Annotated in this window: 112 protein-coding genes, 1 tRNA gene and 3 pseudogenes (3 of these 116 only partly in view); 64 read left to right on the top strand and 52 right to left on the bottom strand. The window is 67.9% G+C overall.

Annotated features, from left to right (window positions below; genetic code table 11):
- The 7 genes from pgm to WFH25_RS11570 all read right to left on the bottom strand — a co-directional run.
- Positions 1-624, bottom strand: the beginning of a protein-coding gene (pgm, locus tag WFH25_RS11600) for a phosphoglucomutase (alpha-D-glucose-1,6-bisphosphate-dependent) (RefSeq protein WP_336697787.1). Its footprint begins 996 nt before the window's first position; 624 of the gene's 1,620 nt are visible here — the first part of the coding sequence; it begins with the start codon at positions 622-624; its stop codon lies off the left edge, out of view.
- A gap of 153 nt (positions 625-777) precedes the next feature.
- Positions 778-1,023 (bottom strand): hypothetical protein, encoded by a 246-nt coding sequence (locus WFH25_RS11595; protein ID WP_071295066.1) that lies wholly within the window; start codon positions 1,021-1,023, stop codon positions 778-780.
- Between the two features lie 118 nt (positions 1,024-1,141).
- The gene (locus WFH25_RS11590) at positions 1,142-1,804 is read right to left on the bottom strand and encodes a class I SAM-dependent methyltransferase (RefSeq protein ID WP_070416955.1); all 663 of its coding nucleotides are present in this window, start codon (positions 1,802-1,804) and stop codon (positions 1,142-1,144) included.
- A complete protein-coding gene (locus tag WFH25_RS11585) occupies positions 1,801-2,433 on the bottom strand; it encodes a TIGR04282 family arsenosugar biosynthesis glycosyltransferase (protein WP_336697786.1) in 633 nt (210 codons plus the stop codon). Before WFH25_RS11585 ends, WFH25_RS11590 begins: the two co-directional genes overlap by 4 nt.
- Positions 2,430-3,176 (bottom strand): glycosyltransferase family 2 protein, encoded by a 747-nt coding sequence (locus tag WFH25_RS11580; RefSeq protein WP_336697785.1) that lies wholly within the window; start codon positions 3,174-3,176, stop codon positions 2,430-2,432. The genes WFH25_RS11585 and WFH25_RS11580 overlap by 4 nt, the downstream gene beginning before the upstream one ends.
- A gap of 502 nt (positions 3,177-3,678) precedes the next feature.
- A complete protein-coding gene (locus tag WFH25_RS11575; RefSeq protein WP_336697784.1) occupies positions 3,679-4,749 on the bottom strand; it encodes an NAD-dependent epimerase/dehydratase family protein in 1,071 nt (356 codons plus the stop codon).
- Positions 4,746-5,645, bottom strand: coding sequence for an MTAP family purine nucleoside phosphorylase (locus tag WFH25_RS11570; protein WP_336697783.1), 900 nt, complete (start codon positions 5,643-5,645; stop codon positions 4,746-4,748). The genes WFH25_RS11575 and WFH25_RS11570 overlap by 4 nt, the downstream gene beginning before the upstream one ends.
- A gap of 119 nt (positions 5,646-5,764) precedes the next feature.
- Here WFH25_RS11570 and WFH25_RS11565 point away from each other — a divergent pair, with 119 nt between their 5' ends.
- From WFH25_RS11565 to WFH25_RS11530, 9 genes and pseudogenes are all read left to right on the top strand, one after another.
- A complete protein-coding gene (locus tag WFH25_RS11565; protein ID WP_336697782.1) occupies positions 5,765-6,994 on the top strand; it encodes a molybdopterin molybdotransferase MoeA in 1,230 nt (409 codons plus the stop codon).
- On the top strand, positions 6,991-7,482 hold the full coding sequence (gene moaC, locus WFH25_RS11560) for a cyclic pyranopterin monophosphate synthase MoaC (RefSeq protein WP_309778505.1): 492 nt from the start codon (positions 6,991-6,993) through the stop codon (positions 7,480-7,482). The genes WFH25_RS11565 and moaC overlap by 4 nt, the downstream gene beginning before the upstream one ends.
- The gene (locus WFH25_RS11555) at positions 7,479-7,991 is read left to right on the top strand and encodes a molybdopterin-binding protein (protein ID WP_336697781.1); all 513 of its coding nucleotides are present in this window, start codon (positions 7,479-7,481) and stop codon (positions 7,989-7,991) included. Before moaC ends, WFH25_RS11555 begins: the two co-directional genes overlap by 4 nt.
- Positions 7,988-8,431, top strand: a complete 444-nt coding sequence (locus WFH25_RS11550; protein WP_336697780.1) for a molybdenum cofactor biosynthesis protein MoaE — start codon at positions 7,988-7,990, stop codon at positions 8,429-8,431. The genes WFH25_RS11555 and WFH25_RS11550 overlap by 4 nt, the downstream gene beginning before the upstream one ends.
- A gap of 34 nt (positions 8,432-8,465) precedes the next feature.
- Entirely contained in the window at positions 8,466-9,110 is a 645-nt protein-coding gene (locus WFH25_RS11545) for a hypothetical protein (RefSeq protein ID WP_336697779.1), read from the top strand.
- A gap of 22 nt (positions 9,111-9,132) precedes the next feature.
- Positions 9,133-9,531 carry a PLDc N-terminal domain-containing protein gene (locus WFH25_RS11540; protein WP_070416948.1) on the top strand — a complete coding sequence of 133 codons (399 nt, stop codon included), beginning with the start codon at positions 9,133-9,135 and terminating at the stop codon, positions 9,529-9,531.
- 3 nt (positions 9,532-9,534) lie between these two features.
- Positions 9,535-10,182, top strand: coding sequence for a hypothetical protein (locus WFH25_RS11535; protein ID WP_336697778.1), 648 nt, complete (start codon positions 9,535-9,537; stop codon positions 10,180-10,182).
- A gap of 351 nt (positions 10,183-10,533) precedes the next feature.
- Positions 10,534-11,002, top strand: a pseudogene (locus tag WFH25_RS19370) (ATP-binding cassette domain-containing protein); the annotation flags it as partial.
- Between the two features lie 56 nt (positions 11,003-11,058).
- The gene (locus WFH25_RS11530) at positions 11,059-12,405 is read left to right on the top strand and encodes an ABC-F family ATP-binding cassette domain-containing protein (protein ID WP_442892411.1); all 1,347 of its coding nucleotides are present in this window, start codon (positions 11,059-11,061) and stop codon (positions 12,403-12,405) included.
- Positions 12,406-12,420: 15 nt separating this feature from the next.
- Here the strand turns inward: WFH25_RS11530 and WFH25_RS11525 are convergent, their stop codons facing one another.
- The 4 genes from WFH25_RS11525 to WFH25_RS11510 form a co-directional block, all read right to left on the bottom strand.
- Positions 12,421-12,861, bottom strand: a complete 441-nt coding sequence (locus WFH25_RS11525) for a VOC family protein (RefSeq protein WP_336697776.1) — start codon at positions 12,859-12,861, stop codon at positions 12,421-12,423.
- A 10-nt stretch (positions 12,862-12,871) separates the two neighbouring features.
- Positions 12,872-14,197: a D-alanyl-D-alanine carboxypeptidase/D-alanyl-D-alanine-endopeptidase gene (locus tag WFH25_RS11520; RefSeq protein ID WP_336697775.1), complete on the bottom strand. Its 1,326-nt coding sequence runs from the start codon at positions 14,195-14,197 to the stop codon at positions 12,872-12,874.
- 123 nt (positions 14,198-14,320) lie between these two features.
- Positions 14,321-14,815: a MarR family winged helix-turn-helix transcriptional regulator gene (locus WFH25_RS11515; protein WP_070416944.1), complete on the bottom strand. Its 495-nt coding sequence runs from the start codon at positions 14,813-14,815 to the stop codon at positions 14,321-14,323.
- Between the two features lie 60 nt (positions 14,816-14,875).
- Entirely contained in the window at positions 14,876-15,778 is a 903-nt protein-coding gene (locus WFH25_RS11510) for an NADP-dependent oxidoreductase (protein ID WP_071295080.1), read from the bottom strand.
- 160 nt (positions 15,779-15,938) lie between these two features.
- Here WFH25_RS11510 and WFH25_RS11505 point away from each other — a divergent pair.
- Positions 15,939-16,010 (top strand) — tRNA-Gln (locus WFH25_RS11505).
- A 245-nt stretch (positions 16,011-16,255) separates the two neighbouring features.
- Here WFH25_RS11505 and WFH25_RS11500 read toward each other — a convergent pair.
- Together WFH25_RS11500 and WFH25_RS11495 are read right to left on the bottom strand one after the other, a co-directional pair.
- The gene (locus WFH25_RS11500; RefSeq protein ID WP_336697774.1) at positions 16,256-18,100 is read right to left on the bottom strand and encodes a hypothetical protein; all 1,845 of its coding nucleotides are present in this window, start codon (positions 18,098-18,100) and stop codon (positions 16,256-16,258) included.
- On the bottom strand, positions 18,097-19,083 hold the full coding sequence (locus WFH25_RS11495) for a hypothetical protein (protein ID WP_290132735.1): 987 nt from the start codon (positions 19,081-19,083) through the stop codon (positions 18,097-18,099). The genes WFH25_RS11500 and WFH25_RS11495 overlap by 4 nt, the downstream gene beginning before the upstream one ends.
- Positions 19,084-19,444: 361 nt before the next feature.
- Between WFH25_RS11495 and WFH25_RS11490 the strand changes: the two genes are divergently transcribed.
- Positions 19,445-20,014 (top strand): helicase associated domain-containing protein, encoded by a 570-nt coding sequence (locus tag WFH25_RS11490; protein WP_336697773.1) that lies wholly within the window; start codon positions 19,445-19,447, stop codon positions 20,012-20,014.
- A 9-nt stretch (positions 20,015-20,023) separates the two neighbouring features.
- Here WFH25_RS11490 and WFH25_RS11485 read toward each other — a convergent pair whose 3' ends face one another.
- A complete protein-coding gene (locus WFH25_RS11485) occupies positions 20,024-21,124 on the bottom strand; it encodes a hypothetical protein (RefSeq protein WP_336697772.1) in 1,101 nt (366 codons plus the stop codon).
- A gap of 222 nt (positions 21,125-21,346) precedes the next feature.
- On the opposite strand from WFH25_RS11485, the gene WFH25_RS11480 reads away from it, so the two are divergent.
- Positions 21,347-21,907: a hypothetical protein gene (locus WFH25_RS11480; protein ID WP_336697771.1), complete on the top strand. Its 561-nt coding sequence runs from the start codon at positions 21,347-21,349 to the stop codon at positions 21,905-21,907.
- Positions 21,908-22,258: 351 nt separating this feature from the next.
- Here WFH25_RS11480 and WFH25_RS11475 read toward each other — a convergent pair whose 3' ends face one another.
- The 3 genes from WFH25_RS11475 to WFH25_RS11465 all read right to left on the bottom strand — a co-directional run bounded on the left by WFH25_RS11475 (position 22,259) and on the right by WFH25_RS11465 (position 24,718).
- The gene (locus WFH25_RS11475; protein ID WP_336697770.1) at positions 22,259-22,786 is read right to left on the bottom strand and encodes a hypothetical protein; all 528 of its coding nucleotides are present in this window, start codon (positions 22,784-22,786) and stop codon (positions 22,259-22,261) included.
- 122 nt (positions 22,787-22,908) lie between these two features.
- A complete protein-coding gene (locus tag WFH25_RS11470) occupies positions 22,909-23,346 on the bottom strand; it encodes a DUF4234 domain-containing protein (RefSeq protein ID WP_336697769.1) in 438 nt (145 codons plus the stop codon).
- A gap of 7 nt (positions 23,347-23,353) precedes the next feature.
- Entirely contained in the window at positions 23,354-24,718 is a 1,365-nt protein-coding gene (locus tag WFH25_RS11465) for a sulfatase-like hydrolase/transferase (protein ID WP_336697768.1), read from the bottom strand.
- Between the two features lie 116 nt (positions 24,719-24,834).
- On the opposite strand from WFH25_RS11465, the gene WFH25_RS11460 reads away from it, so the two are divergent.
- From WFH25_RS11460 to WFH25_RS11450, 3 genes are all read left to right on the top strand, one after another.
- The gene (locus tag WFH25_RS11460; protein ID WP_336697767.1) at positions 24,835-26,613 is read left to right on the top strand and encodes an alkyl sulfatase dimerization domain-containing protein; all 1,779 of its coding nucleotides are present in this window, start codon (positions 24,835-24,837) and stop codon (positions 26,611-26,613) included.
- A 482-nt stretch (positions 26,614-27,095) separates the two neighbouring features.
- Positions 27,096-27,989, top strand: coding sequence for an alpha/beta hydrolase (locus WFH25_RS11455; protein WP_336697766.1), 894 nt, complete (start codon positions 27,096-27,098; stop codon positions 27,987-27,989).
- 84 nt (positions 27,990-28,073) lie between these two features.
- Positions 28,074-28,973, top strand: coding sequence for a helix-turn-helix domain-containing protein (locus WFH25_RS11450; protein WP_336697765.1), 900 nt, complete (start codon positions 28,074-28,076; stop codon positions 28,971-28,973).
- Between the two features lie 6 nt (positions 28,974-28,979).
- On the opposite strand, the gene WFH25_RS11445 is transcribed toward WFH25_RS11450, so the two are convergent.
- From WFH25_RS11445 to WFH25_RS11425, 5 genes are all read right to left on the bottom strand, one after another.
- On the bottom strand, positions 28,980-30,356 hold the full coding sequence (locus WFH25_RS11445) for an MFS transporter (RefSeq protein ID WP_336697764.1): 1,377 nt from the start codon (positions 30,354-30,356) through the stop codon (positions 28,980-28,982).
- Complete coding sequence (locus WFH25_RS11440) at positions 30,353-30,775, bottom strand: DUF2000 domain-containing protein (RefSeq protein WP_336697763.1); 423 nt, start codon at positions 30,773-30,775, stop codon at positions 30,353-30,355. Before WFH25_RS11440 ends, WFH25_RS11445 begins: the two co-directional genes overlap by 4 nt.
- A gap of 9 nt (positions 30,776-30,784) precedes the next feature.
- Complete coding sequence (locus WFH25_RS11435) at positions 30,785-31,729, bottom strand: 2-dehydropantoate 2-reductase (protein WP_336697762.1); 945 nt, start codon at positions 31,727-31,729, stop codon at positions 30,785-30,787.
- A 64-nt stretch (positions 31,730-31,793) separates the two neighbouring features.
- Positions 31,794-32,315: a winged helix-turn-helix transcriptional regulator gene (locus tag WFH25_RS11430; RefSeq protein ID WP_336697761.1), complete on the bottom strand. Its 522-nt coding sequence runs from the start codon at positions 32,313-32,315 to the stop codon at positions 31,794-31,796.
- Positions 32,316-32,342: 27 nt separating this feature from the next.
- The gene (locus WFH25_RS11425; RefSeq protein WP_336697760.1) at positions 32,343-33,284 is read right to left on the bottom strand and encodes a DMT family transporter; all 942 of its coding nucleotides are present in this window, start codon (positions 33,282-33,284) and stop codon (positions 32,343-32,345) included.
- Positions 33,285-33,336: 52 nt separating this feature from the next.
- Here WFH25_RS11425 and WFH25_RS11420 point away from each other — a divergent pair, with 52 nt between their 5' ends.
- The 4 genes from WFH25_RS11420 to WFH25_RS11405 all read left to right on the top strand — a co-directional run bounded on the left by WFH25_RS11420 (position 33,337) and on the right by WFH25_RS11405 (position 36,526).
- Positions 33,337-34,251 carry a LysR family transcriptional regulator gene (locus WFH25_RS11420; protein ID WP_336697759.1) on the top strand — a complete coding sequence of 305 codons (915 nt, stop codon included), beginning with the start codon at positions 33,337-33,339 and terminating at the stop codon, positions 34,249-34,251.
- A gap of 149 nt (positions 34,252-34,400) precedes the next feature.
- On the top strand, positions 34,401-35,084 hold the full coding sequence (locus WFH25_RS11415; RefSeq protein WP_336697758.1) for a DUF998 domain-containing protein: 684 nt from the start codon (positions 34,401-34,403) through the stop codon (positions 35,082-35,084).
- Positions 35,085-35,126: 42 nt separating this feature from the next.
- The gene (locus WFH25_RS11410) at positions 35,127-35,738 is read left to right on the top strand and encodes a TetR/AcrR family transcriptional regulator (RefSeq protein ID WP_336697757.1); all 612 of its coding nucleotides are present in this window, start codon (positions 35,127-35,129) and stop codon (positions 35,736-35,738) included.
- Positions 35,735-36,526 carry an SDR family NAD(P)-dependent oxidoreductase gene (locus tag WFH25_RS11405; RefSeq protein ID WP_336697756.1) on the top strand — a complete coding sequence of 264 codons (792 nt, stop codon included), beginning with the start codon at positions 35,735-35,737 and terminating at the stop codon, positions 36,524-36,526. Before WFH25_RS11410 ends, WFH25_RS11405 begins: the two co-directional genes overlap by 4 nt.
- Positions 36,527-36,550: 24 nt before the next feature.
- Here WFH25_RS11405 and WFH25_RS11400 read toward each other — a convergent pair whose 3' ends face one another.
- The 5 genes from WFH25_RS11400 to WFH25_RS11380 form a co-directional block, all read right to left on the bottom strand.
- Positions 36,551-37,543: an IS481 family transposase gene (locus WFH25_RS11400; RefSeq protein ID WP_336697755.1), complete on the bottom strand. Its 993-nt coding sequence runs from the start codon at positions 37,541-37,543 to the stop codon at positions 36,551-36,553.
- Positions 37,544-37,618: 75 nt separating this feature from the next.
- Positions 37,619-38,110 carry an aldo/keto reductase gene (locus tag WFH25_RS11395; protein WP_336697754.1) on the bottom strand — a complete coding sequence of 164 codons (492 nt, stop codon included), beginning with the start codon at positions 38,108-38,110 and terminating at the stop codon, positions 37,619-37,621.
- Between the two features lie 58 nt (positions 38,111-38,168).
- Positions 38,169-39,122: an NADP-dependent oxidoreductase gene (locus WFH25_RS11390; RefSeq protein ID WP_336697753.1), complete on the bottom strand. Its 954-nt coding sequence runs from the start codon at positions 39,120-39,122 to the stop codon at positions 38,169-38,171.
- A 58-nt stretch (positions 39,123-39,180) separates the two neighbouring features.
- The gene (locus tag WFH25_RS11385) at positions 39,181-39,321 is read right to left on the bottom strand and encodes a hypothetical protein (RefSeq protein ID WP_336697752.1); all 141 of its coding nucleotides are present in this window, start codon (positions 39,319-39,321) and stop codon (positions 39,181-39,183) included.
- Between the two features lie 135 nt (positions 39,322-39,456).
- Positions 39,457-40,143 carry an NADPH-dependent F420 reductase gene (locus WFH25_RS11380; RefSeq protein WP_336697751.1) on the bottom strand — a complete coding sequence of 229 codons (687 nt, stop codon included), beginning with the start codon at positions 40,141-40,143 and terminating at the stop codon, positions 39,457-39,459.
- Between the two features lie 167 nt (positions 40,144-40,310).
- Between WFH25_RS11380 and WFH25_RS11375 the strand changes: the two genes are divergently transcribed.
- Positions 40,311-41,234 (top strand): helix-turn-helix transcriptional regulator, encoded by a 924-nt coding sequence (locus WFH25_RS11375; RefSeq protein ID WP_336697750.1) that lies wholly within the window; start codon positions 40,311-40,313, stop codon positions 41,232-41,234.
- Between the two features lie 61 nt (positions 41,235-41,295).
- On the opposite strand, the gene WFH25_RS11370 is transcribed toward WFH25_RS11375, so the two are convergent.
- Positions 41,296-41,655 (bottom strand): VOC family protein, encoded by a 360-nt coding sequence (locus WFH25_RS11370; RefSeq protein ID WP_336697749.1) that lies wholly within the window; start codon positions 41,653-41,655, stop codon positions 41,296-41,298.
- Between the two features lie 200 nt (positions 41,656-41,855).
- On the opposite strand from WFH25_RS11370, the gene WFH25_RS11365 reads away from it, so the two are divergent.
- The 5 genes from WFH25_RS11365 to WFH25_RS11345 all read left to right on the top strand — a co-directional run bounded on the left by WFH25_RS11365 (position 41,856) and on the right by WFH25_RS11345 (position 45,880).
- Complete coding sequence (locus tag WFH25_RS11365) at positions 41,856-42,641, top strand: SDR family NAD(P)-dependent oxidoreductase (protein WP_336697748.1); 786 nt, start codon at positions 41,856-41,858, stop codon at positions 42,639-42,641.
- Between the two features lie 206 nt (positions 42,642-42,847).
- Positions 42,848-43,549 (top strand): NADPH-dependent F420 reductase, encoded by a 702-nt coding sequence (locus tag WFH25_RS11360; RefSeq protein WP_336697747.1) that lies wholly within the window; start codon positions 42,848-42,850, stop codon positions 43,547-43,549.
- A gap of 276 nt (positions 43,550-43,825) precedes the next feature.
- Positions 43,826-44,170, top strand: a complete 345-nt coding sequence (locus tag WFH25_RS11355) for a carboxymuconolactone decarboxylase family protein (RefSeq protein ID WP_336697746.1) — start codon at positions 43,826-43,828, stop codon at positions 44,168-44,170.
- A complete protein-coding gene (locus WFH25_RS11350; RefSeq protein ID WP_336697745.1) occupies positions 44,167-44,568 on the top strand; it encodes a (R)-mandelonitrile lyase in 402 nt (133 codons plus the stop codon). Before WFH25_RS11355 ends, WFH25_RS11350 begins: the two co-directional genes overlap by 4 nt.
- 124 nt (positions 44,569-44,692) lie before the next feature.
- Complete coding sequence (locus WFH25_RS11345) at positions 44,693-45,880, top strand: DNA alkylation repair protein (RefSeq protein ID WP_336697744.1); 1,188 nt, start codon at positions 44,693-44,695, stop codon at positions 45,878-45,880.
- A gap of 303 nt (positions 45,881-46,183) precedes the next feature.
- Here the strand turns inward: WFH25_RS11345 and WFH25_RS11340 are convergent, their stop codons facing one another.
- Together WFH25_RS11340 and WFH25_RS11335 are read right to left on the bottom strand one after the other, a co-directional pair.
- The gene (locus tag WFH25_RS11340) at positions 46,184-46,894 is read right to left on the bottom strand and encodes an NADPH-dependent F420 reductase (protein WP_336697743.1); all 711 of its coding nucleotides are present in this window, start codon (positions 46,892-46,894) and stop codon (positions 46,184-46,186) included.
- A gap of 35 nt (positions 46,895-46,929) precedes the next feature.
- Complete coding sequence (locus WFH25_RS11335; RefSeq protein WP_336697742.1) at positions 46,930-48,144, bottom strand: MFS transporter; 1,215 nt, start codon at positions 48,142-48,144, stop codon at positions 46,930-46,932.
- Between the two features lie 215 nt (positions 48,145-48,359).
- Between WFH25_RS11335 and WFH25_RS11330 the strand changes: the two genes are divergently transcribed.
- A complete protein-coding gene (locus WFH25_RS11330; RefSeq protein WP_336697741.1) occupies positions 48,360-49,193 on the top strand; it encodes an NAD-dependent epimerase/dehydratase family protein in 834 nt (277 codons plus the stop codon).
- 48 nt (positions 49,194-49,241) lie between these two features.
- Entirely contained in the window at positions 49,242-50,114 is an 873-nt protein-coding gene (locus tag WFH25_RS11325; RefSeq protein WP_336697740.1) for an aldo/keto reductase, read from the top strand.
- A gap of 54 nt (positions 50,115-50,168) precedes the next feature.
- Here the strand turns inward: WFH25_RS11325 and WFH25_RS11320 are convergent, their stop codons facing one another.
- Positions 50,169-51,092 (bottom strand): helix-turn-helix transcriptional regulator, encoded by a 924-nt coding sequence (locus WFH25_RS11320; protein WP_336697739.1) that lies wholly within the window; start codon positions 51,090-51,092, stop codon positions 50,169-50,171.
- A gap of 227 nt (positions 51,093-51,319) precedes the next feature.
- Here WFH25_RS11320 and WFH25_RS11315 point away from each other — a divergent pair, with 227 nt between their 5' ends.
- From WFH25_RS11315 to WFH25_RS11300, 4 genes are read left to right on the top strand one after another with little or no spacing between them, the layout of a single operon-like run.
- Entirely contained in the window at positions 51,320-52,510 is a 1,191-nt protein-coding gene (locus tag WFH25_RS11315; RefSeq protein WP_336697738.1) for an MFS transporter, read from the top strand.
- 25 nt (positions 52,511-52,535) lie between these two features.
- Positions 52,536-53,390, top strand: coding sequence for a helix-turn-helix domain-containing protein (locus WFH25_RS11310; protein WP_336697737.1), 855 nt, complete (start codon positions 52,536-52,538; stop codon positions 53,388-53,390).
- A gap of 35 nt (positions 53,391-53,425) precedes the next feature.
- Entirely contained in the window at positions 53,426-54,442 is a 1,017-nt protein-coding gene (locus WFH25_RS11305) for an aldo/keto reductase (protein WP_336697736.1), read from the top strand.
- Positions 54,443-54,459: 17 nt separating this feature from the next.
- Positions 54,460-55,344: an aldo/keto reductase gene (locus WFH25_RS11300; protein ID WP_336697735.1), complete on the top strand. Its 885-nt coding sequence runs from the start codon at positions 54,460-54,462 to the stop codon at positions 55,342-55,344.
- A 54-nt stretch (positions 55,345-55,398) separates the two neighbouring features.
- Here the strand turns inward: WFH25_RS11300 and WFH25_RS11295 are convergent, their stop codons facing one another.
- Complete coding sequence (locus WFH25_RS11295; RefSeq protein WP_336697734.1) at positions 55,399-56,139, bottom strand: SDR family NAD(P)-dependent oxidoreductase; 741 nt, start codon at positions 56,137-56,139, stop codon at positions 55,399-55,401.
- A gap of 239 nt (positions 56,140-56,378) precedes the next feature.
- Between WFH25_RS11295 and WFH25_RS11290 the strand changes: the two genes are divergently transcribed.
- The 6 genes from WFH25_RS11290 to WFH25_RS11265 all read left to right on the top strand — a co-directional run bounded on the left by WFH25_RS11290 (position 56,379) and on the right by WFH25_RS11265 (position 63,486).
- Positions 56,379-57,215, top strand: coding sequence for an SDR family NAD(P)-dependent oxidoreductase (locus WFH25_RS11290; RefSeq protein WP_336697733.1), 837 nt, complete (start codon positions 56,379-56,381; stop codon positions 57,213-57,215).
- Positions 57,216-57,291: 76 nt separating this feature from the next.
- Positions 57,292-58,725: an MFS transporter gene (locus WFH25_RS11285; RefSeq protein WP_336697732.1), complete on the top strand. Its 1,434-nt coding sequence runs from the start codon at positions 57,292-57,294 to the stop codon at positions 58,723-58,725.
- Between the two features lie 367 nt (positions 58,726-59,092).
- Positions 59,093-60,250, top strand: a complete 1,158-nt coding sequence (locus WFH25_RS11280) for a PLP-dependent cysteine synthase family protein (RefSeq protein WP_336697731.1) — start codon at positions 59,093-59,095, stop codon at positions 60,248-60,250.
- Complete coding sequence (locus WFH25_RS11275; RefSeq protein ID WP_336697730.1) at positions 60,247-62,121, top strand: FAD/NAD(P)-binding protein; 1,875 nt, start codon at positions 60,247-60,249, stop codon at positions 62,119-62,121. Before WFH25_RS11280 ends, WFH25_RS11275 begins: the two co-directional genes overlap by 4 nt.
- The gene (gcvH, locus tag WFH25_RS11270) at positions 62,105-62,473 is read left to right on the top strand and encodes a glycine cleavage system protein GcvH (protein WP_336697729.1); all 369 of its coding nucleotides are present in this window, start codon (positions 62,105-62,107) and stop codon (positions 62,471-62,473) included. Before WFH25_RS11275 ends, gcvH begins: the two co-directional genes overlap by 17 nt.
- A 62-nt stretch (positions 62,474-62,535) precedes the next feature.
- A complete protein-coding gene (locus WFH25_RS11265; protein WP_336697728.1) occupies positions 62,536-63,486 on the top strand; it encodes a LysR family transcriptional regulator in 951 nt (316 codons plus the stop codon).
- Here WFH25_RS11265 and WFH25_RS11260 read toward each other — a convergent pair.
- Positions 63,463-64,107, bottom strand: coding sequence for a TetR/AcrR family transcriptional regulator (locus WFH25_RS11260; protein WP_336697727.1), 645 nt, complete (start codon positions 64,105-64,107; stop codon positions 63,463-63,465). The genes WFH25_RS11265 and WFH25_RS11260 overlap by 24 nt on opposite strands.
- Before the next feature lie 224 nt (positions 64,108-64,331).
- Here WFH25_RS11260 and WFH25_RS11255 point away from each other — a divergent pair, with 224 nt between their 5' ends.
- From WFH25_RS11255 to WFH25_RS11220, 8 genes are all read left to right on the top strand, one after another.
- Positions 64,332-65,867, top strand: coding sequence for an ABC transporter substrate-binding protein (locus WFH25_RS11255; protein ID WP_336697726.1), 1,536 nt, complete (start codon positions 64,332-64,334; stop codon positions 65,865-65,867).
- A 12-nt stretch (positions 65,868-65,879) separates the two neighbouring features.
- Complete coding sequence (locus tag WFH25_RS11250; RefSeq protein WP_336697725.1) at positions 65,880-66,821, top strand: ABC transporter permease; 942 nt, start codon at positions 65,880-65,882, stop codon at positions 66,819-66,821.
- Positions 66,818-68,560, top strand: coding sequence for a dipeptide/oligopeptide/nickel ABC transporter permease/ATP-binding protein (locus WFH25_RS11245; protein WP_336697724.1), 1,743 nt, complete (start codon positions 66,818-66,820; stop codon positions 68,558-68,560). Before WFH25_RS11250 ends, WFH25_RS11245 begins: the two co-directional genes overlap by 4 nt.
- On the top strand, positions 68,557-69,411 hold the full coding sequence (locus tag WFH25_RS11240; RefSeq protein WP_336697723.1) for an ATP-binding cassette domain-containing protein: 855 nt from the start codon (positions 68,557-68,559) through the stop codon (positions 69,409-69,411). Before WFH25_RS11245 ends, WFH25_RS11240 begins: the two co-directional genes overlap by 4 nt.
- 99 nt (positions 69,412-69,510) lie before the next feature.
- Positions 69,511-70,185: an alpha/beta fold hydrolase gene (locus tag WFH25_RS11235; protein ID WP_336697722.1), complete on the top strand. Its 675-nt coding sequence runs from the start codon at positions 69,511-69,513 to the stop codon at positions 70,183-70,185.
- A complete protein-coding gene (locus WFH25_RS11230) occupies positions 70,182-70,631 on the top strand; it encodes a CMD domain-containing protein (RefSeq protein ID WP_336697721.1) in 450 nt (149 codons plus the stop codon). Before WFH25_RS11235 ends, WFH25_RS11230 begins: the two co-directional genes overlap by 4 nt.
- Before the next feature lies 1 nt (position 70,632).
- A complete protein-coding gene (locus WFH25_RS11225) occupies positions 70,633-71,211 on the top strand; it encodes a peroxidase-related enzyme (RefSeq protein WP_336697720.1) in 579 nt (192 codons plus the stop codon).
- A 30-nt stretch (positions 71,212-71,241) separates the two neighbouring features.
- Positions 71,242-72,330: a Gfo/Idh/MocA family protein gene (locus tag WFH25_RS11220; RefSeq protein ID WP_336697719.1), complete on the top strand. Its 1,089-nt coding sequence runs from the start codon at positions 71,242-71,244 to the stop codon at positions 72,328-72,330.
- Positions 72,331-72,397: 67 nt separating this feature from the next.
- Here WFH25_RS11220 and WFH25_RS11215 read toward each other — a convergent pair whose 3' ends face one another.
- Positions 72,398-73,429 carry a Gfo/Idh/MocA family protein gene (locus tag WFH25_RS11215; RefSeq protein ID WP_336697718.1) on the bottom strand — a complete coding sequence of 344 codons (1,032 nt, stop codon included), beginning with the start codon at positions 73,427-73,429 and terminating at the stop codon, positions 72,398-72,400.
- Positions 73,430-73,520: 91 nt separating this feature from the next.
- Between WFH25_RS11215 and WFH25_RS11210 the strand changes: the two genes are divergently transcribed.
- The 4 genes from WFH25_RS11210 (at position 73,521) to WFH25_RS11195 (ending at position 77,963) form a co-directional block, all read left to right on the top strand.
- Entirely contained in the window at positions 73,521-74,570 is a 1,050-nt protein-coding gene (locus WFH25_RS11210) for a LacI family DNA-binding transcriptional regulator (protein ID WP_336697717.1), read from the top strand.
- Positions 74,571-74,707: 137 nt separating this feature from the next.
- Positions 74,708-75,772 (top strand): Gfo/Idh/MocA family protein, encoded by a 1,065-nt coding sequence (locus WFH25_RS11205; protein WP_336697716.1) that lies wholly within the window; start codon positions 74,708-74,710, stop codon positions 75,770-75,772.
- Positions 75,769-76,956 carry a Gfo/Idh/MocA family protein gene (locus tag WFH25_RS11200; RefSeq protein WP_336697715.1) on the top strand — a complete coding sequence of 396 codons (1,188 nt, stop codon included), beginning with the start codon at positions 75,769-75,771 and terminating at the stop codon, positions 76,954-76,956. Before WFH25_RS11205 ends, WFH25_RS11200 begins: the two co-directional genes overlap by 4 nt.
- Positions 76,953-77,963, top strand: coding sequence for a sugar phosphate isomerase/epimerase family protein (locus WFH25_RS11195; RefSeq protein WP_336697714.1), 1,011 nt, complete (start codon positions 76,953-76,955; stop codon positions 77,961-77,963). Before WFH25_RS11200 ends, WFH25_RS11195 begins: the two co-directional genes overlap by 4 nt.
- A 97-nt stretch (positions 77,964-78,060) precedes the next feature.
- On the opposite strand, the gene WFH25_RS11190 is transcribed toward WFH25_RS11195, so the two are convergent.
- The 3 genes from WFH25_RS11190 to WFH25_RS11180 are packed head-to-tail and all read right to left on the bottom strand — an operon-like array spanning position 78,061 to position 80,751.
- Entirely contained in the window at positions 78,061-78,534 is a 474-nt protein-coding gene (locus WFH25_RS11190) for a heme-degrading domain-containing protein (RefSeq protein ID WP_336697713.1), read from the bottom strand.
- A 3-nt stretch (positions 78,535-78,537) separates the two neighbouring features.
- Complete coding sequence (locus tag WFH25_RS11185; RefSeq protein WP_336697712.1) at positions 78,538-79,446, bottom strand: TolB family protein; 909 nt, start codon at positions 79,444-79,446, stop codon at positions 78,538-78,540.
- Between the two features lie 36 nt (positions 79,447-79,482).
- Positions 79,483-80,751, bottom strand: a complete 1,269-nt coding sequence (locus WFH25_RS11180; RefSeq protein ID WP_336697711.1) for an MFS transporter — start codon at positions 80,749-80,751, stop codon at positions 79,483-79,485.
- A 379-nt stretch (positions 80,752-81,130) separates the two neighbouring features.
- On the opposite strand from WFH25_RS11180, the gene WFH25_RS11175 reads away from it, so the two are divergent.
- From WFH25_RS11175 to WFH25_RS11150, 6 genes are all read left to right on the top strand, one after another.
- Positions 81,131-82,216: an ROK family protein gene (locus tag WFH25_RS11175; RefSeq protein WP_336697710.1), complete on the top strand. Its 1,086-nt coding sequence runs from the start codon at positions 81,131-81,133 to the stop codon at positions 82,214-82,216.
- 29 nt (positions 82,217-82,245) lie between these two features.
- Positions 82,246-84,813 carry a glycoside hydrolase family 2 protein gene (locus WFH25_RS11170; protein ID WP_336697709.1) on the top strand — a complete coding sequence of 856 codons (2,568 nt, stop codon included), beginning with the start codon at positions 82,246-82,248 and terminating at the stop codon, positions 84,811-84,813.
- A gap of 326 nt (positions 84,814-85,139) precedes the next feature.
- Positions 85,140-85,991 (top strand): alpha/beta fold hydrolase, encoded by an 852-nt coding sequence (locus WFH25_RS11165; RefSeq protein ID WP_336697708.1) that lies wholly within the window; start codon positions 85,140-85,142, stop codon positions 85,989-85,991.
- A complete protein-coding gene (locus tag WFH25_RS11160) occupies positions 85,984-86,565 on the top strand; it encodes a TetR-like C-terminal domain-containing protein (RefSeq protein ID WP_336697707.1) in 582 nt (193 codons plus the stop codon). The genes WFH25_RS11165 and WFH25_RS11160 overlap by 8 nt, the downstream gene beginning before the upstream one ends.
- A gap of 1,262 nt (positions 86,566-87,827) precedes the next feature.
- Positions 87,828-88,151 (top strand): DUF1508 domain-containing protein, encoded by a 324-nt coding sequence (locus WFH25_RS11155; protein ID WP_336697706.1) that lies wholly within the window; start codon positions 87,828-87,830, stop codon positions 88,149-88,151.
- 90 nt (positions 88,152-88,241) lie between these two features.
- The gene (locus WFH25_RS11150; RefSeq protein WP_336697705.1) at positions 88,242-88,481 is read left to right on the top strand and encodes a DUF2188 domain-containing protein; all 240 of its coding nucleotides are present in this window, start codon (positions 88,242-88,244) and stop codon (positions 88,479-88,481) included.
- 151 nt (positions 88,482-88,632) lie between these two features.
- Here WFH25_RS11150 and WFH25_RS11145 read toward each other — a convergent pair.
- Positions 88,633-88,860 (bottom strand): annotated as a pseudogene (locus WFH25_RS11145) (IS3 family transposase); the annotation flags it as partial.
- A 245-nt stretch (positions 88,861-89,105) separates the two neighbouring features.
- Between WFH25_RS11145 and WFH25_RS11140 the strand changes: the two are divergent.
- A pseudogene (locus WFH25_RS11140) lies at positions 89,106-90,154 on the top strand (IS110 family transposase).
- A 272-nt stretch (positions 90,155-90,426) separates the two neighbouring features.
- A complete protein-coding gene (locus tag WFH25_RS11135) occupies positions 90,427-90,633 on the top strand; it encodes a hypothetical protein (protein ID WP_336697704.1) in 207 nt (68 codons plus the stop codon).
- 82 nt (positions 90,634-90,715) lie between these two features.
- Here the strand turns inward: WFH25_RS11135 and WFH25_RS11130 are convergent, their stop codons facing one another.
- The 5 genes from WFH25_RS11130 to WFH25_RS11110 all read right to left on the bottom strand — a co-directional run bounded on the left by WFH25_RS11130 (position 90,716) and on the right by WFH25_RS11110 (position 95,358).
- Positions 90,716-91,888 (bottom strand): M20 family metallopeptidase, encoded by a 1,173-nt coding sequence (locus tag WFH25_RS11130; protein ID WP_442892409.1) that lies wholly within the window; start codon positions 91,886-91,888, stop codon positions 90,716-90,718.
- Complete coding sequence (locus WFH25_RS11125; RefSeq protein ID WP_336697703.1) at positions 91,875-92,549, bottom strand: DUF1028 domain-containing protein; 675 nt, start codon at positions 92,547-92,549, stop codon at positions 91,875-91,877. The genes WFH25_RS11130 and WFH25_RS11125 overlap by 14 nt, the downstream gene beginning before the upstream one ends.
- Positions 92,546-92,956 (bottom strand): RidA family protein, encoded by a 411-nt coding sequence (locus WFH25_RS11120; protein ID WP_336697702.1) that lies wholly within the window; start codon positions 92,954-92,956, stop codon positions 92,546-92,548. Before WFH25_RS11120 ends, WFH25_RS11125 begins: the two co-directional genes overlap by 4 nt.
- A complete protein-coding gene (locus tag WFH25_RS11115) occupies positions 92,953-94,287 on the bottom strand; it encodes a flavin-containing monooxygenase (protein ID WP_336697701.1) in 1,335 nt (444 codons plus the stop codon). Before WFH25_RS11115 ends, WFH25_RS11120 begins: the two co-directional genes overlap by 4 nt.
- A gap of 147 nt (positions 94,288-94,434) precedes the next feature.
- Complete coding sequence (locus tag WFH25_RS11110; protein WP_336697700.1) at positions 94,435-95,358, bottom strand: LysR family transcriptional regulator; 924 nt, start codon at positions 95,356-95,358, stop codon at positions 94,435-94,437.
- Between the two features lie 174 nt (positions 95,359-95,532).
- On the opposite strand from WFH25_RS11110, the gene WFH25_RS11105 reads away from it, so the two are divergent.
- Together WFH25_RS11105 and WFH25_RS11100 are read left to right on the top strand one after the other, a co-directional pair.
- Positions 95,533-96,960: a purine-cytosine permease family protein gene (locus WFH25_RS11105; RefSeq protein WP_336697699.1), complete on the top strand. Its 1,428-nt coding sequence runs from the start codon at positions 95,533-95,535 to the stop codon at positions 96,958-96,960.
- The gene (locus tag WFH25_RS11100) at positions 96,957-98,465 is read left to right on the top strand and encodes an aldehyde dehydrogenase (protein WP_336697698.1); all 1,509 of its coding nucleotides are present in this window, start codon (positions 96,957-96,959) and stop codon (positions 98,463-98,465) included. The genes WFH25_RS11105 and WFH25_RS11100 overlap by 4 nt, the downstream gene beginning before the upstream one ends.
- Before the next feature lie 65 nt (positions 98,466-98,530).
- On the opposite strand, the gene WFH25_RS11095 is transcribed toward WFH25_RS11100, so the two are convergent.
- Positions 98,531-100,069, bottom strand: coding sequence for a GMC family oxidoreductase (locus WFH25_RS11095; protein ID WP_336697697.1), 1,539 nt, complete (start codon positions 100,067-100,069; stop codon positions 98,531-98,533).
- On the bottom strand, positions 100,066-101,577 hold the full coding sequence (locus WFH25_RS11090; protein ID WP_336697696.1) for a GMC family oxidoreductase: 1,512 nt from the start codon (positions 101,575-101,577) through the stop codon (positions 100,066-100,068). The genes WFH25_RS11095 and WFH25_RS11090 overlap by 4 nt, the downstream gene beginning before the upstream one ends.
- Before the next feature lie 322 nt (positions 101,578-101,899).
- Here WFH25_RS11090 and WFH25_RS11085 point away from each other — a divergent pair, with 322 nt between their 5' ends.
- From WFH25_RS11085 to WFH25_RS11065, 5 genes are all read left to right on the top strand, one after another.
- Positions 101,900-102,859 carry a sugar phosphate isomerase/epimerase family protein gene (locus WFH25_RS11085; RefSeq protein WP_336697695.1) on the top strand — a complete coding sequence of 320 codons (960 nt, stop codon included), beginning with the start codon at positions 101,900-101,902 and terminating at the stop codon, positions 102,857-102,859.
- Between the two features lie 65 nt (positions 102,860-102,924).
- Positions 102,925-104,031 (top strand): ABC transporter substrate-binding protein, encoded by a 1,107-nt coding sequence (locus WFH25_RS11080; RefSeq protein WP_336697694.1) that lies wholly within the window; start codon positions 102,925-102,927, stop codon positions 104,029-104,031.
- 1 nt (position 104,032) lies between these two features.
- Positions 104,033-105,001: an ABC transporter permease gene (locus tag WFH25_RS11075; RefSeq protein WP_336697693.1), complete on the top strand. Its 969-nt coding sequence runs from the start codon at positions 104,033-104,035 to the stop codon at positions 104,999-105,001.
- Complete coding sequence (locus WFH25_RS11070) at positions 105,001-105,810, top strand: ABC transporter permease (protein ID WP_336697692.1); 810 nt, start codon at positions 105,001-105,003, stop codon at positions 105,808-105,810. Before WFH25_RS11075 ends, WFH25_RS11070 begins: the two co-directional genes overlap by 1 nt.
- A gap of 2 nt (positions 105,811-105,812) precedes the next feature.
- On the top strand, positions 105,813-106,880 hold the full coding sequence (locus WFH25_RS11065; RefSeq protein ID WP_336697691.1) for an ABC transporter ATP-binding protein: 1,068 nt from the start codon (positions 105,813-105,815) through the stop codon (positions 106,878-106,880).
- A 554-nt stretch (positions 106,881-107,434) separates the two neighbouring features.
- Here WFH25_RS11065 and WFH25_RS11060 read toward each other — a convergent pair.
- Positions 107,435-107,623, bottom strand: coding sequence for a hypothetical protein (locus WFH25_RS11060; protein ID WP_336697690.1), 189 nt, complete (start codon positions 107,621-107,623; stop codon positions 107,435-107,437).
- Between the two features lie 8 nt (positions 107,624-107,631).
- A complete protein-coding gene (locus WFH25_RS11055; RefSeq protein ID WP_336697689.1) occupies positions 107,632-108,660 on the bottom strand; it encodes a hypothetical protein in 1,029 nt (342 codons plus the stop codon).
- Positions 108,660-108,905: a hypothetical protein gene (locus WFH25_RS11050; RefSeq protein ID WP_336697688.1), complete on the bottom strand. Its 246-nt coding sequence runs from the start codon at positions 108,903-108,905 to the stop codon at positions 108,660-108,662. Before WFH25_RS11050 ends, WFH25_RS11055 begins: the two co-directional genes overlap by 1 nt.
- Complete coding sequence (locus tag WFH25_RS11045) at positions 108,902-109,774, bottom strand: antitoxin VbhA family protein (protein ID WP_336697687.1); 873 nt, start codon at positions 109,772-109,774, stop codon at positions 108,902-108,904. The genes WFH25_RS11050 and WFH25_RS11045 overlap by 4 nt, the downstream gene beginning before the upstream one ends.
- A 36-nt stretch (positions 109,775-109,810) precedes the next feature.
- Positions 109,811-110,086, bottom strand: coding sequence for a hypothetical protein (locus WFH25_RS11040; protein ID WP_336697686.1), 276 nt, complete (start codon positions 110,084-110,086; stop codon positions 109,811-109,813).
- Positions 110,086-111,104, bottom strand: the 3' portion of a protein-coding gene (locus tag WFH25_RS11035; protein WP_336697685.1) for a hypothetical protein. 4 nt of this gene lie beyond the right edge of the window; the window shows 1,019 of its 1,023 coding nt (coding positions 5-1,023); its start codon lies beyond the right edge, outside the window — the gene reads right to left on this strand; it ends in the stop codon at positions 110,086-110,088. Before WFH25_RS11035 ends, WFH25_RS11040 begins: the two co-directional genes overlap by 1 nt.
- Positions 111,101-111,104, bottom strand: the 3' end of a protein-coding gene (locus WFH25_RS11030) for a hypothetical protein (RefSeq protein ID WP_336697684.1). It continues 311 nt past the right edge of the window; 4 of the gene's 315 nt are visible here — the last part of the coding sequence; its start codon lies off the right edge, out of view; it ends in the stop codon at positions 111,101-111,103. The genes WFH25_RS11035 and WFH25_RS11030 overlap by 8 nt, the downstream gene beginning before the upstream one ends.

Raw genomic sequence — 111,104 nt, 5'->3', positions numbered from 1 at the left:
GAGGTCGGCGACGTAGGCGCCGAGGAAGTCGTAGCGGTCGGGCGAGGCGTGTTCGGTGCGCTGGACCTCGGCGTTGCCGCCGGCGATGATCGCGTTCGCGCGCTCGGCGATCCAGCTCGTCGCGTCACTGTCCGCCGGGCCACCGTGCGGCGGGTTGTACTTGAAGCCGCCGTCGCGGGGCGGGTTGTGGCTGGGCGTGATGACGATGCCGTCCGCCGTGTCCGCGTTGCCGGCACGGTTGTACGCGATGATCGCGTGGCTGAGCGCCGGGGTGGGGACGTAGCCGTTCTCGCTGTCGGCGAGGACGTGCACGCCGTTGGCGGCGAGGACCTCGAGCGCGGTGCGTTCGGCGGGGCCGGACAGCGCGTGCGTGTCACGGCCGATGAAGAGCGGGCCGTCGGTGCCCTGCAACGTGCGGTACTCGACGATCGCCTGCGTGATCGCGGCGATGTGGGTGTCGTTGAACGCGGAGTCCAGCGAGGAGCCGCGGTGGCCCGAGGTGCCGAAGACGACCTTCTGCTCGGGGACGGAGACGTCCGGGACGCGGTCGTGGTACGCGGCGATGAGGGCGTCGAGGTCGACGAGGTCGTCTGCAGTGGCAGGGGTGCCGGCGCGGTCGTTCATGCGTCCATCCTGGCATCGCGCGGGTCGGCACGCCCAGGAACGTCGCGCCTGTGGACGACGAGCGCGCCTGTGGACGAGGAGCGAGCGGCCGTCCGCACCGGGGAGAAAGGGGGACACCCCGGGTGGACGACCGCTCGCGGTACGGGGACGGCGTCAGGCCGTGCGGAACGAGCCCGTCGCGGTCCGCAGCGAACCGGTGGCCGTTCGCGTCGAGGACGTCGCGGTACCGGGCCGACGGGACTGCGTGTCGACGAACCGGCCGAGCGCACGCCCGATCCCGGTTCCGGTGTAGGTGCCGATCGGTCGCCAGGCGGCGTCCACCGCGTAGGCGCCGAGCTCGTCACGGTTCTCGAGGCCGGTCACGTACGCGCCGCCCAGGGGGTTCTGACGGTTCTGCATGGATGCTCCTCGTCGTCGTGCCGAGGGTCGTCGGTCACCGGGCCGGCGACCGCGACGCCGTCGGCTTGATGACCACCACACTACCTCCTTCTTTTGCATGACACAAAAGAAGGAATGCTCAGGCGAGCAGCTCGCAGAAGGTCCGGCCCTCGGCGGTCCAGCTCTGCTTCGCCACGAGGCCGACCGTCTCGGCGTGGTCGAGCAGGGCGTCGACGCCCACCTCGGCCCACGGGAAGCCCGCGCTCTGGTGGCCGTCGGCGTCCACCACGCGGGCGGTGTACACCCGGTCGGCGGTGCGGTCGACGTGGGTCTCGACGACCACGCGGCCACCGACGCGCACGATCTCGCGGCACCGGGCGAGCAGGGCCGCCGGGTCGCCGCCGATGCCGATGTTCCCGTCGATCACGAGCGCCGTGTCCCAGTGCCCCTCGTCGGGGACCGGGTCGAAGACCGAGCCCTGGATCGCCGTCCCGCCGGAGCGTCGGGCGATCGCCACGGCGTCGGCGGAGACGTCCACGCCGAGCGACGGGATGCCGAGGGTTCGCGCGGCGACGAGCATCCGCCCCGGCCCGCAGCCGATGTCGATCACCGGCCCGTCCGCACCGTCGAGGAGTGACCGGTCGATGCGGTCCGCCGCGGCGCTCCAGCGGCCGACGTCGAGCGTGACCGCCCGGTCCGGTCGGGAGGTGTCCGTCAGCCGGATGCGACCGTCGGTGCGGAGCGCACGCGCGTACGGTTCGCCACCGCCGGCCCCGAAGGAGACGGGTGCTTCCATGGTCATCGGAGTGCCCCCGTGGTCTCGGCCTGCAGTGCGGCGGCGAACGCGGAGTCGGGCACGAGGGCGGCGACGCGCCCGGCATCCGGCACGGTGTCGACGTCGAGCAGGACCCCGAGGGTGCCCGCGTCGAGGCCGGCGTCCGTCAGGCGGGCGAACTGGACCGCACCGGTGTCGTCCTGCGACATCGGCACGCCGCGGAGCAGGTCGCCGTCCGGGTCGCGCAGGTAGAGGGACCAGAAGCCGCCGTCCTCGGCCGGGCCGAACCAGGCGTCGCGCTGCGGCTCGTCGAACACCGGTGCGACGTCGGCCGGCCCGAACTGCGGCGTGTCCATGCCGACGAGCAGCGTCGGGCCGTCGACGGCGTCGAACAGTGCACCGAGCCGCTCGTCGAGGCGGCCCGTGGTCTGGTGGATGACGTCGAAGCCCTCGGCACCGGTCGGCAGCACCGTGCCGTCGTAGAACAGCACCCGTCGGGCGGCGGGCAGCGCACGGACGGTCGCCAGCGTGTCCGCGAGGCTCGCGGCGGCGACCCGTGCGGCACCCTCGGGGGTGAGCGCCGGCGTCAGGCGGGTCTTGACCCGGCCGGGCAGGCACTCCTTCGCGACCACCGCGACGGTGATGTCGGTCGTCATGAGTGGACCTCCTCGGAGTGGGTGGGACCGGCCACGTGGCGGACCGGAGCGGGTGCGACGACGGCGGGTCGCGCCTCCCGGCGGTACTCGCGCAGCAGACGCGACATGTCCTTGACGGCGTTGACGGTGCCGCGGAGCGTGCCGGTGACCTTGCTGTCGCCGATGCGCTGCGCGTACCCGATGTCGGACTCGTCGACGCGCCACCCGGCGGCGTGCGCCGCGAGGACCATCTCGAGCGGGTAGCCGCTGCGGCGGTCCCGCAGGTCGAGGGAGACCAGGTCCGCGCGACGCATCACGCGCATCGGGCCGAGGTCGCGCAGCCGGTACCCGGTCGCGCGACGCATGAGGACCGCGAGGACGCGGTTCGCGAACCGGGCGTGCGGTGCCCAGGCGCCCGGCGTGGTCGGCACGCGGCGTCCGAGAGCGAGGTCGGTGTGTCCCGTGGCCACGCGGGCGACGAGCGGGACGAGCTCGGCCGGGTCCATCGAGGCGTCGGCGTCGCAGAAGGCGACGTACTCGGCCGTGGCGGCGGCGACCCCGGCGGCGCAGGCCGAGCCGAAGCCCTTCACCGGTTCGGTCACGACCAAGGCGCCGTGGGCCCGGGCGACGTCGGCGGAGCCGTCGGTCGAGCCGTTGTCGACGACGATCGCGCGGTGGCCGCGCGGGAGTCGGCCCAGGACCTCGGGGAGGGCATCGGCCTCGTCGAGACAGGGGAGGATGACGTCGACGTTCATGTCGCCCATTCGGTGCGGAGCGTCGGAACGACTGGTGTCGGCTCCCGCCGCGCGCGTCGGCGGGGCGGGGCGGTCGGTCTCGTGGGCCGGCTGTCGTTCCATGCCTACGACACAACACGTGATGCGCGGTCGGGGTACAGGATCGGCGTCCCCCGATGGACGTTCCGCGCACTCTCGGTGGCGGGCCACCCCTGATCGGGGGACAAGCCGGTGGGGCGTCGGGCGGACGCGTCACGCGGTGGAGGTGCCCGCCTGGAGGCGCGGCGCCGGTTTCGGGGACCGGCGCCGCGCCTCCAGGCGGTCGCGCTCCTGCCCGCTGGCCGCTTGCCTGCCCGCCCGCCCGCCCGCCTGCCTGGTCGCCGAGCGGGCACGACACGTCCCGTTCGCGGCCGCTGTGCGGCCGGTTCCGCCCGCTCGCCGAACGCGAGCGGCGAGTCGTGCCCCCTCGGCCGCTCAGCCCGGGCGACGCATTCCGCCCGCTCGCGGTCGCGCCCGCTGGCGGGGGCGTGGCCTACTGCACCGCGGCGCGCAGTGGCGCCGTCGCGAACTCCCGCATACCGCGCTCGAAGTCGACCTCGGCACGCCACCCGAGCTCGGCGGCGATCCGGTCCGACGACGCCGTCACGTGCCGGACGTCCCCGAGGCGGTACTCGCCCGTGACGACCGGTCGCGGCCCCTCGGGACCGGCGATCGCGGCCGCCATCTCGCCGATGGTGTGCACGACGCCGGAGCCGACGTTGTACGCACGGAAGGTCTCCGCTGGGAGCTCCGCCGTCGCGGCGATCGACGCGGCGTTCGCGCCGGCGACGTCGTCGACGTGCACGAAGTCGCGACGCTGGCGGCCGTCCTCGAAGACGCGGGGGGCCTCGCCGCGTGCGAGCGCCGAGCGGAACAGCGAGGCGACGCCGGCGTACGGCGTGTTCGCGGGCATGCCCGGCCCGTAGACGTTGTGGTACCGCAGGGCGATCGCGCGGCCTCCGGTGGCACGGGCCCACGACGACGCGAGGTGCTCCTGCGCGACCTTCGTCTGCGCGTACACGTTGCGGGGGTCGAGCGCGGCGGACTCGTCGATCAGGCCCGGCATGAGCGGCGTGCCGTCCGGCCCGATCGGGTCGAACTCACCGGCGTCGAGGTCGGCCCGGCGACGGGCAGGCGGGCGCACGGGCTCGCCGGCGGCGGTCGTGTACGCCCCCTCGCCGTAGACGACCATCGAGCTCGCGACCACGAGCCGGCCGATGCCGTGGCGGTCCATGCCGGCGAGGACGTGGGCCGTGCCCGCGTCGTTCGTCGAGACGTAGTCCGGGGCGTCCTGGAAGTCGACGCCGAGGCCGACCTTGGCGGCCTGGTGGCACACCACGTCCACGCCGTCGAGGGCCGCGTCGAGGGCGACCCGGTCGCGGACGTCGCCGTGCACGAACTCGATGCCCTGCTGCTGGTGGGCGGTGACGACCTCGGCGGGGTCGCCGTGCACGTCGTCGCGGAGGGAGTCGAGCACGCGCACCTCGTGGCCCTCGGCCCGGGCGCGGCGGACGATGGCGGAGCCGATGAAGCCGGCGCCGCCGGTGACGAGCAGGCGGGTCACGCGGTGGCTCCCGTGGTCGATGCTGCGGGCCGTGCGCTCGTCATGGCGCTCGCGCTCGCCTCGGCCGGGACGAGCTCGCGCGGGGTGTAGTCGTCCGGGATCGCCGCCACGATCGAGCCGATCGCGCGGACGATCACCTCGTTCGCGCGGGCAAGACGCTCCATCACCATGCCGTGCGTGACCGGGGCCTCGCCGGTTCCGGCGGCTGCCTGCGCTTCCGCCTCGGCCTCGGACGGGGCCAGTCCGGCGTCGGCGTCGGTCACGAACGAGAGGTTCACCGTCCCGATGCCGAGCTCGGCCGCGAGGGGCACCTCCGGCGTCATCGTCATGTTGATCGTGTGGCCGCCGGCCTCGCGCATCCAGATGGACTCCGCACGCGTCGAGAACCGCGGCCCCTGGATCACCACGCACGTGCCCGTCGGGCGGAACGGCACGTCGAGGCGCCCGATCGCACCGATCGCGACGCGTCGCAGCACCGGGTCGAACGGGTCCGCGAAGGAGAGGTGCTGCACGGCGTCCTCGAAGAACGTGTCCGCGCGGCCCCACGTGCGGTCGATGAGCTGATCGGTCACGACGAAGGTCCCCGGGGCGTAGTCGGGGTGCAGCCCGCCTACGGCGCTCGACGACACCACGGCGCGGACCCCGAGCGACCGCAGCGCCCACAGGTTCGCGCGGTGGTTGATGCGGTGCGGGGCGACGGAGTGCGCGCGGCCGTGCCGGGTGAGGAACGCGACGCGCTTCCCGGCCATCGTGCCGATGCTGATCGGGCTCGACGTGGCGCCGAACGGGGTGTCGACGTCGATCTCGTCCGCGGTGCCGGGTTCGAACAGCTCGTAGAGGCCCGAACCGCCGATCACCCCGATGCGCGTCTCGTCCACAGCCCCGGTCGTGGTCACGTCGTTCTCCACAGGTCCTCCGAATGGTCCTCGGCGCGTTCTGCGCGCTCGTTACGCTACTGGGACCGCCCCCGGCCGGACCGGGAGCGGGCACACTTCTCACCTGTTCGGAGGCGCACGTGCGAACGATCGGTCAGCACCGCGACGAGATCGCGGCCTTGGTCGCGCCGGTCCTGTCCGCCAGGCGCTCCGCGGTCCCGGAGGCACGGGACATCGACGACCTCGACACCGGTGCCGGCGGCGGACGGGGGCACCGCGTGCTCGCACGTGCCGTCGTCGCACCCGTGCCGCTCCCACCGTTCGACAACAGCCAGATGGACGGCTTCGCCGTCCGTGCCGCCGACGCCGGTCGCGTGCTGCGGGTGGTCGCCCCGATCCCGGCGGGGACGATGCCACCGGCGCTGGACCCCGGGACCGCTGCGCCGATCATGACGGGGGCGCGCATCCCGCTCGGCGCCGACGCCGTGTTCCCGGTCGAGGCCACCGACCCCGGGGCGTTCCCCGCGGCGCTGGCCCTCGCCGAGGTCAGGGTGCCGGACGACCTCGCCCCCGGGACCTTCGTCCGGGCGACGGGCACCGACCTGCCGAGCGGGGGCGAGCTGGCTCCTGCCGGCGCTGCCGTGACCCCCGCGGTGCTCGGGACGCTCGCCGCGGCCGGGGTCTCGACGGTCGACGTCGTCCGGCAGCTCCGGGTCCTCGTCGTGTCCACCGGCTCCGAACTCCAGGGCGCCGGTGACGCCACGATCGGCGACGCCAACGGGATCGCACTGCGGGCGGCGCTCGCCGAGCTCGGGGTGGCCTCGCGGTCGGTGCGGGTGCCGGACGACGAATCGACCTTCGTCGCGGCCCTCGACGATGCGGTGGGGACCTGGGCCGACCTCGTGCTCACCACGGGGGGCATCAGCGCCGGGGCGTACGAGGTCGTGCGGCAGGCCCTCGAACCGCGGGGCCTCGCCGTCACCCCCGTCGCGATGCAGCCCGGCGGCCCGCAGGCGTTCGGCACCGTCGAACTCGCCGGGCGTCCGGTCCCCGTGGTGTCCTTCCCCGGCAACCCCGTGTCGGCGCTCGTCTCGTTCGAGGTCTTCCTCCGCCCCCTCCTGGCGGCGGACGCCGGGATCCCCGACGACCGCGTCGCCGCGGTGCTGCCCGCTGCGGACACCGCGACCTCGCCGGAGGGCAAGCACCAGGTCCGGCGCGGCCGGGTCGAGGACGGCCGCGTGCACTTCGTCGGGGGTCCCAGCTCGCACCTGCTCGCGCACTACGCCACCGCCACGCACCTCGTCCACGTCCCGATCGGCACCGCCACGGTGGCGCCCGGTGACCCGCTGACCGTCTGGAGTCTCCGTTGACCGAACCAGCACCCGCCGCCGACGAACTCTCGCACGTCCGCGCCGACGGCACCGCCCACATGGTCGACGTCTCCGAGAAGGACGTCACCGCGCGGTCCGCCACCGCGACCGCGACCCTCGTCACCCGCCCCGACGTCGTCGCCCGCATCCTCGACGGCTCGCTGCCCAAGGGCGAGGTGATCGGCACCGCCCGCATCGCGGCGATCATGGCGGTGAAGAAGACCTCCGACCTCATCCCGCTCTGCCACCCGCTGCCGATCGCGGGGGTCGAGGTCGACATCACCGGCGACGACGACCGCGTCCTCGTCGAGGTGTCCGTGCGGACGACCTCACGGACCGGCGTCGAGATGGAAGCGCTGACCGGCGCGAGCGTCGCGGCCCTGACCGTGTACGACATGGTGAAGGCCGTCGACCGCACGGCCACGATCACGGACGTCCGGGTGCTCGAGAAGCACGGCGGACGCTCGGGGGACTGGAGCAACCGATGACCTCGCAGCCGACCACGGGCCGGGCGGCCGTCGTGGTGGTGTCGACCCAGGCGTCCGTCGACCCCGCGCTCGACCGGACCGGTCCCGTCATCGCGGGCTGGCTCCGCGAGCGAGCCTTCACCGTGGCCGAGCCGGTCATCGTGCCCGACGGCGGCCCGATCGCCGAGACGGTCTCCACCGAACTCCTGTCCGACGCCCGGGTCGTGATCACCACGGGCGGGACCGGCGTCACCCCGACCGACCGCACGCCCGAGGCGATCGCACCGCTCATCGACCTCGAGCTCCCCGGCATCACGGAGGAGATCCGGCGCCGCGGACTCGCCGGAGCAGGACCGACCGCGCTGCTCAGTCGTGGCATCGCGGGGATCGCCGGCGGCGGCACCCTGGTCGTCACGCTCCCCGGGTCCCGCGGCGGTGTCGCCGACGGACTCGCGGTCCTCGACGGCCTGCTCGACCACGTCCTCGCCCAGGTCTCGGGCGAGGGCCACGCCCCGCGGAGCGCCTCGTGACGGACGCTGCGACGGTCGGCGACCGGGTCGTGGTGGCCGACGTCGTGGACCGCTCGATCACCGTCGACGAGGTCTCGGCCGTCGTCGCCACCGACCAGGACGGCGCCGTCGTCACCTTCGCCGGGGTCGTCCGCGACCACGACGGCGGCAAGGGCGTGACCGCGCTCGAGTACGAACGGCACCCGAGCGCCGGCGAGGTCATCGCCGAGGTGGCCCGGACCATCGCCGACGCCCACCCCGAGGTCCGCATCGCCGTGCTGCACCGCGTGGGCGCGCTCGGCATCGGGGACGTGGCGCTCGCCGCAGCCGTGTCGTCTCCGCACCGGGCCGAGGCGTTCGCTGCCTGCGGTGCGCTCGTCGACCTCGTGAAGGAGCGGGTGCCGATCTGGAAGCACCAGCGCTTCACCGACGGCTCCGACGAGTGGGTCGCCGCCCTCTGACGGATCCTCAGTCGATCTGGTTGCATCGGGGGCGATGACCGACACCGCAGCACGGGCCGCGTCCCGGTGGGCGCTGGCCGAGGAACGCGCACGGCTCGTGCTCGACGCGCAGCCGCCGAGCCGCCTGCCCATCGCCACGCTGACCTTCGCGTTCGCAGCAGCGGTCCTCGCGCTGATCGCCGCTGCACTCGTGTTCGCACCGGACTCCGACGGACGCTGGGTGGCGGCGACCGTCGGCGTCGGCGTCGGCTTCGCGGTCGTCATCCTCGACTCGAGCCGGACGTTCCGATCGAGCCGACGCCCCGAGCGACTCCCCGTGACCCGGTCGCTGTCGGGCCGTGAGCGGCATGCCGTCGACCGGGCGATCCGGGGACGCGTGGACGCTCCCGACGAACGGCTGGACGTGGTGCGCGCGACCGCGGTGCAGTCGAGCAGCGGCCGCGCCCTGCTGTCCACCGGCGGCGGGCTCGTCCTCCTGACCTCGGTCGCGGTCTCGAACATCCTCTTCTGGCCGCTCTACCTCGCCGCCGCGATCGCCGCCGCCGTCGCGGTCGGGTTCGGGTTCCGCGACGTCGTCGTCGCGCGTCGGTACCTCGCCGGCGACCCTGTGGATCCCCGCAGCGGACCGTTGCCGGATCGCAACCGCGCCACGCGTTCGGGGCGTAGCGCCGGTTCCTAGCCGATCCATAGAATCCGAGACCATGAGCGTGCTGTTGTACGGGGCCGGCGTGGTCCTGCTGGTCTTCGCCCTGATCGACATCCTGACGAAGACCGACGACCAGATCCGTGGGCTCCCGAAGTTCGCCTGGGTGCTCCTCGTGGTCCTCGTCCCCGTCGTCGGCAGCATCGTCTGGTTCGCCGTCGGACACGACTGGGCGCCGGGCGAGCGGAACCACGGCCGGTACCTCGAGCCGGCTCGCCACGAAGACCGGTACGCCACGCTCGGCGATGCCCGCAACGCACACGGCGACAAGCGGGTGAGCGGCACGGAGCAGGAGCTCGCCGAGCTCGAGCGCGAGATCGAGTACTGGGAGGCGCAGGCGCGCCTCAAGCGGGCGAAGGAAGCCGCCGGCGAGGGCGAGCCGACCACCGGGACCTGACCCGTGGCCTCCTCGACCGCGCGCCCCGCGGCCGTCTCCGACACGACCTGGGAACGCATCGCCGACAACCTCGCCGGACGACCCGAAGCGGCCGCTCTGCGGAGCAAGCGCCTTCGGCGGACCGCGTTCCTCGCCGCGCTGGCCGTCGCGGTGGTCGCGGGCGTCCTGATCGGCCTGGTCGCCGCGGACTCGGTCGTGTCGGCCTTCCCCGAGCGGCGTCCCGGCTGGTGGTCACTCGCTCCGACGGTCTCGTTGGTCCTCGCCGCTGCCTCGTGGGTCGGAGGGTGGGTGTGGCTCATGCGACACGACGGCTTCCCGCCGGCATGGTCGAACCCCACCCGCGGCGTGCCCCGACGCGAACGGCGGTGGATCGACCGTGCGACCCGCGGCGACGTGAGCATCCCGGCGGGCCGGACCGAACTCGTGCGGGAGGTGGCGGTCCGTCGACGCCAGCAGATCGCCGGGACGTTGGCGGTCATCCCCGGTTTCCTCCTGCTCTGGGGTGGCAACCTGCTCGGGAACGAGTGGTCGCTGTTGTCCGCGATCCAGCTCGCCGCGATGCTGTTGTTCCTCGTGCTGCTCGTCGTCCAGCTCCGGTTCCGCTCGCGGACTCGAGCGTTCCTGCGCCGGAGCGCATCGCCACAGCACTGACGGACCTGCGGTCTCACGCGCGCAGGTGCCGCCCGTCGCGTCCGAACCACGAACTCGACGTTGAACCACCTGCCGCACCTGGTTCGACGTCGGAAACGTGGTGCGACGCACCCGACGCGACCGCACCCGACACGACCGCACCCGACGCGACCGCACCCGACGCGACCGCACCCGACGCGACCGCACCCGACGCACCCGACGCAACCGACGCGAGCGCACCCGACACGGTCGCGCACCCGACGCGCCGGAGCCGACCCGCGCCTCCCGACCTGCCGTGGCCCTGACTGACGCAACGCACACTGCGGAACGCCCCCGCACCGACCACCCGGCCACGCCGCCTACCCTTGACGGGTGGCTCATCTCCTCGGCGCCGAGAACCTGCATCTCGAGTTCCCCACCAAGGTCGTCTTCGACAACGTCACCCTCGGCATCGACGAGGGCGACCGCATCGGCGTCGTCGGCCGGAACGGCGACGGCAAGTCGACCCTCCTCGCCCTGCTGTCCCAGCGCCTCGAACCGGACGGCGGCCGCGTCACGCACCGCCGCGGCCTGACCGTCGGGTACCTCGACCAGCGCGACATCCTGCCCGCGGGCGAGACGGTCGGCACCGTCGTCGTGGGCGACCTCGCCGAGCACGAGTGGGCCGGTGACCCGAAGATCCGCGACATCATCGGCGGCCTCGTGTCGGACATCCCGTGGGACGTGTCGGTGGACGAGCTGAGCGGTGGCCAGCGCCGCCGCGTCGCCCTCGCGCGCCTGCTCGTCGGCGACTGGGACGTCCTGTTCCTCGACGAGCCGACGAACCACCTCGACGTCGAGGGCATCCAGTGGCTCGCCGAGCACATCAACCGCCGGTGGTCCGCGAACCAGGGCGGCATGGTGGTCGTGACGCACGACCGGTGGTTCCTCGACGCGGTGTCGACCGACACGTGGGAGGTCCACGACGGCGTCGTCGACCCGTTCGAGGGCGGCTACGCGGCGTACATCCTCCAGCGCGTCGAGCGTGACCGGCAGGCCGCCGCGAGCGAGCAGCGTCGGCAGAACCTGGCCCGCAAGGAGCTCGCGTGGCTCCGCCGCGGCGCCCCGGCTCGCACGAGCAAGCCGAAGTTCCGCATCGACGCCGCGAACGCCCTGATCGACGACGTGCCGCCGATCCGCGACACGGTCGCCCTCGCGAAGACCGCCACCGCACGCCTCGGCAAGGACGTCGTCGACCTGCTCGACGTCAGCGTCTCGTTCGACGGCACCGAGATCCTCGACCGCATCGAGTGGCGGATCGCGCCGGGGGAGCGCACCGGCATCCTCGGCCCGAACGGTGCCGGCAAGTCGACCCTGCTGAGCCTCGTCTCCGGGCGCCTGCAGCCCACGAGCGGCCGCGTCAAGACCGGCAAGACCGTGCAGGTCGCCGTCCTCGACCAGCAGCTCGCCGACCTCGCGCAGTTCGCCGACGACCGCGTCCGCGAGGTCGTCGCCCGCAAGAAGACGAGCTACGTCGCCGACGGCAAGGAGATGACGCCGTCCCAGCTGCTCGAGCGGCTCGGCTTCACCTCGGCGCAGCTCTCCACGCCGGTGAAGGACCTCAGCGGTGGCCAGAAGCGCCGCCTGCAGCTCATGCTCATCCTGCTCGACGAGCCGAACGTCCTGATCCTCGACGAGCCCACGAACGACCTCGACACCGACATGCTCGCCGCCATGGAGGACCTGCTCGACACCTGGCCCGGCACCCTCCTCGTCGTGAGCCACGACCGGTACCTGCTCGAGCGCGTGACCGACCAGCAGTACGCCGTGCTCGGCGGGCACCTGCGGCACCTGCCGGGCGGCGTCGACGAGTACATGCGGCTCCGTGCGGCCGGCACCGGTGGCGGGACCGCGTCAGCGGCTGCCGCCGCGTCTGCCGGGAGGCCCGACACGGCTGGCGGGACCGGCTCGGCCGGTCCCGTGGCCGGGTCCACCGCCACGCCCGGTCCCGGCGCGTCGGCCGCGGCCGCCTCGGGCTTGTCGGGCGCGGAGCGGCGGACGGCCGAGAAGGAGATGTCGGCGCTCGACCGCAAGATCGCGAAGGTCGGTGCCGACCGGAAGCAGCTGCTCGACCAGTTCGCGACGCACGACCAGTCGGACTACGCGGGTCTCGGGGAGCTGCAGTCTCGCCTGGCCGCCCTGGAATCCGAGGTCGAGCAGCTCGAGGAGCGCTGGCTCGAGGTCGCGGAGCAGCTCGGGGTCTGAGCGGTCTCCGGGGGTCTACTCGACTGGCTTCGCGTCCTCGGGGGCCCCGCCGCCGGGGTTCGCGACGACCTCCCACAGGTGCCCGTCGGGGTCCTGGAAGAAGCCGGACCACATGCCCCACGGCCGCGTGTACGGCGGCGCGAGCATCGTCGCACCGGCGGCCCGCGCGCGGTCGAGGAACGCCTCGGCGTCGGCCTGGCTGTCCACGAAGTGCCCGATCGTGCTGCTCGGCGCGGTCGCCAGGACGGTCCCGGAGTCCTTCGCCATGTCGTCGCGGCCGTACACGCTGACGATGAGTCCGTCGTCGAGCGTGAACATCGCCGTGGTGCCGCCCGCCTCGGTGTCGGTCGCGGGGTACTCGGTGCCGATCACCCCGCTGCCGTCGATCCCGAGCAGGGCGCGGTAGAACTCCGCCGAGCGTGCGACGTCGGCGACGGCCAGGGTGATCGCGTGCATGGGCCGGAGGCTACCCCCGCAGCACCGGAGCGTGTCCGCCGCACCGCCACAACGCCGCTGCCAGGGCGTCGATCTCCTTCCGGGCGCCCGGGTCGCTCGTCCCCTCGGCGAAGACCGTGAACACGATGCGGTCCCCGCCGACCTCGTCGGTCACCCCGGTCAGGCCGTACATGTCGTCGAGCGTCCCGGTCTTGCCGCGGACGTGCCCGCGGGCGTCCGCTGCGGTGCCGGTGAAGCGGCCGTCGTCGCCGAGCGTGCCCGTCCGTCCCGCGACCGCGAGCCCGGCGTCGACCGGACCGAGGCCGTCCTGCTTCGAAGCGACGGCGCGCATCAGCGTGGTGAGCGCCGAGGCGGGTACCCGGTTGTCCGGGCTGAGGCCCGAGCCGTCGACGAGGCGCAGGCCTCCGGTCGGTACCCCGTACCGCACCAGGGCCTTCGTGCTCCCGGCCTGCACGGCGTCGAAGGAGCGGCCGGCACCCTCGGCGATGGCGACGTGACGGGCGAGCACCTCGGCGAGGGTGTCGTCGGAGTCCGTGAGCAGCATCCCGACCAGTTCCGACACCGTCGCCGACCGCACGGTCCCGAGCACCTGCGCGCCGGACGGCGCCGGCACCGAGGTCGTGTCCACCCGGACGTCCGGCCCGAGGAGTGCCGCGAACGCCGTCGCAGCGCGCGCGACCGCCCCGGCGCTCCGCAGCGAGTACGACTCGGTCGGGTCGTCGCGGTCGCCGTCGACCATGAGCGACGTGATGTTCGAGACGCTGCCGCTGGTCCGGGCGCTCTCCGGCCAGCTCGGGTGCCACGCCGGCCCGTCGAACAGGCTGGTGTCGACCTGCACCGAGGTCACCGGCTGCCCTGCACGAGCCTCGAGCACCTGCCGCGCCAGGTCGTCGAGGTGCGGTGCGTGCGGGTAGACGCTGTCCTGACCGGACGGCAGCCGGCTCAGGGTCGGGTCACCGCCGCCGACCAGCACGACCGCGCCCGGATCGGTGCCGGCGACGACCCGGGTCGTGAACCGGTGGTCGGGTCCGAGTGCGGACACCGCCGCGGCTGCCGTCACGACCTTCATCGTGCTGCCGGTCTGCGTCGGCTCGTCACCCCGGTGCGTCAGCACCGTCTTCCCCGTCCGGGCCGATCGCGCGTCGAGGAACAGCGCACCGTGGTGCCAGCGGGCGGCGAGGTCGTCCGCGGTGCAGAGCTCGCCCGCCGCCTTCGCCTGGCGCTGCGCACCGATGGCCGAGGTCGTGGCCGTGATGCCCGCCGCCAGCAGCAGGAGCACCAGCACGAAGAGCAGGGTGGAGCGGCGGCGACGGATGAGGGCGCGGAGTCTGGGCACGTCGATCATCGTGGCCGGAGCCGGCTTCGTCGCACATCGACCCGACGACCGAAGCCCGGCCCGTGGACTCGGCCGAACGGATGAAGCCGCGCGGTGGCCGGATGAAGCCGCTCGGCGGTCGGATCAGTCGCCGAGCCCGAGGATGAGTCGTCGGAGCAACCCCGACAGCTGGTCCTGCTCGGTGTCGGACACCCCCGCGAGGATGGCCCGCTCGGCGGCCAGCAGGTCCGCGATCGCGGCGTCGACCGCTGCGCGCCCGTCGGCGGTCAACGACACGAGGATGCCCCGGCCGTCCTTCGGGTCGGTCCGACGCGCGACGAGCCCACGAGCCGCCAGCCGGTCCACCCGGTTCGTCATCGTGCCGCTCGACACCAGCGTCTGCTGGAGGAGCGTCTTCGGGCTCAGCTCGTACGGCTCACCCGCCCGCCGCAGTGCCGACAGGACGTCGAACTCCCACGGCTCGACGTCGCTCGCGTCGAACGCCGCCCGTCGTGCACGGTCGAGGTGTCGGGCGAGCCGGTCGACGCGGGACAGGACCTCGAGCGGGCCGAAGTCCAGGTCGGCGCGCTCGCGACCCCACGCCGCGACGATGCGGTCGACCTCGTCCTCCTGCGGCATCCCACCATCTTGGCGGAAGCAGGGGCTACACGGCCAGCCGCCGCGGCCCGTGCCCGGGGATCAGTCGAACGCGAGCACGATCTTGTCCCGGGTCTCGCCCGACTCGAGGAGCCGGTGCGCCTCGCGGGCTTCCCGGACCGGCAGCGTCAGGCGTCGCTTGAGGCGGAGCGCTCCGGACGCGAGCAACGGCATCGTGACCGCCAGCGCGTCCGGCGCACGGTCGGGGCTCGGGTGGGACAGGAGCGCTCCGGACGAGGCGACCTCCGGGCCCCCGACGAGGGTGACGACCCTGCCGGGGTCACCGACCACGGACACCGCCTCGGCCAGGCCGCCGCGACCGGCCGCGTCGATGACCGCGTCCACCGTCGTGTCGACGTGGTCGAAGACACCGGGACCGGACGCGACGAACTCGCCGCCGAGGTCGCGGACGAGCGCGGCGTCGTGTTCCCTCGCGACGCCGATCACCCGGATGCCCCGGGTCCGCGCCAGTTGCACGACCATGCTCCCGACCGCGCCGGCGGCACCGAGCACGACGAGCGTCCCTCCGGGCTCGATCCCGACGGCGCGCATCGTGCCGACGGCGGCGTCGGCCGAGGCGGGCAAGGCGGCCGCGGCGTCCCACGGCACCGAAGCGGGCTTCGGGTACCAGACCGGGGTGGCGACGAGCTCGCCGTACCCGCCCTGGGCCGGCAACAGCGCGGCGACCTCGTCCCCGACGCGCGCATCGGCCCCGGCTCCGACCTCCTCCACGACACCGGCCGCCTCGAATCCCAGGACGTCGCCGGGGCGCTGCGGGAAGACCGACGTGAGGTTGCCGGCGCGGATGTGCAGGTCGGTCGGGCCGACCGCCGCCGTCCGGACACGGAGGAGGACCTCGCCCGGCCGGACCACCGGCGGCTGCACTGAGCGCCACTGCAGGACCTCCGGACCTCCGAAGGCTGAGATCACGATCGCGTTCGACATGGTGCTTCCGTTCCTGTGGCCGGCGAGGACTGCTTCCCCGTCCCTGCACCGTAGGCAGTTCTCGGGAGGCCGAGCGTGTCCATGGCGCGGACACCCTGCCCAGGAGTGCGCCGTCGGACTCGTCGGTCGTGGGAAGATGGCCGGGCGCCTCCGTGCGCGTTCCGCCTTGGTGTAATGGCAGCACGACGGCCTTTGGTGCCGTTAGGTCCGGGTTCGAATCCTGGAGGCGGAGCTCGGGCCAGTTCGGTCTTTGCGGGATTCCTGGTCATTCTTTTGCTCGTGAGGCGTGTAGGAGCCGTTCGACATCGTCTGCGCACTGCCCGGAACCTCGTGCTGACCGAGAAGTGGGGCCGAGCTGTTGGCGCGTGCGCGGTTCCGTGAACGACGAATGCCCCCTGACCCGTTTCCGGGCAGGGGGCATTGGCTCGGCTATCGAGCGAAGTTGGTCTGTGTTCAGTTCGGGGCGAGCGCCGGCGCCTAGCCGAGGAGCTCGTCGATGGGTATGAGGTAGTACTCCGGAGGTTCGGAGTTTGCTTCAGTCGCATCCGGCTGCTGGACCCGGGCGTTCGGGTTCTGCTTGGCGTACGTCATCCAGTGATTGCGATTCTTCGCGCTCAATCGCTTGAGCGCGAGGCGGTCCTGGAGGAAGTGGATCAACCGGCGAAGGTTCTGGGAAGCCGCAGCAAGCGCTGCAGCAATCTCCGCAAACCACGGGCCGCGACCTCGACGGTTCAGCGGGTCGTGGAGTCCCTCGGCCTGAGGGTCCTTTACCCGTGAGTTGACGGACTCGATCGTGTTGCGAAGTCCATACCAGCCGCGCCACTCTTCGGACTTGTATTCGAACTCCTGTCCGAACTTGAGGTGCTTCGTGCCGTCCCCGTTGTTGCGCTTGTCGGCGACGAGACTGCCGGGAATTTTGACCGTCTTGCCAGGGATGGGGGTATCGAATTTCTCGCCGGTGGTGGTGTCGAAGTCGATGGAGTCGAGTCCGGTTGGGTAGAAGTACTGCCGCGAGCCATCGGCGTTGTGGCGGCCTCGGGGCTTGAGCCGATACTTCGCGCGCTGCTCCCGACGCTTGGTGACGAGGTCGTGTCCGGCGGCGAGCTTCGCCTCACGAGCAACGGGATTGGTCATCTGCGACGCAGCGATTCGGGTCTTCGCCCACGTGGATTCAGCGAGCTTGAGGGCCTGGGGCATGAAGGAGGGGTACCAGGATCCGTCGCACATGACGAGGTCGTGCTTGCCGTCCTTGCTTGCGTAGTACGCCTGGATGCCGAGCTTATCATGGGGGTAGTCCATAACGGCGTTCGCGCCGCTCGTTGCGATGGGGAGCTGAAAGTCCTCGGACTTCGCGCCGGGCAGGTAGGCGCGGTCGGCGATGACGGTTGTAATCGGGATTCCGCGTTCTTTGCAGGAGTCGAGGAAGCGCTTGCCTTGGCCGGCGACCTCCCCGGGCTTGTGGCCGCCGAACCAGATGATGAAGAGTGGGGCGTCGATATCCGCGCCAGGACTGTTGCGGGTGAGCGTGCCAAGCTCGGCTTCGCGACCAAAGATGCGCTTCCCCGGGGCAGAGTTGGTGCCGTCGTGGTCACCCTCGCGGACGTAGAAGCCGCAGCCGTAGTTGACCGATGCGGTGTCGTCACCCGTCATGCGCTCGAGGTTCTTCTGCATGCCCGCAACGGGGATGACCGTGGCATCGATCGCCGCAGTGCCGTGCATGCGGTCCCGGAGCTCCTTGGGAAGAAGGAGCCAGGTTCCCTGAAGTAGCTGGTTGCAGATGGTCATCATGCGTCCTTCGAGCAGCTCCAAGCGCTCGGGGTCGGAGTAGAACTCCTCCTTGATTTCCGCAAGACGTGCCGGGCTCGGGCGACGCCAGCGGGGGCCGGGGTCGCGGTCGAGCAGGTCCTTGAAGCGGTGCACTGCCCGCCAGTAGGCGTCGTAGAGCTCTCCTCGCTCGAAGATGCTGGGGTCGATGCCGAGCATCTCGAGCTCTTCGTCCGTCGCGTCAACGAGCAGGTCTGCGCCTGCTCGGATGCTGACGGTGCCTTTGACGCGCATCGTGACGAACATGAGTTTCATGGCGCTCGTCGTGCTCATGTACGCGTTGCGTCCTCGGCGGGACGGGTGGTCTTCGAGCCAGTACTGCTCGAGGAGTTCCTCGATGCCCGCGAGAGCGATGACCTTGCTCGTCTCACGGACGGCTCGATGGAACGCGTCGCGCTTGCCCATCTTGAGGTACATGAGCATGGACATGCCGAAGCAGTCCTGCATCCACTGTTCCGCCTTCTCGAAGTCGTGATGCTTCGCCTTCGGCGCGGTCATCGGGCGACCTCCGCGCGGAGCTGACGCCGGTAAGAGGCGTCTTCGAGCGCGGGAACGTGTGCGACGAGCTGGTCGAGGTGTTCGAACTTCGTGACGCCAGCCGCGGTCATGAGGGCGCGGAGGTTCGTGCCTGCGATGAGGTGCGTAATCAGCCAGGTGTTCCGCATCCGGGTGGTGACGGGGTCTGGTTCGTTGCCGCGGTCGGTGTCGTACAGGAACGTGGTGAGGGTGCTGATCCCGTGCTTGATGCGCTTGGGTGAACCAAAGACCCAGTTGTCCGTGGCGACGTCGGCGGCAGATTCGAGCAGCAACGGTTCGAAGCGGGCGAGCAGCGGCACGACGCGGCCCGTGCGCGCGACGGTGATAAGGACCCCGTCGGTGTCGACGGTGATGTCGCGGCGGCGGACCTGCAGCAGTTCGTTGGCCTTCAGGCCGGCGCCGGTGCACAGGGCGAGCGTGACGCCAGCGCTGCGTCGACGTGCGGCGGTGGCCTGCCCCCTCGCCCAGCTTTCGAGCAGATGCAAGTCGAGATCCGAGTAAGGCGCGGCGGTGTTCTGCGGGGAGGTTGCTGCGAACTCGAGCGGAACAGAGCCGACGAGGGCTTCGGACGCCCGCATCAGCAGCGACCGGTACGTGCGGCGCGTCGTGTCGGCCCAGCTGACATCACTGCGGGTGACGTAGCGGCGAACCATGACCGGGTGGAACACGACCATCGTCGCGGCCGGGTAGCCGTTGACGTTGACAACCCAGTCGACGTAGGGCGCTGCGACGACGAGGACGCGATCAACGTCGAGCGATGCGGCCGCGGCGGTCGCGACTGCTGCGTCGAGAACGAACGACTCAATGAAGGCCCACCGGTCGGCCGGGAAAGTCGGCTGGTAGGTCATCGGCCATCCGCCCGCCAGCGTACGGCCGAGCGTGGTTCCCGCTCGCTGCGCGGGGGAGCGAGGGATGAGGAATGCGATGAGCAGGGTCGAGGCCATGGCGGGCCTATGCGTCCACGTGTGATCCAGCTGTGCCGTGCGGGTCCTGAAAGTGATCGCGTGCCGCTCAAATCCCCGTGAAACCGGGGAAGTGGACGTGTCGGCAGGAGCCGCGGTAAGTGATGCAGCTCGGGCGTGTCGTGGTTCTGCCGAATGGTCGACGACACCGGGGTGACATCGACTGTGTGCATGCGTTCCGGGGAGCTTTCGTGTTCGGGGACACCGGAACGGTAGTGATCTTCACGGCTGGGTTGGTCCTGTTCCTGGACCCGAGACGGCGGTCACAGGCGCGTCGATCAGAAATCTTCGCGGTCCGCGCATACCGCTCCCGAGGTCGACCTGCGGCCTCGGAGAGGACCGCATGCCCACCCCGAACCCTGCGCTCACTGCCCTTTGGAACGACTACGCCGAGTACGCCGCACGCCCGACCGGGGTCCTCACGCTGGATGAGCGCCGCGGCGTCGCGTTCTACCTCGCCGACCGCGATGACGCCGCTGATGTGGAACCGTTCGTTCGGCGGTGGATCCGCAACGTGCACGAAGTCGACACGTTCCGGCAGCAGCATGGTCGGCTGCCTCGTGCAGATCCGAAGCGTCCGCGGCCCGCAACCGACGAGCAGGCGCTGGTGGATGTTCTGGCGTACTTCCGCGAGGTCGGCAACGCGGACGGGTACTGCACCTATCAGCGACGGCGACTCGAAGCGATCCCCGGTTTCGCGTGGCGGCCCCGAGACGCACGGTGGGAGAAGATGCTGCATCGGCACCAGCAGTTCTGGGCCGACAACGGCCGTGCGCCGCAGCGTCGTGCCTTGGACGCGGATGAGGTGTCGATCGGGCGGTGGGTCGCGCATCAGCGTGCCCGGCACCGGCACGGCACTCTCCCGGCCGACCGGGAGCAGCAGCTTCGTCGTGCTCGATACAGGATCCTCTGATTGCCAGGGTCAGGCTCGGCCGCGGATCTCAGCGAGGATCCGCTGCCGATGCTCGGCGGTGTCGAGGGTCGGAATGTGCTTCAGGAGCGTGAGCAGGTGCTCGGCCTTGCTGAGTCCGGCGGCGTCGAAGAGGACGCCGCCGTCGGTCAATGCGGCGAGGTGGGTGCTCAGCCAGGTGGTGCGCATCCGGTTCGGCACAGGCTTCGGTTCGCTGCCGAAGTCAGTGCGGTTGATGAACGGGGTGACGACGTTGAACGTCGTCGCCCGATTCTGACCACCCACGACCCACGCGTCAGCTCCGAGATTGATGATGCTGTCGCGAAGAAGCGGCTCCCACCGTACGAGAACCGGCACATCCCGTGGAGTGGCGCTCCGCACGTGCACGACAACACCGTGGCGGTCCACAGAGATGTCGCGTCGTCGGAGGTGCTGCATCTCCCACGGCAGGAGGCCACCGCCGGCACCGAGCGCCAAGATCGCGCCGGCGTTGCGCCGTCGGAACGACGTTGCTTGCCCCCTCGCCCAGGCCTCCAGCAGTCGCAACTCGCGGTCGGAGTACGGAGCAGTCGCGGACTGGCCGTTCAAAGGGCCGAACGAGACTGCATCCTCGTCCGGAAGCAAAGCCTCGGAGATGCGCAGCAGCAGCGACCGATAGTCCCGGAGCGTCCGGTCCTTCAGGCCGAGGTCGTCGCGACTGATGTAACGACGGATCCACACGGGGTGGAAGACGTTCGGCACCAGCGGCATCCCCATCACGTGCACCACCCAGTCGACGAACGGTGCGACGGCAACCATCAGCCGCTCCGCCAAGTACCCGCATGCCGGCGCGATGACGGCCACCGCGTCCTCCGTAAACGTCCGAACGTTGCCCCACCGCTCCGCCGGAATGTTCTGGCTCTGGTAGTTCCGTACCATCCGGGCGGGCTCGGGGCGAAGCTGCGCGACAAGAGTCCCCTTGTCCGTCGGAGATGAGCGCGTGCCAAGCGGTCGCTTCGGGACGGCGAGCGGTTCCGCTTCCCAGCAGCGCGTATGTGCGCAGTCGGTGACCAGTCCGGGACGCGCGAACGGACGGCCATACGCGGCGCCGCGGGGACGACCGAAGTCGGTCACGGAACTGACCGCCTCCTGCCGCGGGATGACCGGGTGCTCGAAGTCTCGTGGTCGGCGAAGCGCCTCGACAGCGCCGGGAAGAAGTGTGCTCATGGCAGGAGCTATGCGTCGTCCTTCGCGGCAGGCGGCCCTGACCACGAAACGAAGCCGGACAGGCACAGGTCACAGCCGGGCTCCGGGGTCGCGCATAGGGGCAGGAGAACCAACTCCTGGAGGACACCAATGGACTACCGCACCGCAACCCGCGAAGAACGAGCCGCCGAGTTCATCGACTTCGCTACGAAGCTGCACGAGGGCCGCTACGACTACTCCCTCGTCGAAGCGGCGTACATCAACGGCGACACGAAGGTCACCATCATCTGCCCCGGCCACGGGCCCTTCGCTCTAACCCCTCGGGAGCACCGCCGCATCCGTGACACGCCATGGGGTCCGCAGCGCGGGCAGGGGTGCCGCGATTGCAAGGGCTTCAACGCGCGCGTCGAGCTCCGCCGCGAGCGATTCATCGCGAAGGCGCAGAAGATCCATGGCAGCCGCTACGACTACAGCGAGGTTGTCTACGTCGACGCGAAGACGGACGTGAGCGTCGCGTGCAGCGAGCACGGCGCGTTCGCAGTCCGACCGGACAATCACACCTCCAAGTACCCCGCTGGCTGCCCTGACTGCGCGCTCCGCGCGCACCGTGGGGCTCCCCGTTCAAGGAAAGCGCCCGACAAGGGTCAGTGGCGAACCCGTCCCGCCGGCACCACTTCGGGTCGGAAGCGCCCGAAGCGGAGCGCGTCATAGCCGCCTGGACGTGGCGCTGATCAGCCCTATGAGCGCTCCCGTCACCGTCCGTATGGCGTCCCGCTGATGCGAACCAAAACGGACCAGCTATGTGCGACGCCTCGCCCCAGTCGGCCGCGCACACGCCCTCAGCTCATCAAGTCGCGCGCCTCACGACGGGCTTGCGAGACCCGCATGGTTCCGACGTGCCGCTTGCTCGCGCCACGCTGTGAGGCGAGCGGCGTCTGGCAGCTTCGCCCAGCTCGGTCCACGTCAGCTGAGTTCATCCACGAGATTCGTCCAATACTTCCTTGACCCGATCGTGTATCGAAATGGTCAGTGGTGGTTGGGGACCCGGCGTGCCGGAGGCGGTCAGGGGAGAGCCAGCTCCGCCGACATCTGCTGTCCGGTGTCTGCTTCGAACCAGCTCACCGCGATCCGGCGAAGTGACAGCGTCAGTCGTGGTGACGTGTGAAAGACACCGGCCTGGCCGGCGTCTAGATTGCCGAGGCTACCTCCGACGAGGAGGGCTGCATGCTCGGAGGGAACGGCGCTGATCTGCACGTCCTCAGCGCCAACGTTTCCGGCGTTTCGCAGCCGGTACGAGTGCGCGTCTACGCGTTCCTCGATTGCCCACTCCACCTTCGCGTTCAGGGCTTCTTCGTACACGCGGACGAGGTCGACGTCTGGCTCAGAAGCGACTGCAGCCATCTTTTCGACGGCCTCCGCAATCCGCTCACCCGAATCTGCGCTGCGCGAGAGGGCTGCTGCAGCGTCCGCTCGAGCGTCGTTGGCAACTCTCTCTGACTCGTCCGCCTTCTTGCGTGCCGCGAGAGCGACGAAGAAGCCGATTACGCCTCCGGCCAGCCCGAGGGCCGCCAAGATGTCTGAAAGTGCCATGGCCCGATACTTGCAGCTCGCGCCGTCCGGTAGAAGATCGTCTACCGGACACGTCGCTCTTTGTCGGTGACTGACTGCGGAATGCGTCTCGTGCCAGTTTGTGCAGCACCAGCACCAGCGTCTTACGACTTCGCTGCTTCGGCGAGCTGCTCCGGAGCATCTTGAGCGCGGTAGGCGGCGGTCAGATGTGATTGGTAGTAGTACCCGGTTCCGCCGGCGAAGATGAGCGTGACGGTGGTGAGGAAGGCGCAGACGACCCCGAGTGCAGGATGAACAGGCTTCTCGACGCCGAGCTGCAGCTCGGCTCGGCGGATGCGAGCACCGGTCCGGTAGATGGAGACGAACGCGGGCACGATTAGCAGTCCGCCGGGGACGATCGCGAGGAGCGACAGCCACGGCTTGATCCGCTCGTCGCGGAGCAGCCGTCTGGTCTGGTCGTTCACGTCGAAGTACCAGACGAGCCAGTAGATGAAGACCGTGACGACGGTCAGCACGAGGACGAGCAGTGGTGATCGAAGCGGGTAGTCCTCCCCGTCGATCTGCACCTCCGGTGTGGCCATGGTTTCGTCAACCCCGGTCGGGTGTGTGGTCGACGTCGGTGCCGGGCGGGATGAGTGGCTCGGTTCGGACGCTGTGTCCGAAGTCGGCGATCATGCGGTTGAAGTGCTCCGCCGTCCAGGTGTGCAGGTGTGGCAGGGCGATGGCCTCACGCTCCTGCGGGTCGGTGATGAGGTTGACGATCCGAGGTGTCGGCAATCGGGATGCTGCCTCCTCCAGGTAGCGCTGGGCGACGAGGACGAGCTTGAAGTCGTGCCACTTGGCGCCGTACAGTTCGGACCCCATCCAGTAGAGGTACCCGTCGCGACCGGAGCGGTCCTCTGCTCCGGTGAGCCAGGCGGACTGATCAATGCCGTCGATCGCCCTGTCCGACGGCGCGTCGACCCCCGCGGCGCTCAGGAGCGTGGTGAACCAGTCGGTCACGTGCATGATGTCGTTGCTCGTCCGCCCTGCGGGGATCTGGCCGGGCCACCGGACGATGCACGGCGTCCTGAGGTTTCCCTCGCCGCCGGCGAAGTACGACCCCTCCCAGTACCCGGGGCTCCCACGCCAGAGCAGCACGTCCTCGGGCCCGTTGTCGCCCGCGAACACGACCATCGTGTCCTCGGTCAGGTCGAGCTCGGCGAGGAGGTCGAGCAGCTGACCGAAGTCGTGGTCGAGTTCCAGGAGGCAGTCGGCCCATTCGCCCTGCCCGCTCGAACCCGTGAACTCGGCACGGGGAACGGTGGGCATGTGCATGAGGGAGTGGTTGAAGTACACGAAGAAGGGCTCGTCGTCCTCGCGCGCGGCTCGGATGAACCCCTCCGCGCGGCGGAGGTACTCGAGATCGCAGTCCCGCCGGACCTCCAAGGTGAGCTGTTCCCGTTCGGTCACGTCGTCGTCGCCAGCGCGGATCTCGAGCATCCGGGAGACACGATCCCGGCCGGGGCGGTACCACGGGTCCGTCGGCCAGAGCGCCTCATCGTACGTCCGTGCAGGACCGTACCATTCCCGGAAACCGTGGTCAGTGGGCCACCGTCCGGGCCCTTCCCCGACATGCCACTTGCCGTAGGCCGCGGAAGCGTACCCAGCGTCATCGAGCAGATCACCGAGGGTGCGTTCCCACCGGACGAGGCCCCATCCATCGGTCGCACCGATCGGCACGCTCTGTGTTCCCGAGCGGATCGCATGACGACCGGTGAGGAGGGCTGAGCGCGTGGGTGTGCACTGGGCCTCCGGCGAGTAGTTCGTCAGCCGAAAGCCCTCCGCCGCGAACGCGTCGATCCGCTCCGTCACGACACCCCGGAACGGCCCTCCCGCATAGGAACTCAGCTCCCCGAAACCGAGGTTGTCCACGTGGAAGAACAAGATGTTGGGTGTTCGTCGCTCCGCCATGCACGGATTCTCCGACGCGTTGAGAACGGCAGGTTCACCCAGAACGGGTGGAGCCTTCAGGCGTCCCATGTCAGATGTTGAGGTGCTGCATAGAAGCCGACTGAGGAGAAGCACGCATGCGCACGGTGGAGGAGTGGGAAGAGTTCTTCGACGGCTTCAAGGACAACCTGGCCCCGGTCGTCTACGACGCGGGTCCGTCGCTCACAGTGACAGACGCAGACCCAAGAGTCCACTCGGAGCAGACCGCGTGGGCACGTCAGATGGGTAAGCGGATCTACATGCCCGTGGCTGGCCGCGTGTACACGGCGGTCGGCTACCAGCTCTGCTCGCCGACGATGGTCGTCGGCGACGACGGGCTCATCATCATCGACCCTGGGTTCAACGACGGTGCAGCATCCGAGGTCATGACCGACTTCCGCAAGTTCTCGGACCTCCCTGTCCGCGCGGTCGTGTACACGCACCGGCACCCGGACCACGCGTTCGCCATCTCGGGACTCGGTGTCAGCAAGGAGGACGTCCACGAAGGACGTGTCGACGTCATCACCCACGAGTCGTTCACGGACTGGCTCATCAACGACGCGAGCCTCATCGGGCCGATCCTCGGCGCACGCTCGTCTCTCGTGACGGTGGTGCCGGTCGGGCCTGACGGGTCCGTGCACGGCGGCCTCGGCCCGCTGTTCAAGCCGGCGCCGGTGTCGACGTTCATGCCGACGATCACCGTCGGCGAGAGCGAGGATCTGGTCATCGCCGGGGTGCGCATGACGGTGTTCCACGCCTACGGTGACGCGCAAGACGAGATCGACGCCTGGTTCTCAGACCTGAAGCACGTCCACGGTTCCGAGACCATCCAGGGGGAGTCGTTCCCGAACCTATACACGCTCCGTGGCACGGCCTACCGCGACGTGGAACTTTGGCGGCAGGGCGTGGATCGGCTCCTCGACCACGCTGGCGGGGCGGATTCGTACTCCGGATCGCACATGCGCCCATGGGTTGGGAACGCCTTCATCACCGAGCGGATCACGAACTACCGCGACGCGATCCAGTTCCTCCACGACCAAACGGTGCGACACATCAACAAGGGCTTCACCCGTGAGGAGCTCGACCTCGTCGCCAAGAGCCTGCCCGTGCACCTCCGGACCGACCCATGGCTGCAGCCGTACTACGGCACTCCCGAGCATTCCGTTCGCAACATCTATGACGGACTGCTCGGGTGGTATCAGGGCGACCCGACCGAGCTGGCAACCCCGGCCCACCACGACAAGGCGGCGAGGTATGTCGACGCACTCGGAGGACGCGACTCGGTCCTCGCCGCAGCCCAGAAAGCGATCGACGCCGGTGAGCGCGGGTGGGCGATGGAGATCCTGACCCACGTAGTCCGTGTCAACCACGACGACACCGAAGCTCGCCGCCTGAAAGCCGCCGCGATGCGTGCGTGGGCCTTCCAACAGAAGAACATGTACTGGCGCAACCTCGCGCTCGGAGGAGCGCTGGAACTCGAGGACGCTATCGACTCCGCGAAGTCCCTGAGCTTCTCTCCGCCGGACATCGTCGCCCTCTTCCCGCCGGAGAAGATCATCGACGCCCTCCGCGTCCGAGTCGACGCCGCTGCCGCCGAGCACGCACACGTCACCGTCGGCTTCGTGTTCACCGACACCGGAACGAGCGCCGCGCTGGAAATCCGGCGCGGGGTCGCGGTGTTGCGGACTGACATCCCCGCTGATGCTGCGGCGACGGTGACGACGACGGCCGAGGCGCTTCGCTCGCTCGTCGCCGCGGGTGGTGACACGTTGACAATCGTGGACTCACCGGTCGCCACTACCTCCGGGAACGCGGCGGAGTTCGTCGCCTGCTTCGAACCGATCCCCATCGAGCCCATCCGACTCGTCGTCCGCTGACGCAACGACCCTCCCGCGCCCCGAGCGACAACCACGACTCGTCCAACGGCCGCTGATACTCGCTATCGGGCGACCAATAGCCGATCGGCTATCGGACGTTCGACCCGCGTCGAGGCAGCGTAGCTTCGGCTCATGCCAGATGACATCGAGCCGGGCCGTCGCACACCCGTCTGGCTCTGGGTCTTGTTCGCGTTCGGACTTGCCGTGTTCGGGACGGGGTCCTTCCTCGCGCGAGTCGAGCACCACCTGTACGGCGTGCTCATCTTGGCTGTTGGGTTGGCGATCGTACTGACCTTCGTCGTCCTCCGGGGCCGCCACTCAGACAAGCGATAGTAGGACCAGCCTCGGAGAACGACGGGGTAGACGTCTCAATGGGCGATCGGCTATCGAGACGGCGCGCGGGTGGCATTGAGCGGGAGTGACGGTGTCTAGGAAGAATCTTTCCCATTGTCGGCCGTCTCGGTCCGACCGAGGGTGGGGTCATGCAGAAGGTCAACTTCACCCGTGACGGGTTGACGCTCGTCGGAAACCTGTTCACCCCCACCGACTTCGACGAGAACGGCCACTACCCGGCCGCGATCGTGCAGGGCTCGTTCACTTCCGTGAAGGAGATGATGGCCGGCACCTACGCGCAGAAGCTCGCGGAGCAGGGCCTGGTCACGCTGGCGTTCGACTACGCCCACTACGGCGACTCTGAGGGCACGCCCCGCCAGCTCGAAGTTCCTGCCGAGAAGATTGCCGACCTGCAGGCCGCGGTCACGTTCCTGCTTGACCTGCCGTACGTCGAGGCTGTCGGCATGCTCGGCGTGTGTACCTCCGCCAGCAACGCCACGTTCCTCGCCGCTGGCGACGACCGTGTGAAGGCACTCGCGACCGCCGCTGGGTTCCTCGTGACCCCGGCCGTCCTCGACGCCACCTACAGCCAAGACGGCATCGCTGAGCGCCTGGAACAGGCTGCCGCCGCGAAGCAGAAGGCTGACCAGACCGGCGAGGAGACGTTCATTACGGTCTACAGCGAGACGGAGCCGGACGCCGCGAACTACGTCCCGATCGAGGGCGCGTACGACTACTACAACAACCCCGCTCGCGGCGGCGTCCCCGAGTACACGAGCAAGCTCAACGTGCAGTCCTGGACGACGTGGCTCGACTTCGACGCTCTCGCCCGGGCATCGGACATCACCATGCCGACGATCGTTGTGCACTCCGACGAGTCCGCGGTGCCCGAGAACGCGAAGGCACTCTACGAGGCCGCGCAGGGCGATAAGGAACTCGCCTGGTGCGACGGGAACCACTGGGACTACTACGACTCCGACAAGCACGTCGACTACGCCGTCGCGAACATCAGCCGCTACTTCCACAAGCACGTCACCGCGTAGCGTCACACCCGCCGGTGCCGCGCCCGGGCCTGCTACCCGCGCGCGGCACTTCCATCAGTGCAATGAGACGCGATCGGAGGGACCGTGGCCGCGAAGAACCCGCACCTGGAAGAGCTTGGGCTGTTCCTCAAAGCGCGACGCAGCGAACTCACTCCCCAGATGCTCGGCCTCGATGCCGGGATACCGGGCTCTCGACGCGTCAGCGGACTCCGCCGCGAAGAAGTCGCCGCGTCCGTCGCGATCAGCCACGACTACTACACCCGAATCGAGCAGGGACGGCCGGCTCCCTCTGCCCCGGTTCTCGACGCCCTCGCAAGCACGCTCCTGCTGACCGCGGTCGAGCGAGAGTACGTCGAAGGACTCGCGAAGCACGCCGATCGGCGCGTCCAACCGCGCCGACGACAGAGCGCGGTCAGCCCACAGCTGCAACGGCTCCTCGGCCGGTTGGACGGCACACCCGCCTTCGTCGTCGGGAAGTACCTCGACTACCTCGCTTGGAACCCCCTCGCCGGCGCACTCCTGCTCGACCTCGACCACCGGCCGCCGCAGGACCGCAACTACGTCCGGATGCTCTTCACGGACCCACGAGCGAGAGACCTCTATGACGACTGGGAGGGCATGGCCCGCACGGGCGTTGCCCTCCTCCGCAGCCAAGCAGCCGACAACCCTCACGACCCAGGGCTTGCAGCGATCGTCGGCGAGCTCTCCGTCGGGTATCCGCAGTTCCGCACGTGGTGGGCCGACCGCCACGTGGCCGGCGGCGGGCAAGGCACGAAGACCGTCCACCACCCGGAAGTCGGCGCGCTCAGGTTCGACTGGGACAGCTTCCAACCGCTCGGCGTCGTCGATCAGCACATCACCATCTGGACCCCAGCAGCGGGAACACCGACCGATGACAAGCTCCGCATCCTCAGCTCCTGGATTGCATCCTCCGATGCACGAAGTCCTTCGAACCAGGTAGCGCCGGATGGTGCGCCCACTTAGGGATCCTCAGCCGGACGTCGCTCGACGCGCTCGAAGGTGCAGCACGGCTGCCAGGCCCGTCGTCAGCACTGCAGCGGCCGCGGCAACACCCCATGCGATGTCGAATCCGTGCACGGATTGGCCGGGTGCGGAGAGGGCGGTGATGACGACGGCGACGCCGAGGCTCGAGCCGATCTGCCGCGAGGTGTTGAGGATGCCGCTGCCTGCACCTGATTGTGCGGGCGGCACGGTAGCGGCGCCGGTCGCGAGAAGGTTGCCCATCGCGAGACCGACTCCGATGCCGCCGGCGATGAGCTGCGGCAGCAGCACGGCAGCGTATGCGGGTTGGGCGGTGCGGAACAGCACGCCCCACACCATGCCTGCGGCGAAGATCGCGCCGCCCCACGCGACGAAGGTGATGGGACGGATCCGCGTCCCGATGCGGCGGACCACCGCGGTGGTGAGCGGGACCATAAGGGGGCCGGGCGCCATCGCGAGGCCAGTACGTACAGGCCCGTAGTGCCAGACGTTCTGCAGCCACAACGAGTTCGACAGCAGCATGATGCCAAACGCTCCGGAAAAGGCGAGCATCGCTGTGTTCGCGAGCCCGAACCGTGCGCCCCGGAACGCTGCCGGGTCGACGAGCGGGTTCCGGTGGACTCGTGAGCGCCAGACGAACAGGCCGGCTGCGACGAGGACTGCCGCGGCGAGGAGCATCGTCGTGATCGTCCAGCCCGTCTGTGGGACCTCGACAATCTCTGCAACGAGCGCGGCGACGGCGGCGGAGAGCAGGAGGGCGCTGACGAGGTCCGGATGTGGGGCGCCGTGTTGTCCGCTGATGCGTGGGACGCGTCGCCAGGTGAGAAGGATCGCGACGACGCCGATGGGCAGGTTGATCAGGAACACCCACCGCCAGTCCAGGGTCACGAGCAGGCCGCCGATCGTCGGTCCGGTCGCTGCGGCGAGGGCGCCGACGGCGGCCCAGGTGCGCACCGCGTGCGGTCGGGCGTCTGGCGCCGTGGTGTTGAGCAGGAGGCCGAGCGACGCGGTGGTGATCATCGCGCCGCCGATGCCTTGCAGGACACGGAAGCCGATGAGGAACCCGAGGTCTGGCGCGCCGGCGCAGAGCACGGACGCCGCGGTGAAGACGATCAGGCCGGCTTGGAACACGCGCGTGACGCCGTAGCGGTCGGCTGCGCGGCCGCTGACGATCAGGAGTGCGGCGATGGCGATCGCGTACCCGTTGATGACCCAGGAGAGTCCGTCGAGGGAGCTGCCGGGGAGGTTCTTGCCGATCGCGGTGACGGCGACGTTGACGACCCAGAGGTCGAGGTTGCACATGAAGTTCGCGATGAGCACCACGGCCGTCGCGGTCCGAGTGCGGCTGGTGGTTGCTGTGCTCATGGGTGCCGCACCACTGCGCTCTTGATCACCCGGTCGATCTCTTTCGCCGGACCGCCAACGGCGAGGCCGGCGATGCGGACCTGGTCGAAGGCGAGGTCGGCGATGGTGGCGCGGTTGTCCGCGTCGTTATTCGTGGCGAAGATCGTCTCCGGGTAGACCGTCAGCGTGACGCCGCGGCGGTGCGCGCGGCCGGCGATCGTGGTGAGCTTCTCCCCGGTCGCTTCGAACACGAACACCGGCTGCTGCAGAAGCGCTCCGGTGGTCACGCCGTCCGCGTACTCGTATGGTTCCCCGACGATTTTGGGTTCGGCGGCGGCGATGCCGGCGACTGTGAACGCGGTGACGTTCAGCCGTTGCCATCCGGCGAGGTCGTCACGGACGACGACGGCGATCTTGGTGTCCCAGTGAACGTCGTTCATCGCTGCTCCTCAGACCGACGCCGGAACGTGCTGTGCGGAAGTGTGCGGCTGGCCGACGCGGGCGCGGACCGTTGCCGAGTGCAGGCGTGGGACGTCGACGCGGACGCGGGCTGCCAGGGCGACGAGGTCACCGAGGATCGGTTCGACTTCGGTTGGCCGTCCGGCGACGAAGTCGCGGTACAGCGAGGTGGTGAACGGAGATCCGGCCGCTGTCAGTACCGCCATGGTGCGGTCGTGCGCAGCCGGTCGAACCGGGTGTTCCGTGGCGGCGAGGACCGCTTCCACCTCAGCGATCACACCGAGGACGGCAGCGAGTCCGCCGTCGGCAGCGACGATGGTCCCGACCGGGCCGCCGTGGAGGACGGTCGCGGCGCCGCCCGCTGCCATGAACGCCCACTTCTCGCGCATGTCCTGCACGATGGAGTCTGAGACGGCGGTGGCGAAGTCCGCGGGGGCGAACAGCTCCGCGATCGTGGTCGTGCGCTCGGACCAGGATCCGTCGAGCTCGCCGAGGGCGATGCTGCCGCCGGGGGTGAGCTGGCGGACGGTGCCGTCGGCGTCGAGCTCCGTGGCGACGACCGCCACGCCGCCGAGGACGCTGTGCGCTCCGAGCCGATCGGTGAGCATCTCGAGGTGTCCGATGCCGTTGAGGAGCGGCAGGACGACGGTGTCGGGCCCGATGGCCGCACCGACGTCGTCGAGCGCCGGGATAATGGCGGTCGCCTTCACGCTTAGCAGAACCACGTCCCACGGATGGTTGAGCTCATCGGCGGTGACCGCCACGACGGGGATCGCCGCGACGGCGCCGTCTGGGCTGACGAGCCGCAGTCCGTCCCGGCGGAGCGCGTCGGCCCGGGCCGCGCGAACCAGGAACGTCACGTCCACGCCGGCCGCGGCGAGCCGGCCGCCGAAGAATCCGCCGACGGCGCCAGCGCCGACCACCAATACCCGCATCGCAACCACACCCTTCCCCTCGCGGCGACGTGCCGGAGGATGTAGGAAAGTGTGTCAGGTTTAGCTATCTTGAAGCAAGCCGACCATCTTTGAGGTTGTGCAGGGCGTTGCTGAGGTCGACCTGTTCGCCGTCGCGGGAGCCGGCCCAGGTCCACCGGGTGTTCTCAATGTCGAGGGTGTGGCCGCAGGTGCGGCAGGTGTCGGCGCTCTGCGCGCGAGCGCCGCAGGCGCGGCAGTTGATGCCGAGACGGCCGAGTTCGGCGTTCGGCGCGTGCTGCTCGGCCCAGAGGGCGAAGGCGTGCAGGACGGGGAGCGCGTCCGCGCCAGCACGTGTCAGCCGGTACTCCGGCCGGGGTCGCGATCCGGACGCTGCGTCGACCCGCTCAAGCAGCCCGTTCTCGGTCATCGTCTTCAGTCGGCCGCTGAGGGCTTTGTCGGTGATGCCGGTGTGGCGGGAGAACTCCTCGAACCGGGTTGCGCCGCCGAAGGCTTCGCGCAGGATCAGCAGGCTCCACGGGTCGCCGAGCACGTCGACCCCGCGAGCGATCGTGCAGGGGCGTTCGGACCAGTCGGATCGTAGTGGCATGGTGCTCCTTCTGCAGGAGCAATCACTCTACTCGGGAAAGCTCACCATCACGTTCTCCGTCTTGGGGCGTCCGAGGGCGCGGCGAAGCCGTTCGCCCTGCGACACGAGGGCGACGCCGAGGAGGACGATGACGCCGCCGACGGCTTCCTGCACCAACGGAACTTCCCCGAGCCAGATCCAGGAGATCAGGACCGCGACCGGTGGGACGAGGTACAGCAGCGAGGTGGACAGTGCGACCGGCATCCGTGCCACGGCGAATGCCCACAGCACGAACCCGAGCGCGGACGGCAACAATCCGAGGTAGGCGGCAGAGAGCCACCCGGCCGGGCCGGCGTGAACGATCATCGCCCAGCCCACCGGAACGAACGGCAGGGTCATCACCACGCCGGCGAGCATGCAGTAGGTGGCGACTTCGATGCTGGAGTACTTCCGCAGCAGCGGCTTCTGCAACGGGTGGTAGATGCCCTGCACGACCATCGCCGCGACCACCACCCATGCGGCCGCACCGAACCCGATCCCAGACCGCGCAAGGCAGACCACCGTCACCCCGGCCAGCGCAACGAGCGAACCGACACCGACGATGACCGGGACACGCTCAGCGAAGAGGACACGTGCGACGAGGACGGAAACCAGCGGCGCCGCGGAGACGATGATGCTCGCAGTTCCCGCCGGCACGTGCAGCTCACCCCAGTTGAGGAGCAGCTGGTATGCCGCCATGCCGGTCAGTCCGCACGCCGCTACCCAGCCAAGATCCGCCAGTCGTGGGAGCCGGATGCGCATGATCAGCCCAACCACGATGAGCGCGATCGCTGCAACGGCGAGCCGCACGAAGGACAGTCCGACGGCACCGAACTCAGGGACGGCGACGCGGATCGCCGGGAAGGCGCTTGCCCAGAGGACGACTACGGCGAAGCCGGCGAGGGTGGCAGCGTGGCGGGTCATGCCCCGATCATGCTGGCGAAAGAGCATCAGCACTAGTTACCATTAATGAGCACATTAATCACTCGTGATGAGGTTTTAGATGCTCGATGCACGTCGTCTACAGCTCCTTGCTGATCTCGAGCGTCTGGGGACGATCGCTGCCGTCGCTAGTGAGCTCCGCCAGACCGCGTCCGGTGTGTCGATGCAGCTCAGTGCATTGGAGCGGGAGGCCGGCGTGCCCCTCACGGAACGACAGGGGCGGCGGCTCCGTCTGACTGCCGCGGGTACCCAGCTCGCCCGCCACGGCCGGGACCTCGCCGCCGTATTGACGTTGGCGGAACTTGAACTCGACAGCATCCGTGCGGGCTCACTGGGCAAGTACCGCATCGCAGCGTTCCCGACTGCCGCGCGGACGATCGTCGCGCCGCTCAGTCGTCACCTCCGAGACGCCGGCGGCGCACTCGATGTCGAGCTCGACGTTCTCGAACCCGACGACGCCGTTGAGGCACTCCGGGCCGGGCGTATCGACGCGGCGATCGTCCACTCCTACTCGAACCTTCCCCGGACCGCGCCCGACGGGATCCACCTGGAGCAGCTCGGGTCAGAGCCAGTGGTCCTCGCCGTCCCGGACACCGAACCTGCCGACACGGCGCATCCGCTGCGGAATCGCTCGCACGAGCAGTGGATGGCAGCACCCGATGGCACCGCCTGCCAACGCATGCTCCTCCAAGCCTGCGCCACCGCCGGTTTCGAACCGGCTATCGCCGTCCGCACCATCGACTACTCCGTTCAGCTCGCCCTTGTGGCCGCCGGCACGGGAGTCGCGCTGGTGCCGCGCATGGCAGTCACCGAAGCGCCAGCAGGTGTCACGTTCCGCACCCCAGACCCCGCGGTGCGCCGCGAGGTGGCAGTCGCGATTCGGCAGAGCAGCCTGAGCGATGCCGGCCTGCGGGCCCTCGTCGACACGATCGCAATGCTCGCCACCCGGGTCCTGGAGCACCCCGCGGTCGCCTGACTAGATCATTCGATCTTCCACAGACTGATCGCCTGGACTTGCATGGCGTCGCCCTCGGGAGCACTATCTGGATCACTCGATCTATGAAAGGTGCTGTCATGTCCGCATCATCAACCCGTCGGCCTGCTCCGACCGAGATCGCCGGCGCGTTGCTGTGGTTCTCGAGCCTGCTGTGGTTCTTCGCCCAGTTCGCCGCAGCAAGCGCCTGGCGGACCCCGTACTCCCTCGCTCGGAACTACGTCAGTGATCTCGGCGCAACGGCCTGCGGGCACTTCCCCGTCGGTTCGACGATGGAGGTTTGCTCGCCGCTGCACACGGTCATGAACACCTCGTTCGTCTTGTGGGGTGCGGTCTGGTTTGTCGGCGGCCTGCTGTTCGCTGCAGCGCCGGGTATGACCCGGGCGGTGCGGACCGCGTACGTCCTGATCGGGCTCGGGGGCGTCGGCACGGCCATCGTGGGATTCGTTCCGGAGAACGTCGACTTCACGATCCACAGCGCCGCAGCGCTCCTGCAGACCTGCGCCGCGACAGCGGGACTTGCGATCCTCGCCGTCCGCGCGCTCCGCCACGGCCACCGCACCGCCGGATGGCTGACCATGCTCGTCGCGGTCGCATCCGTCGTGGGCATCGTCGCAACCGGCGCCGCTGAAGGCACCGGCGCGTTTCTCAGCGTCGACCTCGGCATCTGGGAGCGGATCTCGCTGTGGCCGCTGCCGATCTGGCTTGCCGCCGCGGGGGTCGTGCATCTTTCGCGCATCGCTAGCGGCCAGCAGCCTGAGGCCGCGCCGCGCACAGCGGCGCCGCTGACGCGGTCGCTTCGCGTCCAGCACTGACACCACCGACTGTCACCACGACAACACAGGGGAGGACGTTTCGTGCCGAAACACGTCGACCACCAGGCTCGCCGAGCGGAAATCAGTAGCGCGACCTGGCGCGTGATCGAGCGGGGCGGTATTCCCGCCGTCACGCTCCGCTCGGTCGCCGCCGAAGCAGGCATCTCCCTCGGCGTCCTCGCCCACTACTTCACCAGCAAGGACGACATCCTCCAGGACGCCCACCGCGCCGCCTACGACCGCACTCTCGAGCGCGTCATCGAACGCACCCGCTCGCTCCACGGACTGCAAGCCCTCCGTACGTCGCTATTGGAGGCGCTTCCTCTAGACGACGATCGGATCCTCGAAGCGCGCGTCGACGTCGCCCTCGTGGGCGCCACGGTCACTGACGAGGCGATCCGTGCAGCCCGCGCGGAGTCCGCCGACACCCTCCGCCGCCTCATCCTCGGATGCCTCGCCGAAGCCCGCGAACGTGGCGACCTCCGCCCCGACACCGACGACTCCCTCACCGCGGACGAGTGCGCAGTCCTCATCGACGGCGCGTCCGTGCTCGGACTCCTCCGCGTCGACGACGCCAGCATCCGCAACCGACTGATCGCCCTCGTCGACGCGTTCATCGCCCGCATCAGCCCCGACCGAACGGACACCCCATGACCGCACTCATCACCGGCGCTTCCTCCGGCATCGGACTCGCCTTCGCCGAACAGTTCGCCGCCGAACGACACGACCTCGTACTCGTTGCTCGCCGACGCGATCGTCTCGAAGCCGCCGCGGCCCGACTCCAGGACCGACACGGCGTACGCGTGACCGTCCTCCCGGCAGACCTCACCGAGGACGGCATCTGGGACCGCATCAGCGACGAACTCGACGCCCAGGGCATCACCGTGAACACCCTCGTCAACAACGCCGGCTTCGGCGTCCACGACGACGTCGCGAACTCCAGCCCAGCGGACCTCGCACGCGAAGTGCAGGTCAACTGCACCGCCCTGGTCGGCCTGATCACCAAACTCCTCCCGGGGATGGTCGAGCGGCGCAGCGGTTCCATCATCAACATCGGCTCAACCGCGTCGTTCCAACCCGTCCCGCACATGGCCGTCTACGGCGCCAGCAAAGCGTTCGTGCTCTCCTTCACCGAAGCCCTCGCCGTCGAGTTGCGGGGCACCGGTGTCCGTGCGCTCGCGCTCTGCCCCGGCGCCACCGACACCGAGTTCTTCGACGTCGCAGGAGAATCCGCCCGAACCGGCCGCTCTCGCTCTGCAGCCGACCTGGTTCGCCACGGACTGCGTGCACTGCGGGCCGGCCGCTCCAGCACCGTGCACGGCCTCGACAACGCACTCGTCGCCAACATCGTCGCAAGGCTCCTCCCCCGCCGAACCATCGCCGCAATCGCCGGCCGCGCCACCGGGCTCCCGCAGGAGAATCAGAACGTGTCAGCTGGCTAAATGACCGCGCTGGCAGCGATTCGCCTAGCTGTGATGTCCAGGCAGGTTGTTGAGTCTGATGGTGGGTGGTGCTCCGATGGCGGAGTGGGTCCTGTGGTGATTGTAGAAGTGCAGCCAGCCGGGAAGCGCTTGGCGGCGTTCTGCTTCTGATCGGTAGAACCGTGCATATGCCCATCCCTCGCCGAGGGTGCGGTGGAATCGTTCGATCTTCCCGTTTGTCTGGGGCCGATATGGGCGGGTCTTCTTCGGTGTGATGCCGAGCGCCGCGCATGCATCAGCCCAGGCGTGGGACTTGTAGGCGGAGCCGTTGTCCGAGAGCACCCGCTTGACCGTGACACCGCGGTCGGCGAACCACGCGACGGCCCGTTGGAGGACACCGATCGCGGTGACGGCCTTCTCGTCGCCGTGGATCTCGGCATAGGCCACGCGAGAGCAGTCATCGATCACTGTGTGCACGAACGCCGTGCCGATCTTCCAATTGCCGTTGACGGTCTTCCCAGTCCGCAGTGCCGTGGCTGCTTTGTGCTTGTCGCCCTGCTGCTTTCCGACGAACCGCCAGCCACCGCCGTCAGGGATGTTGCCGAACTTCGTCACGTCGACGTGGATCATCGCGCCGGGAGTGTCGTGCTCGTAGCGCCGGATCGGCTCCCCGGTGACCCGGTCAATGTGGGACAGCCGGTTGATGCGACACCGCACCAGAACGGCGTGCACCGTCGATGCTGGCAGCCCCAGCTCGCCACCGACCTGCACCGGCCCGAGGCGACGCCGCCACCGTGCTTTCACGATCCGTTTCACCAGCGGCGGCGGCGTCTTCGTTGGTATCCGGTGCGGACGACTGGACCGGTCCGCCATCCCGGCTGGTCCTTCCGACCGGTATCGGGCAGCCCATTTCCGGGCCGTGATCGGCGACACCATGAACATCTTCGCCGCGGTCGTCGCGGGCCATCTGTCTTCGACGATCAGCCGGGCAAGACGGAGACGAGTGCGCGGAGTCAGCACAGCGTTAGCGTGGACCATGAAGGCCTCCTGGCTCGTGGAACGGTTCCTAGACAGCTCCACTCCACTACCGGGAGGCCTTCTTCAATCAGCGCGTCACAGGCCGGCGTCCAGGAGCTCCTGCACGTGGTCAGCGTTGAAGTTCGAGACGCCGATAGCGCGCGCCTTCCCGGCCTTCTGAAGCTCGACCAGACCGCGCCACTGGCTCAGGCGCTGCTGGGCGTTGAAGGGGGCGTGGATGAGGTACAGGTCGACGTAGTCGAGGCCGAGCTTGTCGAGGCTCTCCTCGATCGCGGCGACGGTCACTTCGGTGCTCTTGTACGTGCTCTCGCCAGACCCGGGCCAGAGCTTGGTGGTGACGAAGAGGTCCTCGCGGGAGAGTCCGTTCGCTGCCAGTCCGCGGCGGATCCCCTCGCCGACGCCACGCTCGTTCTGATACACCTCAGCGGTGTCGATGTGCCGGTAGCCGACCGTGATGGCAGTAGCGACGGCGTCTGCGGTCTCGTCGTCCGGGATGAGGAAGGTGCCGAACCCGAGCATTGGAATGGCAACGTCGTCCGTAAGGGCGCGGCTGGTCTGAGCGGTCATGGGTGGTTCCCTTCGTCAAGGTTGATCCGACTCCGCCGTGGTGGGTGTGGTCGTGCGGTTACGGGCGGAGCACAATCTTGCCGCGGGTGTGGCCACCGCTGATCGCTCGGTGCGCCTGCGCGGCGTCTCTGACCGCGAACGATTCCGACACCACCGGGAGGATGACGCCGTCGCCCGCGAGGGCGGTGACGGCTTCGAGCCACCCGCGGTCGATGTGGACGTGCGTTGCGGCGAAGCGGACGCCGGCGGTCTCGGCGGAAGATGCCGCGTCGGCGGCACCGCCGCCCAATGCGATGAGGATGCCGTCCCGGCGCACCGCTCCGAGCGCGCGTGCGAGTGAGGGTGCAGCGAGGTTGAATGCGACGTCCACCGGGCGTTCGGCTAGGGCTGCCATGGCGTCCTGATCGTGGTAGTCGACGGTAAGGTCAGCACCGAGATCACGGAGCCAGTCGTGCTTACCAGCGTCTGCGACGGCAATGACCGTCGCTCCAAGGTGGCGAGCGATCTGCACCGCGAGGTGTCCGACGCCGCCGCCCGCGCCGGTGATGAGGACCCGGTCATCCGTGGTCAGGGTCGTGGTGTCCGTGAATGCCTGCCACGCGGTCATCGCCGCCATCGGCAGGGCCGCTGCTGCCGCATCGGATAGCGCCGCAGGTGTGCGCACGAGGTGCTCCGCCTTCGCCACGACATGCTCGGCGTAGGTGCCGCCATGATGTGGGAAGCCGACCAGGCCAAGGACGCGGTCGCCGCGCGCGAGGTCGTCGACGGCGGTCCCGATTGCCTCAACGGTTCCTGATACATCCCATCCCGGCGTGTATGGCGTGCTGATGATGCCGGCCGCTGCCATGCCGCCACCGGCTCGGGTCATGACGTCGATGGTGTTGACGCTGGCGTAGCTGACGCGGAGGAGAACCTCATCGTCCGCGAGGTCAGCGGCCTTTGGCGTGCGAACGTCTTCGAGGTGCAGCGTTTCAGGGCCGCCGAACTCGTTTTGGACGATGCGCTTGCTCACGTTCTTCTCCCATTGGTGTGCAGTGTGTTGGAGGAAGCCCGGTTATTGCCGGGCTTGGTCAGCTGATGGCGTCGATATCGGCGAAGCGGGTCCGGGAGAACGTCCAGACGAGCAGGTTCGCCGTGGTGACGCTGAGTGCAGCGATGACGACGGCGTCGCACTCGCTGAGGGACCAGAGAGGGCCTGCGGGTGCCAACACGGCGCCCCCGAGAAGAATGGGCGACCACGATTGCGGTGTTAGGGCGACTGCGGGACCGGTCAGCGCGAAGATCGGCGATGTGGCTGCACCGCTGGGGCACGGAGGCGGCGCCGCCCGTGCCCTCAGCGATTGAGGTCAGTTGTGGACGATCGCGATGTTGACGTTCCAGGTGTTGAGCAGGCCGGTGAGCTGGAAGAAGAGGCGGGAGTACATCTCGGCACCGCGGGCGGAGGTGATTCCTCCGAGGTCGATGATGGCGTCGGTGGGCCAGCCGAACGATGCCAGGAGTTCCACGACGGTCTGCTTCGCGGCCGCGTCGTCACCAGAGACAAAGATGTTGTGGTGGCCGGGAATTGTCTCGGGGGCGACCATGATGCCAGCGAAGACCGTGTTCAGGGTCTTGACGACCTTCGCGTCGGGGTACGCGCGCTGGATCTGCTCAGCGAGGCTGTCCTGGTTTGCGACCGTCAGCGTCGGCGGCATACCCTCGGACAGGTCGAGGGGCAGCGCGACGTCGACGAGGGGCTTCCCGGCGAGGTCCTCGGAGCCGACGGATGCAAGGACATCCAGCGACACCTGACCGGAGGTGGCGTTGATGACCAGGTCGGCGTCCGTAGCGACGTCGGCGAAGGCGCGCACCTGCACGGCCGTGTTGTCCTGTAGCCACTGGCTGAGGGGCGCGTTACCCATCTGGTCGGCGTCGGTGCGAGCGAGGGTCTGCTCGACGTTGCGGGTGCCGAGGGCGACCTCGTGGTTGAGGGTCACGAGCTTCGCGGCAAGGGTCCGCCCGACCATGCCGGTACCAAGGATTGCGATCTTCATGCGATGTCCTTCTTCTTTCTTGATGGTGATGCGCAGCAGCGGGACGCCGCCGCGTCATCGTCGTACGACGATGAGAACACCGTTGAGAGGGGCCGGACCGGGTCCGCTGAACCCGGGTACTGGCAGACCCCCCGCTACGGGCCCCGTCCCGGGGTAGCCTCCCCGGCATGGAACTGCCGACCGAGCTGCGCGACTTCCTCGTCTCCCGACGCGCCCGTCTGACACCGCAAGACGCCGGGATCCTGCCATTCGGTGGACGTCGTCGCGTGCCGGGGCTCCGCCGGGAAGAGCTGGCACATCTCGCGGGGGTCAGCGTCGACTACTACACCCGCTTCGAACGGGGCCGCACGAAAGGCGTGTCCGCGGAGGTCGTGGAAGCGATCGCTCGAGCGCTGCAGCTGAACGAGGTGGAGCGAGAACACCTGCGGAACCTGGTTGATGCGGCCCGACCGAAATCACTTGCCGCTGCACCGCGCCGCGGGACGTCCCGGACCATCCCGGACGGGATGCAGGAGGTACTTGACGCGTTGGCGGTACCGGCGTTCATCCAGAACGACCGCATGGATGTGTTGGCGTTCAATGCGCTCGGCCGGGCGCTGTACCCGGAGTCCGGATGCCGAGACGGCGGTGTGCTGAACTTGGCGTTGCTGTTGTTCGTCGATGAGCAAGGGCAGACATTCTACCGAAACCGCGACCTGGCCGCCCGGAACACGGTGGCGGTGCTCCGCGGCACGGTCGCACGAAACCCCGACGATGAGTACTTAGTGAACCTCATCGGGCAGCTGTCCACGAAGAGCGCAGACTTCCGGGCGCTGTGGGCAGGACAGGAAGTTCTGAAGTACCGGGCAGGGATCAAGCAGTTCACTCATGATTTCGTCGGTGACGTGGAATTCACGGCGCAGACCTTCGACGTCCGGACCGCGCCGGAGCTGATGCTCGTCGTGTACGGCGTCGCTCCCGACTCTCGGACCGATGAGGCGATGCGGCTGTTGGCCAGCTGGTCGGCCGCGCCTGCAGAACTCCGCAACGTCGAATCACCCGCTCCGGACGGTGGTCCGCTCGACGTAGATCGCTCGCTGCGCCGAGACTGAGGCCACTGCGCGCCCGATTGCAGCGACCCCGAACCGTGCTCAAGCGCTTCAGCTGCTCAGTTCAGACGACCCACTGCACGAGGCGGTAAGTGACGCCATTGCCGTCGGTGAGTAGGACGAAACGCTCACCTGACGCCATGGTTTGCGGCTCGGAAGCAGTGATGGCGTGATCGCGGAGCCGCTCCCAGTCAGCGTCGACGTCTTCAACGATCAGTCCGATCTGCACGCCCGTAAGCGCACCCGATGCGCTGGCCTTGGAGCGCGTGAAGATGATGCGCACGTCGATGCTCGGATGGGTGAAAGCGGCGAACGTGGCGTCGCTGGCGATCGGGGCAAAGCCCAGATGTTCCGCGATGAACGCCGAGGACGGGGCCAGATCGGGGACATCGAGGACAACGGCGGGAGATGCATACGTCGTCATGCCCGCACCTCCCTGTAGTCGGTCGACGGGTTGCGCGGCGCTGCCAATGTGCAGTGGCGGCTGATGTCGGTCATCGCTGTCCCTCCGGTGATGGTCGACCAGTCGCCGACACGCAGTCACCGTCGCACAAGCGGCGTGATGCAAGGGAGGGTGCAAGAGACCCACCTCTAGGCGTCCGCGTCGCGCTTAGCGTCGAGATCATGACTGAGAACCTCACTCTCCACAACGGCGCCGTCGTGCCTCGTACCGCCGTCATCACTGGTGCCGGCCGCCGGGAAGGCCTCGGCTTCGAAACAGCCCGTCAACTTGGTGAGCAGGGCTTCCACGTCATCCTTACGGCCCGGTCCCTGCAGCAGGTTGAACCCCTCGCCGCGGAATTGAACGCGGACGGGATCGCAGCGTCGGCGCTGCAGCTCGACCTGCTCGACCCGACCAGCGCCACCGCTGCCGCAAACGAGGTGCGCGAACGGTTCGGCACGGTCGACGTGCTCGTCAACAACGCCGCGATGATGATCAACTCACCGACGGTGCAGCAAAAGGACATCGAGGAACTCACCCGTGAGTTCCAGACCAACGTCATCGGCACCTGGACCGTCACCGCCAAGTTCCACCCCCTGCTCGCTGCCAGCGGTCACGGTCGAGTTGTGAATGTCTCCAGCGGTGCGGGATCCTTTGGAGACCCCGACTACGGCCTCGCCGACTTCCCCGGTGCCGAGATGGCAAAGTTCGGAGCCACCGTCATCGGCGCATACGCGATCACGAAAGCCGCCGTCAACGCATTCACCATCAAAGCGTCGAAGGATTTCGCTGACGACCACATCCTGGTCAACTCCGTCTGCCCCGGCGTGGTCGCCACGCGCCCCGGAACGGAGAACTTCGCCCGGCCCGTTCACGACGGCGCGGCAGGGATCGTCTGGGCAGCCACCCTGCCCGATGACGGACCCACCGGCCTCTTCTTCCGCGACGGCCAGCAGCTGCCCTGGTAAAGCATTCCCATCATCATCAGCAGCCCTTCAATGTGTCCACTGCTGCCCGCTGTTGAGCACCGCTCCGGGCTGGAAGCGCACAAGCAGACATGCACGTTGTATCAGGGGAACCACCTGCGCCGGGGTCTGAACGGCAAACTCAGCGTCCGATTCGGCGCCCCGGGTGGTCCCAGAACGACAGGTCCACGATCGAAAGGAACATCAGCATGGAGATTGCTGTCATCGGGACCGGCATGGTCGGTCGCGCATTCGCGACCCGCCTCGCCGGACTCGGCCACGACGTCGTCATCGGCACCCGCGATGTCGAGCAGACTCTCGCTCGCACCGAGCCGGACGACCGAGGAATTCCCCCGCTCTCAACATGGTTCGCGGACAACCCAGATGCGCGCTTGGTCGCGATGGCCGACGCCGGTGCGCATGGGGAACTGATCATCAACGCCACCCTCGGCGCCAACGCGATCGAGGCGTTGACGCTCGTCGGCGCGGACAACCTGGCGGGCAAGGTCCTCCTCGACATCTCCCTGCCGCTGGACCGCACCGAGGGCTGGCCACCCGGGCTGAGCATCGTCAACGATGACAGCCTCGGCGAGCTCATCCAGCGCACCTTCCCCGACACCCGCGTCGTGAAGTCGCTGACCACCGTCCAGTACGAAGTCATGCTCAACCCAGCGCGCCTTCCCGGCGACCACCTCATGTTTGTTGCTGGCGACGATGCGGACGCTAAGGCCGCCGTGACGACGCTGCTTGAAGAGTTCGGGTGGCGTCCCGGTGGTCTGTTCGATCTCGGGGGTATCAGCGCAGCCCGCGCCATCGAGATGTACTCGCGTCTGCAGTTCACTCTCGCCGGGTTTTACCCCGACTACCAATTCAACATCGCCCTGGTGCGCCCAGCGGCGGATCACGCTTGACAGTCACACCGGCTGTCTTCAGGGCACTGCCCCCATCATCGGTGTCACCAAGCCGGACTACATCGATGGGATCGCCGCCGCGCGCCGCATCGAACTGACCACCATCGAGCTCGCTGACCTGGAGACACTCGCCGACGCAGCAGGCGTGGACACCCGCGCCGGCTGGGAACAGGAGATGTGACGCTTCATCGCCCTCACCGTGCACGCTCGCCACTACGAAACGTGCACGGTGAAGGCGGCAGTCCAGACCACCCGTACGACCCACCGGGAGTCCCCATGACCGAACAATCGCGTCAGATCGGCGGCGGCCGCCGCACCCTCGGCGACTTCGCCCCGAAGCTTGCCGAGCTCACGGACGACGTCCTTTTCGACGACGTCTGGAACCGTCCCGAACTGCCCGCCCGTGACCGCAGCCTCATTACCGTCGCTGTTCTCACGGCTGGTGGCGACCTCGAACAGCTCCGCCTTCACCTTGGCCGAGCGCTCGAGAACGGCGTCACCCGCGACGAGCTCACCGAAGCAATCACGCACGTGACCTTCTACGCTGGCTGGCCAAAGGGCATGGGCGCCATGGCTGTTGCACGAGAGGTACTCGACGCGAACCAGGAGCACACCCGATGAATATCGAACCCGTCAATCCATCGACGAAGAATCCACCGGAGCAGTTCGTCGGCGACGTCTGGCTGGACATGATCGCGGTGCCACACGAGGACCGTCAGCATATGACCGTCGGTTTGGTCCGCTTCGCCCCGGGCGCCCGCACCGCTTGGCACTCCCACGAGCGTGGCCAGTACCTCTACGTCACGCAAGGCATCGGAAGGTTCGGCACCCGCGACGGGCAGATCGTCGAAGTGCGGCCCGGACAGACGCTCTACACCCCGCCCGGGCAGGAACATTGGCACGCTGCCGCCCACGGCACCTTCATGGAACACATCGCCATGACCGAGAACGGCGACGAACCCAAATCCACCACCACCTGGGCTGAACACGTCACCGACGATCAGTTCAACGGGGCGTGACCAAGGCCATGGGCGCACCCGAAGTGACTCTGCCTCGACGGCAAAGTCGCTCCGGATGGATGTCCGCTGTTGTGCTTGATGCATCAGTCGAGCGCGGCGCGGGGAGGGAAGGGGTGCAGCACGGATGCCATTCGCAGATGAACTGATTGGAAGAAGCGTCGCACGACGCCTCGCGGACGTGGTTGCCGCTGTCCTCGAACGGCCCGCGGTCCATCTGACGGCTGCGACGGCTCAGCTGGATGACCTCACGCTTCGCGCACGCGCCGACCTCCTGCGCGACGCTCTACTGCTCGATGTGGGCGGGACCTATCCGACCCTGGCTGATGTCGTACGGCAGGCGTCGGCCGACCCGCGGTTCACGGGCTGGCTGATTTGGCCCGTCACCTCCGCCATCGCGACCCGGGCTGCCGACGACGGCACCATCGACGCGTTTGATGATGCAATGCGATCACTGGCAGAGCTGACATCTCGTCTGACGTCGGAGTTCGCGATCCGCACCATGCTCCGGATCGATGCAGCGCGCGCGGTAGACACGATGAGCGGATGGACCGGCTCGGCGGACGAGCATGTTCGCCGCCTTGCCTCGGAGGGCAGCCGTCCGTTCCTGCCGTGGGCGGTTCGGGTTCCGGCGCTTCTTGATCAACCAGATACCACACGTCGAATCTTGGACGTGCTGTACCGAGACCCCAGCGATTACGTCCGTCGCTCGGTCGCAAATCATCTAAATGACCTCTCCCGGATCGCTCCTCGTCTTACGCTACAGATCGCCTCGTCCTGGCTTCATGAGTCTGACGAAAACACTATGGCAGTGATTAGGCACGGCCTTCGTACCTTAGTCAAGAAAGGAGACTCTGAGGCACTGGCACTTCTCGGATTCTCCGGCGACAGCCTGCGTGTGGAGACTCCTATCCTGTCTTCCTTTGTGGTCCGACCTGGCGACGCGCTGATCTTCGAAGCTGTTGTTCACAACGACGGCGTAGATGAGGCACGCGTTGCCGTGGACTACAAGATTCATTACCAGAAAGCTAATGGGTTGACCGTGCCGAAGACGTTCAAGTTGACCGTTGCTACGATTGCCCCTGGGGAGGCCCTGCAGGTGCGGAAATCACATTCCTTTCGAGAGCTGAGCACTCGCCGTCACTATCCAGGCGAGCATGCCGTCTCGGTGTCGGCAAATGGTGTCCTCAGCGAAGCCGCGGCCTTCGATGTTGTCGACCTCGCGTCGTCTCCCGCGCGGCACACGATCGACGGTGCAGTGGAAACACCGGGTGTGACGATCCTGCCGACAGATTGTCGTCGTGCGACGGAGTAGCGGCGTACTGCTCCGGGCCACCGAGCGATATCGAACGCTTGAAGTCGTTCGATGTTGCGCACAACCCACGACCAACAATCCTGGGTAGTGGGCGGGTGGCTCTGTTGCCAGGAAGGCTTCGACCGCCGACCGTAGGTTTCCAGGCGTAGTCCCGTGCAGCGGTCGGCCGACCGCTGGCGACCGGTCGAGGTGGCGATTCCGGGCTGCGTCGAGGGTCGCACTCCGAAATCTGCGCACGTGCCGGCGGACTCGGGCGGGGCTCTCGCTTAATGAAACGCCGTGAGAGCCGCGTCCGGGCTCCGGTTATCGTTCGGAGCGCACGATTCGCAGATTGAAGTCCCAGGTCTGCAGGGTGCGCGCTAGCTCGTAATGCAGCCGCGAGTACACCTCGATTGCGCGCGCGGCGCTCAGCGGCCCGAGGTCGGTGACCCAGTTTGACGGCCACCCGAGAGCGCTCAGGACCTGTCGGACTGCTGTCTTGGCCGCTGGGTCGTTGCCGGCGATGAACATGTCGTGGGGGCCGATGAGGTGTTCTGGCGCGATCATCAGCGAGTAGGAAACGCTGGTGAGTGCCTTCACCACCGCCGTTGCCGGGAAGGCGCGTTGAATCTGTTCGGCGAGGCTGTCAGTGTTCGCGATCGTCAGAGTGGGAGGGGTTCCGCCGGTGTAGTCCAGCGGCAAGCTTGCGTCGAGCAGGGGCTTGTCAGCAAGGTGCTCAGCGCCGGCCGCGCTCAAGGTATCCAACGATTGGATCCCGCGCACCGCGTTAATGACAACGCGTCCGGCTGCCGCTGCGTCCGGGAGCGGAAGTAGCTCCACCTGCTGATGTTGGTCGTGCCACCAAGCAAACGGGGTGGTGCCACGATCGTTAGTGCTCGTGGCGGCGAGAGTCTTGCGTGGATCGCGCGACCCGAGAACGACCCGGTTTCCTGCGGTGGTCAGTTTCTCCGCCAGAGCGCGAGCAACTTTTCCCGTTCCGAGGACGGCGACCGGCCCCTGGGCTGCTTCAGGCACGCTGACGGTCGATGAGGTGCCTGCTGCGGGCCCGGTCATGCGGCGCGCCGCATCCGGGTGACTGCGATGGCAGTGAGGACTGCGGCCGCGGCCGCGATAGCACCGACGAGCGGCGGCCCTTGTGTACCGAGACCGGAGGCGAGTGTGGCCCCACCAAGCCAGGACGCCGCCGCGATCCCGATGTTGAACGACGACGTTGACAGAGCAACGGCGAGAGTGTTCGCGTCGCCGACGCTTCGGACAGCCTCATTCACCACGATCGCAGCCACCGACAGGCCAAACGCGCCGAGAAGGACGAACAGGCCGATCACAACCGGCGCGATACCTCCCCAGATGACGATGCCCGCCGATGTCAAAGCAATCAGGGCACCCGCGGGGGTCAGGACAACGAACGGCCGAGTGTCACCCAGGCGCGCTCCGACGACGGTACCCAGCAACGCGCCGGCCCCATATCCGAGCATGACGAGCGGAACAACTGAGGGGGCAATACCGGCACGTTCCGTCAGCAGCGGGGAGATGTAGCTGTAGCTCGCGATGAAACTTCCCTGCAGGAGCGCCGTCGTCAAGTAAACAACCCACAGCCGTCCGCTGCGCAGCGAAGCGACCTCGCGGCGCAGCGATGTTGCAACGGCTGCGCCACTAGTCGGGAGCTTCACCGCGAGGAGCAGCGCCGCGGCGGCGGAGAGCCCGGCAAGGACCCAGAACGGGCCCTGCCATCCGAGGAGCTGGCCGCCCGCGGTGCCCAGCGGCACGCCGAGAATATTCGCCAGCGTGACACCGCCGACCATGATGCCCATGGCCCGGGCACTAGCTCGAGGACCGGCAGCGGCTGCAGCGACGACGGAGCCGATCGCCCAGAACGTGCCTGTGCAGACAGCCGCGACGAAACGCGAGAGGAGGACGACGGTGAAGTCGGTGCTCAACGCCACGACCACATGCGCTGCCGCGAAGACCAGAAGCGCGGACACGAGCGTCGCTCGGCGCGGCAGCCGGAGGGTCGCGATCGACATGATCGGCGCGCCAAGTGTCATCCCCGCCGCGAAGACAGTGATGAGCAGGCCTGCTTGCGCCTGGGTGATGGACAGTGCCTGCGCAACATTGGGCAGCAGCCCGGCGACGATCAGTTCCGTGGTACTCATCAGGAAGGTGACTGAGCCGAGAAGCCACACGACGCCGGGAAGGCGATTCGGAGACGAGGTCGCCGCTGGGACGGTTGCGATGGGGGTGCTGGTTGTTGCTGGTGCGCTCACGAGAAGGAGACATTACGGGCGCGCGGCGCCATCAAGCCAGGACCTGTCAGGTCACCCCTTGATGCGGCAGGGCATCGATGGCTGGTTCTGGCAGACATAGTCACATCTGTGCCTGCCATCGTGTCTGCCCGCTCCGTACCGTCGATACGGCGAGCGGTTCGCTCGCTCTGTATTGCCGTGTCGCTTCCGCAGGAAGCCATGGAAAGGAAGGCATCATGCGCGTATTCATCACCGGCGGTACCGGCTACATCGGCAGTGCGACGCTCCGCGTCCTCGTCGAGCATGGCCACGACGTCGTCGCAGCGGTGCGAAGCGAGGACGCCGCCGCGAAGGTCACCGCAGCTGGCGCCAGCGCAGCCATCGGCGATCTCGCCGACGCAGCCTGGTTGCGGGAGCACCTTGCCGACAGCGACGGCGCCATTCACCTCGCGCACCTCGTGGGCGAGCCCTACGCGGTGTTCGCTGACACGGTGCTGCAGGCGTATGCCGGAACCACGAAGCCGTTCATCGCAACGAGCGGCGTGTGGATGTGGGGCGACAACACCGACATCAAGGAGACGGACCCGCTCCTGCCGCCGGCCATCGTCGCTGACCGTCCCGCGATCGAGCAGACGATTCTCGACGGTGACAACCGTTCGGTGATCATTCACGCCTCGGTCGTTTACGGCAATGGCGGAGGCCTGGTCGGGGCGCTTGTCGGGAGTCGAACCGATGAGGGCGCTGTGCACCTGATCGGTGATGGCACCCAGCACTGGGCGACTGTTCACGTTGACGATCTCGCTGACCTTTACGTGCTTGCCCTGGAGAGCGATGCAGCTGTGGGCCGCTACCTCGCCGCGTCCGGGCATAACCCGACCGTCCGTCAGATCGGCGAGGCAACGGGCTTGCCGGTCGAGATCGGCAGTGTCGAGAACACGTACGAGCGTTTCGGACCCGAGTTCGGCGACGCGCTGCTGCTCGACGAGGCCGGCTCTGGCGAGAAGGCGCGAAGCCTCGGCTGGGAGCCGCACCGTCCGAGCCCCCTCGATGAGGCCGCTGCGATCGCCTGACCGCGTTCGCCCAAAGACTGACGTGACCATCTGAAAGGACACGACAACATGACTGACTCACTCACCCTCAACAACGGCGTGCTCATGCCGGCCATCGGGCTCGGCGTCTACCAGACTCCGCCCGCGGAGACCGTCACCGCGGTACAAACAGCGCTCGAGGTGGGCTACCGCCACGTCGACACCGCCGCCGCCTACCTCAACGAACGCGAGGTCGGCGAGGGTATCCGCCGTTCCGGCGTCGCCCGCGAGGACGTGTTCATCGAGACCAAGGTGTGGATCACCGATTACGGCTACGACCAGACCCTGCACGCGTTCGAGAAGAGCGCGAAGAAGCTCGGTGTCGACCAGATCGACCTGCTCATCCTGCACCAGGCCTACCCAGCTATCTTCGACAAGACCATCGAGGCATACAAGGGCTTGGAGAGGCTCCTGGCCGACGGTGCTGTCCGGGCGATCGGCGTCAGCAACTTCGGGCCGAACCACCTGGACCGGCTGCTCAACGAGACCAGCGTCGTGCCGGCGGTCAACCAGATCGAACTGCACCCCTACAACACTCGGGCGGAGGAACGGGCGGCGAACGCCGTGCGCGGAATCCTGACGCAGGCATGGTCCCCGATCGGGGGCGTACGGCACTACAACGGTGACGAGAAGTCCCCACTCACCGACCCGACGGTCCAGACCATCGCCGACCGGTACGGCAAGAGCACCGCGCAGGTGATGCTCCGTTGGCACGTGCAGGAGGGCCGATCGGCGATCCCGAAGTCGGTGCACCGTGAGCGCATCATCGAGAACCTCGACGTGTTCGACTTCGCACTGAACGACGACGAGCTGCGACAGATCGACGGCCTCCACATCGGCGGCACGGTCGACACTGACACCCTCGACTTCGGTAGTTTCGGCATCGAGATCGACGAAGCGTAGCCCCGACGCCGACGAAACCCCCGGCAGGATGCTGCCGGGGGTTTCGGTGTCTGCTTATGCCTGCGCACCGTCCGTCGTGGTCGTCTGCGCGTCTTCGCGCTGCGTCGGCTTCGCCGCCCTCTCGGCAGATCCGGCGTCGTTGCAGGTCCAGCTGGCAAGCAGTCCGAGTGCTTGGGAAGTCGACGAGTTCGGCTCGGGCACATACACCGACATCATCAGGCCCGGCTCACCGTTGACCGCGTAGGACTCGAATGTGAAGTCGAGTTGCCCGACGAGAGGGTGCTGGTATCGCTTCACACCGTGCCGGTACCGCAGCACGTCGTGTTCAGCCCACAGCGTGCGGAAGCGAGCGCTCTGCGTGGAAAGCTCCCCAACAAGCTTGATGGTCTCGGGGTCGTCGGGCTCTGCCGTGAGAGCGGTCTTCAGCAACGCGACGCTGTTGTTCGTCGCCAGATCCCAGTCGCGGAAGAAATCGCGGGCGCGAGGGTCCAGGAACTGGTAGCGAAGATGATTGAACCGGCCAGACTGAGTTCCCTTCGCGTGCGGATAGATCGCCCATCCGATCGAGTTCGCGGCCAGCATGTCGAGTCGAGCGTTCTGCAGGAACGCCGGGACGGTGATGGCGTCGAGCACGGCCTGAGTGCCCGCTCGCACAGTGGGTGTCGGCGGGACCGGGCGACGGATGGCCCGTGTGGAACGGATAGAGCGGGTTAGCGTCATCAAGTGCTCGCGTTCGACGTCGTCGAGTTGCAACGCGCGTGCGATGGATTCCAGCACGTCGTCGGAGACGCCGGTGCTCTTGCCCTGCTCGAGGCGGGTGTAGTAGTCAGCGCTGATTCCGGCCAGGTACGCGACTTCCTCTCGGCGCAGCCCCGGCACGCGTCGTGCTCCGGAGAACGGCGGCATACCGGCCTCTTCTGGGCTCAGTCGGTCTCGCCGGGAGGTGAGAAAGCCGCGAAGCTCTGCCTGCAGATCCATGCCAGAAGGGTACGTCCTCGGGTGCGGTCTGTACCTAGCACTGTCGGAACCATGTTCGGCAGGTCTACGTCAACCCAGGCCTGCCACAACCGCTCGGACCGCAGTCGAATGGATGCAGCGGTTGTTGCGCGTCTCAGCTTGAGACGGGCGCTGGCCGCGGCGTGGGCCTCACAGTGGCGGTCGTGCGTTCCCCTCCAGCCGTTCATTCTCAGTCACGGAAAGCACCCATGTCTCACACCACCACCGCGGAAGGTATGACTCGCGCGCGGACGCTTACGTTCGCTGTCGCCGGTGGCCTCGCCGTCGGCAATCTCTACTGGGCGCAGCCGCTCATCGAGACGATCGCATCGTCGTTGCGCGTGTCGTCTGCAAGCGCTGCCTCCCTGGTCACCGTCACGCAGATCGGTTACGCGATCGGCATCTTCCTTGTTGTCCCGCTCGGTGACGTCCTCAATCGCCGCCGCCTCGTGCCCGTCGTATTGGCAGTCTCCGCGCTAGCGCTGCTTGGGGCAGCGATCGCACCGAACTTCGGGGTGCTTCTAGCTGCGCTTGGCGGCGTCGGCCTGACGACAGTCTCGGCGCAGATTCTGTCCCCGCTCGCGGCCGAGCTGGCGGCTCCAGACCAGCGCGGGAAGATCGTTGGGACTATCGCCTCCGGCGCGCTCATCGGCGTGCTGCTGTCCCGCACCGTCAGCGGTCTTATCGCCGAGGCCTTGGGCTGGCGTGCCATCTACGTGCTCGCCGCGATCCTCGCTGTCGCATTGGCTATCACGCTGTCGCGAATGATTCCGCAGCAGCCCAAGCGTGAGCCCATCGCATACCACCGGCTGCTCGGTAGCGTGTTCACCGAAGTCGCCCGGCACCCCGCTGCGGCTCCGACGATCGTCATCAGCGCAGCAGGCTTCGCCGTGTTCTCCCTGTTCTGGACCTCTCTGACGTACCTGCTGACCGCGCCGCCGTTCTCCTACTCGGTTGGACAGATCGGGCTGCTCGGTCTCGCGGGTGTCGCCGGAGCCCTCGGTGCGCGCCGCGCCGGCAGCTTCCACGATCGCGGCTGGTCCGTTCGAAGCACGGGCATCGCGTTGGCGCTGATCGGGGTGTCGCTGGTCGCCGCCTGGGTCGCCCAGTCCTCGATCATCGCTCTGATCATCGTCATCGTCGTTCTTGACCTCGCCGCGCAGGGCAACCTCGTGCTCAGCCAAACCCGCCTGCTGTCGCTGCCAGGAGCCGGACGCAGCCGCCTGAACACCGCCGTCGTCGTCAGCAACTTCATCGGTGGCGCCGTCGGATCCGCCATCGCCGGTCCGCTGTGGGCATCCGGCGGATGGACCGCGATCACCGGCGTTGGGGTCGGCATCATCGCCCTCGCGCTGCTTGTCTGGGTCCTCGCCCGCCGCAGCCTCGCCAACCTCAGCTGAAACATCTCCGGAAAGGAGCGCGGGCATGGGACGACGTGAAGAGATTCAGGGCTTCCTCACCTCCCGACGGGCACGCCTCGACCCGAAACAAGCCGGCGTCACGGTGCACGGCAGTCGTCGACGAGTTCCGGGACTTCGGCGCGAGGAAGTTGCTCACCTGGCCGGTGTCAGCACCGACTATTACGCTCGGCTTGAACGGGGTACGACGAAGGGTGCCTCTCTGGAGGTCCTCGACGCCATCGCCCGGGCGCTGCAGCTTGATGACACCGAGCGAGGCCACCTGATCGATCTGATCTCTGTCCGCTCACATCGCCGCCGCCGGACTTCTTCGCGGGTGAATGTCAGCGGAACACTGCAGGCCGTCTTGGATGCGCTCCTGGTACCTGCGGTGGTGCAGAACAGCCGGCTCGATATTGTTGCCGCGAACTTACTCGGCAGGGCGTTGTATGGTCTGCCGGAAGCACCCGGGTCCGTGGCACCGTTCAATGCGGCCCGCTTCCAGTTCCTCGACCCAAATGCGGCAACGTTCTACTTTGACTTCGACCGCGCGCGCCGAAACTGCGTTGCCCTGCTGCACAAAGCAGTAGGCACCAACCCCCACGACGAGGACCTCGTGCAGCTCATCGGGGAACTCTCCGCCCGCAGCCAGGAGTTCCGTCGCCTTTGGGCCTCACACGATGTGCTGCGGCATCAGGGTGGCGTAAAGCGGTACCGGCACCCCCAGGTCGGCGACCTCGAGTTCGGCTATGAGGCACTGCTGGTGCCGGCAGCGCCCGAACTGACGATGCTGGTCTACACCGTCGAGCCCGATTCCAGGACCGCCGACGCAATGCACCTGCTCGCAGCGTGGAACAGTCCGTCCCAGGTGCGCGCCTCCTGACCTCCCCGATCACCCGCTCAACGGAAGGACCACCCTTGCAGTACCGCACCCTTGGACGGACTGGAGTGTCCGTCAGCCCCCTCGCGCTCGGTGCAATGATGTTCGGCGCTTGGGGAAACCAGGACCACGACGACTCCATCCGCATCATCAACCGAGCTCTCGACGCCGGCATCAACTTCATTGACACCGCCGACGTGTACGCCGCCGGGGAGTCCGAGGAGATCGTCGGCAAGGCAATCCAGAGCCGCCGCGACGACGTCGTCCTCGCAACGAAGTTCTCCATGCCGTCCGATGAGAACCCGAACCACCGAGGCACCTCCCGCCGGTGGATCATGCGGGCCGTCGAGAACTCCCTCCGTCGCCTCCAGACCGATCACATCGACCTGTACCAGATGCACAGGCCCAGCACCGACACGGACATCGACGAGACGCTCGCCGCGCTCACGGACCTAATACGGCAGGGCAAGGTCCGCTACATCGGCTCGTCCACCCTCTTGGGCAGTCAGATCGCCAAAGCACAGCACGTGTCCGAGCTCAAGAACCTCGAGCGCTTCACCACCGAGCAGCCCTCATACTCCATCCTGGCCCGCGAGATCGAGGTAGACGTCCTTCCTACGACGCAGCGCTTCGGTCTCGGTACCTTGACGTACTCTCCGCTGGCGGCGGGGTGGCTCTCCGGATCGTGGAACAAGGACTCCTCCCCGACATCGCCAGCACGCCAGCGCCTCGCCGCCCGATTCGACATGGACCTTCCGGCGAATCAGCGCAAGCTCGATGTTGTGCAGCAGCTGGGCACCGTCGCCGACGAAGCCGGACTGACGATGATTGAACTCGCCGTCGGCTTCGTGCTCCGGCACCCGGGCGTGACGTCAGCGATCATCGGACCGCGGACGATGGAGCAGCTGGAATCGCAGCTGCCCGCCGCAGACGTGGCCATCACGGATGACGTCCTCGACCGTATCGATGCGATCGCTGAGCCCGGCATCACCATCAACCCCCGTGACACCAACTACGGCGACGTCGAGCTCCAGCCGACGAATCGCCGCCGCTGACACGAATAAGGAGCATCATGACAGACCTCATCCTCAACAACGGCGTCGTCCTCCCTCCAGTCGGGTTCGGAGTGTTCCAGAGCACGCCGGAAGAGACCGCCACCGCAGTCGCGACTGCGCTGCACACCGGATATCGACACATCGACACTGCTGCCGCGTACCAGAATGAACGGCAGGTCGGCGAGGGCATCCGGGGATCCGGCGTGGACCGGTCGGAGGTGTTCATCGAGACGAAGGTCTGGGTGAGCGACTATGGTAAGTCCGACACTCTGCACGCATTCGACAAGGGCGCCGCCAAGCTCGGTGTCGACCAGATCGACCTGCTCATCCTGCACCAGCCGATGCCGCAGCACTTCGAGCGCACCATCGGCGCCTACAAGGCACTCGAGGAACTCCTCATCGCGGAGCGGGTCCGCGCGATCGGCGTCAGCAACTTCATGCCCCACCACCTCACCGAACTGCTCAAGCACGTCGACGTCGTTCCCGCCGTCAATCAGGTCGAACTGCACCCGTACTTCACCCAGCCCGAGGTGCAGGCGGCGAACGCAGAGCACGGCGTCCTTACCCAGGCATGGTCCCCGATCGGCGGGATCACCTTCTACCCAGGCTGGGGTGAGGACCGCAAGAACGTCCTCGAGGACGACATCATCACCGCGATTGCCGCGGAGCACGGCAAGACGCCCGCTCAGGTGCTGCTGCGTTGGCACGTCCAGCAGGGCCGCTCGGCCATCCCCAAGTCGACTAACCCGGGCCGGATTGCGGAGAACTTCAACGTCTTCGACTTTGCGCTGTCCGAGCAGCAGCTCACCGCCATCGACGCGCTGAACCGCGGCGTGCGTGGCGGCCCGGACCCGGACGGGGTGGACCCCGCGAACTGGGGTATCACCGTACCCGAGGCGTGATGGCATGAAGAAGGCCCGACGGCGAACGCCGTCGGGCCTTTTCATGTTTCAACGTCACGACGCTGTAAGCACAACACCGGTTTCTGCCTGCAACGCCTGCAAGAGACGGTCCTGGAACCCCGGATTGGTGACCGCTGGGTGCGGGTTCTGCCGCTGCTGGTGGAACCAGTAGCCGCCGCTGCGCGTCGCGTCGGGGTCGTTGCTGCTGATCAGCCACTCCTGCGTGTGGTGGCCAGCTTCCAGGTCATCGGTTGCAGACGGGCCGCCCATTTTCGTCGGCACCCATCCCGGGTCTACTGCGTGCGCGATCGCGTTGGTGCGCAGGCGGGCAACTGCCAGCGCCAGAGCGGTGACGAAGAGCTTGCTGTCGGAGTAAGTGCCACTGACGCTCGCGCCGGACCAATCCACCCGGTCGAGCACATTGACGTGCCCACCGCGGTGCATCCCGCTGCTGATGTACACATGGCGATGCGGAGCTGGCAACAGTGCGGTCATCAGGTACGGGGCGACAACGTTAACCGGCATCACCGCTGCGCCATCAACTACGCCGGCGTTATGCAGCACGGCGTCAAGCGGGCTGCTGGCAGTGAGTGCGCTGATGACGGCCAGGACATCGTCACGAACCGAAAGGTCACCGACGACGACGCCCGCGGCCCGATCGCGGAGGGCTCCGAACGCTGAAGCACGACGGTCGTTGCGCGCGTGCAGGATGACGTCGTGACCAGCGTCAATCAAGGCCTCAGCGGCCGCGCGTCCGAGACCATCAACGGAACCTGTCACAAGGATGCGACTCATCGCGTGGGTCCTCTCATGCTGGAGTGTGTGGAATCGTAGGGCGACGTCGCGGCGCCGGTGGGACGCACTGACGACGCGTCGTGACCATTCTGAGCGCGCGATGTGGGCGGCCGGGTGGGTCCGTTGGACCTAGGCAGAACGCCCCCTGTCCTCTCCTGCGCCTTCCACGTTGACTAGGACCGGCCGATGACGAGAACACGTCCGCAATCGGCTATCGCAGCTGCAGAAAGGGAACGTCCATGAGTATTTGGTTCATCACAGGGGCGTCGCGTGGTCTCGGGGCGCACCTCACCGCTGCGGCGCTCCGCCGTGGACACCAGGTCGTCGCAACCGCGCGCGACACAGCCAACATTCGTTCCGCCTTCCCGGATGCCGACGACGCTCTTCTGCCATTGCGCCTGGACGTCACCAACCGCGCAGAGGTCACGGCGGCAGTCAATGCCGCCGTCGCACAATTCGGTCAGATCGACGTGCTCGTGAACAACGCCGGCCGCGGACACCAGGGAGCTCTTGAGGAACTCACGGACGATGAGATTCACGCGCTGTACGACGTGAACGTCTTCGGCGTCGTCGCTGTCACGCGCGCCGTCCTGCCCGTGATGCGCAGCGCCCGCGCAGGCACCATCGTGAACCTGTCCTCGTATGGCGGTTTCCAAGGCGTTCCCGGATGGGGTCTGTACACCTCATCCAAGTTCGCGGTCGAGGGATTCACCGAAGCGCTCCGCGGCGAGGTCTCTGACCTCGGAATCACCGCTGGCGTCGTCGAACCGGGCGATTTCCGCACTGACTTCCTGGACGGGAGGAGCCTCACCGCCTCCGCGCCCATGTCCGCCTACAACGACACCGTCGTCGGGCAGATGCGGCAGCTACCGACATCCGCGAACCACCAGCAGCCCGGCGACCCGGCGAAGGCCGCGGACAGGATCATCGACGCTGTGGACTCTGGCACGTTCCCCGAGCGTCTGTTCGTCGGATCCGATGTGCTCGATGTCGTCACGAGCAAGATCGACCGGGTTCGAACCGAGGTGGAGCGGCAGCGTGGCGACGCCGCATCAACTCGCTTCTCCGAGCAGTGATCGAAACGGCACCTTGCGAGCGACACCGAGAGGTTCACATGCGCGAGAAGAATTTTGATGTCTTTGCGGGGCGGGAGTGAGCGCGGCATCCGGGCGTCTTACGCGGCGCCGCGCTGCAGGGATCCTCATCGTAATCCTCGTCAGCTACTTCATGATTGTGCTGGACAACTCCGTGCTTTTCACGGGAGTTCCCAGCATTCAGGGCGACCTGCGGCTTTCAGCAGCCAGCATGTCGTGGGCGCAGGACGCCTACACCCTTGTTTTCGGAGGTTTCCTTCTCCTGGGCGCGCGGACAGGAGACCTTCTCGGTCGCCGTCGAGCGCTGATCATCGGTCTGGTTGTCTTCGTGGTTGCGTCACTTTTCGTCGGCCTCGCTCAGAACGGCGGGTGGCTGATTAGTGCACGGGCTCTCCAAGGAGTCGGGGCAGCCTTGGTGGCGCCCTCATCGTTGGCATTGATCACGGCCAGCTTCCCGCCTGGACAGGAACGGGCGCGGGCAGTGGCCTGGTACGGAGCAACGGCCGGAATCGGCGGCGGCCTCGGGCTCGTGATCGGAGGTGCGTGCGCTCACCTGTTGTCATGGCGCGCAGGGTTCTTCCTGAACGTGCCAATCGGCGCTGCCGTGATGGTGCTCGCGCCGAAGGTCCTCGCCGAAACGCAACAGCTCGAGGGGCGTTTTGATCTCATCGGAGCGATGGCCGCTACTGCAGGCGTGGGCGTTGGCGTTTTCGCCGTGAGTCACGCGGTTGAGGTCGGCTGGGGGAGCCTGCAGACCCTCGTATGTATCTGCGCAGCTGTCGTTCTCCTGATCGGCCTGATCCTCCACGAGCATAGAGTCGCTCAGCCGATCATCCCATTGCGACTCTTCGCGAGCCGGGAGCGAAGCGGCGCTTACATCAGCCGGTTCCTCTACATGGGTGCGATGATCGGTTTCTTCTACTTCACATCGCAGTATCTGCAGACGGCATTGGGTTTCAATCCGCTGATCGCTGGGCTGGCATTTCTGCCGATGACGGCTGTGAACTTCGTGACTGCGCTCTTAGTGCCGAGGCTTTCCCGCCGGCTCGGCGCGCCGTTGCTGCTGATCGTAGGTGTGGCAGCCACTCTCATCGGTATCTTCTGGCTCAGCCGTGCTAGTCCCGAGACGCCATACGCAGTCGCGGTCGCAGCTCCAATGGTGCTGATCGGGGCCGGGCAGGGCTTTACATTCGCTCCGCTGACCAGTGCAGGCATCTCAGGGATCAGCGGTTCTGACGCCGGTGCAGCGTCTGGAATCGTCAACACAGCCCATCAACTCGGCCAGGCCGTCGGTTTGAGCGTGCTCGTCAGTGTCGCCGCGACCGGTACCGGGCACGGAGCGGATCAGGCCGTAACGCAAACGCATGCTGCATTTGTGGCAGCCAGCATCCTGCCGTGCCTGTGCCTCGCAACAATTCTCGTGACAATTGTTCCAGGAACACGAGAAACCGCGCTTGCCAACGCCGAAACATCACCAGAGCTGCACCGTTGACGAGTACCCGGGCCCTCCCGCTCGTTGCGCCTTCACGCCGTGACAGCCAGAGAACACAGAGCGCTCCGTGTGAACTCGTTTGGACGTGCGCGTCGGCCAGCTCCATCCTCAGGTCCTCTCGAGCCCTATCGGCCCCGGTGAGGGAGACCCTTCGGATGAGGGGCAGGAGTGTCTGCAAGTCCCGACCTCGGCCATCGGAACCACGAACCCGCCGGCCACCTGTGGCGTTCCGGTTGCGAGGATTAGCGAGGCTGGCTGCCGACAGCCCCTGAGGCGGTGCGATCTGGACCAATCCGTAAGAGACATGACGTTCTCGACCGCCCCCGCTCGCGGGCTGACGCCGACGGCATAAGCAGAAACGAAGGCCATGACAACGAACCTGGCATTGTTCCCGCAGTGCGTTCTTCGTAGCGTGATGTCGATGGTTCTGAACATGACTTCGACGTGGGCGGCCGACGCGATCAGCTTCCTGATCGACGACGCGCGATCGGCGGCGCCCACCCCAATTCGACGGCTGCACTTACCCGCCGCTTGGGGCGTGACTGTTGTCCTGAAGGACGAGTCCGTGCATCAGACGGGTTCGTTGAAGCACCGGCTTGCACGGTCGCTCTTCCTGCACGCCGTCGTCGATGGTCTGGTAGGGCCGGACACGACCATCGTCGAGGCTTCGAGCGGATCCACTGCAGTGTCCGAGGCGGCCTTCAGCCGACAGCTAGGGCTTCCTTTCATCGCCGTCGTACCGAGCTCGACCAGCTCTGCGAAGGTCGCGCTCATCGAGTCGTTCGGTGGGGCTGTCGAGCGGGTCGACGATGCGTCGCAGCTGGTGGAGCGTTCGCGCGAAATCGCGCGAGAGCGAGACGGCTACTTCATGGACCAGTTCGGAAACGCTTCCCGTGTCACGGACTGGGCCGGCGAGTCCGGCATCGCTGCGGAACTCTTCTCAGCGCTGCGCGCGTCGGAGCACGGCGTCCCGTCCTGGGTCGTGGTCGGCGCCGGCACGGGAGGCACGAGTGCGACGCTCGGGCGATACCGTCGATCGCGCAACCTCGCGACCCGAATCGCCGTTGCAGACCCCGAAGGCTCTGCGTACTTCGATGCCGTAAGCGGAACTCCGAGTACCAACCACGCATCGCGGATCGAAGGCATCGGACGCCCCGTGGTCGAGCCGTCATTCCTCCGCGGGGTCGTTGACGAAGCCTTCCGGATTGATGACATGCAGTCCGTCGCCGCCATGCGTTTCCTCTCCGAGGAGCACGGAATCCATGCCGGCCCGTCGACGGGGACTAACTTGGTCGCCGCTCTCACCCTGGCCGCCGAGATGCGCGCCCGCGGGGAACGTGGCCTCATCGCGTCGTTGATCTGCGACACCGGAGACCGGTACCTCGACACCTACTACGACGACGCCTGGATCGCCACGCAGGGCTACGCGCTGGCTGAGCGCCGCGCCGCGCTCGGCGAGCTGTTCGACACCGGATGCTGGCCGGACGGCTTCGCGCCCCTCCGCGCGGTGGGAGTCCTGCGGTGAACGCCATCGCTATCGTCGGGGCAGGTCCCCGTGGGCTGTCGGTCCTCGAGCGTGTCGCTGCCCTGGCAACCTCCGGTAAAGCGCCGACGGCGATCCACCTCATCGATCCGCATGGGCCGGGCGGACGAGTTTGGCGGGCAGATCAGCCCACCGAACTGCTGATGAACACGACGGCGGGCGCTGCCACGCTGTACCTCGACGACACCGTGACGATTCCGGACGAGCCGCGGATCGGTCCGACGCTCTACGAGTGGGCGCTCGCACTCCGAGCTGCAGGAGGGGCCGACCCGGAACTCTTGACCGAGATCGGATCGTTAACCCCGTTCACCTCCGTCAGCCGCCGCCTGTACGGGACGTACATTCGCAGCGTGTTCGACGACGTGATCGCGAGCCTGCCCGAGCACGTGCGAGTGGTCGTCCATCGCGCGAGAGCCAGCTCGATCTCCCGACTACCCGACGGCGAGCGTCTGAGGCTGTCAACGGGCGATGTTCTGGATGTTGATGCCGCCGTCATCGCGCTCGGCCACATCGACACGGCGGACTCCGCGCAGGTCGCTCGTGCCCGAGCAGCGTCGACAGCGGGCGGTTGGACGTTCGTCGGCCCCGGGCACCCTGCCGAGCAGCCGCTCGACGCGCTGCAGCCGGGTGAAGCGGTTGTCGTTCGTGGTCTCGGCCTGAATTTCTTCGACCTCATGGCGCTCCTCACGGTGGAACGGGGCGGGGTGTTCGAGGAGACCGACGGAGTCAGGCTGACCTACCGCCCCAGCGGCCGCGAACCGGTCCTGTGGGTCGGGGCTCGCCGCGGTCTGCCGTTCAAGGCGAAGCCGACTCTCGTCGCCGGAGCCCTCCCCCCGCAGGTCCGGCGGTACCCCTCAGACGAGACCATCACCGCTCTGGCGGCGCGCGCAGGCTCTGTGTCGTTCGACGACGATGTCTGGCCTTGGGTGCGCAAGGATGCCCTGTGGCAGGCCGCGGCGACGGAACTGCGTTACGACCGGCCTGATCTGGTGGACGATCTCGCGTCGCTTTTCGACGCTCATCCGGATTCGTCCGTCCCCGACCCGCAGGTGCTCCGAGACCACTTCCCGGGTCACGACTTCACCTACGACCCTGACCGATCCGGAGACGCCCTGGCCGGGATGATCTTCGCGGACGGGCACGCGCTCGATCAACACGTCCTCGAATGGATCGAGTCGGACCTGGCCGACGCGGAGAACGCCGCGGTCAGTCCGGTGAAGGAAGGGGACCGCGCCATCGGCGCGAGCCGGTACTGGATCTTCCCACTCGCTGAGTACGGTGGGCTCGACGGGGCCAGCCATGTCCGACGATTCGCCGGTTGGTTCGAGGGGTACGCCAACGCGCTCGCGGGCGGGCCGCCCGCTCTCCGGCTGCGGCAGCTAGCCGCGCTCGTCCGCGCCGGCGTCGTGCACATGCTCGGAGCCGGCCTCCAGGTGGAGGTCGAGGAGTCGGGAGTGCGCGCGACGAGCGCGTCGGTGCCGTCGGTGCGCATCGAGGCCAGGGCGCTCGTTGAGGCTCGGCTTCCGGACGGGGATGTGCGGCGGGCGAGTGATCCGCTGGTCCGGGACCTCCTCGCGACCGGACGAATCCGTCCCTACACCGCGCCGACCCAAGATGGACAAGGCGTTGTGTTCCCCGGGCTCGATGTCGGGGACGCGCCTTACTCGGTCCTCGACCGCGACGCGGTCGCGGACCCACGGCTGTTTGCCATCGGCGTCCCTGTCGGCCCCCATGTCGGGACGAGCCTTACTGGCTACGCCCGAGCCAACGCCGGATTTTTCCGACAGACAGACTCCGTCGCGCGCGCGTTGCTCGCGGCGTCCGGAAAGGAACCCTATGAACCTGCCAGATGACCTGCTCTACATCGCTGAACACCAGTGGCTCCGGCGCGGTGACGAGGTGACGATCGGCATCACCGATCATGCGCAGGAGGAGCTCGGTGACCTCGTTGCGATCGAGCTTCCGGCGGTTGGGAGCCGCGTTGTGGCGGACGCAGTCTGCGGTTCGGTCGAGTCCGCGAAGACCGTGTCAGATATCTCATCCCCGGTTACCGGCATCGTCACAGAGCACAACGGGGCCGCCCTCGACGACCCCACCATCGTCAACGACTTCCCGTACTCCACGGGTTGGCTGTTCCGAGTCGCTGCGGAAGCCGACGGATCTCTACTCACCGCGGACGAATACCGCCGTTCGCTCGCCGTTTAACCCCCACGGCCGGCAACTTCCCCCCCTGGTTGCCGGTCGTGGTTCACCCGAAGGAATCACCCGTGATCGAGATCAAGCACCTCCGCCTCCTGCGCGCCGTCGCCGCAGAGGGCACGCTTTCGGCGGCCGCCCGGGTACTCGGTTACTCGCAGCCCGCAGTCACGCAGCAGCTGCAGGCGCTGGAACGCTCAATCGGGACACCGGTCCTCCTACGTGGCGGCTCCGGTATTCGGCTGACACCGGTCGGAGAGCTCCTGCTGAACCACGGCCGATCGGTTCTCGACACCATCGACCTAGCGACCGTCGAGATCGAGGCGATGCGCAGCATGGCTTCCGGCACGGTTCGGATCGCAGCGTTCCCGAGCGCGGTTGCCACGATCGTCCCGGAGGCGATGCGCCGGCTCCGAGACCGACACCCCGGCATGTCGTTCTTGATCACGGAGGCCACCCCGGTTGAGGCGCTCGATCTGCTCGCGACCGGCGGCTGCGACGTCGCGGTTGTCTTCCAGTACTCGAGCGAGCCGCGCATCGAGAGCGACGGGTTGGTCCGCCAGCCACTTCTCAACGAGAACGTTCACCTCGCATTCGGGCCGGACGATCCTCGATCCGACCGCTCCGTACGGCGTCTCGAGGATTTCCGCGATGCCACCTGGATCGCGGGGTGCCCGAAGTGCAGCGGTAACATCATCGCGACCTGCCACGCAGCCGGTTTCGAACCCGCGATCGGGTTCGAAACCGACGACTACGTCGCCGTTCAAAGCCTGGCACTGAACGGATTCGGTGTCTCGCTCATCCCGGACCTGATCCTCTCGATCATCAGGCTGCCAGGGTTGCGACTCGCTCGCACCGAGCCAGCTCAGACCCGCCTCGTCGAGGCGGTCTCGTCGCCGGGTCTGATGATGACACCAGGCATCGCCGAGACCATCGCCGAGCTGCGTACCGCCGCTCGGGACTTCGTCGGGCGGCAGATGTCCGCACCGGCAGAGCCTTCAGCTGGAAGTGACGTCCGCTGATCTAACCGGACTCTCTGCGGCCGTGCCGCCACGAAGCATCCGGAGGAAACTCTCGTAGATCCGCGCCATGTCGAGATCCGGGTCGTACAACCACTGTTGCTGGAGTCCGTCGAGCACGGCGATCACCAGAGCGGCGACGTCCGGAGCTGAGGCGTCGCCGCGCAGGCTGCCGTCGTCTATTCCATTCCGAATGCTCTGCGCGAGCATCGAGCGGAACAGCGCGTATCGGAGGGTGAAGAACTCGCGGGACGGGTGCCCGTCACGAAGCGCCTCGGAGAGGGTGCCCGAGTAGAAGGCCACCCACTGTCGGTCCGTCGCGTTCCGTTCGAGGATCGCTGCAGCATCCAGCACGGTGCGGCTCGCAGCACGCTCAAGCGAGTGCTGGAAGCGGTCGTCATCAGGAAGTCGACGTTCGGAGAGGATCGCCTCGACCAAGACGTCCTTCGATGGGAAGTAGTGCAGGACTCCGGATCGACTGATACCGACTCGCTGCGCTATCGACTCCATGGTTGCGTTCGCGAACCCTCGCTCGCCGATCACCGCTTGACCAGCTTCCATGATCCTCTTGCGCTGCCGGTCGCCCTTCGGGCTGGCCCGACGTCGCTGGCTTGAAACAGTCATGCCTGACTGTACCGAGCGTTGCCACGCGACCGGTTCCATCTTGCTTCCGTCATCATTCGTCATTCTTATCAGCCGAAACAAAACCGACACGGTTGACGGCTATGGTTTCAGCACGGCCGATTTGCTCGTGACAAGTCGCACCCTCACGCGGCACATCCTCCATCCACAGCAACCGCAAACCGGCACCCCTGACTCCGTTACAGGTCCTTCCCGAGAGGAACGCCATGCCTCACTCCACCCCCGCTCCCACCCGTCGCGGGCTCCGCGTCGCCACCTCGATCAGTCTCGTCGTCGCCGCAGCTGCTGCACTCAGCGGATGCACCGCCGGAGGAGACTCCGGCGAGACTGCCGACCGCTCTCTGACGTTCGCGATCCCAGCGACACCGACCAGCTTCTCACCGCAGCAGGTTGGGACCGGCTATGACCTCGAGTGGATGCAGCCGGTCTACGACAGCCTCATCCGGCAGATGCCCAACGGCGACCTGAAGCCCTTCCTCGCGAAGTCGTGGAAGTACGACGACGCCGAAAGGAACCTCAACATCACGCTCGACGGCGACGCGACCTTTGCGGACGGCTCGCCCGTCAACGCCGACGCCGTGAAGGCGAACCTCGAGGCGACGCGGGACGGAACCGGCCCGCTCACCGCCAGCCTCGCGTCCATCGAGTCGATCGAAGTCGAGGGTGAGCACGAGCTCACGCTGCACCTCAACGCAGTCCAACCAGACCTGCTCCGGTCCCTGGCGCAGAGCGCCGGCATGATCGCTGACCCGGACGCGCTTGGCAAGGCGCCTCTGTCGAGCACGCCTGAGGGCTCCGGCCCCTACAAACTCGACACCAAGCGCACCGTCTCGGGCAGCGACTACTACTACACCAAACGCGACGACTATTGGAACGAGGACCTCGATGTCCCCTATTCGTCGCTGCACATCAAGGTCATGACTGACCAGACCGCGATCCTCAACGCGTTGCAATCCGGTCAGGTGCAGGCGGCCCCCATCGAGGCCACGAACATCTCCGCGGCAAAGGGCGCAAATCTCGACATCACCAGCTACGACGCCCCGGGCCTCGTCGGCATCTACTTCTGGGACCGAGACGGCAAGCTAAACCCCGCCGTTGGAGACGTCCGTGTGCGCCAGGCCATCGCGCACGCAATCGATCGCAAGGCACTGCTCAAGGCCGTCCGGGACGGTCGTGGCACCGTCATTGGACAGCAGTTCCGGGACGGCTGGGACGCGCACGTCGACTCGCTCGACGACCAGTACGCGTACGACCCCGCTGAGTCGAAGAAGCTGCTGGCCGAGGCCGGGTACGCCGACGGCTTCGACCTGAAAATGGTCCGCGCGCTTCCCGAGGACGACCTCGTCGGCCAGTTCCTCAAGGACGTCGGCATCAACGTCACCTGGATTGAGAGCACCGATCCGGTGACCGACATCCTCGCGGGGAAGACCCCGATGGACGTGTTCATGCTGCAGGCCAGTAACACGTGGCAGGTGATGACCACGGTCGTCACGCCGGACGCAGGCTGGAACGTCCTGCACGCCGAGAGCCCGGAGCTCAACGCGCTGCTCGACGAAGCCAAGGCACTACCCGCAGCCGACCGCACCGACGTCTACAAGCGCATCAACACCTGGCTCGTCGACAACGCCTGGTTCGCGCCGTTCTACACGGTCAAGGGCAACTGGGCGACGAGCAAGGACGTCCACATCGAGCCGCAGCAGTACGCGGTGCCGTTCATCTACGACATCACTCCGGCGAAGTAGGACAAGTTCCCCATGCTCAAGTTCGTCCTCAGCAAGGCGGTCTCCGGGCTGCTCCTGTTGGTGATCGTGACGTCCGCCACATTCCTGCTCATGGCCCTCTCCGGCGGCGACGCGGCACGCACAATCCTCGGCGACCTCGCGACGCCCGACCAGGTCGCAGCGAAGTCCGCCGAGCTCGGTCTCGACCGTCCGGTCTTCGCCCGGTATGGCGAATGGGCGATCGGTGCGATCCACGGTGACCTCGGCACGTCCTGGCTGAGTGGAACTTCGGTCGCCACCGGGCTCGGACAACGCTTCCCGGTATCGCTCAGTCTCGTGGTCGTGTCCCTCGTGGTTACAGCGGTTCTGGCTGTCGTTGTTGGACTCACGGCCGCCGTTCGTGGCGGCGCAATCGACCGATTCGTGCAGGTGCTGTCCGTCGTGGGGTTCGCGCTGCCAAACTTCTGGACGGCGCTGCTGCTGGTCACGCTGCTCGCCATCACGGTGCACTGGTTCCCAGCGACCGGGTACACGGCGTTCGCGGACGACCCAGGCCGCTGGGCATGGGGACTGGTCCTGCCGGTCACGGCACTGGTCGTCGGGACGACTGCATCGATGGCCCAGCAAGTGCGCGGCGCCGCAGTTGACGTTCTTCGCCGCGACTACATCCGCACGCTGCGTGCCTCCGGTATTTCCGGCCGTTCGCTCCTGTTCCGCCACGTCCTCCGCAACGCTGCCCCTGCGGCGCTCACTGTGCTGTCGCTGCAGTTCATCGGACTGCTTGGCGGCACTGTCTTCATCGAGCGGATCTTCGCGCTTCCGGGCATCGGAAGCCTCATGGTCAGTTCGGTGCTAGGCGGAGACCTCCCAGTCGTCGTCGGGATCGTGACCGTCATGGTCGTGGTCGTCGTCGTTGTCAACTTCCTCATCGACCTCTCGGTCGGTTGGCTCAGCCCGAAGGCGAGACTCCTGTGAAGAACGCGTCGCACTCCTTGGTACGCAGGCTCCTCGCCGACCGCGGGGCCGTGACCGCCGCCAGCGTGCTCATGTTCGTCATCCTCGCGACCGTGGTCGGCCCATGGGTCGTCCGGATCGACCCCGACCGGGCGGACGCGTCGAGCGTCCTCCTCCCGCCTGGTGGGCCGCACCTCCTCGGCACGGACTCAGCCGGTCGAGACATACTGGCGCGTCTCATCGCCGGCTCCGAGACCACGCTGGTGGGTGCACTCGTGACCGTCGTGGTCGCGATCGCGATCGGCACCACAGCGGGCGTGGTCGCCGGCTACGCCCGAGGATGGTTCGACGCCGTCGCGACCTGGATCAGCGACATCATGTTCGCCCTCCCGAGTCTCATCATCGTGCTGGCGCTCATCCCGGTGATCGGCAACGGCAACACGATCACGATGGCGGCGTTCGGCGTCCTGTTCGCGCCAGGGGTGTTCCGGATTACCCGGTCGAGCACGCTCGCGGTTCGAAGCGAGCTGTATATTGACGCCGCGAAGGTCTCGGGGCTCCGAGCGCCACGGATCATCGCGCGCCACGTGGTCAGTGTGGTCCGTGCCCCCGTCATCATCCAGGCCTCAATCATCGCCGGCATCGCTATCAGCCTCCAGGCCGGTCTCGGGTTCCTTGGCGTCGGTGATCAGAGCCGTCCGTCGTGGGGTGCCATGCTCGACGACGGCTTCACCGCCGTGTACCGCGCCCCGGTGACCATGGTCTGGCCGGGCATAGCGATCGCTATGACGGTCGCATGCTTGGTCCTGTTCGGGAATGCCCTGCGCGATGCCTCCGAGGGGGCGAGCACGACCCCTCGTCGCAGGACACGTCGTCCCGCCAAGACCGGGGATGCGGCCGAGGCGCCGAGCGCGGCGATGGTGAGCATCCGGAATCTTGAGATCGCGTACCCGGCCGCTGGCACGGTAGTTCACGGGATCGATCTCGACATCCGGAAGGGTTCCGTTCTCGGCCTCGTCGGCGAGTCCGGATCCGGGAAGAGTCAGACCTCTCTGGCGCTGCTCGGACTGCTGCCCGATACGGCATCGATCCGGTCCGGTTCGATCTGGTTCGACGGCGTCGAGGTCTTTGACCCCGTCCGGCAGATCGATCGAATCGAGACACTCCGCGGACGGCGGATCGGATACATCCCGCAGGAACCCATGTCGAACCTCGACCCGAGTCATCCGGTCGGTCGCTACCTCACCGAACCCATCCGTCGGCACCTCGGACTCAATCGGACGGAAGCGAAGGCCCGAGCTCTCGACCTGCTCCGGCGAGTCGGAATCTCCGATCCGCAGACGGTGTTCGCGAGCTACCCGCATGAGATCTCCGGCGGCATGGCACAGCGGGTTCTCATTGCGGGCGCCGTCAGCTGCGAGCCCGAACTCCTGATCGCCGACGAGCCTACGACTGCGCTCGACGTGACCGTGCAGGCGGACGTGCTCGAGGTGATCCGCGCTCTGCAACGCGAAGAGGACCTGTCTGTGCTCTTCATCACGCACGATTTCGGAGTGGTCGCGGATCTCTGTGACGACGTCGTTGTGCTGCAGCACGGTCGCATCGTCGAGCAGGCGACTGCGTCCGAGCTGTTCGCGGCCCCCAAACACCCTTACACGAAGTCGCTGCTCGACTCGACGCTCGAGAACGCGATTCCGCGAGACATCCGCGACCGCGAGGTACGGGAGTCCGCACCGCAGACCACCGGAGTTAGGTCATGACCGACATGTCCCCGTCGACGGGTCCCGCCCTCGAGGTCCGTGGACTACAAATTCAGTACCGGCGTCGCGGGCATGCCCCGCATCTGGCGGTGCCTGGAGTCGACATCGACATAGCCGCAGGCGAAACCCTCGGGCTTGTCGGTGAGTCAGGATCGGGCAAGAGCTCTATCGGTCGAGCGATTGTCGGTCTCCAGCCCGTGCATGCTGGCGATATCCGCATCGACGGTCGGAGCCGGGTGGGGATGACACGAGCGCAAGCCCGCGCACGACGTCGCGAGGTGCAGATGGTCTTCCAAGACCCCTATTCGTCGCTCAACCCGGCGATGAGCGTCGGCGAGATCCTCGCCGAACCGCTGACGGCGAACGGGACATCGCGGCAGGACGCACGACGGAAGATCGCTGGCCTGCTCGACGCGGTCGCACTCCCGACCGATGCCCTTCGCCGGCGGGTGACCGAATTCTCCGGTGGCCAGCGACAGCGGGTGGCGATCGCGCGGGCACTTGCCCTTGAGCCCCGAGTCCTGGTCGCCGATGAGCCGGTGTCAGCACTCGACCTGTCCACCCAGGCGCGCGTGCTCGAGCTGTTCGTCGACCTTCAGGAGCGGACGGGCGTCGCCTGCCTGTTCATCTCGCACGACCTCAGCGTCGTCAAGCACGTCAGTCATCGGGTCGCCGTCCTAAACCGCGGCACGATCGTCGAGACCGCAGCCTGCTCGGTGGTGACAGAAGCACCTGAGCACCCGTACACCCGTCAGCTGCTGCTGGCAGCACCTGTACCCGATCCGGAACGACAGGCATCCCGCCGACAGGAGCTTGCGGCGCTCACCCGGTGGTCGCCGGATGCTGCATAACCCAACCGATACCTCGCGCCTCCACTGGGAGGCGCCGAAACCAGGAGGACAGTCCTCATGACCCGACCAGCACCCGTAGTGTTCGTGCACGGATCCGGCGTGATCGGGGGAGCGGTATCTTGGCCGCTCCAGCACGAGATCGCCGACCGGCGCGAGGTGACGTTCCTCACCCGCCCCGGCTACGGCGAAGGCGAGCGGCCCGTGCCCACAGACTTCGCCGCTGAAGCGCAGCTTGTGCTCGACGCCGCAGGAGACGGCGCGCACGTCGTGTCGCAGTCCTTCGGTTTCGCGTCCGCCATGCAGGCAGCCGCGAAGTCTCCCGAGTCCGTGCTCAGCCTCACGCTGATGGAACCAGCGGCGTTCTCCCTCGCTCGCGGCGTCCCCGCTATCGAAGCGCACATTGCCGCGGTCGACGCGGTCCAGGCCCGCCATGAGCTTTCGCTCGAGGACTTCTTCGTCGAGATCGCGGCCGCCGTCGGTGTTCCCGACGTCCCCCTGCCGTTGACGCCGGACCTGATCTTGCTCGCTGAACGATGGCGTCTGCAGCCGTCGCCGTGGTACGCGGAGCTCGACCCGGCCGTGCCGGCAAAGGTCCCCACGACGGTGGTGACCGGCAACTGGAGCGAGCAGTATGAAGCGATCGCCGCCGCGCTCGTGGCGCTTGGCGCCGAGCACCGGCACATTCTCGGGTTCGGGCACTCCGTCCCGCGCAGCCCGGAGGCAACCCCAATGCTCGAGGCGATCTTCGCGCAGTACGACCGGGTCGCGGCATGACGGGTAGCGCGGACGTGATCGACGACGTCCTCGAGATCGGGCCAGGCGACGACGTGTGGCAGGTGCGTCGTGAGCGTCCCGAGGTGCTCGCACACCTGCAGGGCGCGTACGACTCGTTCTTCGGTCCGACCAGCACGACGAACGGCTTAAGTCGGTCGGAGCGAATCGCCGCCGCGGTCGCGATCTGCCGTGCGGCAGAGGCGAACGCGCTGGCCGACTACTACGAATCCCTGACAGCCGATGACCACGACCCGGTCGTGCGGGAACGGGTCGTCAGTTGGGCAGCGCTGGTCGCTCGCGACCCGCAGTCCAGCACGGCCTCGGACGTCGCCGCGCTTCGCGACGCCGGCCTCGGCGACCCCGAGATCATCACGCTCGCCCAACTGATCGGCTTCGTGTCGTTCCAGCTCCGCGTGGTGATCGGCCTCGAGATGATGGAGATCTGACATGCCCGCGCCCACCTTCCACGGGGAACCACTCCGCCGCGCGCCCCTCACCTGGGACCCGTACATCGCGGTCCCAGCGGAGCTCGACGACGCGCAGCGGGCAGCGCTCGCGCCCGCGCAGCGTCGATCCGGCTATTACCAGCTCCTCTCCATGGACCCACCGACGTTGGCGGCGCGAACCGCTGTCGACTCGGCGATCTTCTACTCACGACAGGGACTGCCGCGTGGCGAGCGCGAACTGTGCGCGGCTGTCTCCTCCTTCGTTACGGGATGCCCCGTGTGCACGGCGACCCACGTCGGCTTTGCCGGCAAGTTCACGAAGCGGGCCGAGGACGTAGACCGGCTGCTCGAGGACGGTCTCGACGTGGACATCGACTACCGGTGGAACTCGATCATCAACGTCGCGGGGCAGCTGGCGCAGCCAGTGCCGGCCCTTGGGCGGATCGACATCGATGTGCTGCGGGGCATGGGGATGCCCGAGGATGAGATCCTCGACGTTGTCCACTCCACGTCGTTCTTCGCATGGGCGAACCGGCTGCTGCTCACTCTTGGACTCAGCCGGTACACCGATGGCGATTGACCGCCGGGATTTCAGCGCGGCGGTGACTCGATGATCCGCGTCGGCCTGCTCGGGGCCGGGATGATCGCCACTACCGCGACAGGGTACCTACCCGGGCTGTCGTTGCTCGCCAATCGATGCGAGGTCGTTGCCATTGCGTCAAGAACTCGGGCTTCAGCTGAGCGTGTCGCCGCTTCGTACGGCATCGTGCGGGTTCACGACGACCTCGAGAGCATGCTGCGTGACGACCAGCTCGACGTCATCGTTAACTGCACGCCGATCGGCGTGCACGCGGAGACGTCGCTCGCGATCGTGCGAGCGGGTGTGCACCTCGTGTCGGAGAAGCCGCTCGCGTCGACGGCTGTCGATGCGAGAGAAATCTTGGCAGCGGCGCAGACCAGCGGCTCCCGCATCGTCGTCGCGCCGTCCCGAATGCTCGAACCCAGCCGACTCCGTGCGCAACGGCTTGTTGAGTCAGGCAGTATCGGCCAGGTCCTCTCGGCCAGGTTCCGGGTATCGCACGCCGGACCAGCGGGCATGCCGTGGCCGGCGGACCCGCGCCCTGCTTACGCAGCGGATGCCGGGCCGCTCAACGATCTCGCTCCCTACGCCGTCGAGCAGGTACTGGGACTGATTGGACCGATCCGCAAAGTCTTCGCGATGTCCGCTACCAGCCGGCCCCGGTTCCCGGCGTACGGGAACGGGCCGTTCGGCGGCGTGGAGGTGGCGGTCGACTCCGACGACACCGTTTCGCTCGTCCTGGAGGCGGGAGATCGGGCGATCGTGACCGTCGAATCGTCCTTCGGTCCGGTAGCGTCTCGCGCGCCGGCCGGCGAGATCTTTGGCACCGACGGGACGATCGCGCTCTACACGCGGTACGGAAACGAACGCGGACCGCTCGTCGAGACCCACCACCGAGGCTCCGCCGGATGGGTGGACCCAACGACCCTGACTGATCTCGACGCGCATGAACGTATGCGGGAACTCGGACGCGCGAGTCTGGTTGCCCACCTGCTCGACGCGCTCGAATACGACGAGCCCCTCGTCGCTGACGGCTCCACTGCACAGCAGATCGTTGCCGTCCTCGAGGCCGCTCACCGCTCCGCCGTCACCGGTCGATCGGAACACCCGCGGGTCTGACGTCTTCGCGTGACAGCACGGGGTGGGTCCGTCGCGGTGAGCGTCCGCTGAACCGTTTGCCGAGCGATCAGGCAGAGCCCGAGATTGTTTCGCGAGCTGTGTCGATCACCTCCATGACACCGATGATCTCTGCATGCGGATGCAAGGGCGATTCCGTTCTAGCTTCGGCGACGTAGGAGGCAAGCGCTGTCGCCTGGTACGACAACCCGTCGTGCACGACGGCGAACCGATTGTCCGACCACGTGATGGTCTCGGAGGGCACGAATGCTCCGAGGCTCACAGTGATTGACGACGGGCCGAAGAATGGAGCACCGATGTCGATCCGACCCGCGGTGCCGGCGACCGACGCACGTGCTGGCAGCGCAGCCTGCAACGACGTCGAGAGCAGCGAGCGGGCGCCTCCGTCATAGGTCAGGAGCAGATCGGCTCTAACGTCGACGCCGCCGGGACCGGTCTCACCTTCCGCCAGTACCCGTACCGGCGCTCCGAGCACGGAGGACGCGAATGCGATCGGGTACACACCAGCATCGAGGAGCGCACCGCCACCGAGCGCAGGATTCCAGAGCCGATGCTCGGGAAGGTACGGCATTGGGAATCCGAAGTCGGCGGTCACAAGCCGAACTTCTCCGATGACACCGTCGGCGATCACCCGATGCATCATATCCGTCTGCGGAAGGTACCGGGTCCACATTGCCTCCATCACGAGCACACCGGCCGCCCGTCCCGCCGCTGTTATCTCACGAGCCTCCGCAGCATTCATCGCGATCGGCTTCTCGACGAGCACGTGCTTCCCCGCGCCGATCGCCGATAGCGCCAGGTCGTAGTGGAGCGGATGGGGTGTGGCGATGTACACGACGTCGACCGCCGGATCCGCCACGAGGGCCTCGACGCTGTCGACCACACGTTCGATACCGTGCCGGGCGGCGAACGCAGCGGTCCTCTCGGGGTCGCGAGCCGTCACCGACACGGCTCGCTGCATTGAGTGTCCGTGGATCGCGGAAACAAACCTGTCAGCGATTCCCGTGCCGATGACTCCCCATCGGAGCGCCGGAACCGACTCTGGCTCCGGCAGGACCGGGGCGGGCAATAGCAAGGTCATCGGCGTCCTCCAGATTGGCTCGTGCCATGCGAGCCTATTGTGATCTTCGCTCGCCACGCTGAGATCGCGCGATGCATGGGACACTGAGCCGGTGACGGCTCCCAACAGCGACGACCAGACACGGCGGCGGACACCCGGGCGACTGCCGACGATGCGCGACGTGGCGAATCATCTCGGCGTCTCCCGGCAGCTGGTGTCCCTTGTCCTGCGCGATGCGCCAGGTCCGAGCGCGGAGTCGAAAGAGCGGATCCTCGCAGCGGCAGCGGAGCTGGGATACCGTCCACACACGTCGGCGCGGCTCCTACGAGAGGGTAGAACTCGCCTGATCGGCGCCGTCTTCACGATGCGCAACCCCTTCCAGGTTCGCTTCGTTGAGCGCCTGCACGCCCGTGCAGCGGCGGAGGGCTTCGGTCTCGCTCTCGGCCCGGCAAGTCACGACGGTGGGGTGGACGAGGTAATCAGCGAGCTCATCGCGGAGCGGGTTGAAGCGCTTGTCGTGTTCAACCCTCAGCCGAACGTCCAGACGCTCGAGGAAGCAAGCAGGCTCGTCCCGGTTGTGCTGCTCGGCGAGTGGACCGATGCACCGTTCGTCGACAACATCTACGTCGACGAAGTAGGAGGGCTGCGAGCCGCCATCGCACATCTCCGCAAGCTCGGACATCGCCGAATCGCGTACGTCGGTGGTCGTGACGGCAGCGTTGGACAGGGCCGCGCCGAGGCGTACCGGCTTGCCATGGACGCGGAAGGTCTTACTGCTGAAGTTGATGTCATCCTCTCTGGGTTCGGTGAGGAGGACGGCGCGACCGCCGCTCGAGAGCTCCTCCTGCGTGCAGACCTTCCCACGGCCGTGGTGTGCTGCGGTGACCAGTGCGCAGCGGGTCTGCTCGCAGTGTTCGCACGCGCTGGCATTGACGTTCCAGGACGACTTTCGGTAGTCGGGTTCGACGACAGCTATCTGGCGTCGCTCAGTTACCACCAGCTGACCTCCGTCCATCAGGACGTGGAAGCGACAGTCGACGCAGCACTCGCCGCGGTCGTCGACCGCACGGGCGGGGACACCGGCGAGCGACGAGTCGTTGCGACGCCGACGACTCTCGTGGTCCGCCATTCGACCGGCCCCGCGAAGGACGAGACGGAGTAGACGTCCGACCGGACCGCCTCGCACACGCCCCACTCAGCAGTTGGCTCGTGCTAATCTGACGATTACGAAGTCTCCGTCCATTGCCGCTCAGCACGACCGGCGTCGATTCGGAGCGGGGCTCGACGACAGGAGCAACGATGATCCCCACCGTCCTTCCCGATCCAGACGTATTCACCGCCGGAACAGGTGAGCCCTCGCTCCGGTGGGGGATCGTCGGTCCCGGCTGGATCGCCGGCGCGTTCGTCGATGCGCTGCATCGGCACACTACGCAGCAAGTAGTCGCGGTCGCTTCACGGTCACAAGACCGCGCTGAGTCCTTCGCCTCCGAGCATGGCGTCGAACACACCGTCGTTGGAGTTGAAGCGCTTCTCGCCCGCTCGGACATCGACGTCGTCTACATCGCGACACCGCAGAGCGAGCACGCCACCGTGGCGCTCGCGGCAATCGCGGCGGGCAAGCACGTGCTCGTGGAGAAGCCCTTCACCGTGACGGCCGACGAAGCCCGGACGGTTGCTGCTGCCGCGCGGGCAGCGGGGGTCCTTGCCATGGAGGCCATGTGGAGCCGCTATCTTCCGCAGGCGTCCGTGATTCGCAAGCTCATCGCCGACGGAGCGCTCGGTACGGTGCAGTCTGTCCTCGCCGACCATGGACAGGCGATTCCATTCAGCCCCGACCACCGTCTATTCCGGCCGGAACTCGGCGGCGGCGCCCTGCTCGACCTCGGTATCTACACCCTCCAGTTCGCCTCAATGGTCCTCGGCAACCCGTCAACCGTCACGGCGCGGGGCACGATGACCGACACCGGAGTGGACGCCGCAGCCACGCTCATCCTCGACCACGAAAGCGGCGCCCAGGCGGCACTGTTCACAACCATTCTGGCCCGCACACCGATGGCAGCGTCCATTGCAGGCACCGAGGGCACGATCGTCCTCGACGGCGTGTTCTACGCACCCACGACGCTGAAGGTGTGGGGCGCCGAGCACGGATCGACGGTGCTCCACTGGGCTGACCCGACCGGTGTCCAGGGCTTCGACGCCTTGTCGTGGGAAGCCACGGCGCTCGCCCGTTTCGTCGGAGACGGCCGTACGGAGTCGCCACTGCACACCATTGACGAAACCGTCGCGGTGCTCGAAACGATTGACACTGCCAGGGCCCAGATAGCGGATGCGCACGACCGAGCGCTCGCCGAGGCCGCGCGATGACCGCCCCGGTCCGCGCCGCGATCATCGGCACAGGGATGATCGCTGCGGCGCACCTCCGCGGCGCCCGTGACGCGAGCGCACAGGTTATCGGAGTCCTCGGCTCGACTGCGGAACGCTCGCGACAGACCGCCGACGACTGGAACGTCCCCGTCGGATACAGCTCGGTTGAGGAACTGATCAACGACCGGCCGGACGTCGTGCACATCTGCACGCCGAACGACACCCACGTCTCCTACGCGATCGCAGCCACCGATGCGGGTCTGCACACCATTGTTGAGAAGCCTGTCGCGACGACGCTGTCGGATGCCCGGGCGCTCGCTGATGCAGTCCGCCGAGCCGGGACGATATCCACCGTGCCGTACGTGTACCGGTACCACCCGCTTGTCCGCGAGATCCGCGCGCGAATCCAGAGCGGAGTCTTCGGGCGAGTCCTCACCGTGCACGGCTCCTACCTGCAGGACTGGTTGGTCTCCCCGGAAGCTTCCACCTGGCGGGTTGACCCGGCCATCGGCGGCCCCTCGCGAGCGTTCGCGGACATCGGCACGCACTGGTGCGACCTCGTAGAATTCGTTACCGGCAGTCGCTTCACTGAGCTGCACGCCCGAACGTCGATCGCCTACGCGGATCGACCCGATCCTCGTGCCGGGGGTGCTTCATTTGGAGGCGACGCCACGGGCGAGCACGCGGCAGAACGCGTCCGGGTACAAACCGAGGACACAGCGGTGGTCACCTTCCTCTCCGACCATGGGTACCTCGCGAACACGGTCATCTCGCAGGTTGCAGCCGGGCGGAAAAACCGTCTCTGGTTCGAGATCGACGGGTCCGAAGGCTCCGCCGTCTTCAATCAGGAACAGCCCGAATCTGTGTGGCTCGGCCGCGAAAACGGTTCGACGATCCTGCACCGCGGAGAGGGAACGGTGTCGGCAGACCAGGCTCGACTGAACCGCACGCCGCCGGGGCACCCCCAGGGGTGGACGGACGCATTTGCAGCGTTCATCGCCGATTCGTACGCGGCCGTCCGCGGCGCTGTTCCGGACGGTCTCCCCACCGTCGAGGACGGCGTCCGATCGCTGGAACTCGTCGACGCCGTGCTCGGGAGCGCGCGCACCGGCGACCGCACGGCGATCGAGCACCCACTAAACGACACCCTCACTGCAGAGACCTCGACGACGGAGGCAGCATGACCACGACCAACCCGGTCACCCTGTTCACCGGACAGTGGGCCGACCTGCCCTTCGAGGAGGTCGCACGCCTCGCCGCCGAGTGGGGGTACGACGGCCTCGAGATCGCCGCCTCGGGTGACCACCTCGACCTCGCGCGCGCCGACGAGGACGACGCCTACCTGCGCTCGCGCCTGGAGGTCCTCGACCGGCACGGCTTGGGTGTCTGGGCGATCTCGAACCACCTCGCCGGGCAGGCCGTGTGCGACGACCCGATCGACTTCCGCCACCAAGCCATCGTCCGCCCGGCGATCTGGGGCGACGGCGACGGCGAGGGCGTCCGGCAGCGCGCGGCCGCCGACATGCAGCGCGCGGCCCGGGTCGCCCGGAAGATGGGCGTGGACACCGTCGTCGGGTTCACCGGGTCGAGCATCTGGCAGTACGTCGCGATGTTCCCGCCGGTCGGCCAGGACGTCATCGACGCCGGCTACCAGGACTTCGCGGACCGGTGGAACCCGATCCTCGACGTCTTCGACGGCGAGGGCGTCCGGTTCGCCCACGAGGTCCACCCGTCCGAGATCGCCTACGACTACTGGACGAGCGTCCGCGCGCTCGAGGCCATCGACCACCGCGCCGCGTTCGGGTTCAACTGGGACCCGTCGCACATGGCGTGGCAGGGCATCGACACGGTCGGGTTCATCACCGACTTCGCGGACCGCATCCACCACGTCGACTGCAAGGACACCCGGATCCGTCCGGCGTCCGGCCGCCAGGGCATCCTCGGGTCGCACCTGCCGTGGGGCGATCCGCGCCGCGGCTGGGACTTCGTGTCGACCGGGCACGGCGACGTCCCGTGGGAGGACGCCTTCCGCGCCCTGCGGCACATCGGGTACACCGGGCCGATCTCGATCGAGTGGGAGGACGCCGGCATGGAGCGCTTGCACGGTGCCGCCGAAGCGGTCGGGCACATCCGGTCGCTGCTCTGGCCGCAGCCGGAGGCTTCGTTCGACGCGGCGTTCAGTAACCAGTAGGGCATCCAGGAACAGTAGGTCGTGTCGGCCTGACCATGAACGGACGGGAGGCGCGGTGCCCGCTGGCACCGCGCCTCCCGTCCGTCGGCTTGTACGATCAGCGCGCGAGGTGCGCCCGAAGCGCTTCGACGGCTAGATCGTGCTCGACGTAGTCGTTGACGCCCGAGGCGGCGACAACCCCTACCTGGGTCGCGCCGATCCTGATCGGCACAGCGCCGCCGTTGAAGGCGTAGAGCATGGGATCGACCATGCGAGCAGCGGCCGGGTCAGTGATGCCATACGCGGCGAGTTGCTCGGCCACGAACAACGATGCCTTGTCGAACCGGCGTACGACGGCGACCTTCCGATTCATCCAGCTGTCGTTGTCGGCGGTCGTGCCCGCGAGTGCCCCTTGGAAGACGAGCTGTTCGCCGAGCCAAACCGAGCTCGAGATGGTCAGCCCCCGCGAGCGAGCGAGATCGATCAGCTTCAGGCCGACGGCCAACGCGTCGTCGTGCACGAAGCTCGTGAAGCGGAGCTCGGCGTCCTCAGCCTGCAGCACGGCGAGCTTGTCGGGTGCGTCCTCGATCATCGTTCAGTCCTGTCCTGTGGTGAGCGGATAGTCGACGTAGGCGAAAGCGGTGCCGTCGGGGGACCAGCTGTTGACGTTGATCGTCCCCTGCCCGCCGTTGAACTCCTCGACGACGGTGCCGTTTTGCCAATCGTTGTCTCGGACGAGCACCAGGCGTACGGCCTTGTCGGCGGGGTGACCTGCAGTGCCCTCGGGGAAGCTGAGGTACACGGCGAGTCCGCCGACGGGTGCGAGGTGCGGGAACCAGTTGACGCGTTCGTCGAAGGTGAGCTGCGTCAACTCACTGCCGTCCGGACGGATGCGCGCAATCTGTGCCCGGCCCTTCTCGAATTGCTCAGTGTTGAAGTACACCCATCGACCGTCTTGGGAGTACTCGGGGCCATCCGCGGGTCCGGGATGCGTCGTGACAGCGCGGTCACCCGTTCCGTCGATGCCGATCTCGTGGATTGTCGCACTCGCCCACCAGTCACCATCGGCTGGCTCGAGCCGGACGTAGGCAAGGGTTTCGCCGTCGGGGGTCACGCCGTGCAGGAAGTACAGCGCGCCGTCTGCGGCGGTGATTCGGCGGGCCGACCCGCCCGTGATTGGAGCCTCGTACAACTGGAAGTCGTTCGCCGAGATGAAGATGCTCTCGTGCGACGGATGTAGGACGTGGTCGTTGTTGAGATCAGGGATACCGTCGATCTCGATGGGTTGCGGTTGCTCCGAACCATTCGACGGCATCGTCCACAGGGCGCCCTGGCCGTTGACGATCAGGTTGCCCTCGCGCGTCCAGTTCGGCGCCTCGAACAGTGTCGTGCTGCTCTCGAACACGGTGTGGGAGGTCCCTGTCATCGTGTCGTGGATGCGGATACGGGACACCTGCCCGGGAAGGAGCTCCCGGGCAGGGACCGTCGTTTGTTCGTCAGTCATGCATGTTCCTCAGGCGTGGTGCGGAGGCGTGCGAGGTCAACGCACACCCTTAATGGGGATGACAATGAGCGCGCCGAGCACCGCGATGATGCCAGCGCCCCACACCAGCGCGACGTAGTTGTCGCCGGCGCTTGCTCCGAGACCAAGCAGCGCGAGGCCGAGAGCCGGAGCGATGGATTGCGGCAGGGAGTTGGCGATGTTGAGGACGCCAAGGTCCTTGCCCGGCTTGCTTCGGTCCGGTAGCACGTCGATCACAAGCGCGGTGTCGACCGCGGCATAGATACCGAAGGCGAAGCCCATGATCGCTTCGGCGACGTAGAAGTGGCCGACGCTGTTCGCAAAGGCCAGCACGACGAGCCCGATAGCGAAGATGAACGTGGATCCACCAACGAAGATCTTCCGGCGACGGAGCTTGTCGGAGAGCCATCCCGAGAAGACGGTTCCGACGAGGAGCGCGGCCGTGTAGATGCCAACACCGTTCGCGACCGCGGCGACCGCGGTCTGCGTCGGCAGGTGCAGGTGGTCCTCCATGTAGAGGAGGCGGTACGTGGTGAACATGTAGCTGGCGAACGTGATCAGGAAGCGCGACCACCATGCCAGACCAAAGTCCGGGTACTTGATCGGGTTCGTCCAAAACGTCCCGAGCAGTCGTCCGAAGGAGAACTGCCGCGGTTCGATCTCCGGGAGGCGGTCCGGGGTAACGAAGACGTAGACGGCCACCGCAGCGACGCCGACGAGGCCGGGCACAATGAACAGGATCGGGAGGTTGTTCACCAAGTACACGGCGCCGTAGACACCGCCGAGGACCGACACATTCTGGGCAAGTGCCAGGATGCTCGACGCGCGACCCCGCTGCTCCTCGGGCACGTTGTCCGCGAAGCTCGCAACGAGTGCGGCGGACGCGGCGTTCGACGCCAGCTGGCTCACGAGCCATGCGACGACCAGCATCGGAACGCTGGTGGAAAAGGAAATCCACACAAGTCCGAGCAGCAAGCCGATGATGCCGCCGGCGAGCCAGGGCTTGCGACGGCCCCATCGGGTGCGCGTGCGGTCGCTTAGCGCACCGAAGATCGGATTGCCGATGAGTGCACCGAACGCGCCGATCGGGAGCACGAGACCCACGACAGCCGCGGGATTCTCCGGGTTGATCTCCTGCGCTTTGAGCTGCATGCTCACGATCACCGGCGTCAGGATTGCAGCGAAGATACCGAACTGGGCAAGCCCGAGGGCGCCAAGGTACCAGGAGCTGACGCGTTGGACCGGCGTCGCTGTTGTGTACGGGTGGGCGGGAATGTTCGTCGCCATCGACGGCCTCCTTCTGAGCGCAGCAACGGTCCGACCTTGGCTCGTGCTAACTGCGTGCCAGCGAAACTAGCGCGTTGTTCGAGCCTTCGCAACAGCCGAGACGCAAGTGGATGGCTCGTGCTAAGGCTTGGGAGGTCAACCGCCTAGGTTCGGCTCGGTCGGACTTGCATCTTTCAGGCTTGTCACGAGCCAAGATTGCGGTACCGTCGTCGTGAGACCCCGCTTGAAGCGGAGTCGCCAGGATCGTGGGTTGTTGTGTCTCTGTCGGCTTCCGCCGACCACGATTGCCCGCGAGTCTGGCCAGCGCGCCGTTCCTGACGTCGCTGCGCGCTGGCCAGGCACCGGCCCGCACCGCGAAGCCTTGATCGGAGACCGGACCGTGCACGCCATCGGAATCGACATCGGGGGCACCAAGATCGCGGGAGCGGTCGTCACGGAACTGGGCGAGATCGTCGCCGAGGACCGGGTGGCCACCAACGCTGCGGACCCGGACGCCATGCTCGACGACGTCGTCGCGATGGTCTCGCGACTGCGCGCCGCGAACGAGGTCAGCGCGGTGGGCGTCGCCGCGCCGGGCTTCATCGACGCCTCGCAGTCGATCGTCTACTACACGCCGAACATCCGGTGGCGGAACGAGCCGCTGCGCCAAAAGCTGCAGCAGCGCATCGGTGACCTGCACATCACCGTCGACAACGACGCCAACGCGGCGGGCTGGGCGGAGTTCCGCTTCGGTGCCGGTCGGCTCGTGTCCGACATGACCATGCTGACGATCGGGACCGGCGTCGGCGGTGCGATCGTCACCGAGGACCGGCTGTTCCGCGGGGGCTTCGGCACCGGTGGCGAGATCGGCCACCTCCGGATCGTGCCGAACGGCCTCCCGTGCGGCTGCGGCGCCCGCGGCTGCATCGAGCAGTACGGCTCCGGTCGTGCCCTGCAGCGCATGGCGAACGACGTCGCGGACGCCGGCGGCATCGGCTCAGCCCTCGCCGACGCGCGTGCGGCCAACGGCGGCGAACTCGACGGCCACATCGTCGGCGACCTGATCCTGGCCGACGACCCGGGTGCCCTCGCGGCGCTGCGACGCCTCGGCCGGCACCTCGGCGAGGCCTGCGCCTCGCTGTCCGCCGTGCTCGACCCGCAGCTCTTCGTCTTCGGCGGCGGCGTCGCCAGCGCGGGGGACCGGCTGCTCGACCCGATCAAGCAGGCCTACCTCAACAACCTGCCGGCCCGCGGCTACCACCCGGAGCCGGACTTCGTGATCGCCGAACTCGTCAACGACGCCGGTGTCGTCGGCGCGGCCGACCTCGCCAACATCCACGCTGCTGCGGTCGAACGCCCCGATCATCCCCCCGCGGTCGGTTCGAGCGCTAGCGGTGGCCGCGGTGCTCGACGGGCAGCGCAGCAATTCAAAGATCTGAACTCCAATTCAGTCGGACCTCCGCAGCAGGTAGTCCGAACCACATGACGGCGACGACGCCGAGGAAGAAGCACAGCATGTCCAAGAGCACGACGAGCCTGCACGACTTCGAGATCATCGATACCGATCTGCATGCCTCGATCGACGAGGTATCTGAGCGGGATGGTTGGATCGCCGCAAGTATCCCGGGCGGCGTACACGAAGCTCTCATCGCCAGCGGGAGGATCCCACACCCGTACCGAGACCGGAACGAAGAAGCAGTCCGATGGGTGGAGGAGCGGGCGTGGTGGTACCGAACGACGTTCACCTTCGGGAAGGACGCGAGCCCCGAGGAGCTCGCACTCGTGTTCCACGGGCTCGACACGGTCGCTGACGTCTGGTTGAACAGAGTGCACCTCGGCCACCACGAAAACATGTTCCGTCCAGCCTCGTTCGAGGTGGGTGCGCTGATCCGAGCGGACAACGAACTCCTAGTCCGGTTTCTCCCGCCGCTCGCCGGGCTCGTCCCTCCTGCACCAGCGACCCTGCTCGAGCAGCGGCTCGCGGCTGTGCTCACCGGATCGACCGAACAGTCGGACGTTCCCGCAAGCGGCGGGATGTCCGAGATGCACGCGCTGTCGACGCTCCGGCGAAAGGCAGTGTGCTCCTGGGGATGGGACTTCGGCCCGCGTGTGCCATCGATCGGCATCTGGCGCCCCGTCGACCTCATCAGCATTGATGGCCCCACTCTCAGCGGCCACCACGTCCGGACTGACCACATCGACGAACGCGGCGCGCACCTCACCATTCGGGCTGAGGTGGAACGTGCCGACGACACCGACGCGGAAGTCCTCGTCCGGATGACGTCACCGAACGGGCGCGAGACAACCGCTCGGTTCCCAATCCACACCGGCCGCGGAGGAACCACCGTGATTGTTCCGGAGCCGGAACTCTGGTGGACCCACGACCTCGGTACGCCCGCGCTGTATGACGTCGAGGTCGAGCTCCTCGATGCGAACGGTGCAGCGCTCGACCGTGTGCGAGACCGCATCGGACTCCGAACAGTGACGCTCGACCGGTCCCCAGATCCGGAGGGCGGACAGCTCTTCCGCTTCGTCCTCAACGGGTTCCCTGTGTTTGCCCGTGGGGCCGCTTGGCTTCCGGCGGATCTCCTCGTCGGATCCGTCACCGACGACCGATACCGGACCCTACTCGAGCGGGCCCGCGATGCGAACATCACCATGCTGCGGGTCTGGGGCGGAGGAATCTACGAAGCAGACGCGTTCTACGCGCTCACCGACGAACTTGGCGTACTGATCTGGCAGGACTTCATGTTCGCCTGCACTGACTACCCCGAAGCCGACCCGACCCTGCGCGCAGAGGTGGACGCGGAAGCGCGCTATCAAGTTTCGCGGCTCCGGAACCGCGCGAGCATCGCCCTGTGGTCCGGCAACAACGAGGTGCACATGCTTCATGGCTTCGCCTTCCAGGACTACGAGGAGGGCGAATGGGGACGGCAGTTCTTCCACGATTTGCTCCCGTCGATCGTCGAAACGCTCGACGGCGGAGTGCCCTACTGGCCAGGCAGCCCCTACGGCGACGACCTCGGCGAGGGCTGGATGGCGGTGAACGGCGTCCTTGACGGCGATCGTCACTCGTGGGAGGTCTGGCATGGCACTGACATGGGCGCCGGAGGCGGGCCCTACTCCGATCCCGGACAGGCGGCGCATTACCGTCGGTACGCGAACGACCATGGAAAGTTCATCAGCGAGTTTGGTATTCACGCCTCGCCTGCGCTTGAGACCCTCGAACGATGGATTGAGGCCGACAGCCTCGATATCCACAGTGAGTCCTTCGACGCGCACATGAAGGACCGCCCGAAGGACAAGGGCGACGCGCTCCTTCGGATCTCTACCGGCATCCCAAGGACGATGCGCGAGTACGTCGACGCCACGATGGCCGCTCAAGCAGAGGGCTTGAAGTTCGGCATCGAGCACTTCCGTCGACGCCAGCCGCACTGCAGCGGAACTTTGTGGTGGCAGTTCAACGACGTCTGGCCCGGGTTCAGCTGGTCAGTCATCGACTTCGACGCGGTGCCGAAGGCCAGCTACTACGCGATGAAGCGCGTCTTCGCGCCAATCGTCGCGTCGTTCGTGGAGACGTCGGCCGGTCTCGAGCTTTGGGTGAGCAACAGCAGCCGGGAAGTGACGACCGGAACCGTCTCGATCTCGGTCGAGGACTCGCACGGGCAGAAGCGCGTTGACACCTCGATGACGTTCGAGGTTGAGGCCGGCGCGTCGCAGCGAGTGTGGGCGCAGTCGGAGACCCTCCGGCACGGAGAGGTGGCGTGGGCGACGAGCGCAGACGGCTCGTTCCCAACCAACCGATACTTCGCGGGCGAGGTCCGAGATCTTGACCTTGAGCACGGCGACCTCAGCTTCCGTGTCCGCCGAACCGGGCCGACAAGTGCCGCCGTGACGGTTACCGCGACTGTCTTCACCTACCAGGTCTCAATAGCCTCCCCATGGAACGAGATGCAAGCGTCGGACAACTACTTCGACCTTGCCGCCGGCGACTCTGCGACGATCGAGCTCGATGGTTTGGCGCCGGACTTCGATACCGCCGATATCACCGTCAGGTCGTATCAGGGGCCGTCGTCACGCTGACGGATGCTCTGCGGCGAGTGCGGCGGCCGTTGTGCTCGACGAATCGGGCGCGGGGACGGCGACGGCGGATCATCTGACCGGCGCTGGCAGGCTTCACCTTACGGAGGTTGAGGACGATTGCGCTCGACGCTCGACGCTCGACGCTCGACGCCCCGCAGCCGCCGTGTGCGCGAGTGCTGGTGCAGCGGATGCATAGGTGGTGCGTCGTAGTGCCGGCACGGCGGGCATGGGGCTTACCAATTGCGCAGGGGCGACCGGTGCCTGCGCTTGATCCTCCTGGCTAATGCTGTTAGCTTTGGGCTAATCCCATTAGCCAGGAGGATCACATGACTGAGCACCTGCACACCATCGGCGGCACCATCGCGTACGACCTGACCGGCGAGGGACCGCTCGTGGTCCTCGCGCACGGCATGGGCGACAGCCGCCACTCCTACCGCTTCCTCGTCCCCGGCCTGGTCGCGGCCGGCTACCGGGTCGCTAACGTCGACCTCCGCGGCTGCGGTGACTCGAGCACCGGGTGGCCCTCGTACGAGCGCGCCGACATCGCACGCGACCTGGTCGCCGTGATCCGCCACCTCGGCGGTCCCGCGGTCATCATCGGGCAGTCGATCAGTGGTGGCGCGGCCAGCATCGCGGCAGCGACCGCAGCCGACGTCGTCGCCGGCGTCGTGGAACTCGCGCCCTTCACCCGGAAGCAATCGATCGACCTCGGCGGCCTGCTGCGCAACCGGCGGCACCGGGCCGGAACCGTGCAGCTCGCCCGGGTGATGGCCACCGGAAGCCTGTCCGGCTGGCTCGCCTACCTCGACGTCGCGGTACCGACCAAGCCCGCGGACTGGATCGGTGAACGAGGACGCATCGAGACCACGCTCCGTCGACCCGAGCGGATGGCGGTCCTCCGCGCGATGACCCGGACATCGCCCGCCGACGCCGGCGCCGTGCTCGGGGACGTCCGCCGACCCGTCCTGGTGATCGAGGGCAGCGCCGACCCGGACTGGGCGGACCCGCGGGCCGAGGGCGAGCGGATCCTCGCGGACCTGCCGGACGGCATCGGCGAACTCGCGGTGATCGACGGCGCCGGGCACTACCCGCACACCGAGACCCCCGCGGCGGTCCTCGAGCTGACCCTGCCGTTCCTCACTCGGACCCTCCCGCTGGACGGGGGCCACCGTGCCTAGGGCAGGACTCGACGCGGGGACCGTGACCGCCGCCGCAGCAACGCTGGCCGATGAAGAAGGGCTCGCCGGTCTCGCGATGAACGCCGTCGCCGCTCGCCTCGGGGTGAAGACGCCGTCCCTGTACAAGCACGTCGAGGGGATCGCCGACCTGACCCGGCGCATCGCGATCCTCGCTGCCGACGAGCTCGGCGACGAGCTCCGTGACGCCCTGCAGGGACGCTCGGGGCGGGACGCGCTCGGCGCTGCAGCGCAAACCGTCCGCAGCTACGTCCGTCGGCACCCCGGCCGCTACGACGCGACCGTCGGGATCCGCCCGGACGGCCCGCACGACCCGCTCGCCATCGCGCTCGACCGAACGCTCGGATCGTTCGCGGCCGCCCTGCACGGGTACACACTCGACCCCGCCGACGAGGTCCACGCGCTCCGGATGCTCCGCAGCGTCCTCCACGGCTTCGCCACGATCGAGGCCTCCGGCGGGTTCCAGATGGCCACCGACGTCGACCCAAGCCTCACCTGGATCGTCGGCTTCCTCGACCACGGGTTCCTGTCCATAGAAAACAAGGCTGTTCGGTAGAACCGCGTTCGATACACCGATTGCGGTGGTCGGGCATGCCGCGGCGATGACGACGAACAGCATTCCGGACCGCTGTCTCGTCGCGGGCGTCCAGCGGCCGATCAGTGGCTCCCGAACACGGACGGGGCGAGGTGCGACACGAACACCGCGGCGGCAATCAGAGTGCTAGAGGAACGCGGGTTGTCGCTTCGACGGACGGGCCGCAGGCTGATTGTGGGAGCCGAGCGCTCAGCTTGACGTGAAAACCGCCGCCGCTGCAGGCAGGGACGGTCGTGCTGCCACAAATACCGTGATCCCGGCCCTCAAAGATCGTCAGGCTTCCCGGGTAGGTGTCGCGGGTTGCGATCCCAACGGGGGACCAGTTTGGTGCAGTCGGCGAGGACGGCAGCGCCGGGGAAGTGCTCCCGCATGATTCGCAGTGGCGCGAATCCGACGAAAGCAGCGGCAACATCCGGTGGCCTACCGAAGGCCAAGCGGATGTCCGTTGCCGTGCCGATAGAGAGTCGTTCCACGACCGCATCGAGCCGAGGCCAGGCGGGAAGGATGTCAAGGCCGTGGCCGGTGAGGTCTGTACTTCGTCGAGGCATTAGGTGCCCTCGGCGTACGAAGCTGGAGGAGTCGAGCCTGGCTAGGAACTGGAGGAGCCGGACAGGCGGCGCGACTCGCGACACGCCGAAGAGGGGTGTCTACAAGCGTTGAGGGTCTCGTCCACAAGATGTGGAGGAGCGTCGGTGGAGACGTCCTGATCCGCAGAATCCCGGGGTACACAGAACAGTCCACGTTGTGGAGGACACTGTGGAGAACTACACGGCTGTAACACTTTCCCTTGTGGTCGGTCCCGCTGTCGCGCACTAGATGTAGTGTCGTTTGTGTGAGGTCATCCACCGGCCCGCACAACGAACAAACCCCCGACCGGGTCTTCCGGTCGAGGGCTGTCACAACACGATGCGCGCCCAAGTTTCCTAGGCCGAAGCGCTCACCGTGTTCCAGAACCAGATTGGAGCCACCACATGGTCACCCTCACCGGTTGAGCCCTCACTGTACCCACGAAGACGCCCCCGTTGTCACGCATCGCGCGAACGTGCGGGTTTCGCGGTCGGGTTTGCGCGTGTCGAAACGCGCCCCGGATGTCTTCGTGACGGCTCCATCTGTCGAGCCGACGAATCACAGTCACGTCCATCGTGACTGATCTTCCTCCGCCGCCAACACCGGCGGCTCCCTCCGCAGGGCTCACCCTGCCGACAATGGAAGGAGCGGGCACAGTGTCCCTCCGTTTTTCGATTCAGCCCACCCAGAACGCGCAGTGGTCCTGGTGGCTCTACGCAGGCAACGGCGAGATGGTCGCCTGGGCGGGAGAGACGTTCGTGACCTCCACGAACGCTCAGCGCGCCGCATCGGCGTTCAAGGTCGGCGCGCTCACCGCCCGGTACGACGTGTACCTCGACACCGCCGGCTCGTGGCGGTGGCGGGCATGGCGCTCCAGCAACAAGGTCGCAGCGTCCGGTGAGGCGTTCACCTCGCAAGCCAACGCCCAACGAGCCGCGACCAACGTGCAGATGAACGCTGGCGGCGCCACCGGTGCGTAAGCACTCCACCCCTCAACGGTGGTCGGCGGGACCCACACCGCCGACCACCACCGCGCCGCGCACACGCGGCAGAACAGAAAGAAGAACATCGTGACCAACAGCAACGACCGACACGTCGTGAAGAACCCCAACGGCGGATGGGATGTCAAGGCAGGCGGCGCATCCCGTGCCTCCGCACACACCAGCACGCAGGCCGACGCCATCAACCGCGGACGGCAGATCATCGGCAACGCCGGCGGTGGCGAGCTCAACGTCCACGGCCGCAACGGGCAGATCCGCGCGAAGGACACCATCGCCCCCGGCAACGACCCACGAAGCAGCCGCGGCTAACCAGCCCAGCACATCGGACGGGCCCACAACCTGTGGTCCCGTCCGATGTCGTCAATGCGCTGCGGGCCGTCCTGTACCTGTCGCTGTCGAGGGCTGCTGACATGGCCGCCCGAGGTGCGCGTCACTAAGAGACGCGCGCCTTCGTCAGCTGGCCGGTGGCAGTGAGGTCGTCGGCGATGAATCGGTATCCGGATGTCGGGCCGTCGCGGTGCGCATCGACGGCTTCGGTCAGGTGCGCATTCTGCCAATCGCGGCGGCTCACTGGGTCTTTCCGCCAGGCATAGAACGCCTACTTCGTGAAGCCCAGCACTCGGCAGGTCACCGCGACCGGGATCCGGTCGGCGGCGAGTTCAAGGACCAGCGGGTATCTCTGTAATGGTTTCCGGCTGGTCCGAGGCCGGCGGACAGGCTGATCCCCGACGCTGCCCGTGTGACTCCGGGTATGTCCGACCCGCAGCCGCGGTGTCCTCAAAATGACTCGTCCACGAGCGGCGTCGGGCATCGGCCTGCCCACCTGGATGACCTAATCAGAAGAGCGTCCGCCGCTCCCGATGTGACTCATTACAGAACTGTCTTCACGTGACCCTGCAGGCCTCGACCAGCACGAAAGGAAGCAGGCACGGAATGGGCAAGATCGCGGAACACTTCGACTACGTCGTCGGCGTCAATACGCACGTACGATCCCACACCTTCACCATCGTCACCGCAGCGACGGGCATTGTGGCCGGGACGGAAGCCTTCCCGAGCAGCGCCGCGGGTATGCGGCGTGCGGTCGTGTGGATCAGACGTCGCACCGAGCGCGGACGCGTCTTCGCGGCAGTCGAGGGCACTTCGTCATACGGCGCGAAACTGACCGACGCGCTGCAGCGCGAGCACATCCCTGTCGGTGAGATCCGACCACCCTCCAGACGCAGTTGTGCGCACGGTGGGAAGTCCGATCCGATCGACGCGGAGGCGGCAGCCCGATACGCCCTGGCCCGCAACGAGGACAACATCTCGCAACCTCGAGCGGGCGGCAAGCGGCAAGCGCTGCGGGTGCTCCTCGCCGCACGGCGCCTGATCGACGGGCAACGAACGGCGAACCGCAATGCTCTCACCGCGCTCCTTCGCATCATCGACCTCGAACTCGACGTCCGCCGACCGATCACAGCACGTCAGCTCGAAGAGATCCACAGTTGGCGGGCCCGGGCGAGTGACGACACGGTGACGGCGATCGCACGCCAGGAAGCCAACGGCTCGCGGCCGCGATCAAGGCCGGCGACCATCAGCTCGCCGAGAACCGGGCATCTCTCCTAGAACTCGCCGACGAGCTCGCGCCGGGACTGCAGGCCACCATCGGCGTCGGCCCCGTCACCGCGGCAATCATCATCTGCGCCTACTCGCACCCGGGCCGGGTCAGGAACGAAGCCGCGTTCGCCGCGCTAGGCGGCGTCGCGCCACTCCCGGCGTCGTCCGGCAATACGACCCGACATCGCCTGAGCCGATCCGGTGACCGCCAGCTCAACCGAGCCCTCGACGTCATCGCCAGAACGCGCATGAGCTGCGACCCGAGCACCCGCTCATACGTCGACCGATCACGAGCCAGCGGGAAAAGCAGCCGCGAGATCCGCCGCAACCTCAAGCGCTACATCAGCCGCCAAATCCTCCGCCAGCTGAACGCCAGCACCGCTTGACAACAGGCATAGAAGAGTCATTTTGGGAGGTGTGCCTGGGGCAGATAGGCGGCAGCACAGCGGAGGATCTCGTTCTCCGGCTCCAGCAGCCGGTTCTGTTTCCGCAACTCCCTCAGCTCCGCGTTCTCCACACGCGTGACGCCGGACTTGACGCCGTCATCGACGTCCCCTCGGACATCCCGAAGTTATTCGCGACCTGCGTCAACGGGATTTAGCCCCGACGCGCGACCGCGATCACGTCGCGCCGGAACTCCTCTGGATACGGCTTGGCCATGATCGATATCCTTCCAGCGAGGACCACGTCCTCACAGGTCAGGAGTCAACGGAACCTGCAGCAGTCCCTTGAGCTTGATACCGGCGACGCAGACCGGCTTGTCAACGCTGTCGCCACCTTGAACGCCACGGCCGTGGTCAGCATGCTCGAGCTGCCCCACGAGACCATGCGGCGGATCGTCAGTGCCGGCACCCGCATTCGCTGAACCAAGAGAAGCGCTTGGGACCGAGCATTCAGCCTCCCTCGGCTCAGGACAGGGATTCGGATGAGGCTCTTGGCTCGTGGGACTAGGCATTCGCTTCAAGTGGTCTCGTCAGCTTCGCCGTGACGTGGTCGACGGCGGTCCAACTGAGTGCGACGGCAGCATCCCGGACCAATGCTGCGGCGCTCGGTCCAATGCACGCGGCGGCGAACTCGGGCTGGTGGTTGGACGCACCACGAGCCTCCAGACCCATGTACGGGTGGATGGCAGGGACCCGCTGCGACACGTTCCCCATGTCGGTGGACGCGCGGTTCATGCGCGCCGCCGCGTCGCCGGTAGTGAACCGGCGACCGAGGGCCGTCGCGTTCTTGACGTACGACGCGAGGACCGAATCGGCCGTCCGGAACTCCGAGTACGGCTGGCTCTCGGGCGTGACGGTGAGCCTCGCGCCGGAGGCGACCGCACCCGCCTCGAAGCAGCGCAGCACGCGTTCCTCGACCTCGAGCAGCTGGGCGAGGGTCTCCGCGCGGACGTACCAGCGCCCCTCGGTGCGGGCCGGGATCGCGTTGGGCGCCATGCCACCGACGGTCTGGATGCCGTGGACGCGCGTCCCGGCCGGGAGCTGTTGTCGCAGGAGCCCGATGGCCACCTGCGCGACGACGAAGGCGTCGTTGGCGTTGACGCCCTGGTCCGGGTACGCGCCGGCGTGCGCGGCGACGCCGTCGTAGGCGATGTGCGAGTGCGTCACGGCGAACGGGCGGGCATCGGCGACGTCGACGGGCGCGGGGTGGACCATCATGGCGAGGTCGACGCCGGCGAACGCGCCGCGGTCGAGCATCTCGATCTTGCCGCCGCCTCCCTCCTCGGCGGGGGTGCCGTACAGCTCGACGGTGAGGTCGAGGTCGTCGGCGACGCGGGCGAGTGCGATTGCCGCGCCGACGGATGACGCGGCGATGAGGTTGTGTCCGCACGCGTGCCCGAGGCCGGGGAGCGCGTCGTACTCCGCGACGAGCGCGATGCGGTGGCCCCCTGTGCCGATCGTGGCGTGAACGGCCGTGTCGAGCCCGAACGCGCCGACCGTCGTCGTGAACCCGGTGGCGTCGAGCGCACCGGCGACCCAGGCGGCAGCGCGGTGCTCCTCCCAGGCGATCTCGGGGTGTGCGTGGATGCGGTCCGCGAGCGCCACGAGCTGCCCGTGACCGCGTTCCGTGGTCACGCGGAGTTCACGTTTCGCTCGGTCGACGTCAGCGGTCGTCACCGGGCACTCCGTATCCGGGGGAGCGTGCTGGGTCCTGGCCGCGGACGATGTAGTCGTCGCGCTGCGGGAGCCAGACCGCGAGGAGTGCCCGCAGGTCGGCGAGCGGGTCGTCGCTCCAGTCGACGCGGAGGTCCGTGGTGCGCCATCCGTGTCCGCTGACGACCGTCAACCCGGCGCTGTGCACGGGGCCGGCTTCGCCGCCCTCGGCCATTGCCGCGGCGAACGCGGTGAGGAGGCGCTCCTCGAGGGAGCCGGAGGCGCGATCCCAGCCCTCGACGAGGGCTCGCGGGACCTCCGGGGTCGCGAGCATGTTGCCCGCGGCCGCGGCGCCCTCGCCTCTGTGGGAGGCAACGATGCCGAGCGCGCGTTCGCCCGAATGGACCGCGGTGCGGCCTGCCGCGTCGACCGCGACGAGCTGCCGGTAGGGGGCGGTCGCGTCGGTCGTGACCACGCGGTCGACGGCGTGGTCGGCGGCGGAGCCGCCTTCCATGATGTCGAGGACCCGGCGGCCTAGCCGTGGGTCGGTGATGTTCTGCGAGTGCACAGCGCCGACGCCGTCGCGGAGGTGGACGCACCGGGCAGCGACCGCGGGGGAGGACGAGCAGATGACGGAGCCGAAGGACCCCGTTTCCGCGTCGCGGACGGCGAGGGAGAAGGTCACGACAGGACCGCGGTGGCGTCGATCTCGACGAGCCACTCGGGGCGGGCGAGCGAGTGCACGACGATCCCGGTCGAGACCGGGAAGACGCCCACGAGCCACTTGCCCATCGTCCGGTACACCGTCTCGCGGTAGCGGACGTCGACGAGGTAGACGGTCACCTTGACGATGTCCTCGAGCGTGCCGCCGGCCTCTTCGAGGAGCATCGCGATGTTCGCCATCGCCTGCTCGGTTTGCGCTTCGACGTCACCGATGCCGACCGATTCGCGGGTCTCGAGGTCCTGCCCGATCTGGCCGCGGAGGTACACGACGCCGTTCGCGACGACGGCCTGGCAGAGGTCGTTGGCGAGGTTCTGCTCAGGGTACGTGTCTCTGGTGTTGAACGGACGGATGCGGGTGTGCGTGGTCATCGTGCTGCTCCGGTCTGGGCGATCGCGAGGGACTCGTCGCGGATGGTGTCGTTCGGCTCGGCCGTGCGCCCGGTGATCGGCGCGGGCCCGGTCGTGTGGGCCGCGTAAGTCCGCTGGATGGCGATGTGGTCCGCGACGTAGCCGGCGTCGTGCCAGACACCCCAGATGAAGCTCGAGCCGCGGCGGGACTGCCAGGGCAATCCGAGGAAGTAGACGCCGGCCTCGGCGGAGACGCCGCGCTGCTGGCGGGGCTTGCCCCGATCGTCGACCGCCTTTCCGTGGAGCCAGCCGTAGTCCTGCCGGTACCCGGTCGCCCACACGATCGACGTGACGCCGGCAGCTTCGAGGTCAAGTTCGAGCACCGGGTCGATCGCGCTCGCCGGGAGAGGGCCGAGGTGGTGCGCCTCGTGCTCGTCGGGCAGGTCGAGACCGTTCCGCGCGACGTACGCGTCCGCCTCCGCGAGGAGTGCGAGGTGGTTCGCGTCGCCCCGCGTGATGTTGTCGCGAAGGTCGGGGGCAAACCGCATGGTCCCGGCCTCGAACGCGGTCGTGCGACCGACGAGCGTAATGCCGCTCGCCGCGAGGTCGCGGAAGTCGACCGTATGCCCGCCGTCGGCACCGCTCACCGCGATCGTGACGTGATCGGCGCCGAGTGGCGGCGTCGCAGCTTCCCACTTGTTGAGCACACCGAGCCACCAGACGAAGTCCCGCCCTCGGTATGCGCGCGGCGGGCGGTCGTGGGGGCCGACGGACAGGAACACCGCTCGGCCCGAGCGGCGGACCTCGTCTGCGATCTGCACGCCCGAGGACCCTGCGCCGACGACGAGCACGGCACCCTCGGGGAGCTGCTCGGGGTTGTGGTACGAACTCGAGTGCACCTGGTGGAGTCCGGCGCTCTCGGGGACGATGGTGGGAATTACCGGGTGCTGGAACGCTCCCGTGGCGGCGACGACGTACCGGGCGTCCCACGTGCCGTCCGAGGTCTCGACCGTGAAGCCCGGACGGCCGCCGTTCCTGCGGACCGCGGCGACGTCGACCCCCGTCCGGACCGGCAGGTCGAACTTGCGGACGTACGCCTCGAAGTACGCGGCGACCTGGTCCTTCGTCGCGAAGCCGTCGGGGTCGATGTCGAACTCGAGCCCGGGGAATCGGTCGTGCCACGCGGGGCCGTTGGCGACCAGGGAGTCCCAGCGTTCGGAGCGCCAGCGCTCGGCGATGCGGCTGCGTTCCAGGACGACGTGCGCGATGCCCCGGGTGGCCAGGTGCTCGCTCATCGCGATCCCGGCCTGCCCTGCTCCGACGATGACGACCTCGGTCTCGTGCCCCGACATGCCTACCTCCAAGTGAAACGGGGAGACGCCCCGCGTTGTTCCGTTGAGAGCCAGGCTGGTTGCCATCTGCCGCATCGGTCAAATAGACGAAGATCATTGATCGGATCAGCAATGGAGATGTGCAACCTCGTCGAAACACCGCCGTAATTAGGCGGGTTCGAGCGACTCTCGGAGGACCTCGCCCGCGACCTCCATGAGCGCGCGGGCGCGGGCCGTCATGCGCACCGACCGCATGGTCGCGAGCACGACCGACAGTGCGGGGACGTCGTCCGCGATCGGACGCGCGATGACCCGCGCGCCGTCGTATGTTTGGTCGTGTCGCGGGCGCTGGTTGAGGATCGAGAACCCGTGTCCGTGTGCCACGAAGGCACGGACGGTCTCGTAGCTCATTGACCGGTGCCGAATCTGCGGCTGCAGGCCGACCGAGGCGAGGATCCCCAGGAAGTAGTCGCGGCTTTGGGGGAGATCGAGCAGGATCATCGGTTCGCGTGAGAGCTCGCGGAGGAACACGTGCGGCTTCGCAGCGAGCGGGTGGTCCGCCGCGAGCAGCACGTGCGGGGGTGCCTCGCGCAGCACCGTCTTGCGGATGTCCGGTCCCATCTCAAAGTCGTAGCCGATCACCACCTCCACGCGCCCGCTTCGCAGGGCGTCGCGGGCGCCCTCGGCGTCAACCTCGTCGACCTCTATCCCGAGGTACGGATGGGATACGCGGACCCGCGACACGATGGCTGGCAGGACGAACGGCGCCAGCGTAACGAAGCAACCGATGCGGATCGATCCGCGCACCTGGTTGTCGATGCCCCGCGCGGTGTCGAGCGCCTCCTCAAGGTTGAGGATGAGCGCTCGTGCATCCCCGAGGAGCTGCTGACCTGCCGGGGTCAGCGCGAGCCCACGCGCGCGCTGCCGAATGAACAGCTGCGCGCCGATCTGCGTCTCGAGGTGGGCGATCGCAGTCGACACCGCGGACTGCGCGACGAGGAGCTGCTGGGCGGCGCCGGTCATCGACAGGCACGAGGCTGCCTCGATGAAGTACCGCAACTGAGTGAGGGTGATGTCGGGCTTACGGCTCACGTGAGCGCCCCTTTCATTTCGCGCCTGTTTCCGGTTCATGTCGCGCTTGCATCGCTACCGGCTAGATCGGTCTTCGCGATCCGATGCATCATCTAACGTCATTGGCGAGATGCGGTCCAGCGGACCATGCTGCTGTCCACCGGCGCCCGAGCGCCGCGATCCGAGGAGGAGCCCATGAGCACAGCGACGCGCACCTACGTCGCCGGTGTCGAGACGCGGACCGTCGACCACATCCCCGAGACCGAGCGGCACGGCAAATTCCGCAACCTGTTCACCATCTGGTTCGGCAGCAACATCATGATGTTGACGATCGCGACCGGCGTGCTCGCCACGGCTGTGTACGGCCTGCCGATATGGGCCGCCGTCGTCGCCCTCGCCATCGGCAACGTCCTTGGCGGCGTCGTCATGGCGCTGCACGCGGCGCAGGGCCCGCAGATGGGCGTTCCGCAGATGTTGCAAACCCGGGCGCAGTTTGGCTCCTACGGTAGCCTCCTCGTCGTTGTCATCGTGGTCGGCATGTACGTGGCGTTCTTCGCCTCGAACGCGGTCCTCGGCGGCCAGGCCCTCGACGGGCTCCTCCATCTCGGCAGTTTCTGGTCGACGGCGCTCATCGGCGCGATCAGCGTCGTCGGTGTCGTCTTCGGCTACCGGCTACTGCACGCGCTCGGCACGATCATGACGGTCCTCGCCGGCCTCGTGCTCGTCGCGGTCTTCGTGTACATCGGCGTCGGCCATACGCTGCCCGCCGGCACTATGTCGAGCGGCACCGTCACGGCGGCCGGGTTCATGAGTGCGGTGTCGGTCGCGGCGCTCTGGCAGATCGCCTACGCGCCCTACGTGTCGGACTACACGCGCTACCTCCCGAAGGACACCGGTGTCCGCCCGGCGTTTTGGGCGACCTTCCTCGGCTGCGTGCTCGGCTCGCTCATCACCATGGCGCTCGGCGCGCTGCTTGGAGCGGGGTTCCCGGAGCTCGACACCGCGACGGGGCTCACGCACCTCGCCCCGGGCATCGGTGGCCTAGCGCTCTTCGCCTTCGGCGTCGGCATCAGCGTCACGAACGCGATGAACCTGTACTGCGGTAGCCTCGCGGTGATCACGATCGGTCAGACGGTATTCTCGAAGTGGGTCCCGCGCGCCTGGACCCGCAGCGTCGTCGCCGGCGTCCTCTTCGTCGTCGCCCTCGTGATCGGCGCCGCCGGTGCCGGCAACTTCCTGGTCAATCTGTCGAACTTCATGACGCTGCTGCTCTGCGTGCTCATCCCGTGGACGGCCGTCAACCTCGTGGATTACTACGCGGTCCGGCACGGCGACTACGACATCGCCTCGCTCTTCCGGAGCGACGGCGGCGTCTACGGCCGGGTCAACCGGTACGCGGTCATCTGCTACGTCCTCGGCATCGCCGTGCAACTGCCCTTCATCAACACCGCGTTCTACGAGGGCCCGGTCGCCGTCGCGCTCGGCGGGATCGACATCTCGTGGGTGATCGGGCTCGCAGTCATCTGCCCGCTCTATTACGTGCTCATGCGCCGCCGACCCGTCGCCGGGGCCGCCCCCAGGGACGCCGTCGCCGCGCCCGCCGTGGTAGGAGTCGCAGAATGACCGTCGCTGTCCCGGCTCCCGGCACGTTCCGCTCCTGGCAGGACGCCGCCGTCGCACTCCGGTTCCCCCGCGACGCGTTCATCGACGGCCGGTCCGTCCCCAGCCTCGACGGCACCCGACGCAGCACCGTGAACCCCGCCACGGGCGCGGTCCTCACCGAGGTCGCGGAGTGCGGTGAGCGTGACGTCGACCTTGCCGTGCAGGCCGCACGGCGCGCGTTCGCCGACGGCCGCTGGACGCGTCGGTCACCGCGCGAACGGCAGGCCGTGCTCGTCCGCCTCGCCGACCTCGTCCTCGAGCACGCCGACGAGCTCGCGCTGCTCGACACGCTCGACGCCGGCAAGCTCATCGCGGACACGACCGCGTTCGACGTGCCCGGCACCGCGGCGATCCTCCGCTGGTACGCCGAGCTCATCGACAAGCTGCCAGACGAGATCGCGCCCACAGCGGAGGGCGAGCTGGCGCTGGTCCGTCGTGAGCCGCTCGGCGTCGTGGCGGCGGTCGTGCCCTGGAACTACCCGCTCGAGATGGCGATGTGGAAGCTCGCCCCCGCGCTCGTCACGGGCAACTCGGTCGTGCTCAAGCCGGCCGAGGAGTCCCCGCTGTCCGCGATGCGTCTCGCCGAGCTGGCGTCCGAGGCGGGCCTCCCGGACGGCGTGCTCAACGTCGTCCCGGGTGCTGGCCCCGTCGCCGGCCGCGCACTCGGCGTGCACCCGGACGTCGACGTGGTCACCTTCACCGGGTCGACGCCCGTGGGCGCGCTGTTCCTCCGGTATGCGGGCGAGTCGAACCTCAAGCAGGTTTGGCTCGAGTGCGGTGGCAAGAGCGCGAACCTCGTGTTCGCCGACACCGCCGACCTCGACGCCGCAGCCGACGGGGTGATCGCCGGCATCTTCACCAACCAGGGGCAGGTCTGCTCGGCCAACTCGCGCCTCCTGGTCGAACGGAGCATCGCCGACGCGCTCATCGAGCGGGTCGCGGCGCGCGCGTCGGCCATCGTGGTCGGCGACCCGCTCGACCCGGCGACCACCATGGGCCCGCTCGTCAGCAGCCGCCACGCGAGCCGCGTCCGTTCGTACATCGAGACCGGCCGACGCGAGGCGTCGCTCCTGCTTGGCGGAGGACCGGTGCCCGGCGCCACGAGCGACGCGTTCGTCGCACCGACGATCTTCACCGACGTGCCGCCCGCCGCGGTCATCGCCAAGGAGGAGATCTTCGGGCCCGTGCTCGCCGTGATGCCCTTCGACACCGAGGACGAGGCGATCGCGCTCGCGAATGACTCCGTGTACGGGCTCGCCGCATCGATCTGGTCCGACCGGCTCTCGCGCGTGCACCGCGTCGCGCCGCGACTCCGGGCTGGCACCGTCTCGGTGAACACGGTCGATGCGATCGACGTCGGGGTGCCGTTCGGCGGGTTCGGGCAGTCCGGCTTTGGTCGTGACCTCTCGGTGCACGCGCTCGACAAGTTCACGGCGTTGAAGACCACCTGGATCAAGCACCAGTAGCATCGCCCGACGACGGAAGACCCGAGCTTGCCCGCACGTGCAGGCCTGCTCGGGTCTTCCGTCGTTCAGCGCTCGCGGTCGCGGCGGATGAGGTCGGCGGCGCGTTCGGCGACCGTCATGATCGTCCCGACCGGGTTCACGGCGGTGACCGACGGGAACACCGAGGCGTCCACCACCCGGAGCCGCTCGACCCCGCGCACGCGGAGCTCCGGGTCGAGGACCGCGAACGCGTCATCGTCGGCGCCCATCCGGCAGGTCCCGGACACGTGGTAGACGGTCTGGTGGACGTCGCGGAGCACGCGCGAGAGCTCCTCATCGCTCTGCACCTCCGGTCCGGGGAACACCTCGCGCACGAGGTGCTGCGCGAGCGGCTCCTCGGCGGCGATCCGGCGCGCGGCGCGGACGCCCTCGACGAGCATGCGTTCGTCGTGGCCGTCGGCGTCGGTGAAGTACCGGTAGTCGATCGACGGCGGCAGGTCCGGATTCGATGACGTCACCCACACGCGACCACGGCTCGCGGGCTTCGCCACGTTCGGGGCGATCGCGGCGATGCGCTCGGGGAACGTAACGCCGCGGGCGAGGGGATGGTCGACGACCGCCTCGACCGGGAAGTGCATGAGCACGTCCGGCTGGTCCGGGGCGCCGTCGACGCTGAGCATCGCGCCGGCGTCCCACCCGCTCGCCGATGTCGCCGGGATGTCCGTGGCGACCTCCCAGACCGCCAGGCCCTCGGCGTGGTCTTGCAGGTTGCCGCCCACGCCGGGGGAGTCGACGACCACGTCGATGCCCGCGGCCTCCAGCACGTCGCTGGGGCCGATGCCGGAGAGCTGTAGGAGCCGCGGGGTGTCGATCGCGCCCGCGCTGAGCACGACCTCGCGCGCGGCCCGGTAGGTGGTCACCACGCCGTCGGCGTCGACGACCTCTACACCCACCGCGACCCCGTCCTCGATGACGACACGGCGGGCACGCGCCCCGGTCACGACGGTGAGGTTCGATCGCTCGTCCATGATCGGGTGCAGGTAGTGGATTGACGTCGCACCACGCACGTTCGTCTCCGGGTCGTACCCGACCTCGAAGAAGCCGCTGCCGGCGGCGCGGACGTCGAGCCTGCCGTCGTTCCAAGCCTCCTGTTCCGGGACGTTCAGCGCCCGTGCCGCGGCCGTCACGACGTCCGCGACGAAGGGATTGCGGTCGGCGGCGCCGACCGGGTGGATCGGGACCTCGAGACGGTCCCAGTATGGGAGGATCGTGGCCGGGTCCCAGCCCGAGGCACCGAGTCCGACCCACTCGCGCAGGTCCGATGCGAGCGGTCGCCAAGCGATCATGGTATTAGCGTTCGAGCAGCCGCCGAGGATCCGCATGCGCGCCTGCCGGATGTCCGAGTTCCCGCGCTCCTGCGGGACGCTGCGGTAGTCGAGGTCGTACTCGCCCTCGAGCATCTCAGCCCAGCGGCGGATGTACCGGGCCCGGTCCTCGCTCCGATCGTCGGGACCCCACTCGAGCAGGGCGACGCTGACGTCGGGGTCTTCCGACAGGCGCGCGGCCAGGAGCGATCCGGCCGTGCCACCGCCGATCACGAGGAGGTCGAACGTGGTCTCGCTCATGCCTGGACTCCTTCGGGGACGAGGGCTGCGACGGCCCGTGCCGCGCGCACGGCGGTGACGGTGCCCGCGAGGGTCGAGTTCGCCGCCAGGGCCGTCGGAAGGACGCCGTTGCCGGCGACGAACACGTTCTCGGTGCCCCAGACGAGACCGTTCGGGTCGCACACGCTCGTGCCGTCGTCGACGCTGCCCATCCGCACCGTCCCGGTCATGTGCAGCGAGGAGCCCGCGGGCAGGATAGCGGTGTCCCGCTCCGGGTCGAACCGGCCGAGTGCGTGTCCGACCCGTGCCTGGTCGGCGCGGGCTGCCGTGATCGCCTCCTCGTCGGCAGGGCTGCGGGAGAAGTGCACGCGCATCGCGGGCATCCCGACCGGGTCGAGCTCGTCGCCGAACTCGATGCGGTTCTCGCGCCGGATCTCGGTGGGGACGTACCAGGTGAGACCCACGACGTAACCCGTGGTCGTTCCGTCCTCGTCCTCCATGGTGCCCTCCATGAGCTGCGCCTGGAACGGCTGCCGCTCGCCGCTCACCGGGAGCCAGGACGACCCGGAGTTCCACTCGCGGTCCCGTAGCGGCGGCAAGGTCGCGAGGTCGACCCCGAGGCGCTCGTGGTCGAGCTCGGTGCGCCCTGTAAGCATGGCGTGCTCGTTCATGTAGTGCCCGAGCGCCTCGGGACGAATCCCGGAGGCCCAGAGCAACTGCGGGGTCCGGAGCGCATCCGCGGCGACCACGACGACGTCGGCCTCGATGACGCGCTCCTCGCCGGTGCGCAGCGAACGGACGACGGCGCCCGACGCCCGGCCGTCCTCGCTGAGGACCCGGAGGCACGTGGTCTCGGTGACGACGTTGGTGCGGGGTTCATTGTCGCCGCCGATGGGTGGAAAGATCCGGCTCGGTCCGGTCCGGTACAGCCGGCCGTCCGGTCCCTCGTTAATCGCCATCGGCATGGGCTGCGGGCCTCGGCCCGGGTCGGATACGGCGCCGAAGAGCTCCGTGAGGGTGCCGAGCACGGGTTCGCGGGCCGGGCTCGGTCCGTACGGGTCGGGGTTGGTTGCGAGGAGTTCCTGCGCGCGGACGAGGTCCGCCCGCCACTCCCCCGGGTCGACCGCGTAGGGCACCTCGGCGCCGTACGGGACCGGGGTGGCCGCCGTCCAGTGCACACCCATGCCGCCGGCGTTCCACGCGATCGCTGCACCGGGGAGCGTCGGGGCGACGCCGTCGAACGCGGCGAGATCATAAATGCCGGGGCGGGCGGCGGACGGCTCGCCACCGAGGGTCCGCTCGAGCTGCGCACCGACGTACACGGCCTGGTTGCCGCCGCCAGCGAGCTGGTTGTACGCGCCCCAGATGCCCTCGTCCTCGACATCGTGCAGGTGCAGCCCCGGGGTGTCGCCGATCACCGGACCAGTGTCGACCACCGTGATGCCGACGTCGGGGCGTGCGGCGCGGACCTCGGCCGCGACCGCGGCTCCCATGATCCCGCCGCCGACGATGAGGACGTTAACTCGCATGCTGACCTCCCAGGCCACGTTCGTTCAGGTGATGATCGCGCGCGAGGAGCGGAGAGCGGTCATCGGGAACGCGCACACGCTACATCGCCTCGCCAGATGCAACCCTTTGACGTAATCACTCGGTAATGCAACGGAAACAGAACCCCGCGGGGATCACCCCGACGTCGACCTGGTCGAGGCTACTGTTTCACGTCCGTTTCAGAACGGCCTTACATCTCGAAAAGTGATTCTTTCGCTCGCTACATCGCATTTGCTTGGGTAGCGATCACGCTCGAACAATGGTGCAACTCCGGCTCGGCGTCGGAGAGGGATAGGAGCAGTCATGAGCAACGACGGAACGCCTCGCTACGGCGTCGACCTCATCACGTTCTTCGACCCGGCGGCATGGGGCGAGCCCGACAGCGCGGCGCTCGCCGCGCACGCCGACCGGGAACCGCTCTGGTTCTGGACCGGTGTGCTCGACCGCCTCGAGGAGGCCGGGGTCACGGTCCTCGAGACGACCTTCCCGCCCGCGGACCTCATCACCGCCGCACGCGCCTTCGGTGGTCTCGACGGTCTCCGCACCGAGCTCGATCGCCGCGGAATGCGTGTCGTCAGCGAGTACTTCGGTGACCTGGAGCACGCGGACCTCGCCGCCGCCGACATCCGCGAGCGCCTCGTCGAGGCCGCGTCGGCCGCCGCCGAACGCCTCGCCGCCGTCGGTGGGTCGTTCCTCGTCGCGGGCATGCCGATGCGCCGGAGCAACACCGCCGGCGACCTCGAGCCAGTCGACCTCGCCACGCTCGCGCCGATCGTCGACGACGTGCACGCGATCGCGGAGGCTGCTGCACGGCACGGCGTCCGGTTGCTCCTGCACCCGGAAAGCCACTCGACCTTCTGGACCTCGCGCGACGTCGACCTCGTCATGCTGCTCGCGGATCCGTTCCTCGTGGGGCTCTGCGCGGACACGGGGCACCTCGTGCTCGGCGGTTCCGACCCCGTCGCCGTGATCGAGCGCCACGCCGACCGCATCGGCCTCCTCCACTGGAAGGACGCCGCCGGTCGGTTCACCGAACAGGTGCCTGTGGACGCCGAGGTCTTCGTCCGGCACCGCCCGTACTTCCGTCCCATGGGCGAGGGGATCGTCGACTGGCCCGCCGTGGCCGCGGCGCTCGACCGTGCCGGTGTGACGGGTCCGGTCCTCCTCGAACTCGACGCCGCGCCCGACCCGGTGGCGCGGCTCGTCGAAGCACGTCGCCACCTCGACGGCGTCTTCGCGCACCACCCGGTCACCACCCCCTGACCGTTCCCCCTGCAACAGCTCATTCCCCGGGTGCTCAGCACCTCGCCCGCAAAGGACGACACGACATGAAGCTCTCCATCTCCGGCTCCCGCCGTCGATCCCGCCTCGTCGGCGCGGCCGCGGTCGTCGCCACGGCGGCGCTCGCACTCAGCGGCTGCTCGCTCTCCTCCTCGAGCGCGAGCAGCGATGACGCCGACACCCTCACCGTCGGCATCTGGAAGGACTACGGCGCGGACCTGCCCTGGGTCGCGAAGCAGTTCAAGGCCGAGACCGGTGCCACCCTCAAGTTCCAGTACATCGACTCGGAGGAGAACCTCCTCCAGCTCATGGACAAGGCGAACGGTGGCATCGACGTCGCGCTGCCCAACGTGCAGTACATCGGGAAGGGCATCGAACAGGGCCTCTTCCACGAGCTCGACACGAGCAAGCTCACCAACTACGACGACATCTACTCACGGTTCCGCGACCTCGATGAGATCCGCAGGGACGGCAAGCTCTACGGCATCCCGTGGACGTGGGGCTCGACCGGCGTGTTCTACGACACGAAGGACTACCCGACCGCGCCGACCTCGATCTCGACGCTGTGGGATGCGGCGGCTGCGGGCAAGGTCGCCGTCACGGACGACGCGACCGTGCTCGTCCCGAGTGCAGCGCTCTACCTCGGTGAGGACCCCCAGAACCCGGACATGACGAAGGTCAAGAAGGCGCTCGAGGAGCTCAAGGCGAACACGAAGGTCACCTACTCGTCGACCAGTGACCTCGCGAAGTCGATCTCGAGCGGCTCCGTCTCGATCGGCATCGCGAACTCGGACGGCATCGGCGGCATGATCGGCGGCGGTCAGGGTGACCTCGCCTACACCGTGCCGAAGGAGGGTGCCGTCGGCTGGATCGACAACTGGGCGATCTCGGCCAAGACGAAGCACCTCTCGCTCGCCTACAAGTGGCTCGACTACATGACCGGATCGACGTTCCTCACCAAGTGGGCGAACACCCCAGCGGACGCCGCCCCGGCGCCCGCGAACGAGAAGGTCGTCGACTCACTCAGCGCGGACACGAAGACCCGCCTGCAGGCCGACCCGTCGTCGATCGACCGTCTCGCCATCCAGCTCCCCGTGCCGGCCGCTCGACTCCAGGAGTGGACCGACACCTGGCAGGAAGTCAAGGCGGGCTGACGTGACCGCCGCAGCTCCAGTCACCCGTGGGCGGGCCGGTCGCCGGCCCGTCCGCGGGGCGGCGGCCGCTCGCACCGCGCTCATCACGCCCGGTGTGCTGCTCCTCGTCCTCTGCGCGCTCCTGCCGCTCCTCGCGATCGTCGTCATCGGGTTCACCTCGGGCGACGGCGGCGTGACGTTCGACAACTTCAGTAAGGCCATCACATCGGCGACCTACCTGCGACTCCTCTGGCGCACCGTGTGGATCGCCGTCCTCGTCACGGTCCTCTCCATCGCGATCGGCTGGCCGGCGGCGTGGGCGCTCGCGCGGTACGTGCAGCCGCGCACGCGGTCGCTGGTGCTCGGGCTCGTCGTCATCCCGTACATCACCTCGCAGCTGCTGCTCATCTACGGGTACATGACCCTCGTCCAGCCCGGCGGGCCGGTGTCCTCGATCGCCGCGCTGTTCGGCGGCGACGACCAGACCTCGTTCCTCTACACGCCCACCGCGACGCTCCTCATGCTCGTGTACGAGAGCCTGCCCACCGCGGTCCTCGTCATGTACTCGGCATCGGAGCGCGTCAACGGCTCGCTCCTCGAGGCGGCCCGCACCCTGGGGGCCGGCCGCCTGCACGCCTTCACGACGGTCATCTGGCCGCTCTGCTCCGGCATGCTCCTCGTCAACTTCTCGCTGACCTTCGTGCAGACCGTCGGTGCGTTCGCCGAACCCCAGGTGCTCGGCGGCCCGAACGGCAACATGCTCGGCAACGCGATCTCGGAGCAGCTCGGGACGGGGTCCGGCGAGCCGTTCGCCGTGGCGCTCTCGCTGCTGCTCCTCGTCGCGAGCCTCATCGTCGTCGGCATCGCCGCACTCGTGCTGGGCATCGGGAACCGTGCGCGGAAGCCGCGCGTCACGCCGGCCGCCGAGACGGTCGCTGCGGCGACGGTCTCCTCGACACTCGACCCGGCCCTCCAGGAAGGAACCCGCTGATGCGGAAACCGATCGCGCCGCGCGTCCTCGTCGGCTGGCTCTGGGGCGTGATGGTGGTGCTCGCGCTGCCGATCCTGTCCATGGTCGTGCTGTCGTTCAACAGCTCCCGGTACGGAACGCTGCCGTTCCACTTCACGACCCACTGGTACGCGCAACTCGGTCAGGACGGTGCCCTCATCGGCGCGCTGGAGACGAGCATCACGCTCGCCTCCGAGGTGACGGTGATCGCGGTCGTCATCGGCACGCTGCTCTCGTTCGGCCTCGCGAAGACGTCGGTCGTCATCAAGCAGCCGGTGAACGCCCTGCTGCTGTCGGTGCTCACCGTGCCCGCGCTCATCCTGTCGGCGGGCCTGGTGTCGGTGTTCTCGTTCCTCGGGCTCTCGCAGACCACGCTGCCGCTCGTGCTCTCGTCCGTCGTCGCGAGCCTGCCGTTCGTGGTGCTCGTGGTGAGCGGTCGCCTGCAGGACCTCGATCCGCGGTTCGCCGAAGCGGCCCGCTCGCTCGGCGCAGGCCCGTTCAGGACCTTCCTCACGGTGACGGTGCCCCTGATGGCGCCGGCCATCGTCGCGGGTGCGCTCCTCGCCTTCGTGATGTGCTTCAACAACTTCGCGGTCCAGCTGTTCCTGGCGCCCATCGGCGTCTCGACGCTGCCGGTGCAGATCTACTCGATGGTGCGCCTCGGCGTGACACCCGACGTCAACGCGCTCGGCACGCTGATCGTCGCGAGCACGATCGTCCTCATCCTCCTGCTGCACGCCCTCACCGGGAACGCGGCGAAACTCTTCACCTCCCAGAACGGAGCACGCTGACCATGGCGATCCTGACCGTCTCCGACGTCTCCAAGTCCTTCAACGGCACCACGGTGCTCCACCCGATCGACCTCACCGTCGAGGACGGCTCGTTCTGCTGCATGCTCGGGTCGTCCGGCTCGGGGAAGTCGACGCTGCTCCGGATCATCGCCGGCCTCGAGGAACCCGACGCCGGCACCGTGCGGATCGGTGACCGCGACGTCACGCACCAGGCCGTCGAGCGCCGCCGCATCGGGTTCGTGTTCCAGAACTACGCGCTCTTCCCGCACCTCGACGTGCTCGCGAACGTCATGTACGGCCTCCGTGCCCGCGGTGTGTCCCGTGCCGAAGCGCGGAAGAAGGCCCAGGAACGGATCGCCCTCGTCGGCCTCAGCGGGTTCGAGCACCGCAAGCCCGCACAGTTGTCCGGCGGCCAGCAGCAGCGCGTCGCCCTCGCGCGCGCACTCGTCGTCGACCCGGAGGTCCTGCTCCTCGACGAGCCGCTCAGCGCGCTCGATCGGAAGATCCGCGGCGAGATGCAGCGCGAACTGGCGCGCGTGCACGCGGAGACCGGGCTCACGACCGTGATGGTCACGCACGACCAGGAGGAAGCGATGGGCCTCGCCGACACCGTGCTCATGCTCGACGGCGGTCGGGTGCAGCAGTACGGCACGCCGAAGGAGATGTACGCGCGTCCGTCAAGCCAGTTCGTGGCGTCGTTCCTCGGTGCGGAACCGGTCGGCACGGGTGCGGTCGTCGGCGAGCTCATCGACATCGGTGGCACCCGCTTCGCCGTCCCGGGCCACGGTCTCGAACAGGGGAGCGTCGCGTCGGTCGTGGTGAAGTCGGAGAGCGTCATCCTGCACCCGGCGGGAGACCTACGTGGGACCAATTCGTTCACGGGCGCCGTCGAGAGCATCGACTTCACCGGACCATTCGCCCGCGCGGTCGTGCGGGTGGGCGGCGTGTGGCTGCCGTCCACGATGGCCGCGCACCAGGCGGACGGGATCGAGGCCGGTCAGAGCGTCGGGGTCACGGTCGTCGACGGTGGCCTGCACGCCTACTCGTCGGAGGCGCGGACGGTCGCCTGACCCGCCCCCCAGGAGGAGCACCCGCATGACGCCGAACATTGTCAACGGCACGGCACGGCACGGCACGGCACGGAACGCCCGCTCGATTCGGAGAGGCCGTTCGCGGCATGGCTCGACCCGTCCCGGACGGCCGTCATCTCGATCGACATGCACCAGGGCCACCGATCCGATGAACCAGACTCCCCTGCCCGGCACCGAGGCCGTGAGATCGTGGCGCCCGTCGACGCGTTCCACGCCGAGGCGCGGGAACGGGGCTGATCCGCTCTCCGCTAATGGGCTGCGCCGTCGACCGGCGACGGCAGCGTCGATCACACCAGCGGGCACCGCCAAGCGTGGTCGAACTCGAGCTTCCGGCGAGCCCGCCGTCCGACCGTGCCAGGTGTGCGGTCTCGGTGGAGTGCGTCGGCTGGCCAGCTGCTCCACCGCCATTGGGAGCCGATGCGGGAGACGTCGCCGCAGACGTAGACGCGGTCGGCCCAGCCGAGGACCTCGAAGAGGTGTAACTGCTCGAACTCGTTGTGCTGGTTCCGGCGTGAGAACCGGCCGATTCCCGCTCACGGGTTCCTCGGTGTCCGCGACCGGGTGACATCTTCAGCCTTCTGGCTGTCGAGGCGCTCCCAAACGGCCCTCCTTTCCTGGTCGTGGCACCAGAGCTCGTCTCGATCCTCCGGCTCCGATGCGTGCTCCAGCTTTGAGAAGAGGGCAAGACCAGCTTTCGGCGACAGGACGATCTCTGACGTCATCGTGTTCCTCAACTCGGCAGATTGTGCCGGAGGTCGTAGCCGGTGTCCGCGAGAAACTGCAGCCGGTTCCGCACTTCTTCGAGCGAGGCCGCGTCGTCGTCATTCCGCATGTCGGCGCGGAGGAGCGTGTTCGCGGTGATGACGTCGTCGGTACGGTCCGTGTAGCCGGCTGCGGCGGCGGTGAGGAAGATGGTGGGGTCGGCGGGTCGGATGAGTTCGGTGCCGGAGTAGCCGACCGTGTCGGGTTCGAATCCGAGCGCGGTCATCTCAACCTCGTGCTCGGTGAATGCGACGAGTCGGTACGGCATCTCCCGCCTGCTGATGGCCGGGTAGCCGGGGCGGTCGGAGATGGCGCGACCGGAGATCCGGCAACCGGCGCCGATGAGCCGTTCCGCCTGCTCGACGAGCGGCCGGTCGGACGTCCACCGAGTTCTCACTCCGCCGGGTCCGGGGTAGCAGGCGATGGCGAAGTCGATGAGCCCGCCGATCTTCCGTGATTCCCACCCGATGTCGGTGCGGTGCACGCGTTTCCCGAGTCGGGCGAGCGCGTCGTCCACCTGTCCGGGAGTGAGTCCTGCCCGCACGAGACCCTCGAACGTGGAGCCGTTGACGGCGAGCATCCGTGCGACGGCGAAGGTGACGTAGATGGGCGCGGCGTCCTTCCACCTCTCGTGCACGCCAAGGACCTGCTTCCCGTCGACCCAGACGCGGCGCCGGTCGACGTCGACCAGCAGCACCGTCTCGGTCTGCTCCGCGAGCGCAATCTGCGTCGCGGTGACGGTTCGCGGCGCCAGGAGCAGCAGCTCGGCGTCAACGGTCGCCTCGTCGCGCGGCCGCTGCGTCAATGATGGGAAGCGCGCGCGCCGTCCGTCGGCGAGGCGGATCGTGTCGTGCGTCTCCACGACCGCGGCGAGCCCTGCGAGTTTCAGAACGGCGAGAGCGTCGGTGAGGTCGGTGGTGTCGCCGAGCCCGTACGGCATCGTGACCTGCGGCCGACCGGAGTAGGCGGCAGCCACCCATTCGAGTGCGGGCCCCATCAGCTGTGCTCTTCGGGGGTGTCGGGGCGGATGAGGGCGATGAGCCAGCGGGCTTCCTCGAGGAAGGGTTCCCATCCGTCGCGGGTGTCGCCGTGTGCTGGTTCGCAGATGTTGCCGGTGTCGGTGCTGCGGATGATGACCTGCCGAAGTTTGGTGCTGGGTGGGTCGCGGAAGAAGACGTGCCCGTGCATGCCGGTGGTGTCGAAGGCGACGTTGATGAGGAACAGGTCCGGCCGGCTGCTCATGGTCGCCACCGCCGTCCTCGGAACAGGGCGACGATCGTTGCGAGCGGCCGCCCCTGTTGAATCCAGGTCAACGGTGTCAACGGTGTCAGCGGTTCGTCGTTGATGGTGAGGAAGGTGCGGGGTGTGGTGATGAACTCGGTCATCGCTGCTGCGTCGAGGAGCGGCTGCGGCGCTGCTGCGTAGAGGACGTCCAGTCCGGGTAGCAGCGAGGACGGGTCACCGAACTCCGGCAGTGCGGGCTTCGCGAGCTGCCAGTCGGGGATGCGTTCCTCACCCTCGAGGTCGAAGCTCAGCAGCCGGTTCGCCCCGAACAGCTCACCGACCTCCTCGATACTGACCTGCAACGCGGCTGCGGCTTCCGCTTCTGTGAGGGTCGAGTCGAGCAGGTGCCGTCGGATGCGTGCCTGCGTCTCCTGCCACCAGCCCTCGGGAACGTCGGCAGCGGCGGTGGGAGGAACGCCGGGCACGCGGGGGATCTGTCGGCCTTCGTCCGCGTAGGCGCTGAGCTGCTCACGGGTGACTTCACCGCGGGCGTACATCCACAGCTGCGACTGCCACGGCATGTCGTCGGGGAACCCTTCGAGGTAGCCAGAGTGGATCACCGCCCGGACCGCCTTCTCCCGGCGGGCGATTTCGGAGGCGGGGATGAGGAGGGTCTGCACGATTCGGTTCGCTTCCCGCACCGCCGGCACCGCGAGATCCGATAAGACCGTGTTGTGTTTGTCGTAGAGCTCGTACCCGGGCTCCGTGTCGATGGGGCGGACCAGGATCTGCGCCAGGTGCGCGTCCGGGTTGTCGGTGTCCTCGAGGAGGACGTGCCCCCAGAGGATCCGGTCGTTCGAGAGGTGCATGGACACCAGACGCATCATCAGCGGGAACCTTCGACAGTAGAGAGAGCAGGGCGGTCAGGGTTGGGGGAAGTCGGCGGCGGTGCGGCCGATGCGATCGGGTGTGTACCGGAGGATGAACTGCATGATCCGGTCCGCTTCGACCATCTCCGGGACGGTCGGGTCCTGACCGTCCGGGTCCACGTTGGTGAGTCGAAACCAGGGCGATATGTCGGTGTGGTCGATGAGGACCGCGGCGGGCTTGTCGTCGGGGCGGTCGGTGTCGGTGAACATGACGGAGCCGAAGAAGCGGGTGTCGTCGTACGCCAACGTCAGGGACAGCAACTGCAACATCAGCCGGCCCCGCCCGGGTTGCCGGGGTGCCAGCGGAGGTCGTGGGCGAGGTTGGCCTGGAAGTGCAGGAGTTGCCGGAGCCCATTGACGGCGTCTGTGTTCTGCGTCACCCAGCTGTCTTCGTGGATGACGTGGGCGGTGACGAAGTCGTCCGTGCAGCATCCCTCAGCGGTGAAGAGGGTGGTGTCCTGCGGGATGACGACGGACACCGTCGCGTTGTCGACGGTGACGGGCTCGTAGCCGAGCGTCGCCATGTCCGGATGCTGGGCGAAGAACGCGGTCAGCCGATTCGGTGGGACGAACACGCCGGCCTGCTGCGCCGCCCACCGGTCCGACATCAGCCCGCCCAGCGCGATCAGCTGGTCCGCCTGCGCGTCGATGGTGCCCTCACGCTTCCAGCAGGTGCGGACACCGCCGGGTCCCGGGTACGCGGCAAGCGTCCAATCAACCAGCTGCCCGATGTCGGTTGCTTCCCACCCGCGCTCGGTCGACACGACGTGGCCGCCCAGGGTCCGAAGCGCCGCCTCGACCTGACCGGCCTGTAGTCCGGTCCGGGCTGCTATGTCGGTGGTGCTGCCGCCGTGCATCGTGACCGTGCGGGTCACGGTGAACACGTTCCGCCACTCCGGGGTCGCGTCGCGCTCCATCGACGACCCGTGCACCTGCCGTCCGTCGGCCCAGACGCGCCCTCGTTTCCCGTTCACCACCACCAAGTCCGGGTACCGCCGCGCGAGCGACAGGACTCCGCCTTCGGACCCGCCGGGCAGGACGATGAGGTCCTCGGTCCGTTCTGCGGGGGTGCCGTCGTCGTTGATCGTGGCGGTCGGGTTCGGCGTGGACAGAAATCCGGACCGGCCGTCATCGAACCGGAGCCGATCAAACGCCTCCACGCGAGCTGGCATCCCCGCCGCTGCCAGCGCGACCAGGGTTTGGGTGATGTCGATGGTCCGCCCGAGCCCGAACGGCAACGACAGAATCGTTTGTTCCTGCCGGATGGTCTGCACCCACGTCCGGTCAG

Origin of the sequence: Curtobacterium sp. USHLN213 (assembly GCF_037144815.1) — a bacterium.
GTDB lineage: Bacteria > Actinomycetota > Actinomycetes > Actinomycetales > Microbacteriaceae > Curtobacterium.
Note: the sequence above shows the minus strand (reverse complement) of the source record. Positions and strands in the feature narration are given on the sequence as shown.

What these genes read in the sequence shown, in the direction of transcription:
- WFH25_RS11080 (WP_336697694.1), top strand. Translation starts at nt 102,925, where the DNA reads ATGAAGCTCTCCATCTCCGGCTCCCGCCGTCGATCCCGCCTCGTCGGC.
- WFH25_RS11065 (WP_336697691.1), top strand. Translation starts at nt 105,813, where the DNA reads ATGGCGATCCTGACCGTCTCCGACGTCTCCAAGTCCTTCAACGGCACC.
- WFH25_RS11515 (WP_070416944.1), bottom strand. Translation starts at nt 14,815, where the DNA reads ATGCCGCAGGAGGACGAGGTCGACCGCATCGTCGCGGCGTGGGGTCGC.
- WFH25_RS11040 (WP_336697686.1), bottom strand. Translation starts at nt 110,086, where the DNA reads ATGTTGCAGTTGCTGTCCCTGACGTTGGCGTACGACGACACCCGCTTC.
- WFH25_RS11370 (WP_336697749.1), bottom strand. Translation starts at nt 41,655, where the DNA reads ATGACGACGTATGCATCTCCCGCCGTTGTCCTCGATGTCCCCGATCTG.
- WFH25_RS11495 (WP_290132735.1), bottom strand. Translation starts at nt 19,083, where the DNA reads ATGGCCTCGACCCTGCTCATCGCATTCCTCATCCCTCGCTCCCCCGCG.
- WFH25_RS11060 (WP_336697690.1), bottom strand. Translation starts at nt 107,623, where the DNA reads ATGACGTCAGAGATCGTCCTGTCGCCGAAAGCTGGTCTTGCCCTCTTC.
- WFH25_RS11510 (WP_071295080.1), bottom strand. Translation starts at nt 15,778, where the DNA reads ATGTCGAACGCGATCGTGATCTCAGCCTTCGGAGGTCCGGAGGTCCTG.
- WFH25_RS11350 (WP_336697745.1), top strand. Translation starts at nt 44,167, where the DNA reads ATGAATATCGAACCCGTCAATCCATCGACGAAGAATCCACCGGAGCAG.
- WFH25_RS11100 (WP_336697698.1), top strand. Translation starts at nt 96,957, where the DNA reads ATGACCGTCGCTGTCCCGGCTCCCGGCACGTTCCGCTCCTGGCAGGAC.
- WFH25_RS11455 (WP_336697766.1), top strand. Translation starts at nt 27,096, where the DNA reads ATGCAGAAGGTCAACTTCACCCGTGACGGGTTGACGCTCGTCGGAAAC.
- WFH25_RS11595 (WP_071295066.1), bottom strand. Translation starts at nt 1,023, where the DNA reads ATGCAGAACCGTCAGAACCCCCTGGGCGGCGCGTACGTGACCGGCCTC.
- WFH25_RS11310 (WP_336697737.1), top strand. Translation starts at nt 52,536, where the DNA reads ATGGGACGACGTGAAGAGATTCAGGGCTTCCTCACCTCCCGACGGGCA.
- WFH25_RS11230 (WP_336697721.1), top strand. Translation starts at nt 70,182, where the DNA reads ATGACGGGTAGCGCGGACGTGATCGACGACGTCCTCGAGATCGGGCCA.
- WFH25_RS11045 (WP_336697687.1), bottom strand. Translation starts at nt 109,774, where the DNA reads ATGATGCGTCTGGTGTCCATGCACCTCTCGAACGACCGGATCCTCTGG.
- WFH25_RS11445 (WP_336697764.1), bottom strand. Translation starts at nt 30,356, where the DNA reads ATGAGCACAGCAACCACCAGCCGCACTCGGACCGCGACGGCCGTGGTG.
- WFH25_RS11540 (WP_070416948.1), top strand. Translation starts at nt 9,133, where the DNA reads ATGAGCGTGCTGTTGTACGGGGCCGGCGTGGTCCTGCTGGTCTTCGCC.
- WFH25_RS11400 (WP_336697755.1), bottom strand. Translation starts at nt 37,543, where the DNA reads ATGGTCCACGCTAACGCTGTGCTGACTCCGCGCACTCGTCTCCGTCTT.
- WFH25_RS11430 (WP_336697761.1), bottom strand. Translation starts at nt 32,315, where the DNA reads ATGCCACTACGATCCGACTGGTCCGAACGCCCCTGCACGATCGCTCGC.
- WFH25_RS11425 (WP_336697760.1), bottom strand. Translation starts at nt 33,284, where the DNA reads ATGCTCTTTCGCCAGCATGATCGGGGCATGACCCGCCACGCTGCCACC.
- WFH25_RS11440 (WP_336697763.1), bottom strand. Translation starts at nt 30,775, where the DNA reads ATGAACGACGTTCACTGGGACACCAAGATCGCCGTCGTCGTCCGTGAC.
- WFH25_RS11395 (WP_336697754.1), bottom strand. Translation starts at nt 38,110, where the DNA reads ATGACCGCTCAGACCAGCCGCGCCCTTACGGACGACGTTGCCATTCCA.
- WFH25_RS11280 (WP_336697731.1), top strand. Translation starts at nt 59,093, where the DNA reads ATGACAACGAACCTGGCATTGTTCCCGCAGTGCGTTCTTCGTAGCGTG.
- WFH25_RS11330 (WP_336697741.1), top strand. Translation starts at nt 48,360, where the DNA reads ATGCGCGTATTCATCACCGGCGGTACCGGCTACATCGGCAGTGCGACG.
- WFH25_RS11070 (WP_336697692.1), top strand. Translation starts at nt 105,001, where the DNA reads ATGCGGAAACCGATCGCGCCGCGCGTCCTCGTCGGCTGGCTCTGGGGC.
- WFH25_RS11525 (WP_336697776.1), bottom strand. Translation starts at nt 12,861, where the DNA reads ATGCACGCGATCACCCTGGCCGTCGCCGACGTCGCACGCTCGGCGGAG.
- WFH25_RS11405 (WP_336697756.1), top strand. Translation starts at nt 35,735, where the DNA reads ATGACCGCACTCATCACCGGCGCTTCCTCCGGCATCGGACTCGCCTTC.
- WFH25_RS11475 (WP_336697770.1), bottom strand. Translation starts at nt 22,786, where the DNA reads ATGGCACTTTCAGACATCTTGGCGGCCCTCGGGCTGGCCGGAGGCGTA.
- WFH25_RS11295 (WP_336697734.1), bottom strand. Translation starts at nt 56,139, where the DNA reads ATGAGTCGCATCCTTGTGACAGGTTCCGTTGATGGTCTCGGACGCGCG.
- WFH25_RS11345 (WP_336697744.1), top strand. Translation starts at nt 44,693, where the DNA reads ATGCCATTCGCAGATGAACTGATTGGAAGAAGCGTCGCACGACGCCTC.
- WFH25_RS11555 (WP_336697781.1), top strand. Translation starts at nt 7,479, where the DNA reads ATGACCTCGCAGCCGACCACGGGCCGGGCGGCCGTCGTGGTGGTGTCG.
- WFH25_RS11380 (WP_336697751.1), bottom strand. Translation starts at nt 40,143, where the DNA reads ATGAAGATCGCAATCCTTGGTACCGGCATGGTCGGGCGGACCCTTGCC.
- WFH25_RS11215 (WP_336697718.1), bottom strand. Translation starts at nt 73,429, where the DNA reads ATGACCTTGCTATTGCCCGCCCCGGTCCTGCCGGAGCCAGAGTCGGTT.
- WFH25_RS11095 (WP_336697697.1), bottom strand. Translation starts at nt 100,069, where the DNA reads ATGAGCGAGACCACGTTCGACCTCCTCGTGATCGGCGGTGGCACGGCC.
- WFH25_RS11050 (WP_336697688.1), bottom strand. Translation starts at nt 108,905, where the DNA reads ATGAGCAGCCGGCCGGACCTGTTCCTCATCAACGTCGCCTTCGACACC.
- WFH25_RS11580 (WP_336697785.1), bottom strand. Translation starts at nt 3,176, where the DNA reads ATGGGCGACATGAACGTCGACGTCATCCTCCCCTGTCTCGACGAGGCC.
- WFH25_RS11435 (WP_336697762.1), bottom strand. Translation starts at nt 31,729, where the DNA reads ATGCGGGTATTGGTGGTCGGCGCTGGCGCCGTCGGCGGATTCTTCGGC.
- WFH25_RS11545 (WP_336697779.1), top strand. Translation starts at nt 8,466, where the DNA reads ATGACCGACACCGCAGCACGGGCCGCGTCCCGGTGGGCGCTGGCCGAG.
- WFH25_RS11470 (WP_336697769.1), bottom strand. Translation starts at nt 23,346, where the DNA reads ATGGCCACACCGGAGGTGCAGATCGACGGGGAGGACTACCCGCTTCGA.
- WFH25_RS11290 (WP_336697733.1), top strand. Translation starts at nt 56,379, where the DNA reads ATGAGTATTTGGTTCATCACAGGGGCGTCGCGTGGTCTCGGGGCGCAC.
- gcvH (WP_336697729.1), top strand. Translation starts at nt 62,105, where the DNA reads ATGAACCTGCCAGATGACCTGCTCTACATCGCTGAACACCAGTGGCTC.
- WFH25_RS11205 (WP_336697716.1), top strand. Translation starts at nt 74,708, where the DNA reads ATGATCCCCACCGTCCTTCCCGATCCAGACGTATTCACCGCCGGAACA.
- WFH25_RS11360 (WP_336697747.1), top strand. Translation starts at nt 42,848, where the DNA reads ATGGAGATTGCTGTCATCGGGACCGGCATGGTCGGTCGCGCATTCGCG.
- WFH25_RS11220 (WP_336697719.1), top strand. Translation starts at nt 71,242, where the DNA reads ATGATCCGCGTCGGCCTGCTCGGGGCCGGGATGATCGCCACTACCGCG.
- WFH25_RS11225 (WP_336697720.1), top strand. Translation starts at nt 70,633, where the DNA reads ATGCCCGCGCCCACCTTCCACGGGGAACCACTCCGCCGCGCGCCCCTC.
- WFH25_RS11355 (WP_336697746.1), top strand. Translation starts at nt 43,826, where the DNA reads ATGACCGAACAATCGCGTCAGATCGGCGGCGGCCGCCGCACCCTCGGC.
- WFH25_RS11260 (WP_336697727.1), bottom strand. Translation starts at nt 64,107, where the DNA reads ATGACTGTTTCAAGCCAGCGACGTCGGGCCAGCCCGAAGGGCGACCGG.
- WFH25_RS11250 (WP_336697725.1), top strand. Translation starts at nt 65,880, where the DNA reads ATGCTCAAGTTCGTCCTCAGCAAGGCGGTCTCCGGGCTGCTCCTGTTG.
- WFH25_RS11190 (WP_336697713.1), bottom strand. Translation starts at nt 78,534, where the DNA reads ATGATCGAGGACGCACCCGACAAGCTCGCCGTGCTGCAGGCTGAGGAC.
- WFH25_RS11085 (WP_336697695.1), top strand. Translation starts at nt 101,900, where the DNA reads ATGAGCAACGACGGAACGCCTCGCTACGGCGTCGACCTCATCACGTTC.
- WFH25_RS11460 (WP_336697767.1), top strand. Translation starts at nt 24,835, where the DNA reads ATGCGCACGGTGGAGGAGTGGGAAGAGTTCTTCGACGGCTTCAAGGAC.
- WFH25_RS11180 (WP_336697711.1), bottom strand. Translation starts at nt 80,751, where the DNA reads ATGGCGACGAACATTCCCGCCCACCCGTACACAACAGCGACGCCGGTC.
- WFH25_RS11165 (WP_336697708.1), top strand. Translation starts at nt 85,140, where the DNA reads ATGACTGAGCACCTGCACACCATCGGCGGCACCATCGCGTACGACCTG.
- WFH25_RS11325 (WP_336697740.1), top strand. Translation starts at nt 49,242, where the DNA reads ATGACTGACTCACTCACCCTCAACAACGGCGTGCTCATGCCGGCCATC.
- WFH25_RS11500 (WP_336697774.1), bottom strand. Translation starts at nt 18,100, where the DNA reads ATGACCGCGCCGAAGGCGAAGCATCACGACTTCGAGAAGGCGGAACAG.
- WFH25_RS11120 (WP_336697702.1), bottom strand. Translation starts at nt 92,956, where the DNA reads ATGACCACGCACACCCGCATCCGTCCGTTCAACACCAGAGACACGTAC.
- WFH25_RS11480 (WP_336697771.1), top strand. Translation starts at nt 21,347, where the DNA reads ATGGACTACCGCACCGCAACCCGCGAAGAACGAGCCGCCGAGTTCATC.
- WFH25_RS11585 (WP_336697786.1), bottom strand. Translation starts at nt 2,433, where the DNA reads ATGACGACCGACATCACCGTCGCGGTGGTCGCGAAGGAGTGCCTGCCC.
- WFH25_RS11315 (WP_336697738.1), top strand. Translation starts at nt 51,320, where the DNA reads ATGTCTCACACCACCACCGCGGAAGGTATGACTCGCGCGCGGACGCTT.
- WFH25_RS11135 (WP_336697704.1), top strand. Translation starts at nt 90,427, where the DNA reads ATGATCGATATCCTTCCAGCGAGGACCACGTCCTCACAGGTCAGGAGT.
- WFH25_RS11375 (WP_336697750.1), top strand. Translation starts at nt 40,311, where the DNA reads ATGGAACTGCCGACCGAGCTGCGCGACTTCCTCGTCTCCCGACGCGCC.
- WFH25_RS11240 (WP_336697723.1), top strand. Translation starts at nt 68,557, where the DNA reads ATGACCGACATGTCCCCGTCGACGGGTCCCGCCCTCGAGGTCCGTGGA.
- WFH25_RS11115 (WP_336697701.1), bottom strand. Translation starts at nt 94,287, where the DNA reads ATGTCGGGGCACGAGACCGAGGTCGTCATCGTCGGAGCAGGGCAGGCC.
- WFH25_RS11590 (WP_070416955.1), bottom strand. Translation starts at nt 1,804, where the DNA reads ATGACCATGGAAGCACCCGTCTCCTTCGGGGCCGGCGGTGGCGAACCG.
- WFH25_RS11195 (WP_336697714.1), top strand. Translation starts at nt 76,953, where the DNA reads ATGACCACGACCAACCCGGTCACCCTGTTCACCGGACAGTGGGCCGAC.
- WFH25_RS11300 (WP_336697735.1), top strand. Translation starts at nt 54,460, where the DNA reads ATGACAGACCTCATCCTCAACAACGGCGTCGTCCTCCCTCCAGTCGGG.
- WFH25_RS11055 (WP_336697689.1), bottom strand. Translation starts at nt 108,660, where the DNA reads ATGGGGCCCGCACTCGAATGGGTGGCTGCCGCCTACTCCGGTCGGCCG.
- WFH25_RS11170 (WP_336697709.1), top strand. Translation starts at nt 82,246, where the DNA reads ATGTCCAAGAGCACGACGAGCCTGCACGACTTCGAGATCATCGATACC.
- WFH25_RS11320 (WP_336697739.1), bottom strand. Translation starts at nt 51,092, where the DNA reads ATGGATCTGCAGGCAGAGCTTCGCGGCTTTCTCACCTCCCGGCGAGAC.
- WFH25_RS11530 (WP_442892411.1), top strand. Translation starts at nt 11,059, where the DNA reads ATGGTGGTCGTGACGCACGACCGGTGGTTCCTCGACGCGGTGTCGACC.
- WFH25_RS11185 (WP_336697712.1), bottom strand. Translation starts at nt 79,446, where the DNA reads ATGACTGACGAACAAACGACGGTCCCTGCCCGGGAGCTCCTTCCCGGG.
- WFH25_RS11420 (WP_336697759.1), top strand. Translation starts at nt 33,337, where the DNA reads ATGCTCGATGCACGTCGTCTACAGCTCCTTGCTGATCTCGAGCGTCTG.
- WFH25_RS11465 (WP_336697768.1), bottom strand. Translation starts at nt 24,718, where the DNA reads ATGGCGGAGCGACGAACACCCAACATCTTGTTCTTCCACGTGGACAAC.
- WFH25_RS11200 (WP_336697715.1), top strand. Translation starts at nt 75,769, where the DNA reads ATGACCGCCCCGGTCCGCGCCGCGATCATCGGCACAGGGATGATCGCT.
- WFH25_RS11105 (WP_336697699.1), top strand. Translation starts at nt 95,533, where the DNA reads ATGAGCACAGCGACGCGCACCTACGTCGCCGGTGTCGAGACGCGGACC.
- WFH25_RS11255 (WP_336697726.1), top strand. Translation starts at nt 64,332, where the DNA reads ATGCCTCACTCCACCCCCGCTCCCACCCGTCGCGGGCTCCGCGTCGCC.
- WFH25_RS11090 (WP_336697696.1), bottom strand. Translation starts at nt 101,577, where the DNA reads ATGCGAGTTAACGTCCTCATCGTCGGCGGCGGGATCATGGGAGCCGCG.
- WFH25_RS11365 (WP_336697748.1), top strand. Translation starts at nt 41,856, where the DNA reads ATGACTGAGAACCTCACTCTCCACAACGGCGCCGTCGTGCCTCGTACC.
- WFH25_RS11490 (WP_336697773.1), top strand. Translation starts at nt 19,445, where the DNA reads ATGCCCACCCCGAACCCTGCGCTCACTGCCCTTTGGAACGACTACGCC.